This is a genomic window from Novosphingobium sp. AAP83 (genome assembly GCF_001295795.1).
In the GTDB taxonomy this organism is placed as follows: domain Bacteria; phylum Pseudomonadota; class Alphaproteobacteria; order Sphingomonadales; family Sphingomonadaceae; genus Novosphingobium.
Genome location: NZ_LJHY01000016.1, coordinates 344,354 through 455,179, shown reverse-complemented (window position 1 = coordinate 455,179; position 110,826 = coordinate 344,354). Strand labels below are relative to the sequence as shown.

Sequence of the window (110,826 nt, the reverse complement as noted above, 5' to 3'; positions counted from 1 at the left end):
TAAAGCTCTTCTTGGCCATGCTCGTCACTCTCCCGGTGTCGCAGATAGATCGTGCAGCAATTCGCGCGCATAACTTCCGTCCATGCAGGCGATCATGCTTTCGATCAGCGGTTTGTTATGGTCATAGGCCATGTGCGCAGCATCGGCGGCTTCATCGATGAAGCTTTCATACACGGCAAACATATGCGGTTCGTCCAGCCGGTAGAACTTGTAGCCAAGCGTGCCCGGCTCATCCTTGGCCAGCGCCTCCATCTGCGCGGCAAGGGCCAGAAACGCCTGCTCGCGATCAGGCGCGATGCGAAATCGCGAAAGGAATGAAAAAGCCATTGATACTCTCTCCCGGAAGACGTCTGCTCTATGCAATTGCGGCTTGTGATAGTTCGTATGCGATCCAGTCTGCCGATCCTTCGGGGAAGTCTGCGGGCAGGGGATCGGCATAGGCATGATTGCGGTTGCGCTGGCCCAGAATGCCGGGATAGGCATCAACCGGCACGTAATAGAGAAAGCCCAGCACGCGCTCGGCAAATTTCCAGCCAGTGCCTGTCTTGCGGTAACGGTCGGCATAACGGATCGCGGCGACCATCATCTGCCCATTGCGCCACAGTTCTGCATGGCCCGAAACCCGTCCCCGCGCAGTATCGTCACCGTCGAAATCGATCTGGATATCGTGCATCACATGGTGGCCCGGGCCTAGCACGGCAAAGCGGCCATCGAACTGCGCCATGATCGCATCCACGCCCACCGCCTGCATTACGCCATCGTGTGATCGCAGCACCGCATCATCGGCAAACAGGGCGCGCACCGCATCCACGCGCCGGTCATCAATGTCGAAGCTATAGCGGGCGACAAGCTGGCGGATTTGCGATTCGGCTTCCAGCCGCGCAATTCTCGATTCAAGATCGGCCATATCCAGCATTCTCCCGACGAAGGCCTCTGCGGGCACTTGCTGCCGGATGATACGCGACCATCCTTCAAAAACAATCATGAATGTATCTATCGACCCATATTTGTGGGTGATTTTGCCCGAAAGTCACGGCACGGCGGCCTTGCCCGAAAGGCCCTGTAAAAAAACATACATGTCTGCTTGCAAAATGTCTCCTAGCGGTTAAAGTTTGGGCAACCCACAAGGATGGTGGGGCATGAGGAGAGACGGATGTTTAGCAGTTTCCTGCAACGATCAACGGCAGTATGCGCTTTGGTTGCAGCAGCCATGGCAACGCCAGCTTTCGCAAACACTTCAGCCGATCAAGGCAGCGCCCAGCCTGCCGATCAGGAAGTCAGCGAGCAGGCCGATGCCAGCCGGCTTGGCGAGATTGTGGTCACCGCGCTGCGCCGCGATTCTAACCTGCAATCCACGCCTGTTGCGGTTTCGGCCATCAATTCACAATTGATCCAGCAGGCCAGCCCCCGCGATCTCGGTGATTTGGCTGCGTTTGTGCCAAACTTCTCGGCTAACACCATTACCAACTTCAATGCTGCTTCGTTCGCGATGCGCGGTGTCGGCCAGACGTCGATCATCGTCTACTTCGAACCGCCTGTGGCCGTCCTGGTTGACGATTTCGTGGTCTCTTCGGTCCAGACCCAGTTGCTCGACGTGTTCGATGTGTCGCAAGTTGAAGTGCTGCGCGGCCCACAAGGCACGCTGTTCGGCAAGAACACCACCGGTGGTGCGGTTACCGTGCGCACCAAGCGTCCTGAACTTGGCGTTGTGGGTGTGGATGCGCGCGCTGAATATGGCAGCTTTGATACGAAGCGCTTCCAGACCGCCCTGAACGTGCCGATCGGCGATACGCTTGCGTTCCGCTTTGTCGGCGGCGTGGAAAAGACCGACGGTTTCTACAAGAACGGTGCCTGCTATGGTCCGGTCACCGGCTTTGTGCCCAACAAGTTCAATGGCCGTTCGGGTTGCCTGGATGGCGCTTCGGCAGGCGGCAAGGATGTGCTCAACTTCCGTGCCAAGTTGCTGTGGGAGCCAAACGACCGCATCAGCTTCCTGGCGCAATACGAACATCTGCGCGACAAGTCGCAAACCGTTCCTTCGGTAAACGAAAACGGCCTTTACACCGGCACCGCACCGTTCCTGACCGATCTGTTGAACTCGGTCCGTCCCAACCCGAACAGCAACGACCCGCTGGATAATGCGGCGGTCAGTTATCGTCAGGACGGCCTGATCAAGATGCGGGACGGTCAGCGCATCTCGGTGGACGGGATTTATCTCAATGGTGACATCGATTTCGATTTCGGTACGCTGACTTCGGTCACCGGCTGGCGCAAGCAGGAATCGCGTATTCCGAACTCTTACGCTGGTGCCGTGCCGATCGCAGCAGACGGGCAGCCACTGTCCATCTTCGATGCGACACGTGACGATGACCGTAAGACCTTCCAGCAGGAATTGCGCTTTGCCACCGACCTTGGCGGTAACTTCGATATGGTGCTCGGCGGATTCTACCAGCGCGAAACCATCGATTTCTGCGTCGCCCAGATCCTCGGCTTCCTTGACCTGACGTCTGGCCCGCTGCCATTCGGCAACTGGAACGATACGCCCTACATCCTTTGCAACGCCCAAAAGTCGCGTTCTAAGGCAGCATTCGCAGAAGGTACCTACAAGATCACGCCGGAAGTCACGTTTACTGCCGGTGTGCGCTATACGTGGGAAGACAAGGAATGGTACGGACGCCAGCAGGTATTCATTCCTGCGCTGAACGGCGGCTTTGATCCTTCGATCCAGATCGACGATGCGCTTGATGCCAGCGTGTTCAAATACCCTGCCGGTGTTATCCGCGTGGATAATAGTGCCCGCCGTGCAACTTGGCGCGCAAGCCTTGGCTGGCAGGCCACGCCCGATGTCTTTGCCTACGCAACCTATTCGCGCGGGTTCAAGAGCGGCGGCTTTAATGACCAGATCGGTGGCTTTGCAGCCTTCGGTGCAGACGTTAACGCCTTCCGCACAGCCGCACGCGCCACCAATCCGGAAACGGCAGACAGCTATGAAGCTGGCGTCAAGACCGAACTGTTTGACCGCCGTCTGCGCTTCAACCTCACCGGCTTCTATGTGAAGTACAAGGATCTGCAAAAGCAGCTCAACGTACCGATCACTGTAAACGGCCAGTCGAACCAGGTGACAATCTTCGTCAACGCGGCAAGCGCCACGGTGAAGGGGCTTGAAGCCGAAGCAACCGCCCGTCTGTTTGAAGGGTTCACCTTGCGCGGTGTGCTCGGCTATCAGGATGCGGCCTATGACAGCTACACTGCACCAGGCGCAGGCTATGACCTGTCAACCGCTCCGCTTGACCGCGCGCCAAAGTGGCAGTGGACGGTGGATGGAACTTATGAAGTGCCGGTTAGCAGCGAATTCAAGTTCGTTGCCAACGCTTCTGCCGCCTATACCAGCGAGAACCTCAACACGCAGGCGATCGATGATCCACGCGGCAACACGTTCCTGAACGCACGCACACTGGTGAATGCCTCGCTCACTCTCGCGCAAGTAGACAACAAGTACTACTTCCGCGTTATGGGCCGCAACCTCACCGATGAGCGTTATCGTATCGCATCGCAGAACGTCGCCGGGCTTTGGCTCAACTCGAACTTCGGCGCACCACGCTACTTCGGCGCTGAAATCGGCGTGAAGTTCCGTGGCCCCTGATCGTTAGGGGTTCAGGAGGATCAAGAACCAGACACACGGCCGCGCTTCAGGGCGCGGCCGTTCCTGTTAACGGGAGACGGACATGAAGACCGATTTTGACCTTTGGAACATTCATACTGGCGCACATCACCCGTTCAATGATCGCGCAGCGCGCATCGATAACGGCACCGGACGCCCCGGCCCTGACCGCTATACAAGCCCCGATTTCGCGCGCGAGGAATGGGAAAAAGTCTTTGCCCGCAGTTGGCTGCTTGCCGGCCCTGCATCCGACATTCCCGAATCCGGCGATTTCATGAAATTCGATATCGGGCCGGAAAGCTTCATTGTCGTCCGCGATGATGAGGATGTGATCCGCGCCCACTACAACGTCTGCCCCCATCGCGGCAGCCAGTTGGTAAGCGGCGAAACGGGTTCGCTCGATCGCTTTTCCTGCCCGTTTCACAGTTGGAAATTTGCGCTCGATGGCAGCAACATTGCCGTCACCGATGCTGAAACCTTCCGCCCCGAAGTGCTGTGCCACGGCACCGATCTCACTTCGGTGCGCTGCGAAGTGGCGGCAGGTCTGGTGTTCATTTCGATGGACCCTGACATCGAACCCTTGCACGAATTCTTGGCCCCGATCCTGCCGCAGCTTGAACTCTATGAAATCGATCAGATGTATGTGGTGCAGCACCGCCGCTCTGATTGGGGGGCAAACTGGAAGGGCGGGGTTGATGCCTTTGCCGAGATTTATCACCTCCACGCCGTTCATCCGCAAACGCAGTGCCTGATGGATGATCGCACGCAGATTGATCTGTGGCAGGGCGGTCTCAGCCGCCAGTTCGTGCCATTCGCGCAGCCCAGCCAGCGCTATCCCGATCAGGAAGGCGTCAATCCGGGCATCCAGATGATGCTGCGCGATGCCGGGATTGATCCCGAAACCTATCAGGGCACCGCGCAGGAAACGCGTGCCGCCGTACAACAGGCCAAGCGCCGCCGGTCAGACGAACTGGGCCTGCGCTATGACCGGTTCAGCGACAGCCAGCTTTCGGATTCGGTGATCTATTCGGTCTTTCCGAATGTCCAGATCGGCTGCCATCCCGAAGCGATATTCCTGCACCGCTTCATCCCGCACGCGACCGACCCTAACCAGTTCACCTATGACACCTGCATCCTCTATCGCCATGTCGACGCCCCCGGCTATGGAGCGCCAGCGTGGATGGGCATGGGGCCAGAGGTCGACCTTTCCGGCCGCACCCGGCCCGAGGTCATTCACACAAAGCTGGGTGAGCCGCCTTGCCTTGGCGAAGTGCTCGATCAGGACAGTGACTTGCTGCCCGTAGTGCAAAAAGGCGCCCATTCACGCGGCTTCAAGGGGCCATTGTGGAGCGAACAGGAAGGGCGGCTGCGCCACTTCCACGCTGAACTTGATCGCCGCATGGCGCGCTGAAGCAGCGGTTTCAGGGCAAAAAAGGGGGGGAGACACCAATGCGGTGCTGCCCCCTTTTCCTGTGCCAAAACCTCAGAACGGGCGGATTGTAACCCCGTTATCGATCACCAATTCAGCGCCTGTAATAAAGCGCGATTCATCCGATGCGAGGAACACCACCAACGCAGCCACATCATCAGGATGGCCCGGCGTGCCGTGGGGCAAGACGCCAGACGGGATTTCCTGCACTTGGCCGGGGCGACCTTCGGCCTGCTGCACCATCGGCGTTTCGATTGCGCCGGGATGCACCGAATTACAGCGGATTTTGTAACCCTTCACTTGCGCCATGACCGCCACCGATTTGGTCATTGATCGCACCGCGCCCTTGGCCGCGGAATAGGCGAAGTAGATCGGATAGCCGAGCAGCGCGCCCACCGACGACATGTTGATGATCGATCCGCCGCCGCTTTTGTTCATCAGCGGGATAGCGTGCTTCATGCCCAGGAACACGCCATCGGTCATGATCGAATTGACCCAGCGGAACTTCTCAAGCGAAGTATCTTCCACGTCGGCATTCAGCACCACGCCAGCGTTGTTGACCAACACATGCAAGCCGCCGAACTGCTTTTCGATCTCGGCCATCACACCGATCCACTGCTCTTCGCTCGACACATCAAGCGCCAGCGCGATAGCACCACCGCCGATGCTTTGTGCAACAGCTTGCGCACTGGCAAGGTTGACGTCGGTGACGACCACCTTGGCCCCTTCGCGGGCAAGCGCGGCGCTATCTGCCGCGCCAAGCCCCGATGCTCCGCCTGTCACCAAAGCGACTTTGCCTTCTACGCGGCCCATAACATTCTCCCGATTATTCTATTGTTTAAGCGGCACCATCTTCCGAAAAGTAATCCGGCATACCCGCAGGCCAGATGACGCCCCACTGCGCCTGCCCGCCATCGATGATCATCAGATCACCGTTGATAAAGCGCGCGGCGGGGGACGCCAGATAGGCGATAGCCTCGGCCACATCCCAAGCATTGCCGCGCATTTTCATCGGATTGGCTTTGTGGAACCGCGCCAGCGCTTCTTCGGGATACATCCGGAAGCCCTCGGTCTCGATCACGCCTGGCCCGATGCAGTTTACCCGGATGTTCAGCGGAGCCCATTCGGTAGCCACTGTTTTCGAAAGGTAAATGACGCCCGCGCGCGCAGCGCAAGTGTGCGCCGCCTGCGGCATGCCGCGTTCAACATTCGCTACGATGTTGATCACATGCCCGGGCTTGCCATCGGCCTGCCAGCGCTTGGCCGCTTCCTGCATCATCCACCACGTGCCGTTAAGGTTGGTGTCGATTACCGCCATCCAGCCCTTGCGGCTGAAATCGATGGCGTCCTGCGGGAACTGCCCGCCCGCGTTGTTCACTAGCGTATCAAGGCCGCCAAAGTGATCGTGCACATTGGCGATCAGCGCCTCGACCGCATCGGGATCGCGGATGTTGGTAGACTGGCACAAGATTTCGCTGCCGGTGCTTTCGCGGATCAGCGCGGCCGTCCCCTCCAGCTTTTCCATATCGCGGCCACAGATCGCCACATTCGCGCCAAGGCGTGCGGCAAGGTAAGCTGAAGCTTTGCCCATACCGCTGCCAGCGCCTGTGATCAGGATGGTATGCCCTGCCAAAAGATCATCGCGAAATATGCTGGTCTGCTGGACCAGCGTCTCATCGTCCAATCCTCGCCGTGGGCGGCCCGGGTCTCCCGGCTCTGGTCGAAAAATTCGCGGTTCATTCGTCGTCGGCGCGTTCAAAGGCTCTCCCCTCGCGGTTCGATCATAAGTCTGGTCCCGTCGAACCGGTTGGCGCACAGGCTAGCGCGATGCAATAAAAAAGACAAACAGGTTTGATTTTGATTTTGCATATACGCGCTCTATGGCGTGGACCGTTACGGGTGTGGTTTATGCGGCCGGGAGGGCGGAAATGCGGGTTCATCTGGTTGCCTCGGGCAAGTATCACGACATTGATTTCGCGCGACTCGAATTGCTCAAGCTGCTGGCCGAACATGCTGAAATCCGCACCTCTGTATCAACCGACTATGCCGATCTTGCCGCCATTGCCGCAGCAGACTTGCTCATCACATACACTTGCGATGTCCTGCCCGATGTTACGCAAAGCACAGCGCTAGAACAATTCCTGAAACGCGGTGGCCGCTGGCTGGCGCTCCACGGGACCAACGCCCTTCTGCGATTCGCCGATGATGGCGTGTGTGAAACGCCTGATGAAGCGCCAGAATTCATGGGTTTGCTCGGCACGCAGTTTGCAGGGCATCCGCCCATCGCACCGTTCAAGGTTGAGATCACCCGTAGCGATCATCCCATGACCCAAGGTTTGCGTGCTTTCCGGGTTGAGGATGAACTGTACCTTTCGCACCGCCGCGCCGATATAGATGTGCTGCTGCACACCTCCTTCACCGGCTCATGCCCCGAATTCCGCGATTCCGAATGGGACGAGGCTGAAGTCCCCGTGCTCTATGAACGCAAAGTCGGGGAAGGGGCGGTCCTTTATCTCACACTTGGCCATTGTCGCGGGCACTATGATCTGCGCCCGATCAGCGGCTTCTGGCCGCACCCGCAGCGCTGCGCGTGGAATTATCCGGTATTCTATGAATTGCTCAGGCGCGGCATTCGCTGGGGTATGCCAACCTAAGTGTTGGCAGGCGGAGCCAGCGCGCCGATCTGCCCTTCGAGATGGCGCAACATCGGCTCGACCTTGGCGGCATCCATCGCACCGGTTTGCAGGCTGATCGCCATGCCTTCCAGAATGGTTTGCGATAATGTCATCGCCAGATCGAAATTGGCCGGAACCGCAGCCCATTCGGGAAAGAGTTGTTCGGCCTGCGCATTGAACTTTTCGCGGAATTCATCCTGCAACGGCTTGAGGATCGTGGCCAGATCGGCATCGGTCCGCGCTGCTACGGCCAGTTCATGAAAGGCAATGAATGCAGGCTTCTGCAATTGCCGCCAATAGGTTTCGACAAGGTCGGTCACTTCATGATCGGGCTTGTCCGCCGCGCGGCGAAATGCGCGCAGGCGTTTGTCGTGCAATTCGGCAATCGCGGCCTTGATCAATGCCGTGCCATTTTCAAAATGATGCATCATCGCGCCGCGTGAAAGGCCCGCTTCTTCAGCCACTTTGGGCGTCGTCGTATTGGCGTAACCGTGTTTGACCAGACACCGAACCGTGGCATCAATCAGGCGCGCGCGTGTTTGCGCAGCTTTTGCGGCCTGAAGCTGGGGGCCTTTGTCTCCAATCGGGCGCGGTTGCCGTACGGGCCGGGTAACCGGTGTGCGTGAAAGTGCCATTGATATTCGCCTGAAATCTCACGTGCAGCCGAAATTGCACGTATCTTGTTAAAGCCCTTAGCGCGATGGCGCGCGATGGTGCAAGAACCGCAGTGCACAAAGGTTTAAGGCACCGTAAGATCTTTGCCGTTTGCAGGCGGCAGTGCAGGCTTAAGCGCGCTAAAGTATCCATAAAAAAGACAGATATGATTGTCTTTTTGCACTGGCGGTGTATCATTTCTCCATAGACAACAGCGCCAGTATTGCATGGCAAGCTGAAACGGCCCGGATGGGCAAGGGGATACAGGGTGCACCGGCAAGCAATCTACACCATGGGTGCAATGATCAGGGCGTCTGCAAAGGAATTTGACGATGCCGAAGCGCTCGTCTTCCCGGATCAGCGAATCAGCTATCGCGAACTCGACCGTTCCGCCCGCCGTTGGGCGCGGGCACTGATCGCGCTGGGCGTCCAGCCGGGCGAACATGTCGGGCTGCTCATGCCGACATGTGTTGATTTCATCGAAGCGTTCTATGGCATTGCCATGGCGGGCGCGGTCGCTGTGCCTATCAATGCGCGCTATCAGGCACATGAACTTGCCTATGTCACGCGCGATGCTGATCTGGTCACGCTGATCACAGCGGGTCGGCTAACCGATTCGCTCGATTATTGCGAACGGGTCATCGCTGCCCTGCCTTCGTTGACCGGGCAGATCGCAGCACAAGGCCTCGATCTGCCCGAAGCGCCCAAGCTCCGCCACATCATTTCGCTCGACGAGGTTTGCGATGCCGCGATGATGTCGGCTGCATCGGTGCTCATGCAGGGCGTTTCAGTGCCGCAAAGCGATGTCGATGTGCGGATCGATGCGGTTGATCCGCAGGATACCGCAATGATCCTTTACACCTCGGGCACCACATCCAGCCCCAAGGGCGCGCTGATTTCGCATCGCGGGCAAGTGGGCAATAGCCGCAATCTGGGCACGCGCTATGAATGCACCGCGGCAGACAAAGTCTGGTCGCCGCTGCCGATCTTTCACATCGCGGGCATCCTGCCGATGACCATGATCCTTGATCGTGGCGGCTGCTATATGACCGTGCCGCACTTCGAACCGGGGCTGGCGCTCGCCATGCTGGGGCGCGAAGGGGCGACAATCGCTTACCCCAGCTTCGTCACGATCATGCAGGATCTGATCAATCACCCCACGTTCGCGCAAACCGATCTGTCGCGCCTGCGCGTGATGAATTCCAACTTCGCGGTGCAACCGGCCTGGATCAAGGAAGCGGTCAAAGCCGCTATGCCGCACACCATCCAAGTAGGCACGTACGGCCTCACCGAAGCGGCAGGTACGGTTTCGACAAGCCGTTTAAGCGATACTTATGAGACGCGCACCGAACGCTGCGGCTATCCGCTTGATGAATGGGAAATGCGCATCCTCAATGCAGAAACCGGCGCGCCATGCGGGGCAGGTGAGCATGGCGAGATCGTGCTGCGCGGCCCCAACATGCTCAAAGGCTATCACAACGCGCCTGAAAAGACCGCCGAAGCACTGCGCGATGGCTGGTTCTACACCGGCGATGTCGGCTCGATCGATGCCGATGGTAATGTAATGTTCCATGGCCGCACCAAGGACATGCTCAAGGTCGGCGGTGAAAACGTCGCGGCAGCCGAAATCGAGGCAATGCTGCAATCGCATCCGGCGGTGAAACTGGCCCAAGTGGTTGGTCTGCCCGATGATCGCTACGTCGAAGTGCCCGCAGCTTTCGTCGAACTGGCCGATGGAGAAAACGCTACCGAGGCAGAACTGATCGCGCACTGCAAAGGCAAGCTTGCCAGCTTCAAGATCCCGCGCCACGTCCGCGCGATTCAGGAATGGCCGATGTCGACCTCGAAGATCCAGAAGTTCAAGCTGCGCGACATGCTGATCGCCGAGCTACAGCCCGACACCGCCTGACGGCGTCGGGCAAAGGACTGCTAAGAGATGACCGCCCCGCTGGCAGCCAGCGCGGCGATTTCTTCCGCGCTGAACCCGGCCTCTTGCAACACCGCCTGATTGTCTGCGCCCAGCACCGGGCCGGGATCACCGATTGCGCCAGGCGTGCGCGAAAATGTTGTCGGGATGCCGGGAAAGCGCAGGCGTCCGGCCTCTGTCTCGCGCTCTTCCCAAAAGCCGGTCTGTTCAAGGTGCGGATCACGCAGCAGTTCGCTTAACGATGCAATCGGCGTGGCGGGGATTTCGGCACGCCGGAACAGCGCCATCCATTCCTCGGTCGAACGCGTTTCCATCTCGCGCTCCACTTGCGCCAGCACCGTGCCGATATTCTCGGTCCGGCTACGCAGCGATGCAAACATAGGGTCTTTCGACCAATCAGGATCGCCCAACTCGCGGAAGAACGCCTGCCACTGCTTGTCGTTGTAAATCATCACGCCAACATAGCCATCTGCCGTGCGATAGGGCCTGCGCGATGGTGATGTGGCGCGCGGATATTCCGGTGGCCCCAGCGGTGGTTCAAACAGCGATCCGCACAGATGTTCCACCGTGGCAAACGATACCATCGTTTCAAACATCGGCACTTCAATCTCTTGGCCTTCCCCGCTGCGTTCCCGCGCAAACAATGCGGCGATCACCGCATAGGCACCGGTCAACCCGCTTACCTTGTCGGCAATCACATTGGCCGAATAAGTCGGCTCCCCGCCCGATAGCCGCGCTTGCAGATCGACAATACCTGATGCTGCCTGCACAATGTCATCATAGGCAGGATAATCGCGGTATGGCCCGTTGCGGCCATAGCCATAAAGATTGGCGTAGATGATCTTGGGATTGGCAGCATAAAGAGTCGCATAGTCCAGCCCCAGCCGCGCTATGGCCTGCGCCCGCATCGAATGGATGAACACATCGGCGTCTTTGGCCAGCCGCAGCACGGCGTCGCGCGCGGCAGGCTGCTTCAGATCCAGCGCAAGGCTGCGCTTGCCCCGATTGACGTTGAGGAACATCGCCCCGCGCGATGTATCGGGGCCGGGGGGAATCGTGCGGGTCGTATCGCCGCTTGGCCCTTCGATCTTGATCACATCCGCGCCAAGATCGGCAAAGATCTGGGTGGCATATGGCCCCATCAGCACCGATGTCAGATCAAGGATCCGCACACCGGCCAACGGTCCTAATCCCCGCCCGCTCATTGCTCGTTGCTCATTGTTGAATCATTTCCTTGTCCCGGACGCAGCGCCACAACGCTCATCTCCAGAAAATCCAGCAGCGGTTCGACCAATTGCTTGTCCATCGCGCCCGTCAGGCTGGCAATCTGTATTCCTTCCATCAGGATTTGCGATAGCGCCATGGCAAGGCTCAGCCGCTCGGACTCTTGCACCCAATCGGGATAGAGCTGTCCTGCCAGAGCTTGAAATCTCTGCGTAAATTCGGATTGTAGCGGCAGCAGGATTTCGGCGAGCGCGGCATCGGTGCGTGCCGCCATGGCCAGTTCCTGAAACGCGATGAAGCCCGGCTTTTGCAATTGCTGCCAATAATCGCGCACCATGGATCGCACATCGCCAAGGTTGGCCTGCGATGCCCGCCGGAATGCCTTCAGCCGCCGCTCGTGCAATTCCACAATCGTGGCGCGGATCAGCGCATCACCGCTGACGAAGTGATGCAGCATCGCCCCGCGCGAAAGCCCCGCTTCTGCGGCAACCATCGGCGTTACCGTATTGGCATAGCCGTGCTGGACGATGCACCGGATCGTCGCGTCGATCAGCCGCGCGCGGGTTGCCGCGCTTTTCAGCGATTGGCGCCCGGGTTCCGCTTTTGCTGCGCCAGTCCGTGTGACGGCCTGCTTTGCCTCTGTCGCCATGCCTGTTTGCCCGCCTTGAAGCGGCCTTCCCCGTTGCGCTTTTGCGCCGCCGTTGCCTTGCGCCGATCATGCAACAGCGGCTCTTATCCATGTATCATGCGGCACCATAAAAAAGCATGCAAGCATGTTTTTTTGTTGCACTCCGGAGCATTGCCAATAGAGTAACGGCCAAGGGAGATTGGATGATGCAGGCGGCTGCGCCCCGTTGGGGAATGCGGTGCGGCATCGGTGTCAGGGCACATGCCTCGGTGCTTTGCGGCTACGCCATGCCGCTCCACTCCCGCAGGTTGCGCGTTGCGTTGGGAAAGGATTGTTCATGGATCTCGGGCTGCAAGGAAAGAAGGCCATCGTCGTTGGCGGAGCGCGCGGGATCGGCTTTGCCGTGGCCGAAGTGCTCGCCCGCGAAGGCTGCGATATTGCGCTCAGCGCGCGCGGCGAAGATTCGGTCAAGGATGCGGTCGCATCGCTCTCGCGCTATGGCACCAAAGTTATCGGCAAAGCCGTCAACGTGCGCAAGGCCGATGAGTACAAAGAGTGGCTGGCGTGGGCGATTGAAACGCTTGAAGGTGTCGATGTGGTGATCCCGCTCACGTCTGCCGGCAGCGGCATTGGCAGCGAAAAGTACTGGTCCAATGCCTTTGAAACCGATGTCATGGGGCCTGTCCGTGCGGTCGAAGCTGCGATCCCGCACATGACCGAACAGGGCTCCGGCTCGATCGTGCTGGTCGCCACCACCTCCGCGCTCGAAGCGATGGGTGGCCCGCAGGCCTACAACGCGATGAAAACCTCGCTGATCACGTATGGCAAGCAACTGGCGCTTGCCCACGGCAAGGACGGCATTCGCGTCAATGTCGTATCGCCCGGTCCCGTCGAATTCGAAGGCGGCAACTGGGACATGATCAAAGGCACGATGGAAAAATTCTACGCTTCGCAATTGCGCCAGCAGCCGATGGGCCGTCTGGGCAAGCCTGAAGAAATCGCCCGCGCTATCGTGTTCCTCGCCAGCGAAGCCGCCAGCTGGTGCAGCGGTTCGCACCTCGTCGTCGATGGTGCGTTCACCAACCGGACGCACTTCTGATGTGGGACACAGCGCGCATGGACGTAAAGCGCGTCGTCGATGTAATCCGCGTCGATCAAGCGGCATGCACCACGCGCACGCCGGTGGAAAAGGCTCCCGACCCGGAGCTTGGCACCGATGTGATTCCGGCGGCCCGTTATTACTCCGAAGAGTTCATGAAGCTGGAGTGGGAGCGCATCTGGACCAAGGTCTGGCTGCTGGGCGGACGGGCTGACGATATCCCTGAACCCGGCGATTACATCTGCACCGATATCGGCAAGGAATCGGTGCTGATCGTGCGCCAGCACGATGGTACCTTGCGCGCATTCCCCAACGTCTGCCTCCATCGCGGCAACCGCTTGCGGCCCGAAGGCTTGGGCAACGCCACCGAATTCCGCTGCATGTACCATCACTGGACATACAGCCTAGAGGGCGTGATTGAGCGCTTGCCCGATCTGTGCACTTTCGCCCAGGGTGGCCCTCCGGGAATGACACTGCCCAGCCTGCCATGTACCGAATGGAATAGCTTTGTCTGGTTCTCGCTCAACCCAGAAATTGAGCCGTTTGACGATTACATCGCCCCGCTGAAAGACCATCTTGAGCCCTATCATCCCGAACGCATGGCGTGGAAACGCGATGTGACGGTGGAGTGGGACTGCAATTGGAAGGCCTCGGTCGATGCCTTTAACGAGACGTACCATGTGCAGGGCATTCACCCGCAATTGCTGTGGTATCTCGATGATGTGAACGTGCAGATTGACTGTTACGAACGTCACAACCGCTACCTGATCCCGTTCGCCACCGTTTCGCCGCGCGTGGCCATGCCCAGCCAAATCCCGCCCGCGATTGATGAAATCATGCGCCACGCGGGCATGGACCCGGCAGAATACGAAGGCCGGATCAGCGATATCCGCCGCGATGTGCAATTGTTCAAACGCAAGCACGGCGCATCCCAGGGCAAGGACTATTCGGCGCTCAACGACGATCAGTTGACCGACGATTATCACTACATGATCTTCCCCAACATCGCGCTCAACGTCCACGCTGATGATGTGCTGATGTTCCGCCAGCGCCCCCACGCCACTGATCCGAACAAGATGCTTTATGACGTCTGGGTGTTCGAACTGTTGCCCGAGGGTGAGGAATGGCCCGAGCGCGTGAAGCACCGCCGCTTCAAGCACGGTGATCGCAGCATCGGGCAAGTGCTTGATCAGGACGCCTTCAATTTGCCCACCGTGCAATTGGGCATGCAGTCCGACAACTTCCCCGGCCTGTGGATCGGCGAGCAGGAACTGCGCATCCGCCACTTCCACAAAGTGCTGGACGATTACATCTACGGTCCCGGCGGCAAATCCCCGGACGATATCTGAGAGGAACAGGCATGTTGCAACTGGGCCATGACCAGTTGCTCGGCGCTTACCGGCGCATGAGCACGATCCGCGCTTTTGAAGAGCGGCTGCACGACGAGATCAAGACTGGCGAAATCGGCGGCTTTACGCACCTTTATTCGGGGCAGGAAGCCGTCGCCGTCGGCATTTGCGATCAATTGACAGTCGAGGACAAGATCGTCTCGACCCACCGTGGCCATGGCCACTGCATCGCCAAGGGCTGCGATGTAAAGGGCATGATGCTGGAGATTTATGGCCGTGCAGGCGGCTTGTGCAAAGGCCGGGGCGGCTCGATGCACATTGCCGATCTCGATGTCGGCATGCTCGGTGCAAACGGCATCGTCGGCGGCGGCGCTCCTCAGGCAGTGGGTGCAGCATTGGCTGCCAAAATGGACGGCAATGGCCGCGTCGGCATTGCTTTTTCGGGCGATGGCGCGTGCAATCAGGGCACCACCTTCGAAGCGATGAACCTTGCCGTCGTCACCAAAGCGCCTGCAATCTTCGTGTTTGAAAACAATCACTATTCCGAACACACCGGCGTTGAATATGCCGTCGGCACGGCCAACGATATCGCCAGCCGCGCGGAAGCATTCGGCATGAAAGTCTGGCGCGCCAACGGCTGCGATTTCTTCGATGCCTATGCCCAGTTCCGCGATCTGCTCGAATATGTCCGCGCTGGAAACGGCCCTGCCGCCATCGAGCTCGATACCGAAAGGTTCTACGGCCACTTCGAAGGCGATCCGCAGCGTTATCGCGGCCCCGGCGAACTCGACCGCATCCGCGAGGAGCGCGATTGCCTCAAGGCGTTCCGCAAAGTCGTAACCGATGCGGCGCTGCTGACCGATGCAGAAATGGATGCGGTCGACAAGGAAGTCGGCATCCTGATCGATGAGGCCGTGGCGCAAGCGCGTGCCGGTGCCGATCCCGATCCGGCGACTGTCGCCGACGATGTCTACGTCGAATATTACTGAGGGTTGGCGACAATGGCTGTAATGAACATTCGCGAAGCAATCCTGAGCACGCTCCACGCCGAGATGGAGCGCGACGGTGATATCCTGCTTCTGGGCGAGGACGTGGTCGGCGGCAATGGCACCGCTGGCGGGCCGGAGGCCATCGGCGGCATCTGGGGCACCAGCACCGGTCTGTGGGAAAAGTTCGGCCCCAACCGCGTGATCGATACGCCGATTTCGGAAAGCGCGATCATCGGCGCTGCTGCCGGTGCGGCGCTGGCGGGCAAACGCCCGGTTGCCGAACTGATGTTCGCCGATTTCGTCGGGGTCAGTCTCGACCAGTTGTGGAACCAGATGGCCAAGTTCCGCTATATGTTTGGCGGCAAGACCAAGTGCCCCGCCGTGGTGCGCATGGTCTATGGCGCAGGGATGCAGACGGCGGCGCAGCACAGCCAGTCGGTCTATGCCCTGCTCACCGCCATGCCCGGCCTCAAAGTCGTGCTGCCCACCACGCCCGCCGATGCAAAGGGTCTTTTGACCGAAGCCCTGCGCGGCGATGACCCTGTCATGTTCTTTGAACACAAGGCGCTTTACGGCGTGAAGGGCGAAGTGCCCGATGGCGATTACCGCATCCCGTTCGGTCAAGCCCGGATGGTGCGCGAAGGCGGCGATGTCACCGTCGTCGCCTGTGGCCGCATGGTGAATTTTGCCGAAAAAGCCGCCGATAAATTGGTCGCGGATGGCATCGGCGTTGATTTGATCGATCTGCGCACCACCAGCCCGCTGGATGAAGACGCGATCCTCGATTCCGTCGAACAGACCGGGCGTCTGGTTGTGGTGGATGAAAGCCCGCCGCGTTGCAGCCTTGCTGCCGATATCGCCGCGCTGGTCGCCACGCGCGCCTTCACCAGCCTGAAAGCGCCGCCCGAAATGATCACTGGCCCGCACGCGCCGATCCCGTTCTCGCGCGTGCTCGAACGCGCATGGCTGCCATCGCCGCAGACCATCGAGGGTGCCGTCCGTCGCACCCTTGCGTTCCGTTGAGCGGGGGGCAGACCATGGCCAAGCTCAAAGCATTCACCATGCCCAAATGGGGTATCGAGATGGCCGAAGGCACCATTGCGGAGTGGATGGTGGCCGAAAACGCCCCCTTCGCACGCGGCACGGTGCTGACGCTGATCGAAACCGACAAGATCACAAACGAGGTCGAGGCTGAAGCCGAAGGCCGCTTTGTCCGCATCATCGCCAAGGCGGGCGAGACATATGCGGTCGGCGCGCTGCTCGCGGTCCTGTCCGATGGCGGCGAGGCCACTGCGGCTGAAATCGACGCGCTGATCGCAGGGTTCCGCCCTTCCGACACCAGCTTTGATCCCGAAGCTGATACACCAGTATCCGCTGTAAATGCGGATCCTGTTCCCGTTGCTGCAATCGCTGTGCCCGAAGGCATCGCGATCAGCCCGGTGGCCTTGGCCTCGGCGCAGGAACTCGGCATCGATCTGGCGCAAGTCAGTGGCTCGGGCCGCAATGGCCGGATTTCGCTGCAAGATGTGCATCAAGCCGCGCGCACGCCCCAGCCGCCTGTGCTGGTCGGCGCATTCCCGCTCCTGCCCGAAGGTCCGGTCATGGCAACGCCCGTCGCCCGCCGCCTTGCCGCGCTGCACGAGCTTGATCTTGGCAAAGTCACCGGCACCGGCCCGCGTGGCCGCGTGCGCAAATCCGATGTCATGGCCGCTATCGCCAATGCCGCGCCAGCACCGCAGCTTATCGCCGCGCCTGTCGCAAGTACCGCAAGCGGTGCGCCAGAGATCGTGCCAATGTCCTCGATGCGCCGCACCATCGCACGGCGTTTGACGCAATCGAAGCAGGAAATTCCGCATTTTTATGTGCGGCGCAGAGTGCGCGCAGATCGCCTTCTGGCACATCGCGCGGCGAGCATTGGCGAAAAGCCCAGCGTCAACGATTACCTCATCCGCGCCTGCGCTCTGGCCCTGCTCGAAGTGCCGGCGGTGAATATCCAGGTCCACGGGACTGACATTCACCAGTTCCATCAGGCCGATATCGCCGTGGCCGTGGCAACCGATCGCGGACTGGTCACGCCTATCGTGTTCGGCGCAGACAATCTGGGGCTGGGCACAATCGCTGCCACCATGAAGGAACTGGCGCAAAAGGCCCGCAGCGGCAAATTGCGCCCCGAAGAGTTTGCGGGCGGCAGCTTCTCGCTGTCCAACCTCGGCGGCTTTGGCGTTGAACAGTTCGACGCGATCATCAACCCGCCACAAGGCGCGATCCTTGCGGTTGGCACGGCACGGCCCGAACCGATTGACGATGATGGCGCGATCCGCATCGTGCCGGTGCTGCACTTGTCGCTCAGCTGCGATCACCGTGCCATTGATGGGGCCGATGCCGGCCGCTTCATGGCCGCGCTCGCCCGGTTGATCGAACAGCCCGCCCTGCTCACCGGCAATTGAAGGGAAGCTCCAACATGACGCGCCTGCTCCACATCAGCGGCAGCCCCCGCAAGGACCGCTCGCGGTCAGACATGGTGGCGCGGGCCTTTATCGAACAATTGGGTGTGACCAACGCCGAGACGTTGGACCTCGAAGCCATTGCCCTGCCAGACTTCAACGGCGCGGCCATCGAAGGGCGCTATGCCCTTATCGAAGGGCGCGAGGTCAGCCCCGAAATGCATGAGGTCTGGGCGCAGATCGACCAGACCATTGAACACTTCTTGTCGTTCGATACCTATGTGTTCAGCGTGCCGATGTGGAACTTCGGCGTGCCATGGCGGCTCAAGCAATACATCGATGTGCTCACCCAGCCCGGCCTCACTTTCACCGTCAGCGCCGAAGGCGTGAACGGTTCGGCAGCGGGCCGCCGTGCGATTCTGATCTGCTCGGGCGCGCTCGATATCCGGCCCGGCCAGCCCGGCCAAGAACTCGATTACCAGACCGCGTTCATGAAAGCGTGGCTGGGCTTTATCGGCATCACCGATGTTCACGAAGTGCAGGTGCGACCCACTTATGGCACGCCCGAACAAGTCGAAGCCGCCATGGCCCGGGCTTATGAAGAAGCCGCCGCACTTGCCGAACGATTAGCGCGCGCTGCCCGCGTATAGACCAGATTGATGCTCTCGAACGTCACGCACTCGGTGCCGTCGTCCAGAAGTACCGCATAGTGCGTCACAGCCGTCCCGCGATCCTTGCCGCTGCGCGATGGCTCAAGGCTTATGATCTCGCTCGTCACATGGATCGTGTCGCCCGCGCGCACGGCCCGTTTCAGGCGCAAATGCTCCCAGCCCACGCCGCAGACGAAGTCGATGTCGGCATTGATCGTGTGGTCCAATTGCCGCCACATCGCCAGCACATGGATGCCACTGGCCACCACTTGCCCAAAGACCGATGCCTTGGCCGCTTCGGGATCGGTGTGGAACCACTGCGGGTCATAGGCCTTTGCAAAAGCAACGATCTCGTCCTCGGTCACCGTGCGCGATGCAGACTGGCGCACTTGCCCAATCACCAGATCTTCAAACTGCAGCCACGGCGTGCCGAGGGGGGACATTTGCGGCACTTCCATCAGATCTTCCCTTCGCACTTCCGGTCCAGCAACCGCGCCAGCCCCTGCTGCACAACCGTTGCCACCAGCGTGCCATCCTGCCTGAACACTTTGCCCGTGCCCAGCACCCTTGCGCCCGATGACACCGGACTATCCAGTGCGTAGAGCAGCCATTCGTCCACGCGAAAGGTTCCGTGGAACCAGATCGCGTGATCAAGGCTGGATGTCTGCAAATGGTCATCCGTCCAGCACAGCCCTAAAGGCCGCAGTGCCGTCTGCATGATATGCGTATCGCTGGCATAGGCCAGCAACCGCTGATGCACTTGCGGCGATCCTTCGACCGCAGCATTGGCGCGAAACCAGAAGTGGCGCGGGGCAGGGCGCACGGCCGCCTCGCCGATGAAAAACGCCTCCACCGGCCGCCATTCAAACTGCTGGCGGCGGCACCAGAACGGACGGTGGCGCAGCGGCACATCGTCCAGCCGGCGCGCCATGATCGATGGCAGCGGCTCCAGCCCCTCCGGCCCTGCCACATCGGGCATGGCATCCTGATGCACGCCGCCTGCTTCGGGCATCTGGAACGATGCCATTGCATAGGCAACGGGCTGCCCCTCTTGCGTCACCGCCACGCGCCGCTGGGCAAAGCTGCGGCCATCGGTGTCGCGTTCCACCGCAAAGTGCAAGGCGCGGTTGGTCAACCCGGCGCGTTGGTAGAACAGGTGCATGGCATGAACATGCTTGTCGTCGGGCACGGTCATCTGCATCGCGGCCAAGGCCTGCGAAACGATCATCCCGCCGTACAGACGCAACAGCCCGCTGGGCAAGGGCCGCGATTGGAACCGGTCAGGTCCGGCAGAGTCAAATTGATACGCCGCTTGGCGTTCAAGATCGGGATCGTCCGGGAAAGGATTGGTCACGCGAGAGCCGCCGCCGCCCTTGCAGCACGGACCGATGCACCGATCTCGGCATTGGTCGGATTGCGGCGCAAGGTCAGCCCGCCGTTCACTTGCAGGACTTGCCCTGTCATGAAACAAGCATCATTGGCCAGCCATACCACCGCCTCTGCCACATCCTCGCTCGTGCCCACGCGGCCCAGCGGATATTCCTTGGCAAAGGCCTCCATCAATCCGGGCGTCGCACTCGCCCGCGCGGTCATTGGCGTCACGGTAAAGCCCGGCGCGACCGAGTTCGCCCTGATGCCCCGGCTGCCGAATTCATTGGCAATGCAGCGGATCACGTGATCGGCCCCTGCCTTCGTGCCCATATAGGCGGCATGGTCCTCCAGCATCACCGTGGCGGTGGCCGATGATATCTGGATCAATGATCCGCCATCGCGCATTGCGCGCAGCATGGCCTGATAAAACAGCATCGCGCCGGTCATTTGCAGCGCCACCATCTGCTCGATCTCGGCCTTGCTCGTCTCCAGAAACGGTTTAAGCAAGCCCCAGCCGGTGGCGTTTACCGCAATATCCAGCCCGCCAAACCGCGCCACTGCCGCCGCCGTCAGCCGCGCCAGATCCTCCTCGCTGGAAATGTCGCAACCGGCCACCGCCAGCCCGCCGATCTCTTCGGCCAATGCCTCCAGCGCCTCGGGCGCGCGGCCCGCCACAACCACTTGCGCGCCCTCGGCTGCCAGCCGCCGCGCAATGACCTGGCCCATGTTGTCGCGATTGGCAGCGCCAATCACCACGGCCACTTTTCCGTCCAGCGTTGCCACCGGCTTCAATCGTGATCGACAAACGGGGCAAGCACCGGCTCTACCCGCGCAGCCTGCGGCACCCGGTCAATCCCGATGCGGCGGTCAAGCTCCTCGTGCCAGTGGTAAATCCGCCGCTCCTGATAATTCAGCGACATGCCTTGGAAGCCCGGACCTTCGAGCGATTCCTGAATCTGCGGCGCAAATTGCAGGTCTTCATACAAGATCCGCTCCCAGTTCTTGATGCGGGTTTCCCACAGCGGGTTGGGGTTGGCCGCATCATGATCGGGCGCCACCCAGCTTGATACAACCCGCGTGCGGCGCGGCCCCAGCGGCCAGAACTGCAACAGCGGAATTCCCGTGGGCGCAGGCGGCATCACAAAGTTGGGATAGATGTGATAGCTGATGTTGTTGGTCGCGGTGAATTCCGAAACCGTGGGAATTTCGGGCATCCCCTTGGTGCCGGGGTCTACCCAGCCTTCGCGGCGGTTGGGTGTTACCATCCGGCTGTGCCCGTGGGGCCACAGCGTCACGATCATCGCGCGGTGATCCAGAAACCGGTCCACCGTGTTTTCGTGGATCGATTTCAGGTGGTACACCTCAAGGAATGCATCGAGCAGCACTTTGACATTGCAATCAACTTCATACTCGCGGCTATCGACCAGCTTCAGCGTCGCCAGTTGCAATTCCTCCAGTGCGCCTGCCATCGGACCGATATGCTCGATCAGCGGTTGGGCATCGGGATCACCATTGATGAAGATCAGCGATCCCAGCAGCTCGCACCGCACCGATGACAGCGAATGGCACGCCATATCGAAATCGGGAAAGTCGCGCTTGTCGCGCACCGCCGTCAGCTTGCCGTCCAGTGTATAGCTCCACCCATGATAGCCGCAGACAAACCCGCGCGCGCTGCCCGCATCCTCTTTCACCAATGGCGCACCGCGATGCTTGCAGGTGTTGTAAAACGCCCTGATCTCGCCCGACAATGTGCGCACCACAATCACCGGACTGCCGGTGTTGCGCGTCAGAAACCATGATCCCGGTTCGGCCACCTGATCGGTATGCCCGGCATAAAGCCAGGCCTTGCTCCACATCTCGCGCTGCTCAAGGCTCAGGAAATCGGCATCGACATAGCGCGCCGCCGGGATCGATGGCAGCGCCGGAAAGCCCTCGGGCGGGTCCTTGCGGTCGCGCTCCCACGCCATGCGATCCAGATCGGCTTTATGACCCTGGCTTATGGCCTGATCCAGCATGGTGCTCTCCTCAGAATTTGGTGCTTGTGCCGCTACAATAAAAACATACATGTATGCTTGTAAAGCACGGATTGGCGTTATGCATCAAAGCGCTCATCCAGCCCTATCTGGCGCAACATTCGGGATGATAAAGCACCATGGATATCCTGTCCGGTATCTTCCACCACGGCACCATTGTCGATAATCTTGAAGATGCCATGGCAGATATCACCTGCGCCACCGGCGTCACATGGTCGCCGATCCGCGCGTTTGATCCCTTGCGCGTGTGGACACCCGAGGGCGGGCGCGGCGAAGCATGGCTCCGCGTCGCCTATTCCCGCCCCGGCCCGATCCGCTTCGAACTGGTCGAAACGCCCAAGGGCACACCCTATGATGTCCTTCGCACAGGCGACAATTCGCATATCGGCGTCTGGGTCGATAACGTCGGCGATGCGCTTGATCTGTTGTGCGCGCAGGGCTGGCAAGTGCTCATCGCCGGAGCCTCACCCCGCCACCGCTATGGCTCCATGGCCTATATCCGCCGCGAAAACGGCCCTGTCATCGAACTCGTCGGCAAGGAAATCGCCCCCATGCTGGAAGAATGGTGGGGGTAGGACACGCGCCCGCGCTGCATGGGCAAAGGCCGTGCCTACGACAAGCCCGCCCAATGAACCTGTGGCCCGCACAAGTATGATATAATGGAAAAGAAAGTGGTCGGGGAGATAGGATTCGAACCTACGACCCTCTGGTCCCAAACCAGATGCGCTACCAGGCTGCGCTACTCCCCGACCGGGAGAGGTCCGCCATTTCCGGTGAACCTTGGGTGTCTGCTCACCCTCTTGTGGGGTGACGACGAGGGCGCGAATGGCACCGGTTTGCGGGTATGTCAAACCGCAACCGCATAACAATCACCAAATACGCCAATTTTTTTGTGGAAGGCGCCAAGCGCCTGCACGAAACCGGGCCACGCCCGTTCGTTCCGGTCCTGTCGAAAGGGGAGGGCGAAAACACTCTACAAAGCGGTTCAGGTTTCACGCAGAGGCGCAGGGAAGAAGTTGAGACGCTGAGATGCAAACCCCCTGGCCACAAGGCCTCCCCGAAATCCAACCATGTAGCCGCAGCCATGGCCAGAGCACGAAAATGGCTTCGCCATCAAATACCCGCCCTCCGCGCCCCCACTTCTTCTCCGCGTCTCTGCGGGGAACCCCATAGCTCCTGCGCGCCAGAGAGGTTGGGCGGATGTAGGACGGGTGTGGCTGCCAATGGCGCCATCGCCATAGAAAAAGGGCAGGCCGACATCCGTTGTTCACGGATGCAGGTCCTGCCCCAATTCTTGCACAAAAGCCCGGCTTGCTGTTGGCAAGACAGGCTGATGCTGCTTAGCCGTTCAGCTTGTCCTTGACGGCCTTGGCGGCAGCAAAGGTCAACTTGTTCGACGCAGCGATCTGGATGGTCGCACCGGTCGAAGGGTTGCGACCTTCGCGCGCAGGGGTGTTCTTGACCTTGAACTTGCCGAAGCCGTTCAGCGAAACTTCTTCGCCCTTTGCTGCGGCATCGGTGATCGCAGTGAACACGCTGTCGACGGCCTTGCGGGCGTCTGCCTTGGTGAGGCCGTGGCTTGCCGCGATGATGTCGGCGAGATCGCTGTTGTTCATGAGTGTCTTGTCCTCAATTTAAAAAGAGACGGCATCGCTAACGCATGGTTATCTGGCAAAGCTATGCCCCCTGTGCACTCTTTCCACTGAATTTCGCCAAATGGCAGTGTTTTTTCGTCGATTTTGGGAGCGTTAGGTCATGAATCGATGAAATATCAGGATTTACGGCCAATTGTATCTTTGTGTCGCAGTTCTGCCGGTGCGCCAACAAGGAGCGTGCGCAAGTGCAGCAATCTGCTAGACAAGCCGCAGAAAATCATTCCGCGATGGCGCACAGATTGGGTCTGGTAACGCTGACTGCAACACATTCTAGGTTGCAAAGTGCGCGCGTCATTGGGCCGGTGCCAGATACCAGTGAGACCATACTTGCCGAACACCCTGTCTTTGCCATCCCGCTTGCAGACCATGTCCGTCATCGTCGCTGGGTCCATCACGTTGCTGCTCTCGGCCTGCGGGTCGGCCGATAAACCCAAGGGCAAGCCCGACCCTGTGGTCGGCGTGATGATCGCGCGGGCAGGGCCGGTTGAACTCACCACCGAACTCGCGGGCCGAACCGAAGCCTTTGAAATCGCCGAAGTTCGCCCTCAGGTTGCGGGCCTCGTGGTCGAACGGCTGTTCACCGAAGGCTCTTATGTGCGCGCAGGCCAGCCGCTCTACCAGATCGATTCGCGCATCTATGCCGCCAGTCAGGCGCAGGCCTCGGCCTCGGTCGCGGCGGCGCAGGCTACGGTTGAGGCGAACCGCTTGCGTGCGGAACGCTTTGCCCTGCTGGCCGAACAAGGCGGCGTCAGCAAACAGGATGCCGCCGATGCGCGCGCCACCTACAACCAGTCACGCGCCGGTGTGCAACAGGCGCGTGCCGCTCTCGCAGCTGCACAAGTGAACTTGGGATTCACCCGCATCACCTCGCCCATTTCGGGGCGTGTCGGCATTTCGATGGTCACCAAAGGCGCGCTCGTCACCACGAATCAGGCCAATCCGCTCGCTAAAGTGCAGCGAATCGATCCGATGTACGTCAATATCCAGCAGTCGGGCGCGGATTTCATCGCGCTGCGCCGTGCGATTGAAAGCGGAAAACTCGTCTCCGGGGTCGCGCCGGTCCAGGTGATTCTCCCTGATGGCTCGGCCTATCCGGTCATGGGCAAGCTCAATCCGGCGGACATTGACGTCAATCCGCAAACCGGCACGATCACCATCCGCGCCGTCGTGCCCAATCCCAAGGGTGATCTGCTCCCCGGCCTGTTCGTGCGCGCCCGCGTCGGGCAAGGGACTGTCCCCGGCGCGATCCTCGTGCCGCAAGCAGCTGTCAGCCGCGATCCGCGTGGCCGCGCCAGCGTGCTGGTCGCAGGTGCCGATGGCATGCTTGAAAAGCGGGAAGTTACCGCAGATACGCCTGTCGGGCAGAACTGGCTCGTTTCGGCCGGTCTCAAGCCCGGCGAAAAAATCGTCGTCGAAGGCCTTAACTCTGCACGAGAAGGACAAAAGGCCAAAGTCGTGCCCGCAGGCAGCAAACCCAAAGATGATGTCAAATCCGGTGCCGGAAAGTAACTGCCGATGATATCCCGGTTCTTTGCGCATCGCCCGATTTTTGCATGGGTGCTGGCCATTTTCATCATGGCGGCGGGCCTGTTTGCCGTCTCTACCATGGGCGTCGAACAATACCCCGATATCGCGCCGCCCACCGTCTCGATCAATGCAACATACGGCGGCGCTGATGCCTCGACGGTTGAAAACAGCGTCACCCAGGTTCTTGAGCAACAGCTCAAAGGCCTTGATGGTCTGCTCTATTTCACCGCAAACTCGTCTAACGGCTCGGCCAGCATCACCGTCACGTTCGAAAAGGGCACCGATCCCGATACCGCGCAAGTGCAGGTGCAAAATGCCATCTCGCGCGCGATCAACCGGCTTCCCGCCGTGGTCCAGCAGCAGGGCGTCAACGTCAACAAGGCGCAGACCGACCAGCTCATGATCGTCTCGATCTATGACAAGACCGGACGCGCCACCAATTCCGACATTTCCGATTACCTGACCACCCATTTCCAGGACCCGATCTCGCGCATCGAAGGCGTCGGCGCTACGCAAGTGTTCGGCGGTTCCTTCGCGATGCGCGTCTGGCTCGATCCGCTTCGGCTGGCGGCGGTACAATTGATCCCGGCAGACATCACCGCCGCTCTGCAAGCGCAGAACACGCAAGTGGCGGCAGGGGAGATCGGGGCCAATCCGTCGCCCGATGGCCAGCGCCTCAATGCCACGGTCACCGCGCGCTCACGCCTTGAAACGCCCGAACAGTTTGAAAACATCGTCGTCAAAACCAACGTCGATGGCTCGGTCGTAAAGCTCAAAGACGTCGCCCGCATTGAAATGGGCGAGGAAAACTACGGCTCTCTCAGTCGCTTTAATGGCATGCCCGCCACCGGCCTCTCGGTCAATCTGGCCTCGGGCGCCAATGCGATGCTCACCGCGCAATTGGTCAAGGAAACCGTCGAAGACCTCTCTAAGGACCTTCCGCCCGGATATACCATCGCCTTCCCGCGTGACAGCAGCACCTTCGTCAAGATCTCGATTGAGGAGGTCGTCTGGTCATTGGGCGAGGCGATCATCCTCGTTGTGATCGTGATGTTCGTGTTCCTGCAAAGCTGGCGTGCCACGCTAATCCCCGCCATCGCCGTGCCCGTGGTGCTGCTCGGCACCTTCGGCATTCTCTCGCTGGCAGGCTATACAATCAACACGCTCACAATGTTTGGGCTGGTTCTCGCCATCGGCCTGCTCGTCGATGATGCCATCGTCGTTGTCGAAAACGTCGAACGCGTGATGCATGAAGAAAAGCTCGGGCCGCTGGAGGCTACGGTCAAATCGATGGAGGAAATCACCTCGGCGCTGATTGGCATCACCCTCGTGCTGACGGCGGTGTTCGTGCCCATGGCCTTCTTCGGCGGTTCAACCGGCGCGATCTACCGCCAGTTTTCGGTCACCATCGTCTCGGCCATGGTGCTCTCGGTGCTGGTTGCCCTCATCTTCACCCCTGCGCTTTGCGCCACGCTGCTCAAGCCCGATGGCGATCATGAAAAGCCCAAGGGCCGCTTCTTTTCGAAGTTCAACAGCGGCTATGCCAGCCTCGAAGGTCGCTACCGCACTCGTCTTGCGCGGATTGTCGGAAGGCCAGCGCCCTGGTTGGGCGTTTTTGCGGCCATCTGCATCGCGATGGTTCTGCTTTATGTCCGCTTGCCCACCAGCTTCCTGCCATCGGAAGATCAGGGCAGCCTCTCGCTCAGCTACCAGCTCCCGGTTGGCTCCACCTCTGAACAGACCCGGGCCGTCGCGACCGAGATTTCGCGCTATATCCGCGAGGCTGAAAAGGAAAACGTCAAGGCCGTGTTCGTGATCATGGGGCGCGGTCAATCCGGCTCGGCCCAGAACGCGGGGCAGGGGTTCATGCTGCTCACCGATTGGGATGAACGCAAAGGCAAGGACCGCTCTGCCGCCGCCGTTGCCGAACGCCTCAACGCGCACTTCCGCAAATCGCGCGATGCGCAAATCTTCGTGCTTGATCCGCCACCGATCCGGGGCCTCGGCAATTCGGGCGGTTTTGAAATGTGGTTGCAGGATGCCGCCGGTGCCGGGCGCGAAGCGCTCAACGCCGCGCGCCGCCAGCTCGCCAAGCTTGCGGGCGAGGATGAACGTCTGGCGCAAGTCCGCCTCAACGGGCTTGAAGATACCCCTCAGCTCAAAATCGATATCGATGATCAGGCGCTCACCGCCTTCCAGATAACGCCAGCCAGCGTCAATTCCACCCTGTCCATCGCGTGGGGCGGCCTTTACGTGAACGATTTTGTCGATCGTGGCCGCGTCAAACGCGTGTTCGTGCAGGGCGATGCCTCCTATCGCAATGAACCGTCAGACCTCGGCCAATGGTTCGTGCGCAGCAGCGATGGCCAGATGGCGCCGTTCTCGGCCTTTGCCTCCTCGCGCTGGACACAGGGCGCGGTGCGGCTGGATCGCATCAATGGCGTGGCCGCGCAGCAATTGCAGGGCGCAGGCTCTCCGGGCATCAGCTCGGGCGAGGCGATGCAGATTATGGAAGACAATGCCGCCAACCTTCCCGGCAATTTCGCTGTCGCATGGAGCGGCCTGTCGTTTCAGGAACGCGCGGCGTCCAGCCAGTCCACCTTGCTCTATGCCGCGTCGATCTTCTTCATCTTCCTGTGCCTTGCCGCGCTTTATGAAAGCTGGTCCGTGCCGGTGGCGGTGCTGATGGTGATCCCGCTGGGCATCATCGGCGCAGTTCTGGCGGTTACTATTCGCGGGTTCAGCAATGACATCTATTTTCAGGTGGCGTTACTCACCACCATCGGCCTGTCCGCCAAGAACGCCATTCTGATCGTGGAATTTGCTGAAGCGGCGATGCAGCGCGGGGTTGAACCGGTTGCCGCCGCGCTGGAAGGCGCGCGCCTGCGTCTGCGCCCGATCATCATGACCAGTGTGGCGTTCATCGCCGGGGTTCTGCCTTTGGCCACGGCCAGCGGGGCAGGGGCCAATGGCCGCCAAGCCATCGGCACCGGCGTGATGGGCGGCATGCTCTCGGCCACGCTGCTGGCCATCTTCCTCGTCCCGCTGTTTTTCGTGCTGGTGAAGGGCCTGTTCAAACGCAAAGACGGCACGCCAACTTCCGATCAAGCGCAGGAGCAACCAGCATGAAGCTGCGCGCCCTCTTCGCTACGCTCCCCGCGCTGGCGCTGGCCGCCTGCAACCTTGCGCCCAAATATACCCGCGCCGAAGCACCCGTGCCTTCGGCGCTGCCACAAGGTCCGGCCTATCCTGCGGCCTCGGGCGATCAAACCACCGCCGATGCGCTCGGCTGGCGGGTCTTCTTCACCGATCCGCGTCTTCAGCAGGTCATCGCCAAATCGCTTGCCGATAACCGCGATCTGCGCGTTGCACTGGCCAATGTCGAACGGGCAAGGGCCATTTACCGGGTCAACCGCGCAGCGCTGTTCCCCATCGTCAACGGCGGCGGCACGCTTTCAGCCGTGCAGGGCACCCAAGGCCGCGTTACTGATAACTTCCTCGTTCAGGCGGGGGCCAGCGCCTATGAAATCGATATGTGGGGCCGCTTGCGCAATCTGGGCGCAGCATCCTTCCAGCGCTATCTCGCCACAGACGAAGGCCGTAAATCCACGCAGATCGCGCTGATCGCCGAAACCGCCAGCGCCTGGCTTACCCATGCCGCCACGGCAGACGCTTTGCGCATCGCCCAAGAAACGCTCGTCACCCGGCAGGAAACGCTGGCCATCACCGTCCGCCGCGAAGCCAACGGCATTGGCACGAAACTCGAAGTCGCCAATGCCACCGCCCAGCTCAACACTGCCCAAACTGCCGTGGCCGATTTCACCACTGATCTGGCCCAGGCGCGCAATGCCTTGGAATTGCTCACCGGCGGCCCGCTTCGCGATGATCTCTTGCCCACAACGCTGGGCACAGGCGATCAAACTCTGGCCGTGCTGCCGGTTGGTCTTTCCTCTGATGTCCTGCTGCGCCGCCCGGATGTGATGTCCGCCGAACACGCCTTGCGCGCCACATATGCCGATATCGGCGTTGCCCGCGCGGCCTTCTTCCCCACGCTCTCGCTCACCGGCTTGTTCGGTTTTGCCAGCGCTGGCTTGCTCAAGATTCTTGAAAGCGGCGATTTCCAGAAGACCGCCAACGTCGCCTTGCGCCAGCGCATTTTCGATGGCGGTGCCACGGCCAATAACCTCAAAGCTGCCAAAGCCTCGCGCGAAGCCGCGCTCGCCACGTATGAAGGCGCAATCCAGAACGCCTTTCGCGAAGTCGCCGATGCCCTCGCGCGGCGCGGCACCATCGATGATCGGATCACTGCGCAAGTCTCGCTCGAAGCCAACGCTGCCACGGCCTACCGGCTGTCCACAGCGCGCTATAACGCGGGCATCGCCAATTACCTCGAACCGCTCGACGCCCAGCGCACGTACTATAACGCGCGCCAATCGCTCGTCTCGGCCCGCCTGATCAAAGCCGCCAACATGGTAGAGCTATACCGTGCCCTCGGCGGTGGTCTACAAGACCAAACCCTGATCCCGCAAAAATAGGGACAGTCCCCATTTAATCCCCCGGCCTACCCAACCCGCTCACTCACCGCCAGCAGCGCCAGTTCGGTCCGGTTCTCGATGTTCAGCTTCTGATATACGGCATGAAGGTACACTTTCACCGTGCCTTCGCCGATGCCCATTTCCACGCCGATCTCACGGTTGCGCATTCCGCGTGCCACCAATGCTGCGATCTTGCGTTCGCGGACGCTCAGCTTACCCAGTGGGCCTTGGGAATCAGGCCTAAGCGTCAAGTCCAGCGCACGTTGCAAAAAGTTCGGTGCAATCGCTTTTTCGCCAGAATGCACTCGATCCAGTACGTTCACCAATTCGTCTTCGGCACCATCCTTTGAAATGATCCCGTCCACGCCAGCCCGCATGACCGACATTAGTTGGTCATTGTTGATCTCGGCGGTTAGCAGCACCACAGCCCGGTTGTCGCCGCGTTCGCGCAGTGATTCCAGCGCCTGGACGCCATTCATGCCTGGCATGTTGATATCCAGCAGCACGATCTGGGGATTATGTGTCTTGATTGCGGCCAGCGTTTCCTCGCCGCTGGCGGTGGCCGCCACAACGGAAAACCGTGTGCCGCGCAGCACGGCTTCCACGCCTGCCCGGATAAAGCCATGGTCGTCAGCGACGAGAACGGGGATCATGCAAATTCTCCGGAATGGATAGCAATATCAAGACGCGCACCGCTGGTGGTGCTGGCAACATGGAATTGTCCGCCCAGCGCTGCCACGCGTTCGCTGATGGAACGCGGGAGGATCGGGTTGGGGTGGTCGGGAAAGCCGATGCCATCGTCGGCAATGGTCAGTTGCAGCACGCCGTCCTCGTCGGATAAAGTGACGCAAACTTTGTGGCACTTGCCATGGCGAACGGCATTGGCAATTGCCTCGCGCACCAGTTGCCTGATTTCGTGCGAAAGTTGCACCGAGACCCATTGCGGATGATCGGGCAGGACCAGTTCGGTTTCAATGTGCCAATGGGCTCCTGCCTCGGTAAGCAGATCGCGCATTTCATCGGCAATCTCGGTGCGGCGATCGCCTTCTTCGCCCCGCCGCAAGCGCTCGATCAACTGGCGAAGTTGGATTTGTTCGCGGCGCAAGGCATTCTTGATGGAATCGATTTCGCCCTCGGGATCATGGCCCTCGCGGATCCAGCGGCGCAGGGCTTCCAGCCGGAACAGGGTTCCTGCCAGAAACTGTGCCACACTATCGTGCAGGTCGCGTGCCACGGCATGGCGCACACCGCTTTCCGCCGCGCTCCGGGCAAGGCTTGCCATCTCGTCTCTGTCAAGCGCATGGCCGATCTGGTCCCCTAGCGCGCGCAGCATGGCAAGATCATCCACGCTGAGTGTTTCGCAATCCCATGCGATGATATGGCCGCCGCCGGTTGCGCTTTGCAGCGGAACCAGCACGCCTTCATTGATCCCGTAACTGTGCGCAAGTTGGGACTGGACGGGCGCGTTCCACGCCACAACGCCCGGATCTTCAAATCCAATCATCCGGGATTTCGCAATATTGAACAAGGCTGTCGGCATATGAGAGGTCAACTGATCGCCAAAATCGCCCGGACCTGCGCGGTGGACTGTGATGCCCGCAGGTGTGCGATGCCGGAATTCTACCCAAGGCTCTTCATTTGCGGAAAACGCCAGAACCACTTGCCGCGCGCCCAAGGCAGATGCGATCAGCGCCAGCGCGCTATCCAACAATTGCTCGCGTCGCCCGCCCAGCAGTCCCGGCGGCTCGGAAAATGGCATCACCCGGCCGCCACCACGCGAAAGACTAAGCCAGATCAGAATGCTCGACAGTACGATCATATAGGCAGTGCGGCGGGCAAAACGGAACAGGTCGATGTCGAGGCCCAACTGGACCATGGTCAGGCCAATGGCGAGATTGGCCGTTAACACTATTATCGCCGTAACGGCGGTTGCACGCCAGCTCCAACGGGTCATCGCTGCTACCAGCAAAAAGGCCGCGAACGCCAGAAAAGGGCTTTGAAATTCTGTAAAGCGGTTTTCGGTAACATAAATTGCTGCAAGAAATATAATTATATCAATGCTTTGTGCGATAGTGGCCAGGCGAAAGTCGAACCACCAACTGCGCCACGCCACGATCATCAGGAAGGCAGTCCACAACAGATACAGGCTGACATACAGCAAATTTCCCAAGTCACCGTGCAAAGGGACAGCAGGATCAACCCAGATCACGAGCAAAAAGAGCAGTGCAAGCACTGCGCGCGCCGTTGAAATAACCCTGCCGGTCCGCCTTATTAACGCACTTTTATACAAACTCCGCTCCGTGATTCGACTCGCATATTTTGCATGGGTAACCGAAGGAAGCACAGGCAAACCGTTGTATGTGAGTATTATCACCATTTTGGCTCTGATATCGGCAATTTTATTGTAAAGTATAAATTTACCCAAAGTTTGTTTGGATAACCGGGGCAAATGCTGTAAAAATGCGTGACGGGTCGTTAACCTTTGTCATGGGAAATGGCCCGCCGGGGTGCGCATGAAATGATGGTAGATAAAGAGCTGACTGAGAATCCGTTGGTCGCTTTGACCGCCAAGCAGCGTGAAGTTCTGGACCTGCTGATCCAGCACAAAACGTCCAAAGAAATCTCTCGATTGCTCGGTATTTCCCCGCATACCGTGGACCAGCGCATCATGTTGGCGCGCGGCAAGCTGGGCGTGGCCTCGCGCGGCGAAGTCGCTCACGCCTATCGCAGCCTCCTCGAAACATACGAACAACCCGTATATCAACTTTCCCATATAGGTTTTCCGCCGCTTCCCGCCGAAAACTCAAGGCAGGAAGACGAGGTAGTCGACCTGCCCGGGACCCGGGCCACGCCTCCAACGATTGAAGCGTCTCCAACGCTGCAAACGTCTGGGATCGAAGGTTTGGCACAGGTTCTGGCGATGCCGGGGGAAACCCCAGGCATGGCAGGGCAGGCCGTATATCACCGCGTTCTTCCGGAGATGTTCGACGGGCCAAACGGCACCTTGATGCGGCTGGGTTATATCGCTGCCATCACGGTGTTCCTGATCATCATCGTGCTGGGAGGGTTGAGCATGTTTGCCCAATTGTCCTCCTTGCTTGACCGGTGATTGCCGCAAGGCCAAGCAGATCGTCTCCATCCGTCAACTATGGCAACAGCGCGGGGGCGCTGATGCCTTTGAACAAGGACCTGCGCCACACGGTGCAGGCGGGAGCAACGATGAAAAATACTGCCACAAGCAACAGCAACCAAGTCGCCATCCATGGCATGCGCATCACTCGCGATCTTCACGAAGCCGAAGCTGCCATTGACGAAGCGCTGATCCGTCAGGCCAATCTGCTCGCCACCATGGTCCGCGCCCGCCGCGAAACCTCGGTTGGTGCCTTTACCGGACAAGAAGCGTTGCTGCGTCTCGTCGCCAGCCAGAAGTCGATGCTCGATGCCAGCAACGAAATCGCCCGCGTCCATGGCAGGCTGCTCGATGTGGGCCGTGAATCCGGCAGTTTGCTGGTTGATGATTGCCCAGCCCGCGGTGCTCTGCCTGCAGAAAGCACGGTCGCCTTGGTCAACGCTTCCTGAAGTAGGGCGGCCGTGGTGACTGGCATCGGCCTATGATGCTGATTTGGACACTCCGCTTCGCGGTTGCGGCCATCGTCATATTCGCCCTCCGCAAGGGAGGCGAGCCCGAGCGACTTGTCGCGGGCGTGTTGCTGGCCACCGCAGTCCTTGATGTGTTCAACCACGCGATGTTCGGGGAACCGGTGTTCTTTCTGGTTAACCCCGGCCATCTGGTGATCGATGTCTGGTCAATGATTGTCCTGATGTGGATTGCCTTGCGCGCCAATCGAGGCTGGCCAATGTGGGTCAGTGCTGCCCAGATTATCGTCGTCCTCGGGCACTCGTCGAAGATCATCGAACTCTCGCTGGTTCGCTATGGCTACTTCGCGATGACCCAGATGCCGCTAACCGTTCAGGCTGTTGCTCTGTTTCTTGGCACTTTTGCGCATCTGCGCCGCCAGGAACGGATCGGCAATTACAACGCTTGGCGCCTTGATCGAAGCTGGGCCTGATCGCCCGCACGAACGGACCGGAACCTTGGGGAAGGGACCGGTCTGCGTCAAAATTGTTTGAACAGTTACCATGACAGCCTGTTCATGGGGGAGCATTACTATGACTGTCCGCTCTATGCGTGCCACCACTACAGTGCAAGCCACACCGAAGGCGCAAGCCACAAGCAAACGGGGCCTCGTTGAACCGGTCACGCCGGTCATGGCCATCGACCCTGCCACTGCGGCCCGCCACCTCACCATCGCGCGCGAGGTCTATGCCGAACGCCGCCGCCGTCACCGCTTCCTGCCCGCCGATCTGTTTGGCGAGCCTACGTGGGATATCCTGATCGATCTCTATATCGCCCATCGCGAAGACCGCCGCGTCCCTACCACCAGCTCGTGCCTGGGCGCGCATGTGCCGCCCACCACGGCGCTGCGCTGGCTCCGCATTCTCGAATCGCGCGCTCTGGTCGAACGCGAAGACGATGGCCGCGATGGGCGCCGCACTTTCGTCCGCCTCACCCTGCAGGGATTGGCGGCAATGGACGCCACTTTCGCCAGCATTTACGCCAATTTCTCGCGCGCTATCCACATCGCTGATACGCCGCCAGAAAGCGAATAACAGTTCCCCGGAAGGCCGGACGGTAAATGCACCCCCTCCGTCCGGCCGACCGGGTGCCTTCCGGCAAAAGCTGTGCCGCGCTCAGCACCGCCGCGCTCAACAGGGCCTTGTCTCGGGATCATCCGCCGCCGCTTCAGCCGCCGCCCGCCGTGCCAAAACCTGCGCGCGCAGCTCCAGCAATTTGCGATGGATCGAAGCGCGTACTTCCTTGATGTCCTCATTGCGCTCGCCCGCCCACGCGCGGCGCAGTCGGTCATAGACCGGATGGCCGGGTTTCAGATCCTTGACAGCTACTGCACCGTCGCGCCCTCCGCCATAGCGCGCCGAGCGCCGCGTCTTCAGCAGGAACGTCAAAAGCGCCGTATCATAGCGTTTCCACGTGGCGACCACCTGTCCGTCCGAAACGACAGGCCGATCCTCGCCTGCAATCGCCCGTTCCAGCGCGCAATCCTCTAACCGGCTGAAGCCCCGGTCCAGCGCGGCATCCCAGGCCGCCGAAAAGCCCTCAGCCCCCGCACGGTTGCGCAACTTGTACAGCGATTCCAGGCTAACTCCGATGCTTCGCGCCGCCTGCGTCACAATCCCCGTCGCCGCCAACGCCGCCACAAACGCGCGCTGTTTGTCAGGCGTGATCGAATTGCGCCGTGGGACGGCATGCAAATAGGCATCAAACCGCAACAGCGGATCATCCTCCACCACCACCTCCGAAAACGCCACCACCGACGTCCGCCGCCCCGGCCTCACCGAAGCACACACAGTCTCGCTCTGTTTCTCGCTCATGAGTAGCAAATAACCTATATGGTTAGTTGTAGGAAAGCGAAATCATCACCTGCCTTTTCCCATCATGCGCACCGTGCTGCTCCAAAAGCCTGCTGCCGTTTGCGCCAGATCGTCAGAACGCGTGTCTGAAGTTCAATCCACATATGATACCCTGCACCGAGATTGAGAGGATCTCGAAGCGAAGTGCCGAAACCAGCCTGTCTTGCCTGACTTCCCTGCGCATCGCAGCATAATGCAGCAGCCCGGCTGCCAGCTTGAAGCCGACAATGCGGGCGACAGAGGGCCTGCTGCCCAGCAGGGGGTTGAGCTCGCGGCAGTTCGGCTTGTCCACACAACTGATGGTCTGTGCGGCATCAAGCACTCCCAGCAATTGATACGCGATTTCAAGTCGCTCAATGGTCCTCACTTTCCGGCGTCTGATCCGCTGCGCGTCCAGTTCGGGGTCAAGCACCTCGTTAGCGGACTGCGGCAGGCCAGGGGTTGGTTGTTTGACCGTATCGGATGGCCCGAACGCACCTGCCGGAGCGTCCGAAGATGCCAATGCACTCTCGCCCATGACAGGTTTCAAGATGAAAGCAGGATTCTCTGCCGAAATACCGGAAATGCCGGAGAGGAATTCCGTTGCGTCTGCGCGCTCAACAGACGCGAAAAATGCACAAAGTGTGGCAACTGCTAAGCTTACGTGATGATAAAATCTTCGCGCATCAAATCGGGAAAATCCCATAACTATTCCTATTACAAACCATGCTGTAAAGGAAAGTTACTTATTATTCAGTGACTTAACACGAAAAGAAGGTTGGGGATCCGATTGAATTTTCCTCCAAACCAACAGGGCATCGATCCTCGCTGTCCGATCCTTGTTATAAGCCCTTGTTTCATAAGGATCTGCACAAGCCAAGCGCGTAAGTTCACCTAACCGAAGCTTCAATCCATTTCGGAGCAGAGCGTGCCAGAACGCCCAAAACTGCGCCAGCAACCCCTCCGGGAACGCGCCCGTCCCCCATCATTCCCGACCCCGATCTTCACCATTCCAGCCCCTACCTTCGTCATTCCCGCGAAGGCGGGAATCCACCCGCCACACCAGCCCAAATCCCAAACGTCGCGCAAAAGAGGCAAGCAGAGGATCAAACCCAAAACCCGTCGGGCCTCGGCAAGTCCAACCGCGCATTCCTTATAAGCAACGTTTCTCCCCCCTTCCGTTTGCGGGAGGGGCCGGAGGTGAGCCTACAACTACGACAAAAGCCGCCGCCGGACGCCGGATGCGGATACAGGAGGGCGAAGGGCAGTTAATTGCGATTTCGGCAAAGTGGTAGTTTGGTTAGGGGGTTTTGCACCTGTTACCGAAATTTCCCCACCGTAACTCCGGCGAAATCAAGACGGTGTTTTTGGCATTGCAGGATAGCGTGCGCTTGGACGCCGTGCTGCCGACCAGCCGTTAGCCCCCGGTCTCGATTGCAACACGGCTTCGTGCGTGTAGAATAGGCTCCGGAGTTGCTTTCGGCACGCCTGCGCGCTGCAGGCCAGTTGCAATCGTTGCGGGGTTGACTGTCATGATTGTTATCGAAGACAAGGTATTTGGCGTGTTCGAAAGGGAACGGCGCGATGAATTTACTACGCGCTTGCATTCGGCGCTGGCACCACTCTCGCACCGCCTCGACCGCGGCATAACCCTCTCGCTACTCGACCGCATCATTGAGATGGCGGAACATGCCGGCTACGAGACCGAGACCGATGTCGCAGCATTTGGCGCGCTATGGTTAATCGTTGACGTGATTTGCGGGTCAGATGGCGCGCTCAATGCCATGCTCGATCGAATGGAGGACGCTGAGGTCGATTTCACCATATTCGATCTATATGACAGCGTTGCCGCCACGCTATGAGCACCGCCGATCCCCGGGCAATCAAAATCGCGCAGCACAGCCTGCAGCGGCTCGGCCATGCAACGGGCACCGCCGATGGCAGGATAGGCCCACAAACCACGGAGGCGCTCCGACAATTCCAGCAGGCCAACGGTCTTGTGCCTGATGGCAAGCTTGGCCCGAAAACGCTGGCGTTGCTGGCCGCGAAGGACTCGATCCCGGCCAATGCCTTGGGGCAAGGGCTGAAGGGCCTGATGGCGCAGGCAAAGGACGCCATCTTGGCGGTGATGAACTCTTCGGCTACTGCTCGCAAGCCAGTGCAGAAATGCCCGCTGGCGAAGGGCAAGGCCGCTGCGCCAAGCAAAAAGCGGAAGCGGATCACTTACTGCGTTCCTGCGAATGGCAGAACGAAGGGCAATTTCGTCGGCGAGAAGGCAAAGAAGGTCAACGAGGACTACGGCACGAGCGTCGATTTTGACAAGCTGTCGCAGTGGGAAGGCGGTCAGCATATCGATGCCTATGTGGCATGGTGGCCCGGTGCGAAGGACAACATTTCCGGCGTCACGCTGGGGACGGGAGTGGACGTCGGCCAGACTAACGATCCCGACAAGTATGCCAAGGAAATGGCGAAGGGCGGCGTGCCGCAGGAGACGGTTGACAAGCTCAAACCATACATGGGCCTCAAGCAGCAGGCGGCGTGCGACTACCTTTCGGCTCACCCGCTTACTCTGTCGAAGGACGAAGCCGACGCCATTGACAACTGGGCCAAGCGCAAGCACCTCAGTATGGCGAAATCGAGCTATGACACAGCGATGGGCCCGAACCCGGATCCGGCTTTCAAGGACCTGACGCCCGCGCAGCAGACCTTGCTGCTCTCCCGTACCTACCAGCAGGGACCGGGCATGCCGACGAAGAAGATTTCGAAAGGCTTCTACGACGCCGCGCTCGACGGCGACTGGGACAAGGCCGCCGATCAGCTCGATGCGATGGCAGACAAGGCCGGGTTCGCCAAGGGCCGGACCGACAAGGAAGCCGCATACCTGCGCGAGAGTATGAACGAGGGGCAGCGATGAGCGGCAAGAAACTTGTATGGACGGTCGGTCGGTTTGTAAGCTCACTTCCACTCACGCCCGAAGACCAGACGCGCATTAACGACGACTACGGCCTGCCCTATCAAGGGCAGATAATCAGCATCAATCACGGTCAGTTGTTTGTCCGCGATCCGTTTACAGGCAAGTCGGAGAAGCTGGTGATCGGCAGCATCCAGAGCCGCGACTTCCCACGGGTGATCCGCTTGGCTATCGCATCGCTCGGCATCCGCAATGCCACTGGTTTTGCCAATGTATCGGCACCCGACAACAAGGCGCTATTCGCGGTGATCGAGGCAGGGGATCAGCTAATCGCCTTGGTGCCGTACTGCAAGGTCGACGCGAAGGGCGTGCCAGGTTCGGAGTGCGCTTACGTCGGCCAGCCTTGGTCCCACTAGACAAGCCGCCCCAGAGGCGTTGCGCTAAACGGGCGTCATGCTTTCTCAATAAGGCTCATGGGAAGTGCCTCAGTTTGAATTTTGATCGTGCGAAAGGGCTACCGGCTCATGAGAAAAAGCGCCAAGATTTTGGCAGGTTCTGACAGGCAGTGTCGCGCTTCTGAACCGCGGCTCTTCAGCGGATTTTGACAATGGCACTTCTTTTCCCCTACTGCCCAAGTAACCTATTGCAAACGTCGCGAATCTGTTGATCCGTTTCCTGCCGAGATCGAGTCGCTTTGGGCGATTGGGCAGGCGACCGTTGAGCGTCGAGCATTGGGGTGTAATCTTTCGCTCAACATTTTGCGAAGGAACGACCGGTTAAGTCTCCGACCACGTCTTCCGGCCCGGCAGATATCACCATTCCGCGGACGTCAAGGGACAACTGGGGGGCCGGGACTAGAGCGTAAAGCTCCCACGAAGCATACGTGCCATTGATCTCCCATCCACCGACCCTTGACCCCACCCCCGAATCCAACTAAGGGCGCAACCTTCCCGCAGCGGTCATGCCGTTTCGTGGAGCAGAGCTGAACATTGCCGGTGCGTGCGGGCGGGTCAAACCGCCGGTGTAATCCGCCAAAGTAACCCGGCCCTTTTGTCCGGGTGGAGCGTTTCGGTTCGTTGATGTGACTGGCGGCGAGGCTTTGGCCTTGCGTGCTGTTTTCATTCGCGAATTCCGCGATTTCTTCACCTTGCCCAACGGGTCACAACCAAGGTGAAGAGTACTTCATGCCTACAATCAATCAGCTGGTCCGCAAGGGCCGCGAACCGCAGAAGGCCAAGTCCAAGGTCCCTGCGATGGAGCAAAACCCGCAAAAGCGCGGTGTTTGCACCCGCGTTTACACGACGACTCCGAAGAAGCCGAACTCGGCTCTCCGCAAGGTCGCCAAGATCCGTCTGACCAACCAGCGCGAAGTCATTTCGTACATCCCCGGTGAAGGCCACAACCTTCAAGAGCACTCGGTTGTGCTCATCCGTGGCGGCCGCGTCCGCGATCTTCCCGGTGTGCGTTACCACGTCCTGCGCGGCGTGCTCGATACACAGGGCGTCAAGGATCGCAAGAAGTCGCGCTCGAAGTACGGCGCTAAGCGTCCGAAGTAATGCAGGTGGCAGGGCAGGGGCCTTCGGGCTGTTCCTGAACTGCTAATGCATTTTTCAGGTACGCTTAATCGTTTTGGGGTCGGCTAAGGTCGATCCGATCGGAAGGAATTCAAGATGTCACGTCGTCGTCGTCCGGAAAAGCGGGTCATCCTGCCTGATCCGAAGTTTGGTGATCAGACCCTGTCGAAGTTCATGAACAACCTCATGCTCGATGGTAAGAAGTCGGTCGCAGAAAGCATCGTTTACGGTGCAATGGATACCATGCTGGCCCGCGCAAAGACGGATCCAATCCAGTTGTTCCATGATGCGCTCAATAACGTAAAGCCGCAGATCGAAGTGCGTTCGCGCCGCGTTGGTGGTGCTACGTATCAGGTCCCGGTCGAAGTGCGTCCCGAACGCGCCCAGGCTCTGGCCATCCGCTGGTTGATCACCGCTGCCCGCAACCGTTCGGAAACGACGATGGCTGCGCGCCTGTCGGCCGAGCTGCTTGATGCTGCCAACAACCGTGGCAACGCCGTCAAGAAGCGTGAAGACACCCACCGTATGGCCGACGCGAACCGCGCGTTCAGCCATTACCGCTGGTAAGTCTTTAAACGGTCACACTTGTAACCATATGGGCGGGGCTTTCGTGGCTCCCCCATACTCCCAAGGAACAGCATCATGGCACGCAGCCATCCGCTTGATCGCTATCGTAACTTCGGCATCATGGCACACATCGATGCCGGCAAGACGACGACGACCGAGCGCATCCTTTTTTATACCGGCAAGTCCTACAAGATCGGCGAAGTCCATGACGGCGCTGCTACGATGGACTGGATGGAACAGGAGCAGGAACGCGGCATCACGATCACGTCGGCCGCGACGACCTGCATCTGGAACGATCACCGCCTGAACATCATCGACACCCCCGGCCACGTTGACTTCACCATCGAAGTTGAACGTTCGCTGCGCGTGCTCGATGGTTGCGTCGCCGCCTTTGATGGCGTCGCAGGCGTTGAGCCGCAGTCTGAAACCGTATGGCGCCAGGCGGACAAGTACAAAGTCCCGCGCATGTGTTTCATCAACAAACTCGATCGCACCGGCGCAAACTTCTACTATTGCGTCCAGACGATCATCGACCGCCTCGGCGCCAAGCCTGCCGTTCTGTATCTGCCGATTGGCGCAGAAGCAGACTTCAAAGGTCTTGTCGATCTGGTCGAAAACCGGGCGATCATCTGGAAAGACGAAGCGCTGGGCGCTGAATTCTTCTACGAAGAAATCCCCGCCGACATGGCCGACAAGGCTGCCGACTATCGCAACCAGTTGATCGAACTTGCCGTCGAGCAGGACGATGACGCGATGGAAGCGTACCTTGAAGGCAACGAGCCTGATGTGGTAACGCTCAAGGCGCTGATCCGCAAGGGCACGCTGGGGCAGGCATTTGTGCCTGTGTTGTGTGGTTCGGCGTTCAAGAACAAGGGCGTGCAGCCCCTGCTCGACGCTGTGGTGGATTACCTACCTTCGCCGCTCGACATCGAAGACGTGCAGGGTGTTCACCCCGATACGGACGAGCCTGACAGCCGTGAGACCTCGGACGAAGCACCGTTCTCGGCGCTGGCGTTCAAGATCATGAACGACCCGTTTGTCGGCTCGCTCACTTTTACCCGCATCTATTCGGGCACGCTCAACAAGGGCAGCTACCTGAATTCGGTAAAGGGCAAGAAGGAAAAGGTTGGCCGCATGCTGTTGATGCATGCGAACAGCCGCGAAGACATCGATGAAGCCTATGCAGGCGACATCGTTGCTCTGGCAGGCCTCAAGGAAACGACGACGGGCGACACCCTGTGTGCCGAACGCCAGCCGATCATTCTTGAGCGCATGGAATTCCCCGAGCCCGTTATCGAGCTTTCGGTGGAGCCAAAGACCAAGGCCGACCAGGAAAAGATGGGCGTTGCTCTGCATCGTCTGTCGGCGGAAGATCCTTCGTTCCGCGTTGCGACCGATCACGAATCGGGCCAGACAATCATCAAGGGGATGGGCGAACTCCACCTCGAAATCATCGTCGATCGCATGCGTCGCGAATTCAAGGTCGAAGCCAACGTTGGTGCGCCGCAGGTGGCTTACCGCGAATACCTCGGCAAGGCTGTGGATGTGGATTATACCCACAAGAAGCAGTCGGGTGGTACTGGCCAGTTCGGTCGCGTGAAGGTGCGTGTTGCACCGGGCGAGCGTGGTTCAGGCATCATCTTCACCGATGAAATCAAGGGTGGTAATATTCCCAAGGAATATATCCCTGCGATTGAAAAGGGCTTCCGTGAAATCGCGGCTACGGGCTCGCTCGTTGGCTTCCCGATTATCGACTTTGCTATCACGCTCTACGACGGCGCCTACCATGACGTCGATTCGTCGGCACTGGCATTCGAAATCGCTGGCCGTGGCTGTATGCGTGAAGTCGCGCAGAAGGCAGGCATCAAGCTGCTCGAACCGATCATGAAAGTTGAGGTGATCACGCCTGAGGAATACCTCGGTGACGTGATCGGCGACATCAACTCACGTCGTGGCCAGATCCAGGGTACAGACAGCCGGGGCAACGCCCAGGCCGTTACGGCCATGGTCCCTCTGGCAAACATGTTCGGCTATGTGAACCAGCTCCGCTCGTTCACCCAAGGCCGTGCTAACTACTCCATGTTCTTTGATCACTACGACGAGGTTCCGGCCAACGTAGCGGCCGAAGTCAAGGCGAAGCTTGCATAACCATTCATATAGCTTTAGGGGCGGCGCTCGATTCAGCGGGTGCCGTCCTTTTCCCGCAGTATCTGCACACTTGAAAATAGAAGGTTTGAACAATGGCCAAGGCTAAGTTTGAGCGGAACAAGCCGCACTGCAACATCGGCACCATCGGTCACGTTGACCACGGCAAGACCACGCTGACAGCAGCAATCACGAAGGTTCTCGCCGAAACCGGCGGTGCAACTTTCACCGACTACGCAAACATCGACAAGGCTCCAGAAGAGCGCGAGCGCGGCATCACCATCTCGACCGCACACGTCGAGTACGAAACTGCCAACCGTCACTATGCGCACGTCGACTGCCCAGGTCACGCTGACTATGTGAAGAACATGATCACCGGTGCCGCCCAGATGGACGGCGCGATCCTGGTCGTGAACTCGGCCGACGGTCCTATGCCACAGACCCGCGAGCACATCCTGCTTGCACGTCAGGTTGGTGTTCCTGCCCTCGTTGTTTACATGAACAAGGTTGACCAGGTCGACGATGAAGAAATCCTCGAACTCGTCGAACTCGAAATGCGCGAGCTGCTGAGCTCGTATGGCTTTGAAGGCGATGACATTCCGTTCGTCAAGGGCTCGGCACTTGCCGCACTCGAAGGACGCGACGATGCCATCGGCCGCGATTCGATCAACGCGCTCATGGCTGCGGTTGACTCGTGGATCCCACAGCCTCCTCGCCCAACCGACAAGCCTTTCCTGATGCCAGTAGAAGACGTGTTCTCGATCTCGGGTCGTGGTACGGTTGTGACCGGCCGTATCGAAACCGGTATCGTCAAGGTCGGTGAAGAAGTTGAAATCGTCGGTCTGAAAGATACCCAGAAGACCGTCGTGACCGGCGTTGAAATGTTCCGCAAGCTGCTCGATCAGGGTGAAGCTGGCGATAACGTTGGTGCGCTCGTTCGCGGTATCAAGCGTGAAGACGTCGAGCGCGGCCAAGTGCTGTGCAAGCCCGGTTCGGTTACGCCGCACACCGAGTTCTCGGCTGAAGTCTACGTGCTGTCGAAGGACGAAGGCGGCCGTCATACGCCATTCTTCGCCAACTACCGTCCGCAGTTCTACTTCCGTACGACCGATGTGACCGGTGAAGTTGTTCTGCCAGAAGGCACCGAGATGGTTATGCCTGGCGACAACGTTTCGATCGGCGTAAAGTTGATCGCTCCAATCGCGATGGATCCAGGTCTTCGCTTCGCAATTCGCGAAGGTGGCCGCACTGTCGGTTCTGGGGTTGTCAGCACCATCACGAAGTAATATAGGCCGCGCTCCGGCGGGGAGAATCACTCTCCCCGCCGTACGGTTTTTTGCTTCTGATCGCTTAATTGGCACTTGTGCCAAACGTCAGGTGGCCCGCTCTCCCCGAGCTTCATAACTGGGGTAGGGGTAGAGGGTAGGTCGACTGGCTTTTTTGTTTTGCTCTTTCGCATCGGTTAACGGACATGGACGCCCAGAATATCCGCATTCGCCTTAAGGCCTTTGATCATCGTGTGCTCGACCAGGCCACTGGAGAAATTGCTGATACAGCACGCCGCACTGGCGCGCTGATCCGGGGACCAATCCCGTTGCCAACGCGCATTGAAAAGTTCACGGTAAACCGTGGTCCTCACATCGACAAGAAGTCGCGTGAGCAGTTTGAAGTCCGCACTTACAAGCGCCTTCTCGACATTGTGCAGCCAAATGCTGCAACGGTCGATGCGCTGATGAAGCTGGACCTCGCTGCTGGCGTCAATGTCGAAATCAAACTTGCTTAAGGCGGTTTGAAGATGCCCTTACTTTTGTAGGGGAGCATCCGGTCGGATCGTCCGCAACGGTTCAAAGTTTCTGGCCGGTATATTCCGGCTAAGACCTTTACTTCGGTAAAGGGCCAGAGTTTTCGAGGTAACAAAAGCCTCGTTGACAATGGGATACCTCCGGCGCCGCGTTGGTCCAGCTTGACTGGGTAATCGCACAGCCGGGCAAGCGTCCCCCGATTGTTTCTGTTTCAGCAGGGACATTCAGCCCGGTCGGGGGCGCGCTTCACATACGGGCTGAACATGCATGTCGGAATGGGTCTGGCATGCCTCTGTGAGGAGTATGGATCATGCGCACCGGCGTGATCGCGAAGAAAGTCGGGATGACCCGAATTTTTCAGGAAGATGGTCGGCACGTGCCGGTCACCGTCCTTTCGCTAGAAAATTGCCAGGTGGTTTCGGTACGCACTGCGGAGACTGACGGTTACGTTGCTCTCCAGCTCGGTGCAGGCCAAGCCAAGCAAAAGAACGTTGCAAAGCCGCAGCGTGAGCACTTCGCCAAGGCGCAAGTGCCGCTGAAGATGGAAGTCGCCGAATTTCGCGTTGCAGATGATGCAACCGTCGAAGTCGGCTCGACTATCGCCGCTTCGCACTTCGTTCCCGGCCAGATGGTCGACGTTTCGGGCAACACGCAGGGCAAGGGCTTTGCGGGCGGTATGAAGCGTTGGGGTTTCGGCGGTATGCGTGCAACGCACGGCGTGTCGATCTCGCACCGTGCACTCGGTTCGACAGGCCAACGCCAGGATCCGGGCCGCGTCTTCAAGAACAAGAAGATGGCTGGACACATGGGCGACAAGCAGCGCACCCAGCAGAACCTCGAAGTCGTCCGTGTTGACGATGAGCGCGGCCTGATCTTCGTAAAGGGCTCTGTCCCCGGTTCGAAGAATGGCTGGCTGCTCGTCCGCGATGCCGTGAAGGTTTCGCGTCACGCCGATGCACCTTATCCCGCCGGCCTCAAGCAGGCTGCCAACAGCAACGAATCGGCTGCTGCCGACACTCCCGCCGATACCGGCGCGGCTGTCGACACCGCCGAAGGCCAGGAGGGCTAAGTCGTGAAAGTTCAAGTCCTCAATCTGGACGGAAGCGCCGGTACTGGCGAAGTGGAACTCGCAGATGATGTGTTCGGCATTGAGCCGCGCGCTGACATTCTGCACCGCGTCGTTACCTGGCAGCTTGAAAACCGTCGCGGCATTGCCCGCAAGGCGCGCGAGCGGTCCGACGTTGCCCGGACCGGCAAGAAGTTCGGTCGCCAAAAGGGCGGTGGTACGGCTCGTCATGGCGATCGCAAGGCTCCGATTTTCATCGGTGGCGGCAAGGCCCATGGTCCCCGCGTCCGTGAATTCGATGTTTCGCTGAACAAGAAGGTCCGTGCTCTCGGTCTGAAGATGGCTCTGTCATCGAAGGCTAAAGCTGGTCTGATCATCGTCGATAACCTCGACGTTGAAGCAAAGACCAAGGCGCTGGTAGGTCAGCTCGCAAAAGCAAACTTCGGCAAGAAGGTCCTTGTGATCGATGGCGAAGCGGTGAACGACAACTTCGCCAAGGCTGCGCGCAACATCATCGGTGTGAACGTCCTGCCCGCAATCGGTGCAAACGTTTACGACATCCTGAAGCATGACACCCTGGTGCTGACGCGCTCGGCTGTCGAAAAGCTGGAGGCGCGCTTCAATGGCTAAGGAAGCAATCGACACGCGTCACTATGACGTGATTGTGGCTCCCCACATCACCGAAAAAGCGACGCTGCTCAGCGAGCACAACGCCGTGGTCTTCAAGGTTGCCGACAAGGCAACCAAGCCGGAGATCAAGGCAGCGGTTGAAGCCCTGTTTGATGTCAAGGTCACGAAAGTGAATACCTTGAACCAGGATGGCAAGACCAAGCGCTGGAAGGGTAAGCCCTACAAGCGTTCTGATTTCAAGAAGGCTGTCGTGACTCTGGCCCCAGGCCAGTCGATCGACGTCACCAGCGGTATTTGAGGCGCGCACCATGGCACTCAAGAACTATAATCCGACCAGCCCCGCACGCCGCGGCCTTATCCTCGTCGACAAATCGTCGCTGTGGAAGGGCAAGCCGCTCAAGGCGCTGACCCAAGGTAAAAGCAAGACCGGCGGCCGCAACAACAAGGGTCATGTGACCTCGCGCGGCATCGCAGGTGGCCACAAGCAGACCTACCGCTTCATCGACTTCAAGCGTCGTAAGTGGGATATGCCGGCAACCGTCGAGCGTCTTGAATATGACCCTAACCGCACGGCTTTCATCGCCCTCGTGAAGTACGAAGACGGTGAACAGACCTACATCATCGCACCACAGCGTCTTGCAGTTGGCGACGTTATCGTTGCTGGCGAAAAGACCGATGTGAAGCCTGGCAACGCCATGCTTCTGTCGCAAATGCCGGTTGGCACGATCATCCACAACGTGGAGATGAAGCCAGGTAAGGGCGGTCAGATTGCGCGTTCGGCGGGTACATATGTCCAACTCGTCGGTCGTGACCGCGGCATGGTTATTGTACGCCTGAACTCGGGCGAGCAGCGTTACCTGCGCGGTGATTGCATGGGTACGGTTGGCGCAGTGTCGAACCCCGACAATGCCAACCAGAACCTTGCAAAGGCTGGCCGCAACCGTTGGAAGGGCATTCGCCCGCTGACACGCGGTGTCGCCAAGAACCCTGTCGATCACCCGCACGGTGGTGGTGAAGGTCGTACCTCCGGTGGCCGTCATCCGGTTACACCATGGGGTAAGCCAACAAAGGGCGCTCGTACCCGTCACAACAAGTCGACGGATAAGATGATCATCCGTTCGCGTCACGCGAAGAAGAAGAGGTAACACCCCATGGCACGTTCCATCTGGAAGGGCCCCTTCGTCGACCTGCACCTCCTGAAGAAGGCGGAAGTCGCTCAGGACTCAGGCTCTCGCGCTGGCCCGATCAAGACATGGTCGCGTCGTTCGACCATTCTGCCGCAGTTCGTTGGACTGACGTTCAACGTATACAACGGTCACAAGTTCATCCCCGTTTCCGTCTCGGAAGAGATGGTTGGCCACAAGCTTGGTGAATTTGCGCCCACGCGCACCTTCCCCGGGCACGCCGCAGACAAGAAGGGCAAGCGCTAATGAGCAAGCCTGCAGCTCCACGCCGCGTTGGTGACAACGAAGCGCTGGCAGTCGGTACCACGATCCGTGGTTCGGCCCAGAAGCTCAATCTCGTTGCTGCGCTGATCCGTGGCAAGACCGCTGAAGAAGCCATGAACATCCTGTCGTTCTCGACCAAGGGCATGGCTGTTGATGCGCGCAAGGTTCTTGCTTCGGCGATCGCCAATGCGGAAAACAACCATAACCTCGACGTTGACGCGTTGTTCGTGGCGGAAGCCTCGGTCGGCAAGTCGGTGACGATGAAGCGCTTCCACACCCGTGGTCGTGGTAAGTCAACACGAATCCTGAAGCCATTTTCGCGCCTCCGGATTGTCGTTCGCGAAGCAACCGAAGAAGGGGAGGCCTGATATGGGTCATAAGTCTAACCCCATTGGTCTGCGCTTGCAGATCAATCGCACTTGGGACAGCCGCTGGTACGCCGAAGGGCGTAACTATGCGCAGATGCTCAAGGAAGATCTGGCGATCCGCAAGTTCGTCTTTGATACCCTGCCGCAGGCAGCCGTGTCGAAGGTCGTTATCGAGCGTCCTGCCAAGCTTTGCCGCGTATCGATCTATGCTGCCCGTCCCGGTGTCATCATCGGTAAGAAGGGCGCTGACATCGAAAAGCTTCGTTCAAAGCTTGCTGCGATGACCGGTAGCGACGTTAAGCTGAACATTGTTGAAATCCGCAAGCCGGAAATCGACAGTAAGCTTGTCGCCCAAGGTATTGCCGATCAGCTGATCCGCCGTGTTGCTTTCCGTCGCGCGATGAAGCGAGCCGTTCAGTCGGCGCTTCGTCTTGGCGCTGAAGGCATCAAGATCACTTGCGGTGGTCGTCTCGGTGGCGCTGAAATCGCTCGCGTCGAATGGTATCGCGAAGGCCGGGTTCCGTTGCACACGCTGCGCGCGAACATCGACTATGCTGAAGCCGAAGCGCTTACCGCCTATGGCATCATCGGCATCAAGACCTGGATCTTCAAAGGCGAGATCCTCGGTCATGATCCGATGGCGCAGGACCGACTTATGCTGGAAGCGCAAACTTCCGGCGTTCGTCCGGCACGCTGAGCCTCGAGGGTAGAGAAGCACCATGCTGCAACCGAAGAAGACCAAGTTCCGCAAGACCTTCAAGGGCCGTATCCATGGCTTGGCAAAGGGCGGTTCGGACCTGAACTTCGGCTCCTACGGCCTTAAGGCTATGGAGCCAGAGCGGATCACCGCACGCCAGATCGAAGCGGCCCGCCGCGCGATCACTCGCCACATTCGCCGTCAGGGTCGTCTGTGGATCCGCGTGTTCCCAGACGTGCCAGTGTCGAAGAAGCCTGCCGAAGTTCGTCAGGGTAAAGGCAAGGGTTCGATCGAATACTGGGCGGCCCGCGTAAAGCCAGGTCGCATCCTGTTCGAACTGGATGGCGTTCCCGGTCCGCTCGCTGCCGAGGCATTTAGCCGCGCTGCGATGAAGCTGCCGATCAAGACGAAGGTTGTTGCCCGCCTGGGTGATACTTCGCATCTTGGTGGCGAGTAAGGAGGAAAGATGATGGCCAAGTTCGAAGACCTTCGCGTCAAGAGCGACGACCAGCTTTCTGCTGATCTCGCCGAGCTGAAGCGCGAACAGTTCAACCTGCGTTTTCAGGGTGCGACAAACCAACTTGAGCGCCCTGCGCGCATCAAGGAGGTCCGTCGCGATATCGCCCGCATCAAGACGCTGCAGACTGAGCGTACTCAGTCGGCCAAGGCGTAAGGAAGCAGATATGCCAAAGCGTATTTTGACCGGGACCGTAGTTTCCGACAAGACCGACAAGACCGTGGTCGTGAAAGTTGAGCGTAAGGTGAAGCACCCGTTGTACGGGAAGATCATCCGTCGTTCGAAGAAGTATCACGCCCACGACGAGACGAATGTGTTCAAGATCGGTGAGACCGTGCGCATCGAAGAGACTGCGCCGATCTCGAAACTGAAGACGTGGAAGGTCATCGACCGCGTCCAGGCCGGTAAGGGCACCGCTGTCGAAGCGGACGTCTGACGAATTTCGGGTTGCAGTACGGCGCTAGTCGTGCTTCGGCCCGGGCGACAGTTTTGGAACTGCCGGACTGGTTCCGGCAAGCCAGTGAGAAGGAACCGGATCAATGATCCAGATGCAATCCAATCTCGACGTCGCGGACAACAGCGGCGCAAAGCGCGTCCAGTGCATCAAGGTACTGGGTGGCTCTAAGCGTCGGTTCGCGAGCGTTGGCGACGTCATTGTGGTGTCGGTTAAAGAGGCGCAGCCGCGCGCTCGCGTCAAGAAGGGCGACGTTCATCGCGCCGTGATCGTGCGTACCGCTAAGGACGTACGCCGCGCCGATGGTAGCGTTATCCGTTTTGACGGCAATGCTGCCGTACTCGTCGGCAAGAACGAAGAGCCGATTGGTACGCGTATCTTCGGTCCAGTTGTGCGTGAACTTCGCGCCAAGGGCTTCATGAAGATCATCAGCCTTGCGCCGGAGGTGCTGTAATGGCCACCGCTAAGATCAAGAAGGGCGATACCGTCGTCGTTCGTTCGGGCAAGGACAAGGGCCGTTCAGGCACTGTTTTGCAGGTTATGCCTAAGGATGACAAGGTAGTCGTCGGCGGTATCAACATTGCTGCCCGCCACCGCAAGCCAAGCCAGCAGAACCCACAAGGCGGCATTGATCGCTTTGAAGCTCCGCTGCACATCTCCAAGGTTTCTGTCGCAGACAAGGATGGCAAGCCCACCCGCGTCCGCTTTGAAATCAAGGACGGCAAGAAGGTCCGTGTGGCCGTGAAGTCCGGGGAGGCCATCGATGGCTGATCAGTACACTCCGCGTATGCGGACCAAGTTTGACACTGAAATCGCTGCGGCGATGCAGGCCAAGTTTGGCTACAAGAACGTGATGGAAATCCCGCGCATCGATAAGATCACGCTCAACATGGGTGTGGGCGAAGCGAGCCAGGACAAGAAGAAGGTCACGACCGCAGCTGCCGAAATGGAGCTGATTGCTGGCCAGAAGCCCGTCATCACCAAGGCAAAGAAGTCGATCGCCCAGTTCAAGCTGCGCGAAGGCATGCCGATCGGTTGCAAGGTCACCTTGCGTCGTGAACGCATGTATGAATTTCTTGACCGCCTTATCACCATTGCAATGCCTCGCATCCGCGACTTTCGTGGGTTGAACCCGAAGTCGTTTGATGGTCGCGGCAACTATGCGATGGGTCTGAAAGAGCAGATCATCTTTCCAGAGATCAGCTACGACCAGATCGAGAAGGTGCGTGGCATGGACATCATCGTCACCACCACCGCGAAGACCGACGATGAAGCACGTGAATTGCTTCGCCTGTTCGGTTTCCCGTTCCCGCTGGAAGCTGCTGAAGAGCAGCAGGCCGCGTGATCCTGATTTGAAGAAGAGAGCTTAAGTCCATGGCGAAACTGAGTTCCATCAATAAGAATGAGCGTCGCAAGAAGCTCGTCGTAAAGTATGCGGCGAAGTATGCAGCGCTCAAGGCTGTTGCTGACGACCAGAACCTCGATGAAACCGAGCGTCTGATCGCCCGCCTCAAGATGGCCGAGATTCCCCGCAACGCAAACCCGACCCGGGTTCGCAACCGTTGCGCAACGACTGGTCGCCCACGCGGCTACTATCGCAAGTTCGGCCTTTGCCGGATCGAGCTGCGGGACAAAGGCAACAAGGGCCTTATCCCCGGCCTGACCAAGTCGAGCTGGTAAGGACATCCGATGGCAATGACCGATCCTTTGGGTGACATGCTCACCCGCATCCGCAATGGCCAGCAGGCAAAGAAAGACACTGTCCTCTCGCCCGCTTCCAAGCTGCGTGCACACGTTCTCGAAGTCCTTCAGCGTGAAGGTTACATTCGCGGTTTCTCGGAAGACGCCACTGGCGCCCATCCGCAGCTGCGTATCGAGCTCAAGTATTTCGAAGGCCAGCCTGCGATCAAGCATGTTGCCCGTGTTTCGAAGCCTGGCCGCCGCGTTTACTCGGGTTCGAAAGAACTTCCGGTAATTCGCAACGGCCTGGGCATCACCATCGTCTCGACGCCACGCGGCGTGCTTTCGGATGCCGAAGCACGTGCAGCCAATGTCGGCGGCGAAGTGCTCGCGGAGGTCTTCTGATGAGCCGCATCGGCAAAAAGCCGGTGACGATCCCTAGCGGCGTCACCGCTGATATCGCCAATGGCGTGCTGTCCGTGAAGGGGCCCAAGGGCTCCCTCTCGCTAACGCTTCGCGATGAAATCAGCTACACCCTTGAGGCTGACACGATCACCGTGAAGCCGGCGAACGCAACCAAAGCCGCGCGTGCCTTCTGGGGCATGCAGCGCACATTGGTTGACAACCTCGTGACTGGCGTCACGCAGGGCTACACCAAGGTTCTTGAAATTACCGGTGTTGGTTATCGTGCCAACTCGCAGGGCAAGAACCTGAAGCTACAGCTCGGCTACAGCCATGACGTTGATTTCGTCATTCCTGAAGGAATTGAGATCAAGACCCCTGATAACACCACGGTGGAAATCTCGGGTATCGACAAGCAGAAGGTCGGCCAGGTTGCCGCCGAAATCCGTCGCTGGCGCAAGCCTGAGCCTTACAAGGGCAAGGGCATCAAGTACCGTGGCGAGTTTGTCTTCCGCAAGGAAGGGAAGAAGAAGTAATGGCAAAGCTGTCTCTCTTCGCACGCCGTCGGCTGCGTGTCCGCACTGCGCTCAAAGCGCGTTCGGGTGGCCGTCCGCGTCTTTCGATCCACCGTTCTGGCCGTCACATCTACGCCCAGATCATCGACGACGCACAGGGCCATACGGTTGCTGCCGCTTCTTCGCTGGTCACTGGCGAGAAGTCGATTGGCGCGAACATCGATGCTGCGGCAAAGGTTGGCGCCGAAATCGCCGAGAAGGCCAAGGCCGCTGGCGTTACGACCGTTGTGTTCGATCGCGGCGGGTTCCTGTTCCATGGCCGCGTCAAGGCGCTGGCTGATGCTGCCCGCGCTGGCGGCCTGGAGTTCTGATGATGGCTGACGAAACCAACCTGGAAGGCGAAGTCGCCGTTGTCGCAGACGCGGCCGGCGGTGAGCCGCAGCGTGAAGGTCGTGGCCGTGGTCGTGGCCGTGGTGGCAACGATCGCGGTGGCAACAATGATCGCGGTGGAAACAACCGTGGTGGGCGCCGCGACGATCGTCGTGGTGGCCGTGGCGGCGATGATGACGGTGGTGAGGAGCTGATTGAAAAGCTCGTTCACATCAACCGCGTTTCGAAGACCGTCAAGGGCGGCAAGCGCTTCGGTTTTGCTGCATTGGTCGTTGTCGGTGACGGCAAGGGTCGTGCAGGCTTCGGCAAGGGCAAGGCGCGCGAAGTGCCTGAAGCGATCACGAAGGCGACTGCCGCTGCAAAGCGCGCTATGGTCCGCGTGCCGCTGAAGGAAGGTCGCACTCTGCATCATGACGGCAAGGGCCGTTTCGGTGCGGGCAAGGTGAACCTGCGCACGGCTCCTGCCGGTACGGGTATCATCGCCGGTGGCCCGATGCGCGCCGTCTTCGAAAGCCTCGGCGTTTCGGACGTGGTGACCAAGTCGGTCGGCACTTCCAATCCTTACAACATGATCCGCGCAACCTTCGACGCGCTTGTCAGCCAGACTTCTCCGAAGTCGGTTGCCCAGCGTCGTGGCAAGAAGGTTGCCGATCTGCTCGGTCGCGGTGGCGCAACTTCGGTTGAAGCCGAAGCTGCTGCCGATGCCATCACGGAGTAATCGGTAATGGCTACGATCAAAATCAAGCAGATTGGTTCGCCAATCCGCCGTCCTGAACATCAGAAGAAGATTCTGATCGGTTTGGGCCTTGGTAAGATGAATCGCGTCGTCGAGTTGGAAGACACGGCTGAAGTGCGCGGGGCGATTGCCAAGCTTCCCCACATGGTTGCAGTGGTCGACTGATCATTACGTTTTGTGGGAATATCGGGACACCCCGGCCAAGTGCCGGGGTTTTCCATTTGGGGCCAGAAGCTCCTAAAGGGGTGACACGCGTAAGGTTTTGTCCTATGCGCGCCGCTTCTTTCCAGCGCGACAAAAGCGAAAGCGAGTGCACGACATGAAATTGAACGAAATCTCCGACAACAAAGGCGCCCGTAAAGGTCGCATGCGCGTGGGCCGTGGTATCGGTTCGGGCAAGGGCAAGACCGCAGGTCGCGGCCAGAAGGGCGCCAAAGCGCGTTCGGGCGTGTCGATCAACGGTTTTGAAGGCGGCCAGATGCCGCTCCACATGCGTATTCCAAAGCGCGGTTTTAACAACATCTTCGCCAAGGACTTCGCCGAAGTGAACCTCGGTATGATCCAGAAGATGATTGATGCTGGCAAGTTCGACTTGTCGGCGCCGATCGACCATGCCGCGCTCAAGGCCGCCGGTCTTGCTCGTGGTGGCAAGGATGGTGTGCGTTTGCTCGGTAAGGGCGAATTCACTGCCAAGGTCAGCTTCAAGGTTGATGGTGTTAGCAAGGGCGCGCTTGACGCCGTTGAAAAGGCCGGTGGTTCTGTTGAACTTCCTGCCGCTCAGCCGAGCGAGCATGAAAAGAAAACCGCACGCCGCGAGGCCAACAAGCAGGCCAAGTGAAGCATTCCGGTCCCCGCCCCTAACACGGGTGGGGATCTTGGCATTGCAAGGGTTCGACTTTTGCGAACCCGCACTATATGGGCTAGTTCGATATGATGGAGGCAGGCGAAACGCCCGGTCTCACAGCAAGGCTTGAACCTCGAACATGGCATCACGCGCCGATAACATCGCCAGCAACCTCAGTCTGGCCAACTTCTCCAAAGCGACTGAGCTGAAAAACCGGATCTGGTTTACGGTGGGTGCTCTCATCGTTTTCCGTTTCCTGAGCTTTGTTCCGCTGCCGGGTGTGAACCCGTTGATCATGGAGACGCTGTACGACCAGACGCGTGGTGGCGTACTTGACATTTTTAATGCGTTTTCTGGCGGCTCGCTTGAACGCATGAGTCTTATTGCGCTCGGCGTTATGCCCTACATCACGGCTTCGATCGTGGTACAGTTGGCCGCCTCGCTTCATCCGTCGCTTGCGGCGATGAAGAAGGAAGGCGAAAGCGGGCGCAAGAAGCTTAACCAGTATACGCGTTATGGCGCGGTGCTGCTCACGGCCGTCCAGGGCTGGGTGCTGGCCTCCGGGCTTGAAGCCTACGGCGCGTCAAGTGGATTGCAGGCGGTGGTCAATCCCGGCATGTTGTTCCGCGTCGGGGCGGTGATCTCGTTGATCGGCGGAACCATGTTCCTGCTTTGGCTCGGCGAACAGATCACATCACGCGGCATCGGCAACGGTGTTTCGCTGATCATTATGGCAGGCATTGTCGCGCAGTTGCCGAAGTTCTTCGGCAACCTGTTTGAAGGTGGGCGCACCGGCGCAATTTCGCCGTTTCTGATCGTCGGCATTGTGATCATGCTGGTTGTGCTGGTGCTCGCTATTTGCTTCTTTGAGCGCTCGACACGGCGCTTGCTCATCCAGTACCCCAAGCGGGCAACGCAGCGTGGCATGATGCAGGCTGATAGCAGCCACTTGCCGCTCAAGCTCAATACCGCAGGCGTCATTCCTCCGATCTTTGCCAGTTCGTTGCTGCTGTTGCCGTTGACCATCACGCAGTTCGCGGGGAATTCGATCTCGCCCGACACGACAATGGGGCAGGTGATCGTCACGCTGAACCAGTATCTCGGGCACGGTAAGCCGCTGTATATGCTGCTCTATGCCCTCGGCATCATCTTCTTTGCGTTCTTCTACACTGCGGTTGTGTTCAACCCTGAGGAGACTGCAGAAAACCTGAAGAAGAATGGCGGTTTCATTCCCGGCATTCGTCCAGGCAAAAACACCGCGAATTATCTCGACTATGTTTTGACCCGCATCACGGTACTGGGTGCGGCATATATCACGATCGTTTGCGTTGTGCCGGAGTGGATCATGGCCGAAACGGGCATGGGGGCGGTATTCTTTGGTGGCACAAGCTTGCTCATTGTTGTTAACGTGACCGTGGATACAATAACCCAGATCCAATCCCATCTACTGGCCCACCAGTATGGCGATCTGATCAAGAAGGCGAAACTGAAAGGTCGGCTGCGCTGACGGTCCCGGTTGAGAGGGGAATGAATTGGTGAATATCATCCTGTTGGGGCCTCCGGGCGCAGGCAAAGGGACACAGGCTCAACGTCTGGTCGAACGCCACGGTATGAAGCAGCTTTCCACCGGCGACATGTTGCGGGCGGCAGTGAAGGCGGGCACCTCTGTGGGCCTCAAGGCAAAGGCTGTGATGGAGGCGGGTGAGCTTGTCTCTGACGAAATAGTTTCGGCGCTGATCGGTGATGAGCTGGACGCAATGGCTTCTGGCCAAGGTGCCATTTTTGATGGATATCCGCGCACGGCACCGCAGGCACAATCGCTCGAAGCGATCCTTGAAACCCGCGGTCGGACGCTGGACCATGTCGTCGAACTCGAAGTCAATGAGGACGCATTGGTTGAGCGTATCACGGGGCGCTACACCTGCGCATCGTGCGGCAAGGGGTATCACGATACCTTCGAAAAGCCGGTGGTTGAAGGGACATGCGACAAGTGCGGAGGCCAGGAATTCAAGCGCCGTCCGGACGACAATGAAGAGACTGTGCGCACACGCATGGCTGAATATCGCGCAAAAACCGCTCCAATCCTGCCATTGTATGAAGAACGTGGCATCGTCGCCCGGGTCGATGGTATGGCTGAAATGGACGATGTGACGAACGCTATTGAGGCGATCCTGAACGGTCGCTAATCACAGGCGTGGTTCGCCCGTCCCGGCGCGGACGGGAGAGCCGTTCTATGCGCAAACTTTTGAAGATTATGGCGGCGGGGCTTGCAAGTCTCGCCGTTCCTGCGTCTGCCGAGGTGGTGCAAAAAAGCGACGCGGGTTTCGTGATAAGGGTCGCCGGAGAGGTTGCAGCATCGCCTGCTGATGCTTGGAATGCGTTCGTTGCGCCCGCCACTTGGTGGAACAAGGCGCATACATTCTCGGGTGAATCGGTTAATCTCACGTTGGACGCGTCTGCCAACGGCTGCTTCTGTGAGAAGTTGCCGGTGCCCAAGGGCGCGCCGGTCGGGCAGCGCGCTGGTTCTGTCATGCACATGCGTGTGCTTTATGCCGAGCCTTATCGCGCCTTGCGCTTGACCGGGGGCCTCGGGCCGCTCCAATCCGAAGCAGTTACGGGCACAATGACGATCACCTTCAAGCCGGTGGATGGCGTAAGCGGCAAAGGCACGCGTATCCTCTGGGAATACGTCGTCGGCGGATACATGCGATATAAGGCCGACACTATTTCGGGCGCAGTCGATAAAGTCTTGGCTGAGCAATTGCTGAGTTTGATCAAACTGGTCGGCCCGTTAGCTTCACCTATTGAAAGCAGAACGGCGCCAAGCGCGCCAGACGAAACGACAACGTCGCAAATGCCATCAGTGTCAGAAGCTGATGATGCGTCGGCAGGAGAATCGGTAAAGGCAGCCTTGGATCGAATGTTCAAGAAGGGCAGCCAAGCACCTCCTGAATAGCTGGCCTGCGTTTCATCGCTTTTGCCAAACGTAAAAGACGCTAATCTCCCAGCAACAAAAGTCCGACTCGGCCCTTGGCAAGAGCTCGTGGACATACGGGCCGCATCTAACATCACATTGAGCCCATTTTCTGGGCTTCGATCAGGGGAGAGAGTTGTGGCTGTTACCGATCATGTCGATTTGCCGACGTTCATGGAAGGCGTGAAAAAGCGCAACGCGCATCAGCCGGAATTTGTTCAGGCTGTGCAAGAAGTTGCCGAAGATATCTTCGATTTCATGCAGGACAAGGAAGAATACCACGCCCAGCAAATCCTGCGCCGGATTGCAGAGCCGGACCGGGTCGTATCGTTCCGGGTATGCTGGGAGGATGATAACGGCAATGTCCGCGTACAGCGCGGTTGGCGCGTGCAGAACAACAATGCGATTGGCCCATATAAAGGCGGAATACGCTTCCATCCGTCGGTCACCGAATCTGTCCTTAAGTTCTTGGCGTTCGAGCAAACTTTCAAAAATGCGCTGACCGGATTGCCGATGGGTGGCGGCAAGGGCGGATCGAACTTCAATCCAAAAGGCAAAAGTGTGCGCGAAATCATGCGCTTCTGCCAATCATTCATGACCGAACTTTATCGCCATATCGGCGCAGACGTAGACGTTCCTGCTGGCGACATCGGAGTCGGCGCGCGCGAAATTGGCTTTATGTTTGGCCAGTACAAGCGCATCACCAACAACTTCACCGGTGTGCTGACGGGCAAGGGCCTTGAGTGGGGCGGGTCGCTGATCCGGACCGAGGCAACAGGCTATGGTGCGGTCTATTTCCTCGCCAACATGTTGGCGACCAAGAGCGAAGACCTGAACGGCAAAACGGCCGTCATTTCCGGATCGGGCAATGTCGCCACGCACGCGGCCGAAAAGATCGTCCAGCTTGGCGGCAAAGTGGTGACGCTTTCAGATTCGGGCGGTTACATTTACGATCCTGATGGCATCAATCAGGAAAAGATCGATTGGGTGAAAAGCCACAAGACGCATCGTCGCGGGCGGATCGAGGAATATGTCGATGCCTTTCCCGGCGCGTCATTCCATGCCGGAAAGACCCCGTGGGGCGTTCCGTGCGACGTGGCGCTGCCTTGTGCCACACAGAACGAATTGCTGGGCGATGACGCACGCTTGCTGATCACCAACGGATGCAAGGCGGTGTCGGAAGGCGCCAACATGCCAACCGACCTTGATGGTGTGCATGTGTTCAAGGCGGCCAAGATCCTCTATGCGCCGGGCAAGGCTTCGAACGCGGGCGGGGTTGCGGTGTCCGGGCTTGAGATGAGCCAGAATTCCGAGCGCCGTTCGTGGAAGGAAGAGGAATTGCAGCAGATGCTCAAGGACATCATGCTGGGCATTCACAAGTCCTGCCTTGCCTATGGCGATCAGGGTGGCGGCTATGTTGATTACGTGAAGGGTGCGAATATCGCAGGCTTCAAAAAGGTTGCGGATGCCATGCTGGCGTTCGGCGTGGTCTGATCCATGGTTTGCCCTGTCACCCGATTCCCGGGTGGCAGGGCCGACTCAGACGAAGGCTTTGTCCGAATCGGCATAGCGCTGTTCCCTATCCCGCCAAAATCGAAGCGATTGGTGGCGGTTGTTCCGCTCGGAATTGGCATATTCTCCGGATGATCCGTCAAAAGCTTTGGCGGGAATTTGCTTGCAGCATAGGTATTTGGCTGCTCTTGATTCGATAATGGCATAAAAATATTGTTCCCCTCTTGTTCTAAAAGAACACAAGGAGTACATAACCCTTGTTGACGGTTCATGTGGGCCAACTCTAGCAAGGGATAAGTAGCCATGGCGGCACAGCTCAAGCTCATTGAGGAAGGTAAGATCAAGGACATGGATCGTCAGAAGGCGCTCGACGCAGCCCTTGCACAGATTGACCGTGCGTTCGGCAAGGGTTCGGCCATGAAGCTGGGCTCGAAAGAAACCATGCAGGTGGAAGCGATTTCCACAGGCTCGCTTGGGCTCGATATCGCGCTCGGCGTTGGCGGACTGCCACGTGGTCGGGTTATCGAGATCTACGGTCCCGAAAGCTCGGGCAAGACCACACTGGCATTACACGTGATTGCCGAAGCCCAGAAGGGTGGCGGCACCGCTGCATTCATCGACGCCGAGCATGCGCTTGATCCTGTCTATGCGCGCAAACTTGGCGTCAACATCGATGAACTGATTGTCTCCCAGCCTGATACGGGCGAACAGGCACTGGAAATCGTCGACACGCTGGTGCGCTCCAATGCGATTGACGTGCTGGTGGTCGATTCGGTCGCAGCTCTCGTTCCGCGCGCTGAAATCGAAGGCGAAATGGGTGACAGCCACGTTGGCCTTCAGGCCCGGTTGATGAGCCAGTCGCTGCGCAAGTTGACCGGATCGATCAGCCGTTCGCGCTGCATGGTAATTTTCATCAACCAGTTGCGCATGAAAATTGGTGTGATGTACGGCAACCCTGAAACGACGACGGGCGGCAACGCGCTGAAGTTTTATGCTTCGGTCCGCCTTGATATCCGCCGCACCGGGCAGATCAAGGATCGTGACGAAATCGTAGGCAACGCCACCCGCGTCAAGGTGGTGAAGAACAAGGTTGCCCCGCCGTTCAAGCAGGTTGAATTCGACATCATGTATGGCGAAGGCATCTCCAAAATTGGTGAAATCCTTGATCTTGGTGTCAAGGCTGGCGTGGTTGAGAAGTCGGGTGCTTGGTTCAGCTATGACTCGATCCGCATCGGACAAGGGCGCGAGAACTCGAAGAATTTTCTGCGCGAGAACATGGAGATCTGCAACCGTATCGAAGCTGCGATTCGTGGCCGCACCGATCAGGTTGCCGAAGGACTGATGGCGGGCCCGGACGCGGACGACGACGTTTGATCCTTCAAGGCGGCATGCTGCGCGATGACCGGCGCAGCGGCCGACCAAACCAAAGAGCCCGCGTGTTCCCCGGCAGGAACACGCGGGCTTTTTGCTATGCTGCCGAATCGACAACTTGAGATACTTCGCCACGCAGCCTAGCATCTCCAAATGACAGATATTGCAGATTGGCAGGGCAGCGTTGGCCGCAATTGGGCGGCGGAATGGCAGCGGACAGACACGAGCTTTTCCGGGTTAACCCCGCAATTGCTGGCTGCTATTGAGGCAGAGCCGGGCAACCGCATTGTCGACATTGGTTGCGGAGCAGGTGAGGTGGCGATTGCTGTGGCAAACGGGCGGCCCGATGCCAATGTTATTGGCGTTGATGTCTCGCCCGATCTGGTGGCAGCGGCGAAAGTACGCGCTGGAAACCTCGCGAACTTGTCCTTCGAACTTGCTGATGCGGCTGCGTGGTCGGATTCCCGGGGCGCACCTGATCTTTATGTATCGCGCCATGGTGTGATGTTTTTGAACGACCCGCACGCAGCATTCGCACGTCTTGCAGCGCAGGCGCAGCCCGGTGCGCGCCTTGTCTTTTCCTGCTTCCGCAAGCCGTCCGAGAATATCTGGGCCAAGGCCATCGTGGAACTCTTGCCCGACACGCCAGGTACCCCGGCCGCCCAGTATGCGCCCGGCCCATTTGCCTTTGCTGATCCTGTTCGCGTTCGCCATTGCTTGGCAGGATGGCGGGAAGTAGCGTTAAAGCCAATAGATTTTGCCTATGTCGCCGGAGCCGGGCCGGATGCCGTGGCCGAGGCCATGGCGCTCTTTCAGCGAATCGGTCCGTCAGCATTTGCCTTGCGAACACTCCCGCCCGGAGAGCGCCACGCCTTTGAAAAACGTCTTTTGGCATTGGTCGAGGCGCACCATGATGGCGCTCGTGTTACATTTTCTGCCGCTGCGTGGCTTGTAACGGCCACATCCGATTACTCTAATGGTTGAAACGTGCTTGTAGCGCGCTAAACGCTCGCCTAATCGGCAGGCTATGACTTCCACGAACGAAATCCGCCGGTCCTTTCTCGACTATTTCGGCTCCGCTGGCCACGATGTGGTGCAGTCGGCACCGCTGGTGCCGTATAATGACCCGACCTTGATGTTCACGAACGCGGGCATGGTCCCGTTCAAGAACGTCTTTACCGGGCTTGAGACACGCGCAACGCCGCGCGCGACGTCGTCGCAAAAGTGCGTGCGGGCAGGCGGCAAGCACAACGATCTGGATAATGTCGGTTATACCGCGCGCCACCATACTTTCTTCGAGATGCTCGGCAATTTTTCGTTCGGAGACTATTTCAAGGAACAGGCTATCACCCACGCCTGGACCCTGCTGACGCGCGAGTGGGGGCTGCCCAAGGACAAGTTGCTTGTTACGGTCTACCACACCGATGATGAGGCATTCGCACTTTGGCAGAAGATTGCAGAGCTTCCCGAAGATCGCATCATCCGCATTGCCACGAAGGACAATTTCTGGGCGATGGGTGATGATGGCCCTTGCGGGCCATGCTCGGAAATCTTCTTCGATCACGGCGATCACATCTGGGGTGGCCCTCCGGGATCGCCAACCGAGGATGGCGACCGGTTCATCGAGATCTGGAACCTCGTGTTCATGCAGTTCGAACAGACTGCGGGCGAGATCACCGGCAGCCTGCCCAAGCCGAGCATTGACACCGGCATGGGGCTTGAGCGCATCGCTGCGGTCATGCAGGGCGAGCATGACAACTATGACACCGACACCTTCAAGGCGCTTATCGCTGCGTCCGAAAGCCTGACGTCGGTCAAGGCCGAGGGCGATCAGCGCGCCAGCCACAGGGTCATTGCCGATCACTTGCGCTCGACCAGCTTCCTGCTGGCAGATGGCGTGCTGCCTTCGAACGAAGGGCGCGGCTATGTGCTGCGCCGGATCATGCGCCGCGCGATGCGGCATGCGCATCTGCTGGGCGCGCGCGATCCCTTGATGCACCGTCTTGTGCCCGCGTTGGTAGCTGAAATGGGCGCAGCCTATCCCGAGCTTGGCCGCGCACAGCCGTTGATCGAGGAAACCTTGCTGCGCGAGGAAGTGCAGTTCCGCCGCACCCTGTCGAATGGCCTCAAGCTGCTCGACGAGACGACGGGCGCGCTGGGCGAGGGCGACAAGCTTCCGGGTGAAACAGCGTTCAAGCTCTATGACACATTCGGCTTCCCTTACGATCTGACCGAGGATGCCCTCCGCGCGCGCGGCATTACGGTTGACCGCGAAGGCTTTGATGCGGCCATGGCGCAGCAGAAAGCGGCAGCACGCGCTGCGTGGAAGGGCTCGGGCCAGGCGGCGGATGGCGAAGTATGGTTCGATATCGCTGAACGCGTCGGCGCGACCGAATTCACCGGCTACACGGCCACAACCGGCGAGGCGCAAGTTGTTGCGCTGGTGAAGGATGGCAAGGAAGTAGACAGCGCAGGCACTGGCGATACCGTGACGGTCATCGTCAACCAGACGCCGTTCTATGGTGAAAGCGGTGGCCAATCAGGCGATGCTGGCGCGATCAACGGCGCTGACGGTCTGGTGCTGGCGGTGAATGATACCGCCAAGCCTTTGGGCCGTCTGCACGCGCACAATGCGACGGTGAGCGCTGGCACCATCAAGGTCGGCGATGTGGTGAAACTCGATATTGACGTGGCACGCCGCGATGCGATCCGTGCCAACCATTCTGCCACGCACTTGCTGCATGCAGCGCTACGCAACCGCCTTGGCGGGCATGTGACGCAGAAGGGTTCGCTGGTCGCAGCGGACCGCCTTCGTTTCGATTTTTCGCAGCCGACTTCGCTGACGGCAGATGATATTGCCGCGATTGAAGCGGAAGTTAACGCCGAGATCCGCGCGAACGAAGCCGTTAGCACGCGCTTGATGACGCCAGATGATGCGATTGAAGCAGGCGCGATGGCTCTGTTCGGCGAAAAGTATGGCGATGAAGTGCGCGTGCTCAGCATGGGCCGCGTGGCGGACAAGCATTATTCGGTAGAACTGTGCGGCGGCACCCATGTGCGCGCGCTGGGCGATATCGGCGTGTTTCGCATCGTTTCGGAAAACGCAGTATCATCTGGCGTGCGCCGCATCGAGGCGCTGACGGGCGAGGGCGCGCGGCAGTGGTTTATCGCGCGTGAGGACGCGCTGAAGAACACCGCAGCCATTCTGCGCACGACTCCGGAGGACGTTGAAGCACGCGTCGCCGCACTGATGGACGAGCGCAAGAAGCTTGAGCGCGAATTGGCCGAGGCGAAGAAGGCGCTGGCTCTGGGTGGCGGTTCGGCGAAGGCCGAGAATTCTGATGAAGAGATTGGCGGCGTGAAATTTTCGGGCCAAGTGCTCGAAGGGCTAGACCCAAAGGACCTGCGCGGCCTGCTTGATCAAGCCAAGCAGCGTTTGGTTTCGGGCGTGGCGGTGATCGTTGCGGTGAACGAAGGCAAAGCCAGTATCGCAGCAGCAGTGACCGAAGACCTCGTCGGCAAAGTGAGCGCAGTCGATCTGGTGCGTGCTGGCGTTGAAGCGTTGGGTGGAAAAGGTGGGGGTGGCCGTCCGGACATGGCCCAAGGTGGCGGGCCGGATGGGGCGAAGGCGGCTGATGCTATTGCTGCGGCTAAGGCGGTGATTGCGGGGTAAGTTTCGCTCCTTACCCTAGGCTTACCTTACCCTCTCGCGGAGCGAGGCTGACTTCAGCTTAGGCAGGGCGTTCAATTCGCCTTCTTCCTTGATTTTTTCGCGGAATTCGTCGCGCTTTTCGTGGATCGAGGCGATGACGGGGCCCATCGGGAAGCCGAGGTCAACCAGTACCGCTTCGGACAATTGCAGCGAACTTTCGAGCGTTTCGGGAACGGCGTGGCTGGCCCCCGCTTTGTAAAGTGCTGCGGCATGGGCGGCATCGCGCGCGCGAACGATGATCGGCAGGTCGGCGTGGGCTGCACGCAGGCGCTTGACCATGCGCAGGATCAGCACGGGTTCGTCCATTGTCAGGATCATCGCGCGGGCATTGTCGAGGCCGAGGCGCTGGATCGCGGTTTCGCTGTCGATATTGCCGAACACCACCGGCAGGCCTTCCTTGCGGGCCATCTTGGCGATGTCAGGATTGCTATCGATGCCCAGCCACTGCGCGCCGTGGACGGTGAGCATCTCGGAGATGAGGCGGCCAACGCGACCGAAGCCCATGACCACTACGCGCTCGCCGTCGACGTCGGCCATGGGAGTGGATTGAGCGGTATCGGGCGTATCCTTGTGCAGTCGTCCTGCCAAGGTTTCACCCAACTTGGCGAGCATTGGCGTGATCGTCAGGCCGATGGCGGTGACGATCTGCCAGAATTGCGCAGTCTCGCGGTCAATCAGTGAGGCTTCAGCAGCTGCGGTAAGCACGATCAGCGTGGTTTCCGACGGGCTGGCCATCAGGATGCCGGTCTGGAGCGCGGTGGCGCGTCCTTTGCCCATGGCGCGCAGGGCCAATCCGGTCACGATGGATTTGAGCACAACAACGCCAACCACAGCAATGGTCAGCGGAACGATCTCCGCCCAGACGACGCGCAGATCGATGCCCATGCCTATGGTGATCAAGAATACGCCGAGAGCCAAGCCCTTGAACGGCTTGGTGATCGCCTCGACCTCGGTATGGTATTCTGTCTCGGCGATCAGCAATCCTGCCAGCAAAGCGCCCATGATCGGCGAGAGACCGACGAGCGAGGTGGATAGCGCGGAGGCGATGACCACCAGCATCGTGGCGGCGAGGAAAAGTTCGGGGCTTTTGGTTTGTGCTGCTTGTGCAAACAGGCGCGGCAATAACAGGCGCCCGAACACGAGCAGGGCGGCCACCACAAGCGCGCCGTAGAGCAAGGTTTCCCCGATACCTGGCCCTGCATCTTGTGCGGCCAACGGAGCGAATGCTCCGAGCAGGAAGATGATCGGGACAAGCGCGATATCTTCGAACAGCAGCATGGCGAGCGCTGCCCGCCCGACCGGGCCTTGGGTGCCCGAAATCGGCAGGACAAGGGCTGTGGACGACAGCGCAAGCGCAAGACCAAGGCCGAATGCGCCACTGATCGGCAGGCCCGATGCGATGAGCACTGCTGCAAGAAGGAACGCCGACACAGCGAGTTCCATCGCGCCAAGGCCGAACACCAGACGGCGCATGTCCCACAGGCGATTGAATGATAGCTCGAGCCCAATTTCGAAGAGCAAGAGGATAATGCCAAATTCGGCAAACGGGACAATTGCCGCCGGATTGGATATCGTGACGTAATAAAGCCAAGGATATTGCGATACCAAAGACCCGAGCCCGAACGGCCCGACAGCAAGGCCTACCAGAATAAAACCGATGATCGGCGTTATGCGCAGCCGTGCAAAGGCGGGGATTACAATGCCCGCAGCCCCCAATACTACCAGAACGTCGGAAAGCGCAGTTGTTGGTTCAAGATTTCCAGCCATACCCGATGGTTAGGGAATTGGACTGCAAGTGTCACGGCCAAACAAAAAAAGGCCCCAGGTTGAGCCGGGGCCTTTTGTATTTCTAACCGCAGAACGGTGCCGGAGGATTAGAGCCCCTTGGCCATTTCCGTTTCGAGGTTTTCGACGATAGCTTCGAAGAACTTCTCGGTGGTCATCCAAGCTTGGCTCGGGCCGATTAGCAGCGCGAGATCCTTGGTCATCTTGCCGCTTTCGACGGTTTCGATGCAGACGCGTTCAAGCGTTTCGGCGAACTGAACCACTTCAGGCGTTTCGTCGAACTTGCCGCGATAGATCAGGCCACGCGTCCACGCGAAGATCGATGCGATCGGGTTAGTCGAGGTCTGCTTGCCTTGCTGGTGCTGGCGATAGTGGCGCGTAACCGTGCCGTGGGCAGCTTCTGCTTCGACGGTCTTGCCGTCCGGCGTCATCAGGACGGAGGTCATCAGGCCAAGCGAACCAAAGCCCTGTGCAACGGTGTCAGACTGAACGTCACCGTCATAATTCTTGCAGGCCCAGACAAACTTGCCCGACCACTTGAGCGCCGAGGCAACCATGTCGTCGATCAGACGGTGTTCGTAAACGATACCGGCAGCTGCGAACTTTTCCTTGAAGCCTTCGTTGTCGAACACTTCCTGGAACAGATCCTTGAAGCGACCATCGTAGGCCTTGAGGATCGTGTTCTTGGTGGAAAGATACACCGGCCAACCAAGGTTTAGGCCATAGTTCAAGCTGGCGCGGGCGAAATCGCGAATCGAATCGTCAAGGTTGTACATTGCCATCGCAACACCTGCCGACGGGTACTTGAAGACTTCGCGATCGATCACTTCGCCATTGTCGCCTTCCCAGACAAGGCGCAGCTTGCCAGGGCCGGGGACGAGGAAATCGGTCGCGCGATACTGGTCACCAAAGGCGTGACGGCCAACCACGATCGGGTCGGTCCAGCCCGGGACAAGGCGCGGCACGTTCTGGATCACGATGGGTTCGCGGAAAACGACGCCGCCAAGGATGTTGCGGATCGTACCGTTGGGCGATTTCCACATCGACTTGAGGTTAAATTCTTCAACGCGCTGTTCGTCCGGCGTGATTGTGGCGCATTTTACGCCGACGCCGAATTCCTTGATGGCATTTGCCGAATCAATGGTAATTTGGTCGCCTGTCTCGTCGCGCTTTTCGACTGACAGATCGTAATACTTCAGATCGATATCAAGATAGGGAAGGATCAGGCGTTCGCGGATCCATTGCCAGATGATGCGGGTCATTTCGTCGCCGTCGATTTCGACGACCGGGTTCTTCACCTTGATCTTCGCCATGTCTGTCCTGTCTTTTCAGCTGGGGAGAAATTTTGACTTTCCCTTAGCAGAGAGGCGCAGGTGCGCAAGGCAGGCGGCGGATATCGGTGATTTTTGGACGCGCCTATGTTGAGCGCTCTGGACATGCGTGGCTGTTTCGGGGCAAGAGTTTAATTGATCGATTAATTCCGACTAAAACCCTTTGGGAGTCTATTGCTATGAGCGATGCTGAAGTTCTTACCGAAGTCGATGGCAATGTTCTGATCGTTACGATCAACCGCCCCGCTGCCAAAAACGCTGTAAACAAGGCTGTAGCAGAAGGAATCGCTGCGGCCATGGAACGGCTTGACGCTGACAACAGCCTGCAATGCGCTGTGCTGACGGGTGCTGGCGGGACGTTTTGTGCAGGCATGGACCTCAAGGCGTTCCTGAAGGGTGAAATGCCTTCGGTGCCCGGGCGCGGGTTTGGCGGTCTTGCCGAAAAGTCTCCCAAGAAGCCGATTGTTGCTGCGGTTGATGGCTATGCATTGGCGGGCGGCATGGAACTGGCGCTTGCCTGTGATCTTATTGTGGCCAGCGCATCATCAATGTTCGGTATTCCCGAAACCAAGCGTGGCCTTGCGGCGGCAGCGGGCGGGCTCATGCGGTTGCCTCGCCAGATTCCACCGCGGATTGCGATGGAATTGGCGCTGACCGGCGATTTCATCACGGCCCATCGCGCCTATGAAATCGGGTTCATTAACCAGATTACAGAAGGCCCCGCGATTGACGCAGCCAAAGCTTTGGCCGCCAAGATCGCTGCAAACGGTCCGTTGGCGTTGATGGCTTCGAAAGCGATCATTCGCGAATCGCACGAATGGACCGAAGCGGAAATGTGGCAGAAGCAAGCGGCCTACACGATGCCCGTACTGACATCGCAGGATGCGCGCGAGGGAGCAGCGGCCTTTGCCGAAAAGCGCACGCCTGACTGGAAGGGTAAGTAGAGGCCGGGCACGGTTGTGCGAGGGCAGCTCAAGTTGTCTTCCGGCATCGTTGCACCAAACAAAAAACCCCGCCAAGGCGGGGTTTTTTTAGGATGGTGGGCGTAGCAAGGATTGAACTTGCGACCCCTACGATGTCAACATAGTGCTCTACCACTGAGCTATACGCCCGCACCATCATGCGTCCTAAGCGTCGATCCGGTTGCCCTTAGCGTCGTCGGGAAGCGGCGCATTAGCCCCGCCATTTGGCCAAGGCAAGGGGGTAATTGCATAACATCACCCCAAACCGGGGGATGGGGCATCCGATCAGGGCTGTTGCGTGCCCATAAACGGCGCATCTTCGAACACCCGCTGAACTTCAAGCACGAGGTCCTTGAGGTGGAAAGGTTTGGATAGCACGCGGGCTTGCGGTGCTTCGCGATTCGCTTTGAGTGTCACAGCGGCAAAGCCTGTAATGAACATGACTTTGGTCGTGGGGCTGATTTCGGCGCAGCGCTGGGCCAGTTCGATGCCGTCCATCTCGGGCATGACGATGTCCGAAAGCAAAAGGTCAAAATGCTCTTTTTCAAGCAAGGGAATTGCTGCTGTGCCTCTATCCACAGAAGTCACAGAAAAACCTGCGTTTTCCAAAGCGCGAGAAAGGTACATGCGCATTGCCTCTTCATCTTCGGCAAGCAGGATCCGGATCATGGCTAACCCTTGTTCGTTAGTGCGGTTCAAGTTGCAGCGGGTATCTGCTGCGTGTCTGGAGCGCTATACTCCCCATCCGGTTAAGATTCTCCCGACACCGGGATTAGAGGTTTTTTGACTTCGCAGCGAATCGGTTGCACGACTTGACCATGCAAGAGTCTGGCAAGCAAGCAGGAGATTCGGCGTACGTGCATGGTGGCAGTGTCCCGGGCAATCCGGGTGTTCCGGCCTATGCGCTGAAATTGCGCGACCCTTCTCCAATCCCGATCATTATTGCCGTGCCTCATGCAGGCCGGGCCTATCCCCAGTCGTTGCTAGATCGCATGCGGCACCCCGATTTTGCCACGCCCCGGCTGGAAGACCGTTATGCAGATTTGCTGGGTGAGGCCGTTTCGCGCGAAACGGGCGCCGCCTTGCTCGTGGCTCACGCACCACGGGCAATGCTCGATCTTAACCGGTCGTGCGACGATGTGGATTGGGAGATGTTAGGAGGTGTGCCTGCTGATGCGCCCATGATGCCTGGCACATTCAGCCGTCGTGCACGCAGCGGGCTCGGCCTGGTGCCTCGCCGGTTGCCGGGGCTGGGGGAATTGTGGAAACGGCGGCTGGACCATGCAGAACTGCAAGACCGCATCGCCGCCATCCATCAGCCTTATCACGCAGCCTTGGCATCCACACTTGCCATGATTCGCGATCGATGGGGCGCGGCACTTCTGATTGATCTCCATTCGATGCCACCACTTGCTGCCCGTTCGGCAGGAGAGCCCGCGCCCGAGTTCGTGATCGGTGACCGATTCGGCTCCTCTTGCGATGGCGGGATCATCGGATCGGCGTTTGCAGTGCTTGCCCAATCGGCGCGGAGGGCATCACACAACCGGCCTTATGCTGGTGGATATGTGCTCGAACGCCACGCCAAGCGCCACGAAGGAGTGCATTGCCTGCAACTTGAGATTGATCGCACCTGCTATCTTGACCAGCGGCAAGCTGAACCCGGACCCGGTTTTGACGCTACGGTAGGCTTACTTATCGGATTGGTGCAGCGGTTGGCGATGGAAGTGGCAGAACTGGGACGCACCACGGATCGTGGGCGTTGGCGAGCCGCTGCCGAGTAACGCATAGCGGTCCCAATTAAAAAGCCACCTGGAGGGATGCTCCAGGTGGCCAAGGTTCAGGGAGGAGGTGCACCGAAGTGCACCCGTTACGCTGGGCCATGAGGGGAGCCACAACGCAACGATCTCTAAATAGGGTAGCGCGGTGGTTGCCGCAAGTAGATTCGAGGGAAATTTGTCACACCCTAAAGAAAAAAGCGACGAACCTTGGGGTTCGTCGCCTTTTCTGTTGACTTGTGTCTCGAATGTTTCGGTTTCAAGTCGTTCAGTCTTGGTTTACTGCGCTGGAACAGCCACCGCAGGCATTGGACCTTTGCCCAATTGAACTTGTGCGGCAAAAATCTGGCTGATCAGTTCAAGCGAGAACAGGTGGGCATAGAGCAGTGGCAGAAGCCCGCTTTGTGCCCAGCCACGCAGCACGTCACCGCGGATATCACGCAGCTTTTCCTGATTAACCATCTGGAAGCCGCGATAAATGAAAGGCTGTTCGTTGCCCTGCTGCTGGATGGCAACTTCGCCTTCCATCAACAAGTCATGTTTCTTCAATTCGTCAATAAACGCTTGGGTGCGTTGCCCTGCTTGTTCGAATTGCTCGCAAAAACCAAGGGCGGCCTTGGTCGCTTCTGAGGGCTGGCCATCAGTGAACAGCTCCTGCCCTTCTTCGACCGAATCGCTAAGAAGTCCCGATGAAGGGTCAAAGCAGAGCGAAAGCTCTTCGCTGGTCGGGTTCAGCTTGGCCAAAAGGAATGGATAACGGCGCACATAAGCCGGAATGTAGATCGGCTGATTAACCTTGCCATCTTCGTCAACAAAGACGTTTACGCCTTCATTCAGGCCCATCAGGGCCAATGGCACAGGGTTATCCCCCGACGCAAAAATGATTGGATAATGACGCGCAGCCTGCGGAAATTCCTCTGCTGTCAATGGGATGGCGTGCTGGCCAATCAGCCAAGGCGCGGCATCCGCATTCTTGGCCTTCCACGTTGCGTGGTCGCGGCTGTTGAGCGGCAGGAGGTCGTTATAGAACATCGGCAGGTTCGCTTGCGGCGCGCTGGCCATCGGGCATCTCTCCAGATTCAATTGGGTTACGCACGGCAAGCCGCGGTACTAAGGGACGCAGGGGTTCTTAGTGATTGTCAGGAAACCACGCAAGCCGCCTCAAACAAGCTTTCCCGGGTTCATTAACCCTTTTGGGTCAAGCGCATGCTTGATTGAGCGCATTATCGCCAAAGTTGCCGGATCGGCGAGCCGTGCCAGCTCGTCCCGTTTGAGCTGGCCGATGCCATGTTCGGCCGAGATCGAGCCGCCCCATTGCGTGACCATATCGTGGACTTGGCGGCTAATCGCTTTGCCGTCGCTTGCCTCCCATGACGCGCGTTCGCTTCCCGGCGGTGCGATGACGTGAAAATGCACATTGCCATCCCCCAAGTGGCCAAAACAGACTGCCTGCGTGCCCGGCCAGTCTGCTTCAAGTTGGGGCACGGCGGCTTCCACGAAGGCGGGCATCAGTTCCACGGGCACCGAGATATCGTGTTGCATAGCCGGGCCGATGGCGCGCTCTGCTGGTGAAATTGTCTCACGAATCAGCCAGAGTCGCCCGGCCTGATCCTCACTTGCAGCGATCGTCGCATCGGAGATCAAGCCACGTTCGAATGCGGTCGCGAGCAGGCGCTCGGCGATTTCCGGCAGTTTCGCCGAGGTTGCCGCGTCGCCTGCCACCAATTCTATCAGTGCGTGCCAATTATGCTGTCCTGCCAGCGGGGCGCGTGCATCGGGCAAATAGGCCATCACAGCGTCCAGACTGTGCTGGGGCAACACTTCGAACCCTTCGAGCAGATCGCCTGTCACGTTCTGCGCTAGCAGCAACAGCGCCCGCGCGTCATGCAGGCTTTGTGTGCCTGCCCACATCACAACGCGTCCGGCAATCGCCGGTTCAAGCTTTAATGTTGCTGCTGTTACAATGCCCAGGGTTCCTTCAGAACCGATCAGTACCTGCTTCAAATCAAAGCCGCGATTGTCCTTTTTAAGCGGTACAAGCTGCTGGAAAACCGATCCATCCGCCATGACGCCTTCCAGCCCCAACACCAGCGCCCGCATTGATCCATGACGCAAAACTTGCGTGCCGCCCGCGTTGGTAGAGACAAGCCCGCCAATCGTCGCCGATCCTTTGCCTCCCAAGGATAAGGGGAAGCGCAAGCCTTCCCGTTCGGCCGCTTCATGCAGCACTTGCAAGATGACGCCTGCTTCAACGGTGGCGGTGCGCGCTGCCGGGTCCAGGGCGATGATCCGGTTCATCCGGCGCAACGACAAGATCAATTCATCCCCGCCATCAAATGGGGTGGCCCCGCCGGACATGCCGCTATTGCCGCCCTGCGGCACGATGGGAGCGCTATGCTTTGCACACAGCGCCACCAAGGCAGCAACTTCGCCCGTATTGGCCGGCGAGGCCATGGCCAGCGCCTTTCCGGTATAGCGCCCGCGCCAGTCCGTCAGCCATGGGGCAATATCCTCAAGGGCTGTCGTCAGCCCCTTGGGGCCGAGCAATCGGGAAGCTTCATCAAGGAATGCAGTCGTCATGGGTTTTCCGGCTATGGCCCTCGTGCCAATAGGGCAATTCATTTTTCGAAGCACACGGGTTAAGCCAAGGTTCAAGCCTCCGGTCTAGGGGGGAAATAGGACGGGATTGGCGGCGCAAGCCCGTCGCTCGTTTAAAGGCGCGAAAAAGAGTAAGTATTCCGAACATGCCCATCATTGCCCACCTTCTTGCGCCAATTGCGCTGCTGCTTCCCGCAGCCATGGTGGACGTTTCTTCCTATGACAGCTCTGTCGCAGCTGAGGCGGTGGAAGAGCAGTGGCCAGCCGTTAGTCTGCCAACGGGCGGGCCGACGAGCGTTTCAAAAGATCCAGGAAGCTTCATCAGGGAAGGGCTGGTTGACGATGCCTGGATGCAAGTGCGTATCGAACAGCGCATTATCATCCGAATCGCGCCGCGTCTTCCGGGGCAAATGGTCGCGCTGCCATCACGCCCTCGCGCGCAGCCCCGGTTTGTCGAGCGCAAGACGGCGAAATGCATGCCGATCGTCAGCATCGCCGGGGTCCAGCCCGAATCGTCGGACCGTATATTGCTGATTACCCGGAATCGGAGGCTTATCGGCGCCAGCCTTGATAAATCCTGCCACGCCCGCGATTTTTATTCCGGCTTTTACGTCGAACAGAACGCGGACGGCCAGCTTTGCGCCGGGCGGGATATCATTCATTCGCGTGCAGGGGCGAATTGCGCGGTAACCAAACTGCGCGAGTTGGTGGCCGATGGCGGTGATGACGATGATTGACCAGCGGATCGGTCTTTTCCCGAACTTGGGGAATCATTGACTTTTCGCAGCAATTCGGCATAGGCCGCTGACATTGTTGGCGCGTGCCTTGAAGGCCGCAGTCCAACTGGCGCAATGTTTTGCGCCGTCTCTTGTTTTCGGAACAATGCCTGCATGAAGTTTGCCGACCTCGGCCTCTCGGATGAGTTGCTCAAATCAGTCCTTGAGGCTGGCTATGATGAACCCACCCCGATTCAAGCGCAGGCGATTCCATCGGTCCTGATGATGCGGGACATTATCGGTATCGCACAAACCGGTACGGGCAAAACGGCAGGCTTCGTGCTGCCGATGATCGATATTCTGGCGCATGGCCGCCGCCGCGCGCTTATGCCGCGCTCGTTAATCCTTGAGCCGACCCGTGAATTGGCTGCCCAGGTAGCTGAAAACTTTGAAAAGTACGGCAAGAATCACGACCTGAAGATGGCGCTGCTGATTGGCGGTGTGCAGATGGGCGATCAGATCAAGGCGCTGCAAGATGGCGTCGATGTGCTGATCGCAACGCCGGGCCGTTTGATGGACTTGTTCGAACGCGGCAAGATCCTGCTGACGGGTTGTGATCTGCTCGTGATCGACGAGGCTGACCGCATGCTCGACATGGGCTTCATACCCGATATCGAAACGATCTGCACCAAGCTTCCGGCCCAGCGACAGACGCTGCTGTTCTCCGCCACGATGCCGCCGCCGATCAAAAAGCTGGCCGACAAGTTCTTGTCGAACCCCAAGATGATCGAAGTGGCGCGGCCTGCCAGCACCAACACCAGCATCGTCCAGCACAAAGTCCGCTGCACATCGCGCAACAAGCGTGATGTCCTGCGTCACCTGCTGCGCACTGATAACGTGACCACCGCGATCATCTTTGCCAACCGCAAGACGACCGTGCGCGAACTGGCCAAGTCTTTGCAAAGCCACGGATTTGCCGCTGGCGAAATCCATGGTGACATGGACCAGAACGCCCGCAACGCCGAACTGCAAAAGTTCAAGGATGGCGGGATCAGCATCTTGTGCGCATCTGACGTCGCCGCTCGTGGACTTGACGTGAAGGGTGTTAGCCACGTGTTCAACTTTGACACGCCGTGGCACCCTGATGACTACGTTCACCGCATTGGCCGTACCGGTCGCGGCGGGGCAACCGGTCGCGCGTTCACGCTGGTGGCTGACGATGATCTTGAAGCCATCGACAACGTCGAAAAGCTGCAAGGCACCAAGATCCCTGAATTCAAGCTCGACATGGGCGACAAGGCCGAAGCCAAGCAACGCGCCGAACGTGAACCGCGCGAAGACAGCGCAGAGCCAAAGCGCGCTCGTGGCGGACGGACGAAACGCCCTGAGCGTGCTGCTCCGGTGGAAGTCGAAGCGGTGGAAGCACCCGCAGCCGAAGACAAACCGGTTCGCGAAAAGCGTCCGGCACGCGAACCGCGCAAGGCTGCGCCTGAGGCACGGCCAACAGAACCTAGCCGTGCGCTGCGTTCAGAACCGACGCCACGCCGCGAAAACGGCGATGCACCAGTTCAGGCAGGCGATTGGAACGGCCCCGTTCCGGGCTTCCTTAGCGTTTCCGCGCTTTAACCCCTTCCCGCGCGGGGAAGGGGCCTCCACACAAAGCTAACTCGCCAGCTTCACGAAGCTGTCGATCACGCGTTTGCGTCCGCCGGTTTCGAAGTCGATCTCCAGCTTGTTTCCTTCTTGCGCGACCACCGTGCCATAGCCGAACTTTTCGTGGAACACGCGCGCGCCAAGCCCCACATCATTGCGCGGCTTGGCCGCAAAGCTGGCGGCGCTGCGGGTGGCCTCGGGGATGCGGCGCGGGTTGGTTTCAAACTGCTGGGCGGCGGCACGCTGCCAACCGGGGCCGCGTGCCATTCCGCGCGATGGGGTCGCCTGCGCCACATGCGCGAAAGGATCGTCGCGCTCGCTCCAATTGGCCCGCCACATCGATGCCCCGCCCGATAGCGTGGTTTCTTCATCGACATGTTCGGCTGGCAATTCAGCGATGAAGCGCGACGGGATCGAACTGGTCCACTGCCCATAAATCCGGCGGTTGGCTGCATGCAGGATGGTGCAGCGTTTGCGCGCACGCGTGATCGCCACATAAGCAAGGCGGCGCTCTTCTTCCAACGATGCCAGCCCGCCTTCGTCAAGCGAGCGCTGTGACGGGAATACGCCTTCCTCCCATCCGGGCAGGAACAGGTTTTCGAATTCCAGCCCCTTGGCCGCATGAATTGTCATGATCGTGACCTTCTCGGCATCGGATGCCGCCTCGTTGTCCATGACAAGGCTGACATGCTCAAGGAAATCGCCCAGCGTTTCATACTCTTCCATCGCGCGGGCAAGTTCGGACAGGTTCTCCAGCCGACCGGTCGCCTCGGCGGTTTTCTCGGCCTGAAGCGCTTCGGTATAGCCGCTCTCGTCAAGGATCGTTCGGGCAAGCTCTGCGGGCACCAGCGATTTTGCAGACTCGCGCCAGTTTGCGAAGTTGCGCATTAATCCCGCCAAGGTGCCCCGCGCACGCGCGGGCAGTTCATCTGTATCGAGAATTTCAACAGCAGCGGCGAACAGCGGAACGGCACGAGCCCGTGCATGGCGGTGCAGCTTTTCCAGCGTCTTGTCGCCAAGTCCGCGCTTTGGGGTGTTGTATATCCGCTCGAACGCCAGATCGTCTTGCGGGCTTGCCACGATCCGCAAATAGGCCAGCGCATCACGGATTTCGGCGCGCTCGTAAAAACGGAAACCTCCGACGATGCGATAGCCAAGCCCGATCTGGATAAATCGGTCTTCGAATTCGCGCGTCTGGAACTGGGCGCGCACAAGGATGGCGACGCGATCCAATGGAGCGCCCTCGCGTTCCAGACGTTCTATCTCTTCGCCCACCCGGCGCGCTTCTTCCGGCCCGTCCCACACGCCGATGGCGCGCACCTTGTCGCCACCGTCAACCTCGGTCCACAGTGTCTTGCCAAGGCGTTCGGAGTTTTCGGCAATCAAGCCCGACGCCGCGCCAAGGATGTGCGGGGTCGAGCGGTAATTCTGCTCAAGCTTGATCACCTTCGCGCCCGGAAAATCCTTTTCAAAGCGCAGGATATTGGCAACTTCCGCGCCGCGCCATGAATAGATCGACTGGTCGTCATCGCCGACCACGCAGATGTTCTTGCGGTTCTGCGCCAGCAGGCGCAGCCACAGATATTGCACCGCGTTGGTGTCCTGATACTCATCCACCATCACGTATTTGAAGCGCTGCTGCCAGCTCTCCAGAATGTCGCGTTCACGGCGGAAGATGTTGAGCATGTGCAGCGTCAGGTCGCCAAAATCGCAGGCGTTCAGATCCTTCAACCGGTTCTGGTAAAGCGCATAAAACCGCTGCCCCTTGCCATTGGCATAGGCCTCGTTCTCCAAGGCATCGATGTCAGCCGGGTTCAGCCCACGGTTCTTCCACTTGTCGATCAGGCCCGCCAATTGCTTGGCTGGCCAGCGCTTATCATCGACGCCCTCGGCCTGGATCAATTGCTTGAGCAGGCGCAACTGGTCATCGGTATCGATGATCGTGAAGTTGCTTTGCAGCCCCACCAGTTCGGCATGGCGGCGCAGCATCTTGGCGGCGATCGAATGGAATGTGCCCAGCCACGGCATCCCTTCCACCGCAGGTCCGATCAGCGCGCCCACCCGCTCGCGCATTTCGCGCGCGGCCTTGTTGGTGAAGGTGACGCAGAGAATTTCGCTTGGCCAGGCAAGCCTTTGGCGCAGCAGATTGGCAAGCCGCGCGGTGAGCGCGGCGGTCTTGCCCGTGCCAGCTCCCGCCAGCATCAGCACCGGCCCTTCGGTCGTCGTCACCGCCTCACGCTGGGGCGGGTTCAGGCCATCGAGCCAAGTTTGATCAGGCTGGGGGTTCGTCAGGATATGGGAAGGCATAGGCGAACAGATAGGGACCAAATGCATTTCCGGCAATCGTATTCCCGCTAAGGCTTCTAGGATTCGGTTCATCGCATCAGGAGGGATGGTCCTTTGCAAAGCCGGACAAGGCAATAATAGGCCCTATCCGCTTTGCCGCATGCCTATGACCGATTGTGCCCCTGACTGTGGTGGTATGTAACGCTCCATAGTCTATAAGTTTAATTCTGGAGAGGCATCGGGCACCCGCGCCCTTTTCATGTGGGCGCACTGCTGGCTTTGCTTGACCATTTTGCGAGAAGCCTGACAGAACCGCGCCGCGACAAGACGGGGAGAGCGCGCCAATGAATCCGATTCGCCAACATGGCCGCGTGCTAACCGCCAGTCTCGTCGGGACGGCTGTCGAGTTCTACGATTTCTACATCTACGCAACCGCTGCGGCACTGGTGATCGGACCACTGTTTTTCCCCACCACGTCTGCCACCGCGCAAACCTTGCTCGCGTTCATGACTTTTGGCCTTGCCTTCTTTGCAAGGCCGGTTGGCGCTATTGTATTTGGCCACTTCGGGGATCGCATTGGGCGCAAGTCCACGCTTGTCGCCTCGCTAATGCTGATGGGCACTTCGACACTGTTGATCGCGTTTTTGCCGACATATGCGATGGCCGGGTGGATCGCGCCTGCGCTGCTGTGCCTGCTGCGCTTCGGGCAGGGCTTCGGCCTTGGCGGAGAGTGGGGAGGGGCGGCGCTGCTGGCGGTGGAAAATGCACCAAAGGGGTGGGAGGCGCGCTTCGGCAGTGCCCCGCAACTGGGCGCGCCAGTGGGCTTCTTTTTCGCCAACGGGCTATTCCTGCTGCTCGGCCTCGGCCTGTCCGAGGAAGATTTTGCAAGCTGGGGCTGGCGAGTTCCGTTTCTGGCAAGTGCGGTGCTGGTCGGGCTCGGCCTATGGGTGCGACTGAAGATTGGCGAGACACCCTCGTTCAAGGCCGAGCTGGAAAAAGCGCCGCCGCCCAATGTGCCGATCAGCCGTTTGCTGCGCGATCATACCCCTGCCGTACTGGCCGGGATTGCGGGTGTGGTTGCGTGCTTTGCAGTGTTCTACCTTGCCACCACCTTCGCGCTATCGTTTGCCACAACCAAACTCGGTTATGCGAAACAAGAGTTTCTGGCGGTGCAGCTTGGAGCCAACACCTTCTTCGCGCTCGGCATTCTTGTCTCAGGCTATTGGGCTGACAAGTCATCGGTCCAGCGCGTGCTGGGTACCGGTGCGGCGTTGACGGCGGTCATCGGCCTGTTCTTTGGCAGCGGCCTTGGCTCGGGCTCGCTGCCCATCGTCTTTGGCACATTGGCCGGGTCGCTGTTCGTGATGGGCCTGGCTTACGGGCCTCTGGGTGCGTGGCTGCCGACGCTGTTCCCTGTCACGGTGCGCTACACCGGCATATCGCTGGCGTTCAACATCGGAGGGATCATTGGTGGCGCTTTGGCACCATTTGCAGCCGCTTGGGCGGCGAATGTGGGCGGAACGGCATACGTCGGGCTGTTTTTGACGGTGGCGGGTATCATGACCGTGGCGGGGGTGAACTTCGCGCCGAAACTGCGGGAGTGATGCGGCTTATTTCATCCGCATCAAAGTGATCAGCGCCTTGCCCACCTTGCGGTCGGCATCGACTTCGCAGATGCGCACGTCAGGCACTTCTTTCAGGCCGGTTTCAAGGCTGATCCACGTGCCTTCGCCGATCCAGCCAAGCCGCGCCAGCTTTTCGATCGCAACAGCGCCAGCGCCGGTGCCATAAGGCGGATCGAGCATGACCAGATCGAGCGGCTGCTTGGTGGGGCCGAGCGACAGCACCGAGGATGCGCGCACATCGCATTGCGGGGCGCAGCGCAGCGCCGCGATATTGGCGCGGATGGCGCGTACTGCGGCAGCATCCTGTTCGACGAACATCGCCGTGGCCGCGCCGCGTGACAATGCTTCGAGGCCCAGTGCGCCCGATCCTGCGAACAAGTCGGCCACGGCCAGCCCTTCAAAGCTGCCAAGGCGGCTGGTGAGCATCGAAAACAGTGTTTCGCGCGTGCGATCGGCGGTGGGGCGCGTGGTGTCGCCTTCGGGCGCGCGGACCGGACGTCCGCGCCATTCACCTGCGATAATTCTCATTTGGTCTTCAACGTCTTCCGGAAGGCTTCAACCATGACTTGCGGTACTTCCACCGCGCTGCCGCGTTGCAAGTCAGCCAATTCAAACGGACCATAAGCGGTGCGCAACAAGCGCGACACTTCAAGGCCGAGATGCTCCAGCACGCGGCGGATTTCGCGGTTCTTGCCCTCGGTCAACGTCATTTCGATCCACTTGTTGCGGCCCGCGCTGCGTTCCAGATTGGCGTTGATCGGGCCATAGCGGACGCCTTCTATCTCGATGCCCTCGATCAGCTCTTCCAGCCGCGATTGCGTGATGTCGCCAAAGGTGCGCACGCGATAAGTGCGCGGGATGCCGGTTGAGGGCAGTTCCATCGCGCGCTTCAATTCGCCATCGTTGGTCATCAACAACAGGCCTTCGGTGTTCACGTCCAAGCGGCCCACGGGCATCACGCGCGGCGCATTTTCCGGCATGGAATTGCGCAGCGCGGTGTAGATCGTCGGGCGTCCGGTCGGATCACGTTCAGCGGTAATCAGGCCTGCTGGCTTGTGGAAACGGAACAGGCGCGGTGCCGAAATCGGCCCCACCATCTTGCCGTCCACCGATACCCCGCGCAGGCTGGTAAGCAGCGTGGCAGGCGTCGTCACCACGTCATCGCCAATCTTGACGCGGCCATCCTCGATCATCCGCTCAACCTCGCGGCGGCTGGCAATACCGGCGCGGGCGAGCAGCTTGGCGATCCGGTCGCCCTCGCGCTCGGAGCCATCTTCGGCCAGCGCGCGCTTGGCAGCCACCACCGGCTGCGACGTGCGCGGCGCGCCGCTGCGCATGGAGAACGGCTTTTTTTCGGGGGTAGTGGTACGGGGGCTAAACCGCTTTGGGCGGTCGCCGCCGTTTCTCGGGGGAAAAGTCATGCGCGCCCCTTACGCGAGATTGCGCAATCCGTCACCCCTGCGTCATCACCTCTGGCGCAGCGCGATCTGGGCGTTAGTTTGCCGTGTAGATATTCAGGGAGCATTCGCGTCGATGAGCGCAGACACGTCAGGAGAGCGAAACGTTTGGCAATCGTTTCAGCCATATCTCGAGAAAGAATCGCTAGCCGCGTTCTTTCTCGGCATGTCGTCGGGCTTTCCCTATGCGATGATCGGCGCAACGCTGACCACGCGTTTGGCGCAAGACGGCATTGACAAGAAGACAGTCACCGCCTTCACCCTTGCCTTTCTGGTATACAACCTGAAGGTCTTTTGGGCATGGCTGGTCGATGGCGTGCGATTGCCTTTGATCGGCGGTATGGGGCAGCGCGTTTCATGGATGTTGCTGTCAGGCGTTTTGGTGATGGCCGCTGTGGCCAATCTGGCGTTTGTTGATCCTGCCGCAGATCTAGGCAGTACGGTGCTGGCCGCGGTGCTCGTCGGCGTGGCAGGGGCCACCTTCGATATCGTGATTGATGCCTATCGCATCGAAACGTTGAAACCCTACCAACTCGGCACAGGCTCGGGCATGTCCCAATATGGCTGGCGCATCGGTTCCGCCGGGGCCGGAGCCTTGGCGCTGGTCATGTCGGCGCGTTATGGCTGGAGTGCTGCCTATCTGGCCTGCGCGGCCTTCGCGCTGCCAGCGATGGCGATGGCGCTCATTCTGGGCGAACCCAAACGCCACCGCGATCCTGTTGCGCGCAAAGGCGTGAGCGAAGTTTTCGGTGCGGTCATCGGCCCGTTCGGCGAGTTTTTCCGCCGCAATGGCGCTTGGCTGGTCCTGCTGTTCATCCTCGTCCACAAAGTTGGTGATACGCTGGCGAACCTTACGTTCCGCCTGCTGTTCGATGATCTTGGCTTCAGCAATGACGAAATCGCGATTTGGGATGTCGGCGTCGGCTTCTGGGCCTATCTCATCGGCGTGTTTATCGGCGGCGTTGCTTATGCCAAGATGGGGCTTAAGCGTTCGGTCTTGCTGGCGCTGGTGCTGATGGCAGTATCGAACCTCTCGTTCGCAGCGCTGGCCGCAGCAGGGCATTCGAACCTCGGCATGGCAGGCGCTATCGGGTTTGAGAACATTGCTTCGGGCTATGGCGGCGTGGTCGTTGTCGCCTATTTCTCGGCGCTTTGCGATTTGCGCTATACCGCTGCGCAGTATGCTCTGATCTCTGCCAGCGCCAGCGTTGTCGGGCGTTTCGCCACCGGTACAACCGCGGGCGGCCTGATCGAATCGCTGGGCTATGTGAACTTCTATGTGCTCACCACGCTGCTGGCATTGCCCGGCATTGTGCTGTTCTGGTGGATGAGCCGCAGCGGGCTGGTTGATGCCGCGATGGGCACGGCTGGGGAAGAATAACTCTGTACTACATCCGTTCGTGTCGAGCGAAGTCGAGACACATTGCGCGGTGTCTCGACTTCGCTCGACACGAGCGGGGTTAGGACGGAATTTCGTTGTTCAGGCGCAGCACTTCACCCGCAAGGTAAAGTGAGCCGACAATCAGCACATCGCCCTCTACCGGTAGTGCGGCCAGCGCTTCGGGCACCGCGCCAAAGCTGTTCACCGGCAGCGCTGTAAACGGCGCAAAGTCCTCTGGCTTGTGCGCATCATGCCCCGGTGCTGGCACGACCGAGATCGACAGCGCCCGGTCCGCCAAGGGCTTCAGGATCGCCGAGGGGTCTTTGTTGGCCAGCATGCCCATGATCAGATGCACCGGCGGCTGGCTTTCCAGATGGCGCGCGATGGCAAGGCCTGCATCGGGGTTGTGCCCGCCATCAAGCCATACCGTGCGCCCTTGCGCCAATGCGGTGACCGGTCCCGCCCCGAGCCGTTGCAACCGCGCGGGCCAGCGCGCTTCGACAATGCCCTTTGCCATGGCTTTGACCGAGACCGGCACCGCCTTCTGGTGGCGGATCATTGCCACGGCCAGCGCAGCATTCTCGGCCTGATGCTGTCCGGGCAAGGTGGGCAGGGGCAGCGTCAGCGCGCCCTGTGCATCGCGATAGCTGATCGCCTCGCCAATCGCCACGTCCCATCCGTGCCCACGCATCACGACCGGAGCACCGATCTGCGCGGCTGTGGCCTTCACTGAGGCCTCTGCCCGTTCAGGATAGGCCATCGTCACCAGCGGCACGCCCGGCTTGGCAATGCTCGCCTTCTCGAATGCGATGCGGGCAAGCGGATCGGTTGGCACGCCGTCTTCAGGCGCGAGCAGGAAGGCTTCGTGATCCATGCCCAGTGTGGCGATGCCGCAGACGGCCGCGGTCGGCATCACGTTGGTGGCATCAAGTCTGCCGCCAAGGCCGGTTTCGATCACGCAGACATCTGCGGGAATACGGCTGAAGGCCATGAAGGTGGCAACCGTTGTCACCTCGAAGAAGCTCGGCTCAAGGTCTTCGCCTGCATCCAGCGCTTCTTTCAGCAAAGCGGCCAGCAGATCATCCTCGATCAGCTGGCCTGCGATGCGGATGCGTTCGTTATAGCGCACCAAGTGGGGTTTGGTGGCGGAATGGACCGTCAGCCCTTGCGCCTCAAGGATATAGCGGAGGTACGTGCAGGTTGATCCCTTGCCATTGGTGCCCGCCACATGGAACACTGGCGGCATGTGATCCTGCGGATTGCCAAGCCGCGCGCAGAGTTCGCGCACGGTATCGAGGCCAAGGCGGCCCGATGGGAGGGACAGCGCGCCCAACCGGTCAAGCTGGGCCTGAACGGCAGCGTTATCCGAGATTGCGAAGTCGCGCATTGAGTGCCCACCTGTAGAAGATGCCCACCCCCAACCCCTCCGCAAGCGGGAGAGGGGAAGGTTAGTAACCCCTCCCGCAAGCGGGAGGGAGGAATTCGTTAAGCCGCCTTTGCCGAGGTAAGATAATCGATCACTTGCGCCAGCGTTGCCTTCAGATCGCGGCGATGTGTGACCATATCGACCATGCCGTGCGCGTGGAGGTATTCGGCGCGCTGGAAGCCTTCGGGCAGTTTTTCGCGGATCGTGTCCTGAATCACGCGCTGTCCGGCAAAGCCGATCAGTGCGCCGGGTTCGGCAATCTGCACATCGCCCAGCATGGCGTAACTGGCCGTGACGCCGCCGGTGGTCGGATCGGTCAGCACCACGATATAGGGCAGGCCAGCGGCGTGCAGGCGGGCAATCGCCACGGTCGAGCGCGGCATCTGCATCAGGCTGAGAATGCCCTCCTGCATACGCGCACCGCCTGCTGCGGTGATCGCAACATAGGGGCACTTTTCGCGCACCGCGCGTTCACACCCAGCGATGAAGGCATTGCCCACGGCCATGCCCATCGAGCCACCCATGAACGCAAATTCCTGCACGCCTACAACCGCCTTCTGGCCTTCGATCCGGCCATAGGCGTTGGTCAGCGCATCGGCATGCGGATTGGCGGCGCGGGCAGCCTTGATCCGGTCAACATACTTCTTGCTGTCGCGGAACTTGAGCGGGTCTTCCTTGACGCGTGGCGCGGGCAGCAGTTCATAGCCTGCATCGAGCAACTGGTCGAACCGCGCATCGGCGCCGATGCGGCCATGATGGTCGCAATGCGGGCAGACCGAGAGGTTGTCCTCATAGTCCTTTACGAACAGCATTTCGCTGCACGAAGGGCACTTGATCCAAAGGTTGTCCGGGGTGTCCCGCTTCGGCGTGAAGGGGAGGGCGTTGCGGACTTTGTTGAGCCAGCTCATGCGAGTTCCTTGCGTGCGGAGTGGACGGCGGCGGCGAGCGCGGCGGTGAGTTCCCTCACCGGGCCAGCGGCATTCGCGCCGTGTTGTGCGACGAGATCGACCAGCGCCGACCCGACCACGACACCATCGGCGACCTTTGCGATGGCAGCGGCCTGGTCGGGCGTGCGCACGCCAAAGCCGACCGCAACCGGGATCGTTGCCGAAGCTTTGATCCGCGCAACGGCTTCATCAATGCTGGTCTGCGCCGCCTGCTGCATGCCGGTGATGCCAGCGACTGACACGTAATAAAGAAAGCCTGACGAGCCATCGAGTACGGCGGGAAGCCGCGCGGCATCGGTCGTCGGCGTGGCAAGGCGGATTAGCGATACGCCCGCGCCGCGCAAGGCGGGGCCAAGCTCGGGGTCTTCCTCTGGCGGAATGTCCACGCAGATCACGCCATCGACGCCCGCCTTGACGCATTCGGCGGCAAACCAATCACCGCCGCGAATGGTCATCGGGTTGGCATAGCCCATCAGCACCAATGGTGTTTCAGGATGGCGCGCACGGAATGCGGTGGCGATGCGGAAGATGTCCGCCGTCGTCGTGCCCGCGCCAAGGCTGCGCAAGTTGGCAAGCTGGATCGCAGGGCCATCGGCCATCGGATCGGTGAAGGGCATGCCCAGTTCGATCACATCAGCGCCGCCTTCGACCAGTGCATCAAGCACGGCGGCAGTGGCGTTAGGCGTCGGATCGCCGCCCGTGACGAAAGTGACGAGGGCCGGGCGGCCCTTGGCAAAGGCGGAGGAGAGGCGGTTCGTGGTCATTTGGGAAGTCTCATCCCGGCAAAAAGGAGAAGAAGAGCAAGCGCGCAAAGCACATACCCTGAGGCATTAAGCAGGTTTTCGGTCGGGGACCAATCCTCGACCCATGGCTCGTCCATCGTCGTCCAGCTCAACCACGCCAGCATCGTCGCAATCACGCCGCCGGTGAGGAGAGTGTCGCGGCGGTTCAAAGCGAAACCCCCAGATGCTCCGCTACGGAGAAGATGTCCTTGTCACCCCGTCCGCACAAGTTGGCGAGGATGATCTGGTCCTTGCCCATCGTCGGCGCGAGCTTCTGGACCGCCGCAATCGCGTGGGCGGGTTCCAGCGCGGGGATGATGCCTTCGGTGCGGCAGAGCAACTGGAACGCGCCCAGCGCTTCCTTGTCGGTCACCGAGGTATAATCGACGCGGCCGATTTCCTTGAGCCATGAATGCTCAGGCCCGATGCCGGGATAATCAAGCCCTGCGCTGATCGAATGGCCTTCGATGATCTGGCCGTCGTCATCCTGCAACAGATAGGTCTTGTTGCCGTGGAGGATGCCGGGGCGTCCACCTGCCAGCGATGCGGCGTGTTCCTTGTCGAGCCCGTGTCCGGCTGCTTCGACGCCGAGCATCTTGACCGAGGCATCATCAAGGAACGGGTGGAACAGGCCGATCGCGTTCGATCCGCCGCCGATGGCTGCAACCAGCACGTCGGGCAGGCGGCCAGTGCGGGCCAGCATCTGCGCGCGCGCTTCCTTGCCGATCACGCTTTGGAAATCGCGGACCATTTCTGGATAGGGATGCGGACCGGCAGCCGTGCCGATGATGTAGAACGTGTCGTGCACATTCGCCACCCAATCGCGCAGCGCTTCGTTCATCGCGTCCTTCAGCGTGCCCGCGCCTGCGGTTACCGGCACGACTTGCGCACCCAGCAGCTTCATGCGGAACACGTTGGGGGCCTGGCGCGCAACATCGGTCGCGCCCATGAAGATCACGCAGGGCAGACCGAAGCGCGCGCAGACGGTGGCGGTTGCCACGCCGTGCTGGCCCGCGCCGGTTTCGGCGATGATCCGCGTCTTGCCCATGCGCATCGCCAGCAGGATCTGGCCGATGCAGTTGTTGATCTTGTGCGCGCCGGTGTGATTCAGCTCGTCGCGCTTGAACCAGACTTGTGCGCCGCCCAGTTCCTCGGTGAGGCGCGGTGCGAAATACAATGGGCTGGGCCGACCGACATAATGTTCGAGCAAATCGTCGAACTCGGCCTTGAAGGCGGGATCAGCCTTGGCGGCGGTATATTCGCGCTCAAGTTCGAGGACCAGCGGCATCAGTGTTTCAGCAACATAGCGTCCGCCGAACTGGCCGAAATGGCCGCGCTCGTCCGGTTGATTGCGGAAGCTGTTGGGGGTCTGGCTTATGGTTTCTACGCTCATGCTGTGGCGCTTGGCAGAGGGCAAGCCGATTGTCCAGATTCGCTAGCTATACCATGGCTTGAATGCGGCCTTTGGGGCAGGGCCGCGACATTGATACAGCCTGTCTGCACTGTTCACCTGCAAGTAACCCACTGTGGCCTAAAGGCTCACCCGCCACGTCGTAAAGGCGGCTCTGAAAAGGGTCGCCTTTATTTTTGCGAGGCTGTGCGCGCGTTGAAGCAGAAGCTGCGGATACGGTCTGCATCTTTCACACCCGGCGCGTTTTCTACGCCGGATGAGACATCGACCAGTTTGGTGCCGGTGCGGCGCACGGCATCGGCCACGTTATCGGGCGATAGGCCACCTGCCAGCCCCCACGGTGCTTGCCCGCGATAAGCCGCTAGCAAGTCCCAATCGAACACCAACCCCAAACCGCCGGGAAGGTCTGCGCCCTTGGGGGCCTTGGCATCGAACAGGATCAGATCAGCCGCGCCTGCAATGGCGGCGGCGTTCGCGACATCTTCGCGGCTTGCGACCGACAGCGCTTTCCACACTGGCAAACCAAATTGGGCGCGCAGTTTGGCTACCCGTTCGGGCGTCTCTTTGCCGTGCAACTGGATCACATCAAGCCGCGCAGCCGTGACTGCTTCGGCAACGGTCGCATCAAGGGCATCGACGAACAGGCCGACCACTTTGGTACGGCCCGCCGCACGCTCACCCAGCATGGCGGCGTCGCGTAGCGATACATTGCGCGGGCTTTTGGCGAAGAATACGAGGCCGATATAGTCGGCGCGTGCCGCGATTGCGGCATCGAGCGCTTGCGGCGTGGCGATGCCGCAGATCTTGATGGCGGGGGCGGTAGCGGTTGACAACATGGGCGGCGCGTTACGGTGAACGCGCCGCTCCTGTCAAATTATCGGCGGCTCTATTGCGCCAGTTCGTAGCTCACGTTGATCGTCACCGTCATTTCCAGTTCGCCCGCAGCAACCGGCGATGATTTTGGCGCGCTGGCCATTTCGGCGCGGGCAAACATCACTTGCGGCTGCGGGGGCGACCAACCGGCGTTTTCGCTGATCGTCAGCAAGCGCACCACGCGCAGGCCAGCGGCCTTGGCATAGAGATTGGCGCGGGCACGGGCTTTCTTCATCGCCTCGATCCGCGCTTCGTCCATTGCAGCATCGCTATTGTCGATCTGGAACGAGGGGCCGTTCACCTGATTGGCACCGCTGGCAACCAGCGTGTCGATCACTTTGCCATAGCTATCGAGCTTGCGCTGGCGGACCGACACCTGATTGATCGCCTGATAGCCGACGATGACCTGTTCCTGCTGTTCATACGATCCATCAGGCAGGCGCACGGGCTGTCCATAAACCGGATTGACCGACAAGTTGCTGGTCTGGATATCACGCTCGGCAATACCGGCTTTGCGCAGCGCTGCGATCACGGATGTCATGCGATTGGCGTTTTCGCTCAAGGCGTCACCGGCGGTCTTGGCTTGTGTAGAGACGCCCGCGCTGAACACCGCGAGATCGGGCGTGCGGGTCGATTTGCCCTCCGCCGCAATGCTTAACAGCGTATTGCCCGAGGCGATGACCGGCCCGCCTGAAACGCCTTGCGCATGGGCCACTGTCAGCGGGGCGATGGCAGCCAGTACGGCTGCGATGAGGTGCTTGCGTTTCATTGAAGGCTCTCCCGTAAGCTGCTTGGCCGCCAGATGTGGACGTGCCGAGATTACAGGGCGATGAACCGTTCAGCGCAAGCTTCGTTCCAGCACGACCATGGCGAAGGGGTGATCGCCAGGCGCGGGGAAGGGGCGCTTCTCGCCGGTGCGGGTATAGCCCCGGCGCTCGTAATAGGTGATCAGTTCAGGCCGCGCATCGATCACCGTCATTTCCATGACATTCGCGCCGAATGCTTCGGTAGCGGTATCTTCGGCATCGGCCAGAAGCGCGCGGCCAAGGCCTTCGGCTTGCAGTTCAGGATCAACGCAAAGCATGCCAAGATAGGCGCGGGCCTCCCCCAGATCGGTGATCGTTACCGTGCCGACAAGACGCCCGTCCATGGCGGCAAGTAGCACGCGGTTACCGGAGTCAGCCAAGACACCGGCCAGTTCCGCCTCGCTGGTGCGCGTGTCATCCAGCAAATCGGCTTCGTGCGTCCAGCCCTGTTTTGCGCTGTCGCCACGATAGCATTTCTCTACCAGCGCGCGTAGGGCTGGCACGTCTTGCGGCTTGGCGGTCGTAAAGCGGATCATCGGCGTCAGAGCGTGGCTTCGATGGCGCGCGCGGCGGCAACCGGATCTTCGGCGCGGCTGATCGGGCGGCCGATGACGAGCACGCTGGCCCCTGCATCGCGCGCGGCGCGCGGGGTTACCGAGCGCTTCTGGTCGCCCAGCTTGCCATCAGCGGGGCGCAGGCCGGGCACAATCAAGTAGCCTTTCTTCCAACGCTGGTGGATTGCGGCCACTTCATGGCCCGAACAAACAATGCCATCAAGGCCCGCCTCTTGCGCCAGATCGGCGAGACGCAACGCCTGATCGTGGGCTGATCCGGCAATGCCCATGCCGTTAAGGTCGGCGTCATTGAGACTGGTCAACACGGTAACCGCCACGACCTTGCAATGTTCACCCGCAGCCGCCTTGGCATCTTCCATCATCGCCCGTCCGCCCGAGGCGTGGACAGTCACGATCGCAGGTTCGAGCACGTGGATCGATTGCATCGCGCCTGCCACGGTATTGGGAATATCGTGCAGCTTCAGATCAAGGAAGATCGGCAGTCCGATTTTGGCCACTTCGTGCACGCCGTGATGACCGTGCGCGCAGAAGAATTCGAGACCGAGCTTCAATCCGCCGACATGGCCCTTCACCTTCTGGGCAAGGGCGACCGCAGCATCGAGGCGGGGGAGGTCGAGGGCGAGATAGATCGGGTTGCTCACGGTGTCTCGTTTCTTGTTTGGGCGGCTTCGAGGTTGGTTGAACTCAAGGAAGGCGCTGAGCGGGTGTTAAGCGATGTTTCCAGCGACGTTATGCGCCGTGCCATGCGCCAGCGCGTGGCGCGGTAGAGCATCCACATCGGCACCAGACCCAGCAAGAACGCAGCGATCACCAGTGCAGGCAGCCGAGTTTCGAGCAACAGCCCTTCCCAGATGCGCACTTCCACCGGAACCCAGTTGGCCGCACTGAACGCAGCCAGTGCGGCAATCACCATAACCCAGAAAATCGTACGCAGCATTCTTTAAGGCCTCTCGCTTCGTGCCCCGTCCGTCGCAGGCGATGCTAGGACAGGTCGGGGCGCTTGGCGAGTCCTCGCGTTATTCAGGCTTCGCCGAAAACGCGGGCAAAGATCGTGTCGATGACTTTGAAGTGGTAATCGAGGTTGAACTTTTCCTCGATCTGTTCCGCGCTGAGCACAGCGGCCACTTCCGGATCGGCCTTGAGCAGTTCCATCAGCGAAAGCTGCCCGTCCGATTCCCACACCTTCATCGCATTGCGCTGCACCAGACGGTACGAGGCGTCACGCTCAAGCCCCGCCTGCGTCAGTGCCAGCAGCACGCGCTGCGAATGGACGAGGCCGCCCATCTTATCGAGGTTCTTCTGCATCCGTTCGGGATAAATCAACAGCTTGTCGATCACCGATGTGAGGCGGCCCAGCGCGAAATCGAGCGTGATCGTGGCATCGGGGCCGATGAAGCGTTCGACAGAGGAGTGCGAGATATCGCGTTCATGCCACAGCGCCACATTCTCCAGCGCAGGCGTCACGGCGGAGCGGACCATGCGGGCAAGGCCGGTGAGGTTTTCGGTCAGGATCGGGTTACGCTTGTGCGGCATCGCCGACGAGCCCTTTTGCCCCGGCGAGAAGTATTCTTCGGCCTCCAGCACTTCGGTGCGCTGCAAGTGGCGCACTTCGATGGCGAGGCGTTCGATGCTGCTGGCGATCACGCCCAGCGTTGCAAAATACATCGCATGGCGATCACGCGGGATGACCTGCGTCGATACCGGCTCGACCTCAAGGCCCAGCTTTTCGGCGACGTATTCTTCAACCGATGGATCGATGTTGGCAAAGGTGCCGACCGCGCCCGAGATGGCACATGTGGCCACTTCGGCGCGCGCGGCGACGAGGCGGGCGCGGCAGCGGGTAAATTCGGCATAGGCCTCGGCGAGCTTTTTGCCGAAGGTGGTGGGTTCGGCGTGGATGCCGTGGCTGCGGCCGATGGTGGGGGTATATTTGTGTTCAAACGCGCGGCGCTTGATCGCGGCCAGCAGCGCATCGATATCGGCGATCAGCAGATCGGAGGCACGGGCAAGCTGGACCGACAGCGTGGTGTCGAGCACGTCGGAACTGGTCATGCCCTGATGCATAAACCGCGCTTCGGGGCCGACCTGCTGCGCCACCCAATCAAGGAACGCAATCACGTCGTGCTTGGTGACGGCTTCGATCGCGTCAATCGCGGGGACATCGATCACCGGGTTGGTCGCCCACCAGTCCCACAGCGCTTTTGCGCCCGATGGCGGAACGACGCCCAACTCGCCCAGCTTTTCGGTCGCATGGGCTTCAATCTCGAACCAGATGCGGTAGCGCGCTTCGGGTTCCCAGATCGCGGTCATCGCGGGGCGGGCGTAACGGGGGACCATGTTCGACTCCAACTGCTGATTTTTGGCGCGTAAGCTGTGCGGGGCCGCTAGGGCGCAGGGGCGGCAAAGGCAAGGGGCCATGCGATTCCGTTCAGGAAAAGGCGCATTTTCCTGACAAGGTTTACACAGTTTACACTGTCCTGAGGGGGAAGTTCGGGGCCTCCAGGGGGCGGGGGAACGGATAGTGCATTTGAGGAAAGGGTTCGGGCGGCCATGAGGATGGATTACGCCAGCGCAGGGGCTTTAGGAAAATCAATTCGCCCCGGGACGCGCAAATGGATCAACGCCTACTCGTAATGGGGGCGTTCGAATTGGGCCGGGCATGGCGGGCAAGGTGCGCGCATGCCTTTCAGTCTCGTGTGAAGCTATAGGCCGCTGATAGGCAGGTGATCGAAAATTCGGGTTTCAGCTTGGCCCTGATCTTCGAGATCATGACTTTGACTGACGAGGGCGACAGGTCTTTTTTACCGGTGGGCGATTTGCACAAGTCGTAAGTGGGCACTTTTGCAGGGAATCGATGGATCAAGGTTGCCAGAATTTCCTGCTCCCGCTCTTTCAAGGGTTCGATGCACCATGGCGAGGTGTCGACCAGCGGGACGAGTTGTTTTCCGCCCTTGGTGTTTGAAACGCGGTAGCGGCGGTAGATCGCGAGCAGTTTGGCTTGCGCTTCGGGGACGGGGACGCGTTGATCGATCACGTCATCATAGCCTGCCATTAGCAGCTTGCTGCGGTCTGGCGGCATGTTACCGATGAGCACCGCGATCTTGGGTTTGCCTTTCCAGATGGGCAAGTAAAGCCGGATCAGGTTTTGCAGCCTGCGCGCATCATGCCCCACCGCAAATAAAGCATCATAGTTTTCTCTGCTCGACGAAAAATTGCCTATATAGGATTCAGAAACAACCGAAACAATTTGGTTGGGCACAACCAATTGCAGCCAAGCAATCGTGCTAATATCCTTTATCTCGCCAACCAGAGCGACGCGAACGACAATTCTCTTCAAGTCGCTTAAGGCAAACATCGGATGGATACTATCCAAGGCCTCGCTATTGAGTGAGTCGTTATCGTCCATATTTACCTTGTTTGCAAAAGGTAGCATACCCAACCTCTTGATTAAGGATTTTCCGGTCGACAATTTCGTGCAGGCCAGAGCAAGAATGTCTTGCCGAGATCATCTTAGCGTAAATAGTCCAAAATGGACAAGTCCCCGCAATCCCTAATAAAATTTAACCGAATCGGATGCCTTGTTGCGCTAAGTGTATGATAAAAATTGTTAAATTTAACCCGGAGATTTTTTGGATAGGGGGATTTGGATAAATTGGTGGATAAATATTTGTCTTTTTTTATAATATAACAAAAATAAAAAATATTTTTAACAAGTATTCGTATTTTTCGGCTAAATTAATTTTTGTTAACATCTTATGTTGGATACCGATTTCCCAAGCTGTGCAAGTAGTAACGGTTTGTTGATAAATTCCTGGCGGCTTTTCCTCGGATTTGGATGATTGATACAATGTATCCAGAGCTGACGCGGCGCTGGATTTGTCTTTTTGCGGTATTTGGATGGCTGTACTTTGCGACGTGGCAACAGAAGCGGCGGGATTCCGGGCAAGCCCGGGATGACGACAATGGTAGGAACCTCAGTTCCCTGACATTAAATCAGCCCCTTCGCCTTCAAGGATGTGTGCCCTTCGCGGCCGATAATGATGTGGTCGTGGACCACTATTCCCATCAATCGCCCCGCTTCGGCGATTTTATTGGTGATCTGGATATCCGCGCGGCTGGGTTGGGGGGAGCCGGAGGGGTGATTGTGGACGAGGATCATCGAGGCTGCGCCGATTTCGAGCGCCTTTTTGATGACCTCGCGTGTGTAGATCGGGCTTTCATCAAGCGTGCCTTCGCTGACGAGGTGATCGAGGATCAGCATGTTTTGCGTGTTGAGATAGAGCACGCGGACACGTTCGACATTGAGGTGCGCCATATCGATGTGCAGGTAATCGAGCAGCGCCTGCCAGTTTGACAGCACGGGCTGTTCGCGCACGGTGTTGCGCGCAAGGCGGCGCGCGGCAAGCGCGACGATGCGCATGGCCGCCGCGCTGGTTTCGCCCATGTTGGGGTGCAGGGCCAAGGCCTGGGGATCAGCCGTCAGCACGGCGGCGAGGCTGCCGAAGCGCTGGATTAAGGAGCGCGCGATGGGCTTGGTATCGATGCGCGGCCTTGCGACCATTAACAGGTATTCGATGACTTCGTGATCGGCCAGCGCATCTTCACCGCCGGTCATCAGCCGTTTGCGCAGGCGCGCGCGGTGGCCGCTGGTATCCGTGCCGTCAAAGTCTGCTCCTTTTTTCACAAGGGGCGCGGCTTGTTCAGGAAAGAGTTGGTCAGGATCGGGCATGGGCGGTTTGGCGGGCACCTCTGGCGAAGCTGTGCGTTTTGTTGGGCGCATTCGCATGCAGTGCATTGCCCAAGCCGGGGGAGTGCGCAAGAAGGGGGACAATGGCAGATAGTTTCGAAATGGCGGAAACCGGTGCTTTGGCAGTGCCTGCAAGCGCGCCGCGCCGCAGCCGCTGGCGCCGGATCGGCGTGCCTGCGCTGGCCGTGGTGCTGGTGGCGGGTTCAGGCGTGTGGCTATCGCGTGAGCAACTGGCCGATCGCGTGATCGCGGGCCAGATCGCTGCCTATGGCCTGCCTGCGACGTATGAAATCGAGAGCATTGGCCCGGGCGCGCAAGTGTTGCGCAATGTGGTGGTGGGCGATCCCGCGCGGCCCGACCTGACCATCGAGCGCGTGCTGGTGGCGCTGGAATATCGCTGGGGAATGCCGGTGATCGGATCGGTAAAGCTCCTGAGGCCAAGGGTTTACGGGCAATACTTGGATGGCAAGCTGAGCTTTGGCGCGCTGGATAAAGTGCTGTTTGCGCCCAAGGCCGATGATGCACCTTTTGCCTTTCCCAAGCTGGACCTGACGGTTGAGGACGGGCGCGCCCTGATGCTGACCGACTTCGGCAAAGTGGGCCTGAAGCTGGATGGCGCGGGCGCGTTGCAGAACGGGTTTGCCGGAACACTGGCGGCGGTTGCGCCCAAGCTGGCGGGTGGCGGCTGTGTAGCCGAGGGCGCGACGCTGGTTGGCAAGATCGCCATTCGCGAAGAGCGGCCATCGTTTGCAGGGCCGCTGCAATGGGCGGGTCTGGCGTGCGGGAACGGGGTGCGTGCGGGCGCGTCCACGGTGCAGATTGATGGGCTGGCCGATAAAGGGCTTACAGGCGTTTCGGGCGATCTGACGCTGCGCAGCAAGACTTTGGCCGCGCCGGGCTTGGCCGCAGAATCGCTCGCGCTTGATTCGGGGCTCGGCTGGCGCGAGGGCGTTTTGACCGGGCGGATCGAGGCCAAGGCCGGCGGCGTGCAAAGCGGCGGGGTCCATGCCGGGCTGCTGGGCCTTGAAGGACTGGTGCGCGCGCGCGATGGTTTTGACAAAGCCGAGTTTCGCGGGACGGTGCGGGGCGAGGAACTGCGGCAGGGGCCTGCGCTGGATCTGGCGCTGGCCGATGCGCAGACACGTTCGGCGCAAACCCTGCTTGCGCCGATGCTGGCGCAACTGCGCGCAGCTTTGCGGCGCGAGGAGCGCGGGAGCCGTCTTACCGGCGAGATCACGGCGCGGCGCAACGGGGCTTCGGGCGGCACCTCGGGCATGACGCTGGTGATGCCGCAAGCGCGGCTGGTGGGCGGCAGCGGGCAGGAATTGCTCACGCTGTCGCGGTTTCAGGTGGCGACCGGCGGCGGCGATGGGCCGCCTTTGCTTGCGGGCAACTTTGCCACCGGGGGGCTGGGCCTGCCGCAGGTGACCGGGCGGATGGAGCGCGGGAGGGCGGGGCAGGCGCTGTTCCGGCTGACGATGGCGCCGTGGCGCGCAGGCGGCGGATCGTTGGCGATCCCCGAGATGATGATTGCGCAAGGCGGCGATGGCGCGCTGAGCTTTGCCGGGATGACGCTGGTTTCGGGCGCGATTCCGGGCGGATCGGTGAAGAACCTCGTGCTGCCGGTGAACGGCAGCTATGGCGCGCGTGGCGAATTGGCTTTGTGGTCGCGCTGCGTGAACGCACGGTTTGACCGCCTGACGCTGGGGTCGATGGCGGTTGATGGCAATAGGCTGAACCTGTGCCCGCCAAGCGGAAGCGTAGTGGTGCGCAATGGTGCGGGCGGTTTGCGTGTGGCTGCCGGTACAACGGCGCTTGATCTGTCTGGCCGGTTGGGTGCAACGCCGATGGTGGTGAAAACCGGCGCTGTAGGTTTTGCATGGCCCGGTGTGCTGATGGCCAAGGCGGTGGACGTGACGCTGGGGCCACCCGAATCGGCAACGCGGCTGCGGCTGGCCGATCTGGATGCGCGGCTGGGCAACGACTTTACCGGTAGATTTGCGGGCGTTGAGGCGCAATTGGCCGCTGTGCCGCTGGACGTGACGAAGGCGGCGGGGCAGTGGCGCTTTGCCAAAGGCGCGCTGGTGCTGTCGGACGTGGGCTTTGATCTGACTGACCGGCTTGATCCGGCGCGGTTCGAGCGGCTGCACAGCGAAGGCGCGACGCTGACTTTGGCGGATAATCGCATTACCGCCAGCACTTTGCTGCGCGAAGCCACGACTGCGCGCGAAGTGGGGCGTGCCATGATCCGGCATGATCTGGGCAGCGGGACAGGGCGTGCCGATCTAGCTGTAGATGCTCTGGTGTTCGACAAGGCATTCCAGCCTGCGCAGCTTACGCGGTTGGCGCTGGGCGTGGTGGCCAATACGGTGGGCACGGTGCGGGGGCAGGGCGTGATTGACTGGAACGCGCGCGGGGTGACCAGCATCGGGCGTTTCGGCACGGAAAACCTTGATCTGGCAGCAGCATTCGGGCCTGTGAAGGGGCTTTCGGGAGCGATCGAGTTTACCGATCTGCTCGGCATGGTGAGCGCGCCCAACCAGAAGCTGAAGGTCGCCTCGGTCAATCCGGGAATCGAAGTGAATGACGGGGTGATCGATGTCTCGCTGCTACCCGATCAGGTGCTGCGTCTGCATGAGGCGAACTGGCCGTTTCTGGGGGGCACACTGCGGCTTGAGCCAACCGATCTACGTTTGGGACTGGCCGAGGCGCGGCGCTATACGCTGAGCTTGGCGGGTATTGATGCAGCCAAGTTTCTGGAGAAAATGGAGCTGGCCAATCTGGCGGCGACCGGCACTTTCGACGGGCAGTTTCCGCTGGTGTTCGATGCCGACGGCGGGCGGATCGAGGAAGGTTCTCTGATATCGCGCGCGCCGGGGGGCAATGTCTCCTATGTTGGCGCGCTGACTTATGAGAACATGGGGGCGATGGCCAACTTTGCGTTTTCGGCACTCAAATCGCTGGATTACAAGACCATGACCATCGCGATGCGCGGCGAGCTGGAAGGCGACATCGTCACCAACGTGAAGTTTGGCGGGGTCAGCCAGGGCGAGGGAACGAAGCGCAACTTCATCACCCGCCAGATCGCCAATCTGCCGATCCAGTTCAACGTCAACATTCGCGCGCCGTTCTATCAACTAATGACATCGCTCAAGGCAATGTACGACCCCGCCGCGATCAAAGACCCCCGCACATTGGGCCTTGTCGATGCGCAAGGGCGGATCGTGCGGCGGTTTACCAACGGGTTCCGTCCGGGAGGGTCTCCTGCGATTGTGCTGCCCGTTTCACAACAAAACATTCAGCCTGCAGAAAGCGGAAACCTGCCATGAAGCCTGAGCAATTGACCCGATCAGCGATCCCTGCGACGATATTTCGTATGAGGGAACACAGATCACAGTTGTGGCAGCGCGGCCTGTTGGCGCTGCCGTTGGTGGCCGGTTTGGCAACGGGGGGCTGCATTTCGGTGAAAGCACCGGACAAGCCCATCGTTATCGAGCTGAACATCAATATCAAACAGGAGGTTGTGTACCGACTTGCAGCAGATGCGGGCAACACGATCGATAGCAATCCGGACATCTTCTGATGGGCCGCGGGTATATTGGGATTTGGCAAATGGTGCAGTTTTCTGTTCGCAAGTGCATGATGGCCATCGCAGCCTCCGGGCTGGTGTTGAGCGCTGTGGCGCCGGTTGCGGCTTATGCCCAGGCACGCGACCCGGCTTATGCTGCGGCCCGCGCCGCGGGGCAGGTGGGCGAGAAAATGGACGGCTATCTGGGCTATGTCACGCCGCCTGCGCCGCCTTTGCGCGCGGTGGTGGAAGACATCAATATCAAGCGCAAAGCCGTTTATGCGGGCAAGGCGCAAGCCAATAACGCCACGGTTGAAGAATATGCGCTGACATCGGGCTGTCTGCTGATCGCGCAGACCAAACCGGGCGAGAAGTATCAGGCCGCCGATGGATCATGGCAAACGCGCGGGGAAGGACCGCCGCTGCGTGATTCGCGCTGTCCGTAACGCGATTTCTGCATACGAATCGCCAACGCAATTTCGCCCTTTTCCGCGTAAGTGGTGAAGGGCGATTGCTTTTGCGGTGAAAGCGTGGGTGAACCCCGCCTGTAGCGGTTGACTCGTAGTTACCCCCCGCCTAAGGGGACGGCGCCCTCGGCGGTGAACCGTCGTTTATGCTGCACTTTTGGTCGGGCAACTGACAGGGGACGGGCATGAATGATCAACCGCCAGAGATCGCACCTATCGGTGAGGACGCGCGGATCGACGCGCTCGACAAGCGGTTAAAAGCGCTTCGAGAGCTGGAAAATCAGCGCACCCAACCAAAGGCAGGCGCGGAAACCGATGCGAATTATCGCTTAGGCAACCGGGTGCTGGCGGAACTGATTGGCGGTCTTGCAGGCGGCGCGTTTATCGGCTGGGTCATTGACCAGTTTGCCGGAACAAGCCCTGGGGGGTTACTGGTGATGTTGTTCATGGGGATCGCTGTGGCGTTCCGGAACATCATCCGACTTTCGAGCCGGCGCCCCGAATAAGGGCGCTGTTGTTGTATTCGAGTGATACGGGGTTTTGCGCGTGGCCGAAGGCAAGGTCGATCCGGTACACCAGTTCACGATTGAGTCCCTGTTCGGGACCGATCAGTGGGCGATTGGTGGCTACAATATCGCGTTCACCAATTCCGCGCTGTGGATGGCGATCACCACTTTGGTGCTGATCGTGTTCGTGGCCGGTGGTTCAAAGCGCGAACTGGTTCCGGGCCGCTGGCAAATGGCGGTTGAGGGCCTGACAGGCTTTGTTGACAACCTGCTGATGGCAAACATCGGCAAGTCGGGTCGCAAATACCTGCCTTACGTGTTCTCGCTGTTCGCGTTCATTCTGTTCGCCAACATGCTCGGTCTGATGCCTCTGGCGCTGTTCGGGGTTCACCCGTTCACGTCTACCAGCCATTTCACCGTCACCGGCGTGCTTGCCATCATGAGCTTTGCGATCGTTCTGGTCGTCGGCTTTGCCAAGCACGGGTTTCACTTCTTCTCGCTGTTCGTGCCGCACGGTACGCCGGTTCTGATGATCCCGATCATTTTCTCGATCGAGTTGATCTCGTTCATGGTGCGTCCGTTCAGCCTTGGTCTGCGTCTCTTCGTTGCGATGATGGCCGGCCACGTTCTGCTCGAAGTGCTTTCGGGCTTCGTCATCTCTGGCACCAACGCCGGAGTGGGCATCTTCTTCCTCGCCGCACTGCCAAGCTTCTTGCTGATGATTGGTATCTGCGCGTTGGAGCTCTTGGTTGCAGGCATTCAGGCTTATGTCTTTGCGCTGCTGACGTGCGTTTATCTGAACGACGCCGAGAACCTTCACTAATACCTGTAACCCACCAAAATTTGGAACTGTTGTTCCATTCGGATTTGAGAAAAGGGAGTTTTTGACATGGACGCAGAAAGCGCAAAGCTGCTCGGTGCTGGTCTCGCCGCTGTTGGCGCCGGTCTTGCCTCGCTCGGCGTGGGCAACGTGTTTGCCAAGTTCCTCGAAGGCGCGCTGCGCAATCCAGGCGCTGCTGATGGCCAGCAGGGTCGTCTGTTCATCGGCTTTGCTGCTGCTGAACTTCTCGGCCTGCTGTCGTTCGTCGTTGCGATGATTCTGATCTTCGTCGCCTGATCGGCTGCGAACTTCACAGATTGTTGAAATGCTGGCCGGGGTTCGCCCCGGCCGCGTGACGCCCGGACACCTGCAATGCCTCAGATTGAACAGCTTGCCACCACTTATGCCAGCCAGGTTTTCTGGTTGCTGGTGTTCTTTGGCATCATCTTTTTCGTGATCGGCCGGGGCATGGTGCCCAAGGTTATGGCCACGATGGATAGCCGCGACAAGCAAATCGCCGATGACCTTGCCGCTGCGGAAGCAGCGCGGGCCACCGCCGACGCCGAGGAAGAGTCCTGGCGTGTCCAGGCGAACAAGCAGCGTGCAGAGGCGCAAGCCCTGATCGTTGCCGCCAAGGCGGATGCCGCCAAGGCTACCGAAGCAACGCTTGCCGTTGCCACGGCCCGTATCGATGAAACACTGACCTCTGCCGAGGCACGCATTGCCGCTGCCCGCGCTGCTGCGCTGGGTGAAGTGGAAGGCGTTGCCGCTGAGGCCGCGCAGGACATCGCAAGCCGCATTGCCGGTCTGTCGATCTCTGCCGATGAGGCACAGGCTGCCGTGAAGGGAGTTCTCGCTCATGGCTAATCACGCTGAAACAACGGCTGTCGTTGAACATGGTGACGGTGGTGTTGAGCACCACGTTGAGCCTTCTGCATTGGGCCTTGGTCCGGGTGCATGGGCAGCGCTGGCGATGGTTGTGTTCCTTGGCATTCTGGTTTGGAAAAAAGTCCCCGGCGTAATCGTCGGAGGTCTCGACAAGCAGATCGATGCCATCCGCAAGCAGCTCGACGAAGCCAAAGTGCTGCGCGCCGAAGCCGAAAAGCTGCGCGCGGAATATGCCGCCAAGATCGCCAACGCCGAAAAGGACGCGGCGTCGATGGTCGAGCATGCCAAGTCCGAAGCTGCGGCCATCGTGACCAAAGCCGAAGCCGATGCCACTGCGATGATCGCACGCCGCGAAAAGATGGCCGCCGACAAGATCGGTGCCGCCGAACGCGCCGCTGTCGACGAACTGCGCGCCAAGGCTGCCGAAGCGGCAACTGCCGCTGCACGCAACCTGATCGCCAAGAACCACTCCGCCGGAGCCGACAAGGCGCTGGTAGACGGTGCGATTGCCGGTTTGGTGAACTGATCGCCTAAACGCGCTTCGTAAGCAGTTAGATCAAAAAGCCCCTTCTGGTCCGTCCGGGAGGGGCTTTTGGTTTTGGGGCTAACGGTTGAAGGTGGCGTTCGACGTCCTGCTTGCCGTGCAGGATGCGGATGATATCGATGCGCTCTGGTGTTATGCGGTAATAGATCATGTGTGCGCCGCTGCGGATTTTGAACAGATCCGTGCGAAGGGTGCGGCGCCCGAAAGTTCTATCTTGGGCAAGCCCGCTATATACTGCGCGCAAGTCCAAAACGTACTTGTTTGCTTGGGCAACACCCCAATTCGCGGCAGAATATCGCCAGATGCCTGCGCCAGGTCAGCATCAGCCGCTGGCGAGAATCTGACGCTTCTCACCGTGCGTTATATTCGCGGTTCATGCGTTGTAGAAATTCATCAAAGTCGAATGGCTCTGGCTCGCCGGTTTCCTCACCCTCGATCAAAGCTAGCTCCAAGGCGCGCACTTTTGCCTCGTGATCTTCCAGCAATCGAAGCCCCGCGCGCACAACGTCGCTGGCAGATCCATAGCGGCCTGTGCTTACCTGCGCGGCGATGAAATTGGTGAAGTGTTCGCCGATGGTGACGGATGTGTTGCGGGCCACTTTAGCGTCCTTTGTGAAGGGGCGCTGATGTGTACCAATATGTAATACAGCTGGGGGCATTGGCAACTTGCGCAGCGGTTTGCCGCGTTTTGCCCGTCCGTCAGCGCTGCGCGCTGGCACCTCCCCATTTGCGCTTCGCAAAAATGGGGAGGAATGGGGGTCAAGCGCGTGTTGAGCCTCTGATCACCAGTCTCACCGGCACGCGACGTCCCGAGCCCTCGGTGCCGTTGATTTTTGCCAGCAATTGTTCGACCAGAAGCGATCCGGCCATTTGGAAATCGGGTTCGATCGAGGTTAGGGGCGGGGTGGACCATGCGCCGGCGCGGATGCCGTCGAAGCCGATGATGCCGACTTGATCGGGGATCGAAATACCGCGCCGGGTGAGTTCCTTTAGCGCGCCCAAGGCCATTTCATCGCAGACGGCGAAGATTGCGTCGAAGGCTTCGCCCGATTCACACAGTGCGGCAGCGGCGCGGCGGCCTTGTTCTTCGCGGGAGAGGCCGGATTCGACCTGGATCAGGCGCGGGGTTTGCCCTGCGCTGCGCATCGCCTCGGCATAGCCTTCGTAGCGTTCCTGAAACTGGCGCTGGGGTGAGGTGGCCGAGCCGATACAGACGAGGTTGCTATAGCCGCGGACGAGCATGTGGCGCGTGGCCAGCGTGGCGCCGGAGAGGTTGTCGCTGCGTACCCATGGCATTTCGTTGTCGGGCGAGCCCCAGCACGTCCACAGTGTGCCTTCGGGCATGGCGCGGAAATAGTCCCACGCCTTGGTATTCGTTGTGGTGCCGATCACGATCATGCCATCGGCCTTGCGGCGTTCCTGAAAGTGGCCCCAGAAGTTTTCGGGCGCATCCTGAAACGCGACTAGCGTTTCATAGCCGCGCGCGGAGGCGGCGGCGCACGTGCTGCCGAGCAGCGAGAAGTAGAACGGGTTGATGTCTTTACGGTCTTGCGCCTCGCGGCAGATCATCACGACCGCGATGGTGCCGGTGCGGCCACGGCGCAGGCGCGCGGCGTTTTCATCAACCTGATAGTTCAAGCGGCGCGCGGCATCGATCACGCGCTGGCGGGTGGGTTCGCTGATCGAGGTATCGCCCGCCAGCGCGCGGCTGACGGTCGACTGGCTGACGCCTGCCGCTTCGGCCACGTCGAACGACGTTACCCGAATGATCTTCCTGTCCGTCGCCATGCAAATTTCCCCAAGTCAGCGTCGCTTTAGCAGGATTGGCGTTAGCGGAAAGTATCCTTGGCAGAGCGCAGGGCAGCAAATGTCTCGATGGCGGACGAACCGCCCCAGCGGGCGGCGATTTCGGGCGCATCGGCGCGCAGGAACGGGTTGGCGGCGAGTTCTGCGGCTAGCGTGGTGGGCACGGTCCATTGGCCCGATGCACGGCGTGAATCGACGTTGGCCGCATAAACCGCGAGCGCGGCGTTGTCAGGATCGGCGTGGAGCGCGAAACGGGCGTTGGACTGGGTGTATTCATGCGCGCTGTAGAGCGTGGTTGCAGGGGGCAAGGCTTTGAGGCGCAGGAGGCTTGCCCAGAACTGGTCGGGCGTACCTTCGAAGATGCGCCCGCAGCCCAAGGGGAACAGCGCATCGCCGACGAAGGCGGTGGTCGCGTCTGGCAGGTAATAGGCGCAGTGGCCGAGTGTGTGGCCGCCTACGTCGATCACATCAGCGGTGAAGCTGCCGAGTTTCACAGTATCGCCTTGCCCTACTGTGCGATCAACTGCGGCGATTTTCGGGGCATCGGTAGCAGGGGCGAAGACTTTGCAGCCGGTGGCGGCCTTGATCGCCTCGTTGCCGCCGGCATGATCGGGGTGCCAGTGGGTGTTCCAGATTTGCGTGATGGTCCAGCCTTGGGCTTTGGCTTCGCGCAGATAGGTTTCGGCGTCGGGCGTGTCGATGCAGGATGTCTCGCCGCTGGCGGGATCGTGGATGAGGAAGCCGTAATTGTCGAACAGGCAGGGGAACTGGTGGATTTGAAGCGTCATGGGGTGGTTCTAGCGCGCATGGCATGACAAAGCAAAAGCCCGTCCGGATTTCTCCGGACGGGCTTTGTGTTCGTTGCCGTGAAGGCGCGGAAGCTTATTGCTTGGCCTTGAGGGCCGCGCCGAGGATGTCGCCCAGCGATGCGCCTGCATCGGACGAGCCGTACTGTTCCACAGCTTCCTTTTCTTCGTGAAGCTGGCGTGCCTTGACCGAGAAGTTCGGCTTCTTCGAACGGTCGAAACCGGTGATCATGGCATCGAGCTTCTGGCCAACCTGGAAGCGGTCAGGACGCTGTTCGTCACGATCGCGGCCCAGATCCGAGCGCTTGATGAAGCCGGTTGCGCCGTCTTCGCCAGCCTGAACTTCGAGGCCGCCATCGCGGACTTCGAGGACAGTTACGGTGATGACTTCGCCGCGACGCAGCGCGCCAGCGGCAGCAGGTGATGCACCACCGGCAGCAGGAGCGCCCTTTTCGAGCTGCTTCATGCCAAGGCTGATGCGTTCCTTTTCAACGTCAACGTCGAGAACGACGGCCGAGACCTCTTCACCCTTGCGGTGCAGCGCCAGCGCGTCTTCGCCCGAGATGCCCCAAGCGATGTCCGACATGTGAACCATGCCATCGACGTCGCCATCGAGACCAATGAACAGGCCGAATTCGGTTGCGTTCTTGACTTCGCCGGTGACGGTCGAGCCGACCGGGTGCTTGTCTGCGAAAGCTTCCCATGGGTTCTGCTGGGCCTGCTTGAGGCCGAGGCTGATGCGGCGCTTGTCGCTATCAACTTCGAGAACCAGAACGTCGACTTCTTGGCTGGTCGAAACGATCTTGCCGGGGTGGACGTTCTTCTTGGTCCACGACATTTCCGAAACGTGGACGAGGCCTTCGATGCCAGCTTCCAGTTCGACAAATGCGCCGTATTCGGTGATGTTGGTGACAACGCCCGAGAGCTTTGCGCCAACCGGATACTTGGCGGCAACGCCATCCCATGGATCCGATTCCAGCTGCTTCATGCCGAGGCTGATGCGCTGGGTATCCTGATTGATGCGGATGATCTGCACCTTGACGGTATCGCCGATGGCGATGACTTCGCTCGGGTGGTTGACGCGCTTGTAGCTCATGTCGGTGACATGGAGCAGGCCGTCGATGCCGCCCAGATCAACGAACGCACCGTAATCGGTGATGTTCTTGACCACGCCATCAATGATCTGCGCTTCCTTGAGGTTCAGGATCAGGCCCGAACGCTGTTCAGCGCGGGTTTCTTCGAGAACGGCACGGCGCGAAACCACGATGTTGCCACGGCGGCGATCCATCTTGAGGATCTGGAACGGCTGCGGCATGTCCATCAGCGGGGTGACATCGCGCACGGGGCGGATATCGACCTGGCTGCCGGGAAGGAACGCAACGGCGCCATCAAGATCGACAGTAAAGCCGCCCTTGACGCGACCGAAGATCACGCCTTCGACGCGCTTGCCTTCGCCGAATTCGTTTTCGAGCTTGTCCCAAGCCGCTTCACGGCGGGCACGATCGCGCGACAGCATGGCTTCGCCATCAGCGTTTTCAACGCGATCAACATAAACTTCGACTTCGTCGCCGACCGAGAGGCCGTGCGGTTGGCCGGGGGCAGCAAATTCGCGCAGGGCAACGCGGCCCTCGCTCTTGAGCCCGACGTCGATGACGGCCTTGTCGTTTTCGATTGCAGTGATTGTGCCCTTGACGACGCGGCCTTCAAAGCCACCGTTGGCGGCTCCGCCAAGCGTTTCGTCGAGCATCGCGGCGAAATCGTCGCGCGTGGGATGGGTAGCCATTTTGAGCTTCCTGTAACGATGTTTCCGGCCTGGCGGTTGTTTCCGCCGGTCTTTCCTCCACCTGCCGCACCATGCGACACGTGGGCCAAAAAGGGCCGAACTACCCGCCGGGCCGTATGCCATAGCGGGTATCCGTGGAGCGCAAGCGCCCGTTGGACTGGCGGCGCTTAGGCGCGGGGGGTGGGAAATGCAAGGGAAATGGGGGGGGCGGGAGCGTTAACACTGTGGGCGGCGTGACCTGTTAACTGGGCGGCGCTAGGTCATCCGATCACACGGAGATCGCGATGGAACAGCCTAGCGTATTTAGCAGCTTTGGCGATGCAGCCACTGAAGCGCGTTACAATCTGAACGCACGGACGCTGCGTACCCCGTTTGTGCGCATTTATGCTGTGCTGTTCATGCTGGTCGCGCTGGCTTATTCCATCGTCAACCCACTTTACTTGGCAACCGAGGAGAACGCGCAACTGGCTTTCTGGCTTGGCCTGACGTTGCTGTTTTCAGGCTGTTATGTGGGCGTGACGTTCTGGAAAGACTATGCACGATATCCGCTGATCGATTTTGCGGTTTTGCTGCTGATCGGCGTGCTGGTGACGCGCGTGAATCATGTGCTGTTTGCACATTTCATCCAGATGCATGCATCGCTTCATGCGGTGGGCGTGATTAACCAGTTGGGGGTTACCGCATTTGCCGCAGTTACGCTGGCGGGAAAGCCCAAGCTGTATCTGCTATGGATGGCGTGCAATCTTGCAGGCTGGCTTGGGCAGGTTGTGCCGGCGCAGGATCATGATGCCGCGCTTGCTTATGCAAGCCTGAGTTATTTCAGCGGTGCCGCAATCATGATGGCGATCAATCTGGCTGTAGGGCGCACCAGTCGCGCGGCCTTTATGCTGGCCGATTCGCTGGATGCTGAACGCGCAAGGAACGAAGAACTGGTGTTGAACATGTTGCCGCCCGCCGCTGTGGCGCGGATCAGGGGTGGGCAATTGGTGGCCGATTCTTATGCTGATGCCAGCGTAATTTTTATCGACATGGTGGGCTTTTCCAAACTGACCAAGCGCATATCGCCGGGGCATCTGGTGGAATTGCTGAACGGTTTTTTCAATCACGCCGATGCCTGTACGCGCGAATTCGGCGTAGAAAAGGTCAAGACCGTCGGCGATGCCTACCTTGCGATTGCAGGGGGTAACGTGGCTGTCGGCAATAGCGCCGATGCTGCGATTGCGTTTGGCCGTGCCGTGCTGGCTGGCTTGGATACACTGCGCGAGATTACCGGGGTGAGCGAGCTAGGCTTGCGCATCGGTATTCATTCGGGACCAGTAGTGGGCGGCGTGATCGGCGCAACGCGCATGGCCTATGATTATTGGGGCGATACGGTGAATATTGCTGCGCGGATTGAAGGTACAGCGCCTGTAAACGGCATAGCGATTTCGGAAAGCACATGGCTGCGGGCCACGGATCGCTCCTCATTCGGGCCTGCCAGCATTGCTACGCTGAAAGGCGTGGGTGATATCTGCGTGTTCAGGACGGTGCCGGATGAACACGCGGCTAGCGCCGACGCAAGCGTGGAGGGCTGAACCGGAGAAGCTTACGGTTTGGCCGTCACCTGCTTTTCCACCAGCGCAATCGCGGTTGCCACAGCCATCTCTTTCGTCAGGCGTGACGTATCGAGCAATTCCGCGCCGTCTGCCTGCCGCAAGGGGGCTTCGGCGCGATTGCGGTCGCGGGTGTCGCGGGCTTCGAGGTCGGCTTCGATTTCTGTGCGGTCCACGTCCACGCCCAAGCCTTTCATTTCGGCCCAGCGGCGCATGGCGCGGGCGGAGACGGTGGCGGTGATGAAGAGTTTGGCGTCGGCTTGGGGGGCGATGACGGTGGCAATGTCGCGGCCATCGAGGACCGCGCCGCCGGGTTGATTGGCGAAGACTTGTTGGCGGGTGAATAACGCGGCGCGGACAGCGGGGTGGATCGAGACGCGGCTGGCGTAACCGCCCGAAACTTCGGTGCGCAGTTCGGGATCATCGAGCAGGGCAGCGTCGAAAGTGCAGGCGGCGAGCGCGTCTGCGGCGTCATCGGGGTTGCCGCTGTTCAGGAACACTTGCCGTCCGACCGCGCGATAGAGCAGGCCGGTATCGAGGTGGGGCAGGCCGAAATGGGCGGCGAGCGCCTTGGCGATGGTGCCTTTGCCCGATGCGGTGGGGCCGTCTACTGCGATGATCATGACTTTGTGTTCCGGGCGCGGAAGGCTTTGGCAAGGCCCCAGATGGCGATGGCGGCCCAAAAGAATTCGAGCGCCAATGAGGCGGGGTTCAGGTTGTAGAGAAGCGAGATCGTCAGCAACCCCGCGCCGGCAAGATTGACGCCGTGCTGGACGAACGGGTTGGGGTTTTCCAGTTTGGTGGCATAGGCATAAGCGAAGATAATGCAGGCCATGCCGAGAAATCCGGCGATATTGGCAAGCGTTTCGTCCATCAAGCGCCGCTCACTTGCGCCAGCAGGCTTTCGAAGACCGGGAAGCTGGTGGCGATGGGGCGGGTGTCGTCCACTTCGATGCCTTGGCGGCTGGCAAGGCCTGCGACGGCCAGCGCCATCGCGATGCGGTGATCGAGATGGGTGACAACGGCTTGTCCCTCGGGCGTGCCGGGGAGGGGATCGCCGCCGGTGCCATCGATGATGAGGCCGTCTTCGGTTTCGGTGACGGTGGCCCCTGCGAGGGAGAGTGCGGCGTGCATCGCGCTGATCCGGTCGGATTCCTTGACGCGCAGTTCCTCAAGCCCGGTGGTGACGGTGCGGCCTTTGGCAAGCGCGGCGGCGACGAACAGCACGGGGAATTCATCGACCATGCTGGGGACGACGGCAGGATCAACCGCGATGCCGGTGAGCGCGGAGTGACGCACGCGCAGATCGGCGACGGGTTCTCCGCCGACATCACGCCGGTCAAGCTCTTCGATGGAGCCGCCCATCAGGCGCAGCACATCAAATAGCGCGGCGCGGGTGGGGTTAAGGCCGACGTTCTCGACCACGAGGTCTGAGCCTTCGACAAGGAGGGCGGCGATGACGAAGAAGGCGGCGGAGGAGGGATCGCCGGGGACGGTGATGGTTTGCGGCTTGAGTTCGGCCTCGCCGCGCACGCGGATCACGCGCGCGCCATCGGCGGCGATCTCGACGGTGAGTTCCGCGCCGAAGCCGCGCAGCATGCGTTCGGAATGATCGCGCGTGGGGATGGGTTCTATGACAGTGGTGATGCCGGGCGTGTTGAGGCCTGCCAGCAGAATCGCGCTTTTGACTTGCGCCGAGGCGACGGGGAGGCGGTATTCGATGGGCACGGCAGGCGATATTCCGCGCAGCGTGAGCGGCAGGCGGCCGCCGGGGCTGGCGGTGAACTCTGCGCCCATGGTGGAGAGCGGATCAATCACGCGGCCCATCGGGCGCTTGGACAGCGAGGCATCGCCGATGAAGGTGGCGGTGATCGGGTGGCTGGCGACGAGGCCCATCAGCAGGCGGGTGGACGTGCCCGAATTGCCCATATCGAGCGCTTGTTGCGGTTGGAGCAACCCACCGACTCCGACGCCGTGGACGTGCCACATGCCGTCTTCGTCGCGGGTGATCGTGGCGCCCATCGCGCGCATGGCGGCGGCAGTGGACAGCACGTCTTCGCCTTCGAGCAATCCTGTGACGCGGGTTTCGCCCACGGCCAGCGCGCCGAGCATGATCGAACGGTGGCTGATCGATTTGTCACCCGGCACGCGAATCCGGCCCCTGAGCGGGCCAGAGGCGGAAAAACGGCGGGGGTGCATCGAATTGGTATCGTGAGCGGACACGGATTTGGTAATCTTTCGCACAAAGAATGCCGGATAAAGCGCGCGGCTTTTGACAGCGTGCCGCGCCTATGGCAAGGCGCGCGCTCGCTTGATTCCGCTGTTGTGTGGCGGACTGATCTAGCGTGAAGTTTTTCCGCCCGGTGCAAATCGATGTGACCGGGCCAGATTTGAGGAAGTTTCATGGTCAAGCCGGAATGGGGCGCAAAGCACACCTGTCCGAAGTGTGGCACCCGCTTTTACGATCTGGGCAAAGATGACCCGATCGTATGCGTGGAATGCAAGTACGCTTGGACGTCCGAGCCTGTGCTGAAATCCAAGCAGCCGATCCCTTATGAAGAAATTCAGAAGGAAAAGGCCGATGTGGCGCCGGATGTGGATCTGGCCGACGAAGATCTCGACATTGATGAAGACGGCGATTCGCCCGACAATGACGTTGACCTTGGCGGCGATGACGATCTTGGCGTGCCCGGCCATGATGTGAACGACGACGAAGTTTAAGGGTATTGTGGCCTGCCCGATTGCGGGCGGGCCACAAAAAACGGCGGTCATTGAAAAATGATCTTGCCAGTGGGGAATGCTTCTCTTAGAGGCGCTGCTCCCGGCAAGAATGATTGCCGGTCCGGTTTGCCTCCCAGGGCAAACCTGATGGATATATGGGGCCTTAGCTCAGCTGGGAGAGCGCCTGCATGGCATGCAGGAGGTCAGCGGTTCGATCCCGCTAGGCTCCACCATCCACCCCGAAAAAGCCGCCCGGACCGGGCGGCTTTTTGCGTTGGGGCGCGCTATTTCTTCAGGCCTATCTCGCGCAGGCGTTCTTGCAGATATTCATCGGCGGTGATCGAAACGGGATAGCGATCCGGGTTTTCAGGCGTGATGCATTGCGGCAGGGTGTGGAACGCAAAATCGCTGCGCAAGTGCAGGAAGAACGGCATCGAATAGCGGCTGTGCTGCGCGCGCTCGCCATCGGGATTGCGCACGCGGTGAGTGGTTGATGGCAGCACATGATTGGTCAGCCGTTGCAGCATATCGCCGATGTTGACCACCAGCGCGCCTTCGGGCGGGGAAACGCCGATCCAGCGCCCGTCCTTGGCCAGCAGTTCAAGCCCCGCCTCTTCGGCACCCAGCAGCAGCGTGATCAGATTGATGTCTTCATGCGCGCCGGCGCGAATCGCACCGCTTTGCGCATCGGGGACGGGCGGATAGTGCAGGAGCCGCATGACCGAGTTGCCTTCGTCGATCGCGGGATCGAACCAGCATTCGTCAAGCCCGAGCCAAACGGCGATGCGCGACAGGATGCGTGCGCCGACCGCGTCGAATTGCGCATAGAGCTCCTCGAAGGTTTCGCGGAAGCCTGTGGGGCTGTGCGGCCAGATGTTGGGCGGCATCGAATCGGACAGGACGTGGCCAGCGGGCAGATCACGGCCCACATGCCAGAACTCTTTGAGATCGTGCAGCTTTGCCCCTTTGGCGATTTCGGTGCCGAACGGAGTATAGCCGCGTGCGCCGCCTTGCCCTGTGAGGTGGTACTGGCGCTTCTCCTCTTCGGGCATGGCAAAGAATGCGGCGGTGAGCGCCCATGCGCGGGCAATCAGCGCAGGATCAATGCCGTGATCCTTGACCATGGCAAAACCGAACGTCTGGAAGCTGTCACCCAATTCGCGGGCCAGAGAGGCCGGGTCGCGCGCAAGCGAGATAACCGGCAGAGTTTCGAGGTGCATGGTGTTCCAGTTCGCGAAATTGGCGCTATGGAAACGCCTTAACGGGATTCACGTGGTGTTTCATGACCAAAATCAACATCGCCGACACAAGTGGACGCAATTTGTGGCTGATGAAGTCCGAGCCTGACGTTTATGGCTGGGATGATCTGGTGGCAGAGGGCGAGGGCACATGGGACGGGGTGCGCAATCACCTGGCTGCGCGCAATTTGCGCACGATGCAGGCGGGCGATCTTGCGTTCTTCTATCACTCCAATATCGGTATCGAGATTGTCGGCGTGATCGAAATCAGCGTGGGCGGGCTGGTTGATCCGACGGACCCCGAGGGCAAGTGGGCGGCGGTGAAAGTCAAGCCGGTGGAAAAGCTGCCGAACACAGTGACGCTGAAACAAGTGAAAGCGACGCCCGAATTGGCGCAGATGGACTTGATCCGCCTATCGCGCTTGTCGGTGGGGGCGGTGCGGCCTGACGAATGGGCGCTGATTTTGCAGATGGCGGGTGTTACTGCCTAGCGCGGGAACCCGGCATCGCCTCAAGCGTATCGTATCCGACGTGACAGCGCAGCAATGCGCGGGTTTTACAAGGAGATACGCGATGGGTGAAATGACCGACAAAGCCAAAGGCCTTGCCAATGAAGCAGCAGGAAATGTGAAGCAGGCGATCGGCAACGCGACGGACAACGCCAGCCTTCAGGCCGAAGGCGCAGTGCAAGAGCGTAAGGGCGAAGCCCAGCAACTTAAGGGCAAGGTCAAGGGCGCGCTGGGCGACAGCGTCTGATCAACTTCCCTTTTTGAACACGGAAAGGTCGCTCCTTCGGGGGCGGCCTTTTTGATGGGCGTGACAATGGGCGGCAAAGCTGTCCCAGCTTGAAACGCATCCAAATTGGTCAGGTGTGCTCTATATCGAATGGTGAAGAATTCGTTAAGATCCGTGTGCATGAACAGCCAGCACGTCAACGCCGCAGCCCGTTATGGCACTACCCGCCATTCTTTCCGCCGCAGTTTGCCGACGCATGTCCTGCGCGAACTGCCCCGGCAGGAGCCGGAAGTGGTGGCTGCCCTGCGCCGCGCCGAAGAGCGTTTGCGCGAGATGGAAGTGCGGTCCGAGCCGGTGAACCTCAAACGGATCACGATGCAGGACTTGCGCGATTTCCTGATGGCCTATTGCGCCTGCTTTATGGCGGTGATGGCGTTTATCGCCTGATCAGGTCGCGGTTTGCTCTGCCTTGTAGAGCAACCAGCCAAGCCATGCCGACACGGCGCACAGTGCCGCGCCGAGCAGCAATTGATCGATAATCGCAACGCCGACGGCGCTAAGGCCGACCGCCAGAAGCGAACC

120 protein-coding genes and 3 tRNA genes (2 of these 123 only partly in view) are annotated in these 110,826 nt (G+C 59.8%); 73 read left to right on the top strand and 50 right to left on the bottom strand.

The window, feature by feature from the left end; translation table 11 throughout:
- The 3 genes in view from IP81_RS08980 to IP81_RS08970 are tightly spaced (at most 28 nt apart) and all read right to left on the bottom strand, a layout consistent with a single transcriptional unit that may run on beyond the window.
- Positions 1–19: the 5' portion of a putative quinol monooxygenase gene (locus IP81_RS08980; RefSeq protein WP_054107767.1), read on the bottom strand. Its footprint begins 278 nt before the window's first position; 19 of the gene's 297 nt are visible here — the first part of the coding sequence; it begins with the start codon at positions 17–19; its stop codon lies beyond the left edge, outside the window.
- Between the two features lie 5 nt (positions 20–24).
- Complete coding sequence (locus IP81_RS08975; protein ID WP_054107620.1) at positions 25–327, bottom strand: putative quinol monooxygenase; 303 nt, start codon at positions 325–327, stop codon at positions 25–27.
- A 28-nt stretch (positions 328–355) separates the two neighbouring features.
- Positions 356–985: a nuclear transport factor 2 family protein gene (locus IP81_RS08970; RefSeq protein ID WP_231626274.1), complete on the bottom strand. Its 630-nt coding sequence runs from the start codon at positions 983–985 to the stop codon at positions 356–358.
- A gap of 168 nt (positions 986–1,153) precedes the next feature.
- Here IP81_RS08970 and IP81_RS08965 point away from each other — a divergent pair, with 168 nt between their 5' ends.
- Together IP81_RS08965 and IP81_RS08960 are read left to right on the top strand one after the other, a co-directional pair.
- Positions 1,154–3,643 carry a TonB-dependent receptor gene (locus IP81_RS08965; RefSeq protein ID WP_054107619.1) on the top strand — a complete coding sequence of 830 codons (2,490 nt, stop codon included), beginning with the start codon at positions 1,154–1,156 and terminating at the stop codon, positions 3,641–3,643.
- Between the two features lie 82 nt (positions 3,644–3,725).
- Complete coding sequence (locus IP81_RS08960; protein ID WP_054107618.1) at positions 3,726–5,072, top strand: SRPBCC family protein; 1,347 nt, start codon at positions 3,726–3,728, stop codon at positions 5,070–5,072.
- Between the two features lie 72 nt (positions 5,073–5,144).
- Here the strand turns inward: IP81_RS08960 and IP81_RS08955 are convergent, their stop codons facing one another.
- Together IP81_RS08955 and IP81_RS08950 are read right to left on the bottom strand one after the other, a co-directional pair.
- Positions 5,145–5,903 (bottom strand): SDR family oxidoreductase, encoded by a 759-nt coding sequence (locus tag IP81_RS08955; protein ID WP_054107617.1) that lies wholly within the window; start codon positions 5,901–5,903, stop codon positions 5,145–5,147.
- A gap of 25 nt (positions 5,904–5,928) precedes the next feature.
- Positions 5,929–6,774 (bottom strand): SDR family oxidoreductase, encoded by an 846-nt coding sequence (locus tag IP81_RS08950; protein ID WP_231626273.1) that lies wholly within the window; start codon positions 6,772–6,774, stop codon positions 5,929–5,931.
- 244 nt (positions 6,775–7,018) lie between these two features.
- On the opposite strand from IP81_RS08950, the gene IP81_RS08945 reads away from it, so the two are divergent.
- A complete protein-coding gene (locus tag IP81_RS08945) occupies positions 7,019–7,744 on the top strand; it encodes a ThuA domain-containing protein (RefSeq protein ID WP_054107765.1) in 726 nt (241 codons plus the stop codon).
- Here the strand turns inward: IP81_RS08945 and IP81_RS08940 are convergent.
- Positions 7,741–8,400: a TetR/AcrR family transcriptional regulator gene (locus IP81_RS08940; protein ID WP_054107615.1), complete on the bottom strand. Its 660-nt coding sequence runs from the start codon at positions 8,398–8,400 to the stop codon at positions 7,741–7,743. The two genes, IP81_RS08945 and IP81_RS08940, sit on opposite strands and share 4 nt — an antisense overlap.
- Before the next feature lie 311 nt (positions 8,401–8,711).
- Here IP81_RS08940 and IP81_RS08935 point away from each other — a divergent pair, with 311 nt between their 5' ends.
- Positions 8,712–10,328 (top strand): class I adenylate-forming enzyme family protein, encoded by a 1,617-nt coding sequence (locus IP81_RS08935; RefSeq protein ID WP_054107764.1) that lies wholly within the window; start codon positions 8,712–8,714, stop codon positions 10,326–10,328.
- A 20-nt stretch (positions 10,329–10,348) separates the two neighbouring features.
- Here the strand turns inward: IP81_RS08935 and IP81_RS08930 are convergent, their stop codons facing one another.
- A complete protein-coding gene (locus IP81_RS08930) occupies positions 10,349–11,551 on the bottom strand; it encodes a CaiB/BaiF CoA-transferase family protein (RefSeq protein ID WP_054107614.1) in 1,203 nt (400 codons plus the stop codon).
- Positions 11,548–12,219 carry a TetR/AcrR family transcriptional regulator gene (locus IP81_RS08925; protein WP_054107613.1) on the bottom strand — a complete coding sequence of 224 codons (672 nt, stop codon included), beginning with the start codon at positions 12,217–12,219 and terminating at the stop codon, positions 11,548–11,550. Before IP81_RS08925 ends, IP81_RS08930 begins: the two co-directional genes overlap by 4 nt.
- A gap of 316 nt (positions 12,220–12,535) precedes the next feature.
- On the opposite strand from IP81_RS08925, the gene IP81_RS08920 reads away from it, so the two are divergent.
- From IP81_RS08920 to IP81_RS08895, 6 genes are read left to right on the top strand one after another with little or no spacing between them, the layout of a single operon-like run.
- Positions 12,536–13,297: an SDR family NAD(P)-dependent oxidoreductase gene (locus IP81_RS08920; RefSeq protein ID WP_054107612.1), complete on the top strand. Its 762-nt coding sequence runs from the start codon at positions 12,536–12,538 to the stop codon at positions 13,295–13,297.
- Between the two features lie 17 nt (positions 13,298–13,314).
- Positions 13,315–14,646: an SRPBCC family protein gene (locus tag IP81_RS08915; protein ID WP_054107763.1), complete on the top strand. Its 1,332-nt coding sequence runs from the start codon at positions 13,315–13,317 to the stop codon at positions 14,644–14,646.
- A 14-nt stretch (positions 14,647–14,660) separates the two neighbouring features.
- A complete protein-coding gene (locus tag IP81_RS08910) occupies positions 14,661–15,635 on the top strand; it encodes a thiamine pyrophosphate-dependent dehydrogenase E1 component subunit alpha (protein ID WP_054107762.1) in 975 nt (324 codons plus the stop codon).
- A 12-nt stretch (positions 15,636–15,647) separates the two neighbouring features.
- Positions 15,648–16,658 (top strand): alpha-ketoacid dehydrogenase subunit beta, encoded by a 1,011-nt coding sequence (locus tag IP81_RS08905; RefSeq protein WP_054107611.1) that lies wholly within the window; start codon positions 15,648–15,650, stop codon positions 16,656–16,658.
- 14 nt (positions 16,659–16,672) lie between these two features.
- Complete coding sequence (locus IP81_RS08900; RefSeq protein ID WP_054107610.1) at positions 16,673–18,082, top strand: 2-oxo acid dehydrogenase subunit E2; 1,410 nt, start codon at positions 16,673–16,675, stop codon at positions 18,080–18,082.
- Between the two features lie 14 nt (positions 18,083–18,096).
- Positions 18,097–18,729: an FMN-dependent NADH-azoreductase gene (locus IP81_RS08895; protein WP_054107609.1), complete on the top strand. Its 633-nt coding sequence runs from the start codon at positions 18,097–18,099 to the stop codon at positions 18,727–18,729.
- Here IP81_RS08895 and IP81_RS08890 read toward each other — a convergent pair.
- Genes IP81_RS08890 through IP81_RS08875 form a run of 4 tightly spaced genes read right to left on the bottom strand, consistent with a single transcriptional unit; the run spans position 18,675 to position 22,115 of the window.
- A complete protein-coding gene (locus IP81_RS08890; protein WP_082356054.1) occupies positions 18,675–19,187 on the bottom strand; it encodes a MaoC/PaaZ C-terminal domain-containing protein in 513 nt (170 codons plus the stop codon). The genes IP81_RS08895 and IP81_RS08890 overlap by 55 nt on opposite strands.
- Positions 19,187–20,083 (bottom strand): acyl-CoA thioesterase II, encoded by an 897-nt coding sequence (locus IP81_RS08885; protein WP_054107608.1) that lies wholly within the window; start codon positions 20,081–20,083, stop codon positions 19,187–19,189. Before IP81_RS08885 ends, IP81_RS08890 begins: the two co-directional genes overlap by 1 nt.
- Positions 20,080–20,883, bottom strand: a complete 804-nt coding sequence (locus IP81_RS08880) for an SDR family oxidoreductase (protein WP_054107760.1) — start codon at positions 20,881–20,883, stop codon at positions 20,080–20,082. The genes IP81_RS08885 and IP81_RS08880 overlap by 4 nt, the downstream gene beginning before the upstream one ends.
- Before the next feature lie 5 nt (positions 20,884–20,888).
- Positions 20,889–22,115 (bottom strand): aromatic ring-hydroxylating dioxygenase subunit alpha, encoded by a 1,227-nt coding sequence (locus tag IP81_RS08875; protein WP_054107759.1) that lies wholly within the window; start codon positions 22,113–22,115, stop codon positions 20,889–20,891.
- A gap of 137 nt (positions 22,116–22,252) precedes the next feature.
- On the opposite strand from IP81_RS08875, the gene IP81_RS08870 reads away from it, so the two are divergent.
- Positions 22,253–22,708: a VOC family protein gene (locus IP81_RS08870; RefSeq protein ID WP_054107607.1), complete on the top strand. Its 456-nt coding sequence runs from the start codon at positions 22,253–22,255 to the stop codon at positions 22,706–22,708.
- A 97-nt stretch (positions 22,709–22,805) separates the two neighbouring features.
- Here the strand turns inward: IP81_RS08870 and IP81_RS08865 are convergent.
- A tRNA-Pro gene (locus IP81_RS08865) sits at positions 22,806–22,882 on the bottom strand.
- 591 nt (positions 22,883–23,473) lie between these two features.
- Positions 23,474–23,749: an HU family DNA-binding protein gene (locus IP81_RS08860; protein ID WP_054107606.1), complete on the bottom strand. Its 276-nt coding sequence runs from the start codon at positions 23,747–23,749 to the stop codon at positions 23,474–23,476.
- Positions 23,750–24,154: 405 nt separating this feature from the next.
- Between IP81_RS08860 and IP81_RS08855 the strand changes: the two genes are divergently transcribed.
- From IP81_RS08855 to IP81_RS08845, 3 genes are read left to right on the top strand one after another with little or no spacing between them, the layout of a single operon-like run.
- Positions 24,155–25,297, top strand: coding sequence for an efflux RND transporter periplasmic adaptor subunit (locus tag IP81_RS08855; protein WP_054107605.1), 1,143 nt, complete (start codon positions 24,155–24,157; stop codon positions 25,295–25,297).
- 6 nt (positions 25,298–25,303) lie between these two features.
- The gene (locus IP81_RS08850) at positions 25,304–28,444 is read left to right on the top strand and encodes an efflux RND transporter permease subunit (protein ID WP_054107604.1); all 3,141 of its coding nucleotides are present in this window, start codon (positions 25,304–25,306) and stop codon (positions 28,442–28,444) included.
- Positions 28,441–29,850 (top strand): efflux transporter outer membrane subunit, encoded by a 1,410-nt coding sequence (locus tag IP81_RS08845; protein ID WP_054107603.1) that lies wholly within the window; start codon positions 28,441–28,443, stop codon positions 29,848–29,850. Before IP81_RS08850 ends, IP81_RS08845 begins: the two co-directional genes overlap by 4 nt.
- 26 nt (positions 29,851–29,876) lie before the next feature.
- Here the strand turns inward: IP81_RS08845 and IP81_RS08840 are convergent, their stop codons facing one another.
- Both IP81_RS08840 and IP81_RS08835 read right to left on the bottom strand, forming a co-directional pair.
- On the bottom strand, positions 29,877–30,503 hold the full coding sequence (locus tag IP81_RS08840) for a response regulator transcription factor (protein WP_054107602.1): 627 nt from the start codon (positions 30,501–30,503) through the stop codon (positions 29,877–29,879).
- The gene (locus tag IP81_RS08835; protein WP_054107601.1) at positions 30,500–32,083 is read right to left on the bottom strand and encodes a sensor histidine kinase; all 1,584 of its coding nucleotides are present in this window, start codon (positions 32,081–32,083) and stop codon (positions 30,500–30,502) included. The genes IP81_RS08840 and IP81_RS08835 overlap by 4 nt, the downstream gene beginning before the upstream one ends.
- Positions 32,084–32,368: 285 nt before the next feature.
- On the opposite strand from IP81_RS08835, the gene IP81_RS08830 reads away from it, so the two are divergent.
- The 4 genes from IP81_RS08830 to IP81_RS08815 all read left to right on the top strand — a co-directional run bounded on the left by IP81_RS08830 (position 32,369) and on the right by IP81_RS08815 (position 34,521).
- Entirely contained in the window at positions 32,369–32,959 is a 591-nt protein-coding gene (locus tag IP81_RS08830; protein ID WP_054107758.1) for a helix-turn-helix transcriptional regulator, read from the top strand.
- Positions 32,960–33,069: 110 nt separating this feature from the next.
- Positions 33,070–33,429, top strand: a complete 360-nt coding sequence (locus tag IP81_RS08825; RefSeq protein WP_157573137.1) for a hypothetical protein — start codon at positions 33,070–33,072, stop codon at positions 33,427–33,429.
- 32 nt (positions 33,430–33,461) lie between these two features.
- Complete coding sequence (locus IP81_RS08820; protein WP_054107599.1) at positions 33,462–33,920, top strand: hypothetical protein; 459 nt, start codon at positions 33,462–33,464, stop codon at positions 33,918–33,920.
- A 100-nt stretch (positions 33,921–34,020) separates the two neighbouring features.
- Entirely contained in the window at positions 34,021–34,521 is a 501-nt protein-coding gene (locus tag IP81_RS08815; RefSeq protein ID WP_157573136.1) for a MarR family transcriptional regulator, read from the top strand.
- 96 nt (positions 34,522–34,617) lie between these two features.
- On the opposite strand, the gene IP81_RS08810 is transcribed toward IP81_RS08815, so the two are convergent.
- Both IP81_RS08810 and IP81_RS08805 read right to left on the bottom strand, forming a co-directional pair.
- A complete protein-coding gene (locus IP81_RS08810) occupies positions 34,618–35,301 on the bottom strand; it encodes a hypothetical protein (RefSeq protein ID WP_231626272.1) in 684 nt (227 codons plus the stop codon).
- A gap of 112 nt (positions 35,302–35,413) precedes the next feature.
- The gene (locus IP81_RS08805; RefSeq protein WP_054107598.1) at positions 35,414–36,025 is read right to left on the bottom strand and encodes a hypothetical protein; all 612 of its coding nucleotides are present in this window, start codon (positions 36,023–36,025) and stop codon (positions 35,414–35,416) included.
- An 826-nt stretch (positions 36,026–36,851) separates the two neighbouring features.
- Here IP81_RS08805 and IP81_RS08800 point away from each other — a divergent pair.
- The 35 genes from IP81_RS08800 to alaS all read left to right on the top strand — a co-directional run bounded on the left by IP81_RS08800 (position 36,852) and on the right by alaS (position 63,595).
- A complete protein-coding gene (locus tag IP81_RS08800) occupies positions 36,852–37,181 on the top strand; it encodes a hypothetical protein (protein WP_054107597.1) in 330 nt (109 codons plus the stop codon).
- Positions 37,178–38,233 (top strand): pesticin C-terminus-like muramidase, encoded by a 1,056-nt coding sequence (locus IP81_RS08795; RefSeq protein ID WP_054107596.1) that lies wholly within the window; start codon positions 37,178–37,180, stop codon positions 38,231–38,233. Before IP81_RS08800 ends, IP81_RS08795 begins: the two co-directional genes overlap by 4 nt.
- Positions 38,230–38,646 (top strand): hypothetical protein, encoded by a 417-nt coding sequence (locus tag IP81_RS08790; protein WP_054107595.1) that lies wholly within the window; start codon positions 38,230–38,232, stop codon positions 38,644–38,646. The genes IP81_RS08795 and IP81_RS08790 overlap by 4 nt, the downstream gene beginning before the upstream one ends.
- Positions 38,647–39,414: 768 nt before the next feature.
- A complete protein-coding gene (gene rpsL / locus IP81_RS08785) occupies positions 39,415–39,786 on the top strand; it encodes a 30S ribosomal protein S12 (RefSeq protein ID WP_054107594.1) in 372 nt (123 codons plus the stop codon).
- Positions 39,787–39,900: 114 nt separating this feature from the next.
- Positions 39,901–40,371: a 30S ribosomal protein S7 gene (gene rpsG, locus IP81_RS08780; RefSeq protein ID WP_054107593.1), complete on the top strand. Its 471-nt coding sequence runs from the start codon at positions 39,901–39,903 to the stop codon at positions 40,369–40,371.
- Between the two features lie 75 nt (positions 40,372–40,446).
- Entirely contained in the window at positions 40,447–42,519 is a 2,073-nt protein-coding gene (gene fusA, locus IP81_RS08775; RefSeq protein WP_054107592.1) for an elongation factor G, read from the top strand.
- A 92-nt stretch (positions 42,520–42,611) separates the two neighbouring features.
- Positions 42,612–43,802, top strand: a complete 1,191-nt coding sequence (gene tuf, locus IP81_RS08770; protein ID WP_054107591.1) for an elongation factor Tu — start codon at positions 42,612–42,614, stop codon at positions 43,800–43,802.
- Positions 43,803–43,987: 185 nt separating this feature from the next.
- The gene (gene rpsJ, locus IP81_RS08765; RefSeq protein WP_039334374.1) at positions 43,988–44,299 is read left to right on the top strand and encodes a 30S ribosomal protein S10; all 312 of its coding nucleotides are present in this window, start codon (positions 43,988–43,990) and stop codon (positions 44,297–44,299) included.
- A gap of 329 nt (positions 44,300–44,628) precedes the next feature.
- Entirely contained in the window at positions 44,629–45,387 is a 759-nt protein-coding gene (rplC, locus tag IP81_RS08760) for a 50S ribosomal protein L3 (protein WP_054107590.1), read from the top strand.
- A 3-nt stretch (positions 45,388–45,390) separates the two neighbouring features.
- Positions 45,391–46,014, top strand: a complete 624-nt coding sequence (gene rplD, locus IP81_RS08755; RefSeq protein ID WP_054107589.1) for a 50S ribosomal protein L4 — start codon at positions 45,391–45,393, stop codon at positions 46,012–46,014.
- Positions 46,007–46,312: a 50S ribosomal protein L23 gene (locus tag IP81_RS08750; RefSeq protein ID WP_054107588.1), complete on the top strand. Its 306-nt coding sequence runs from the start codon at positions 46,007–46,009 to the stop codon at positions 46,310–46,312. Before rplD ends, IP81_RS08750 begins: the two co-directional genes overlap by 8 nt.
- Positions 46,313–46,322: 10 nt before the next feature.
- Entirely contained in the window at positions 46,323–47,159 is an 837-nt protein-coding gene (gene rplB / locus IP81_RS08745; RefSeq protein ID WP_054107587.1) for a 50S ribosomal protein L2, read from the top strand.
- 6 nt (positions 47,160–47,165) lie between these two features.
- Positions 47,166–47,444, top strand: coding sequence for a 30S ribosomal protein S19 (gene rpsS, locus IP81_RS08740; RefSeq protein ID WP_054107586.1), 279 nt, complete (start codon positions 47,166–47,168; stop codon positions 47,442–47,444).
- Positions 47,444–47,830: a 50S ribosomal protein L22 gene (gene rplV, locus IP81_RS08735; RefSeq protein ID WP_054107585.1), complete on the top strand. Its 387-nt coding sequence runs from the start codon at positions 47,444–47,446 to the stop codon at positions 47,828–47,830. Before rpsS ends, rplV begins: the two co-directional genes overlap by 1 nt.
- Before the next feature lies 1 nt (position 47,831).
- Positions 47,832–48,527 (top strand): 30S ribosomal protein S3, encoded by a 696-nt coding sequence (rpsC, locus tag IP81_RS08730; protein WP_054107584.1) that lies wholly within the window; start codon positions 47,832–47,834, stop codon positions 48,525–48,527.
- Between the two features lie 22 nt (positions 48,528–48,549).
- The gene (gene rplP / locus IP81_RS08725) at positions 48,550–48,984 is read left to right on the top strand and encodes a 50S ribosomal protein L16 (protein ID WP_054107583.1); all 435 of its coding nucleotides are present in this window, start codon (positions 48,550–48,552) and stop codon (positions 48,982–48,984) included.
- Between the two features lie 9 nt (positions 48,985–48,993).
- Positions 48,994–49,200 carry a 50S ribosomal protein L29 gene (rpmC, locus tag IP81_RS08720; protein WP_054107582.1) on the top strand — a complete coding sequence of 69 codons (207 nt, stop codon included), beginning with the start codon at positions 48,994–48,996 and terminating at the stop codon, positions 49,198–49,200.
- Between the two features lie 10 nt (positions 49,201–49,210).
- Entirely contained in the window at positions 49,211–49,480 is a 270-nt protein-coding gene (rpsQ, locus tag IP81_RS08715) for a 30S ribosomal protein S17 (protein ID WP_054107581.1), read from the top strand.
- Positions 49,481–49,583: 103 nt separating this feature from the next.
- The gene (rplN, locus tag IP81_RS08710) at positions 49,584–49,952 is read left to right on the top strand and encodes a 50S ribosomal protein L14 (protein ID WP_054107580.1); all 369 of its coding nucleotides are present in this window, start codon (positions 49,584–49,586) and stop codon (positions 49,950–49,952) included.
- Positions 49,952–50,269: a 50S ribosomal protein L24 gene (gene rplX, locus IP81_RS08705; RefSeq protein WP_054107579.1), complete on the top strand. Its 318-nt coding sequence runs from the start codon at positions 49,952–49,954 to the stop codon at positions 50,267–50,269. Before rplN ends, rplX begins: the two co-directional genes overlap by 1 nt.
- Complete coding sequence (gene rplE, locus IP81_RS08700; protein WP_054107578.1) at positions 50,262–50,843, top strand: 50S ribosomal protein L5; 582 nt, start codon at positions 50,262–50,264, stop codon at positions 50,841–50,843. The genes rplX and rplE overlap by 8 nt, the downstream gene beginning before the upstream one ends.
- A gap of 29 nt (positions 50,844–50,872) precedes the next feature.
- Positions 50,873–51,178: a 30S ribosomal protein S14 gene (rpsN, locus tag IP81_RS08695; RefSeq protein WP_054107577.1), complete on the top strand. Its 306-nt coding sequence runs from the start codon at positions 50,873–50,875 to the stop codon at positions 51,176–51,178.
- 9 nt (positions 51,179–51,187) lie between these two features.
- Positions 51,188–51,583 (top strand): 30S ribosomal protein S8, encoded by a 396-nt coding sequence (gene rpsH / locus IP81_RS08690; RefSeq protein ID WP_054107576.1) that lies wholly within the window; start codon positions 51,188–51,190, stop codon positions 51,581–51,583.
- Positions 51,583–52,116 carry a 50S ribosomal protein L6 gene (gene rplF / locus IP81_RS08685; protein ID WP_054107575.1) on the top strand — a complete coding sequence of 178 codons (534 nt, stop codon included), beginning with the start codon at positions 51,583–51,585 and terminating at the stop codon, positions 52,114–52,116. The genes rpsH and rplF overlap by 1 nt, the downstream gene beginning before the upstream one ends.
- Positions 52,116–52,466 carry a 50S ribosomal protein L18 gene (rplR, locus tag IP81_RS08680; RefSeq protein ID WP_054107574.1) on the top strand — a complete coding sequence of 117 codons (351 nt, stop codon included), beginning with the start codon at positions 52,116–52,118 and terminating at the stop codon, positions 52,464–52,466. The genes rplF and rplR overlap by 1 nt, the downstream gene beginning before the upstream one ends.
- Before the next feature lie 2 nt (positions 52,467–52,468).
- On the top strand, positions 52,469–53,203 hold the full coding sequence (gene rpsE, locus IP81_RS08675) for a 30S ribosomal protein S5 (protein WP_054107756.1): 735 nt from the start codon (positions 52,469–52,471) through the stop codon (positions 53,201–53,203).
- A gap of 6 nt (positions 53,204–53,209) precedes the next feature.
- Positions 53,210–53,386 carry a 50S ribosomal protein L30 gene (gene rpmD / locus IP81_RS08670; RefSeq protein ID WP_054107573.1) on the top strand — a complete coding sequence of 59 codons (177 nt, stop codon included), beginning with the start codon at positions 53,210–53,212 and terminating at the stop codon, positions 53,384–53,386.
- A gap of 154 nt (positions 53,387–53,540) precedes the next feature.
- The gene (gene rplO / locus IP81_RS08665; protein WP_054107572.1) at positions 53,541–54,059 is read left to right on the top strand and encodes a 50S ribosomal protein L15; all 519 of its coding nucleotides are present in this window, start codon (positions 53,541–53,543) and stop codon (positions 54,057–54,059) included.
- A 145-nt stretch (positions 54,060–54,204) separates the two neighbouring features.
- Complete coding sequence (gene secY, locus IP81_RS08660; protein ID WP_054107571.1) at positions 54,205–55,572, top strand: preprotein translocase subunit SecY; 1,368 nt, start codon at positions 54,205–54,207, stop codon at positions 55,570–55,572.
- 28 nt (positions 55,573–55,600) lie between these two features.
- On the top strand, positions 55,601–56,251 hold the full coding sequence (locus IP81_RS08655) for an adenylate kinase (protein ID WP_054107570.1): 651 nt from the start codon (positions 55,601–55,603) through the stop codon (positions 56,249–56,251).
- Between the two features lie 47 nt (positions 56,252–56,298).
- Positions 56,299–57,021 (top strand): hypothetical protein, encoded by a 723-nt coding sequence (locus IP81_RS08650; RefSeq protein ID WP_054107569.1) that lies wholly within the window; start codon positions 56,299–56,301, stop codon positions 57,019–57,021.
- 156 nt (positions 57,022–57,177) lie between these two features.
- Complete coding sequence (gene gdhA / locus IP81_RS08645; protein WP_054107568.1) at positions 57,178–58,533, top strand: NADP-specific glutamate dehydrogenase; 1,356 nt, start codon at positions 57,178–57,180, stop codon at positions 58,531–58,533.
- Between the two features lie 321 nt (positions 58,534–58,854).
- Positions 58,855–59,925, top strand: coding sequence for a recombinase RecA (recA, locus tag IP81_RS08640; protein ID WP_054107567.1), 1,071 nt, complete (start codon positions 58,855–58,857; stop codon positions 59,923–59,925).
- A gap of 150 nt (positions 59,926–60,075) precedes the next feature.
- The gene (locus IP81_RS08635; protein ID WP_054107566.1) at positions 60,076–60,906 is read left to right on the top strand and encodes a class I SAM-dependent methyltransferase; all 831 of its coding nucleotides are present in this window, start codon (positions 60,076–60,078) and stop codon (positions 60,904–60,906) included.
- Positions 60,907–60,949: 43 nt separating this feature from the next.
- Positions 60,950–63,595 (top strand): alanine--tRNA ligase, encoded by a 2,646-nt coding sequence (gene alaS / locus IP81_RS08630; RefSeq protein WP_054107565.1) that lies wholly within the window; start codon positions 60,950–60,952, stop codon positions 63,593–63,595.
- 21 nt (positions 63,596–63,616) lie between these two features.
- Here alaS and IP81_RS08625 read toward each other — a convergent pair whose 3' ends face one another.
- A complete protein-coding gene (locus IP81_RS08625) occupies positions 63,617–65,401 on the bottom strand; it encodes a cation:proton antiporter (RefSeq protein ID WP_054107564.1) in 1,785 nt (594 codons plus the stop codon).
- Between the two features lie 107 nt (positions 65,402–65,508).
- Positions 65,509–66,732, bottom strand: a complete 1,224-nt coding sequence (locus tag IP81_RS08620) for an NADP-dependent isocitrate dehydrogenase (RefSeq protein WP_054107563.1) — start codon at positions 66,730–66,732, stop codon at positions 65,509–65,511.
- Between the two features lie 197 nt (positions 66,733–66,929).
- Between IP81_RS08620 and IP81_RS08615 the strand changes: the two genes are divergently transcribed.
- Positions 66,930–67,694, top strand: a complete 765-nt coding sequence (locus IP81_RS08615) for a crotonase/enoyl-CoA hydratase family protein (RefSeq protein ID WP_054107562.1) — start codon at positions 66,930–66,932, stop codon at positions 67,692–67,694.
- A 93-nt stretch (positions 67,695–67,787) separates the two neighbouring features.
- Here the strand turns inward: IP81_RS08615 and IP81_RS08610 are convergent.
- Positions 67,788–67,862 (bottom strand) — tRNA-Val (locus tag IP81_RS08610).
- Between the two features lie 135 nt (positions 67,863–67,997).
- A complete protein-coding gene (gene cpdR, locus IP81_RS08605) occupies positions 67,998–68,381 on the bottom strand; it encodes a cell cycle two-component system response regulator CpdR (RefSeq protein WP_054107561.1) in 384 nt (127 codons plus the stop codon).
- 149 nt (positions 68,382–68,530) lie between these two features.
- Here cpdR and IP81_RS08600 point away from each other — a divergent pair, with 149 nt between their 5' ends.
- Positions 68,531–69,493, top strand: coding sequence for an N-formylglutamate amidohydrolase (locus tag IP81_RS08600; RefSeq protein ID WP_054107560.1), 963 nt, complete (start codon positions 68,531–68,533; stop codon positions 69,491–69,493).
- A gap of 273 nt (positions 69,494–69,766) precedes the next feature.
- Here IP81_RS08600 and IP81_RS08595 read toward each other — a convergent pair whose 3' ends face one another.
- Positions 69,767–70,549, bottom strand: a complete 783-nt coding sequence (locus IP81_RS08595; protein WP_054107559.1) for a SapC family protein — start codon at positions 70,547–70,549, stop codon at positions 69,767–69,769.
- A 99-nt stretch (positions 70,550–70,648) separates the two neighbouring features.
- Positions 70,649–72,067 (bottom strand): FAD-binding oxidoreductase, encoded by a 1,419-nt coding sequence (locus IP81_RS08590; protein ID WP_054107558.1) that lies wholly within the window; start codon positions 72,065–72,067, stop codon positions 70,649–70,651.
- 164 nt (positions 72,068–72,231) lie between these two features.
- Here IP81_RS08590 and IP81_RS08585 point away from each other — a divergent pair, with 164 nt between their 5' ends.
- On the top strand, positions 72,232–72,822 hold the full coding sequence (locus IP81_RS08585; RefSeq protein ID WP_054107557.1) for a hypothetical protein: 591 nt from the start codon (positions 72,232–72,234) through the stop codon (positions 72,820–72,822).
- Between the two features lie 153 nt (positions 72,823–72,975).
- A complete protein-coding gene (locus tag IP81_RS08580) occupies positions 72,976–74,427 on the top strand; it encodes a DEAD/DEAH box helicase (RefSeq protein ID WP_054107556.1) in 1,452 nt (483 codons plus the stop codon).
- A gap of 36 nt (positions 74,428–74,463) precedes the next feature.
- Here IP81_RS08580 and IP81_RS08575 read toward each other — a convergent pair whose 3' ends face one another.
- Positions 74,464–76,761: an ATP-dependent helicase gene (locus IP81_RS08575; RefSeq protein WP_054107555.1), complete on the bottom strand. Its 2,298-nt coding sequence runs from the start codon at positions 76,759–76,761 to the stop codon at positions 74,464–74,466.
- A 323-nt stretch (positions 76,762–77,084) separates the two neighbouring features.
- Between IP81_RS08575 and IP81_RS08570 the strand changes: the two genes are divergently transcribed.
- Complete coding sequence (locus IP81_RS08570) at positions 77,085–78,344, top strand: MFS transporter (RefSeq protein ID WP_054107554.1); 1,260 nt, start codon at positions 77,085–77,087, stop codon at positions 78,342–78,344.
- Between the two features lie 6 nt (positions 78,345–78,350).
- Here IP81_RS08570 and rsmD read toward each other — a convergent pair whose 3' ends face one another.
- Together rsmD and IP81_RS08560 are read right to left on the bottom strand one after the other, a co-directional pair.
- Positions 78,351–78,893, bottom strand: a complete 543-nt coding sequence (gene rsmD / locus IP81_RS08565) for a 16S rRNA (guanine(966)-N(2))-methyltransferase RsmD (RefSeq protein WP_054107553.1) — start codon at positions 78,891–78,893, stop codon at positions 78,351–78,353.
- On the bottom strand, positions 78,890–79,702 hold the full coding sequence (locus tag IP81_RS08560; RefSeq protein WP_054107552.1) for a pseudouridine synthase: 813 nt from the start codon (positions 79,700–79,702) through the stop codon (positions 78,890–78,892). The genes rsmD and IP81_RS08560 overlap by 4 nt, the downstream gene beginning before the upstream one ends.
- 196 nt (positions 79,703–79,898) lie before the next feature.
- Between IP81_RS08560 and IP81_RS08555 the strand changes: the two genes are divergently transcribed.
- Positions 79,899–81,203, top strand: coding sequence for an MFS transporter (locus tag IP81_RS08555; protein ID WP_054107551.1), 1,305 nt, complete (start codon positions 79,899–79,901; stop codon positions 81,201–81,203).
- A 79-nt stretch (positions 81,204–81,282) separates the two neighbouring features.
- Here the strand turns inward: IP81_RS08555 and IP81_RS08550 are convergent, their stop codons facing one another.
- The 13 genes from IP81_RS08550 to radC all read right to left on the bottom strand — a co-directional run bounded on the left by IP81_RS08550 (position 81,283) and on the right by radC (position 92,752).
- Positions 81,283–82,590: a folylpolyglutamate synthase/dihydrofolate synthase family protein gene (locus IP81_RS08550; protein WP_054107550.1), complete on the bottom strand. Its 1,308-nt coding sequence runs from the start codon at positions 82,588–82,590 to the stop codon at positions 81,283–81,285.
- 98 nt (positions 82,591–82,688) lie between these two features.
- Positions 82,689–83,537 (bottom strand): acetyl-CoA carboxylase, carboxyltransferase subunit beta, encoded by an 849-nt coding sequence (gene accD / locus IP81_RS08545; protein WP_054107549.1) that lies wholly within the window; start codon positions 83,535–83,537, stop codon positions 82,689–82,691.
- Positions 83,534–84,340: a tryptophan synthase subunit alpha gene (gene trpA, locus IP81_RS08540; protein WP_054107548.1), complete on the bottom strand. Its 807-nt coding sequence runs from the start codon at positions 84,338–84,340 to the stop codon at positions 83,534–83,536. Before trpA ends, accD begins: the two co-directional genes overlap by 4 nt.
- A complete protein-coding gene (locus tag IP81_RS08535) occupies positions 84,337–84,528 on the bottom strand; it encodes a hypothetical protein (RefSeq protein ID WP_054107547.1) in 192 nt (63 codons plus the stop codon). Before IP81_RS08535 ends, trpA begins: the two co-directional genes overlap by 4 nt.
- On the bottom strand, positions 84,525–85,751 hold the full coding sequence (gene trpB / locus IP81_RS08530) for a tryptophan synthase subunit beta (protein ID WP_054107546.1): 1,227 nt from the start codon (positions 85,749–85,751) through the stop codon (positions 84,525–84,527). Before trpB ends, IP81_RS08535 begins: the two co-directional genes overlap by 4 nt.
- Before the next feature lie 188 nt (positions 85,752–85,939).
- Positions 85,940–86,605, bottom strand: a complete 666-nt coding sequence (locus IP81_RS08525; RefSeq protein ID WP_054107545.1) for a phosphoribosylanthranilate isomerase — start codon at positions 86,603–86,605, stop codon at positions 85,940–85,942.
- A 50-nt stretch (positions 86,606–86,655) separates the two neighbouring features.
- Complete coding sequence (locus IP81_RS08520; RefSeq protein WP_054107544.1) at positions 86,656–87,411, bottom strand: SIMPL domain-containing protein; 756 nt, start codon at positions 87,409–87,411, stop codon at positions 86,656–86,658.
- Between the two features lie 69 nt (positions 87,412–87,480).
- Positions 87,481–87,984: a GNAT family N-acetyltransferase gene (locus tag IP81_RS08515; protein WP_054107543.1), complete on the bottom strand. Its 504-nt coding sequence runs from the start codon at positions 87,982–87,984 to the stop codon at positions 87,481–87,483.
- A gap of 5 nt (positions 87,985–87,989) precedes the next feature.
- Entirely contained in the window at positions 87,990–88,664 is a 675-nt protein-coding gene (gene pyrF / locus IP81_RS08510) for an orotidine-5'-phosphate decarboxylase (protein ID WP_054107542.1), read from the bottom strand.
- Positions 88,661–88,960 (bottom strand): hypothetical protein, encoded by a 300-nt coding sequence (locus IP81_RS08505; protein WP_054107541.1) that lies wholly within the window; start codon positions 88,958–88,960, stop codon positions 88,661–88,663. Before IP81_RS08505 ends, pyrF begins: the two co-directional genes overlap by 4 nt.
- An 83-nt stretch (positions 88,961–89,043) precedes the next feature.
- Positions 89,044–90,360, bottom strand: a complete 1,317-nt coding sequence (purB, locus tag IP81_RS08500) for an adenylosuccinate lyase (protein ID WP_054107540.1) — start codon at positions 90,358–90,360, stop codon at positions 89,044–89,046.
- 349 nt (positions 90,361–90,709) lie between these two features.
- Complete coding sequence (locus tag IP81_RS08495; RefSeq protein WP_157573135.1) at positions 90,710–91,492, bottom strand: hypothetical protein; 783 nt, start codon at positions 91,490–91,492, stop codon at positions 90,710–90,712.
- Positions 91,493–92,011: 519 nt separating this feature from the next.
- On the bottom strand, positions 92,012–92,752 hold the full coding sequence (gene radC, locus IP81_RS08490; protein WP_054107755.1) for a DNA repair protein RadC: 741 nt from the start codon (positions 92,750–92,752) through the stop codon (positions 92,012–92,014).
- A 101-nt stretch (positions 92,753–92,853) separates the two neighbouring features.
- On the opposite strand from radC, the gene IP81_RS08485 reads away from it, so the two are divergent.
- From IP81_RS08485 to IP81_RS08450, 8 genes are all read left to right on the top strand, one after another.
- Positions 92,854–96,099: a YdbH domain-containing protein gene (locus IP81_RS08485; protein ID WP_054107538.1), complete on the top strand. Its 3,246-nt coding sequence runs from the start codon at positions 92,854–92,856 to the stop codon at positions 96,097–96,099.
- Positions 96,096–96,353 carry a YnbE family lipoprotein gene (locus IP81_RS08480; protein ID WP_231626271.1) on the top strand — a complete coding sequence of 86 codons (258 nt, stop codon included), beginning with the start codon at positions 96,096–96,098 and terminating at the stop codon, positions 96,351–96,353. Before IP81_RS08485 ends, IP81_RS08480 begins: the two co-directional genes overlap by 4 nt.
- A 29-nt stretch (positions 96,354–96,382) precedes the next feature.
- Positions 96,383–96,784: a YdbL family protein gene (locus tag IP81_RS08475; protein WP_231626270.1), complete on the top strand. Its 402-nt coding sequence runs from the start codon at positions 96,383–96,385 to the stop codon at positions 96,782–96,784.
- A gap of 206 nt (positions 96,785–96,990) precedes the next feature.
- Positions 96,991–97,311: an AtpZ/AtpI family protein gene (locus IP81_RS08470; protein ID WP_054107536.1), complete on the top strand. Its 321-nt coding sequence runs from the start codon at positions 96,991–96,993 to the stop codon at positions 97,309–97,311.
- Between the two features lie 40 nt (positions 97,312–97,351).
- Positions 97,352–98,134, top strand: a complete 783-nt coding sequence (locus tag IP81_RS08465; protein ID WP_054107535.1) for a F0F1 ATP synthase subunit A — start codon at positions 97,352–97,354, stop codon at positions 98,132–98,134.
- Between the two features lie 66 nt (positions 98,135–98,200).
- Entirely contained in the window at positions 98,201–98,428 is a 228-nt protein-coding gene (locus IP81_RS08460) for a F0F1 ATP synthase subunit C (RefSeq protein ID WP_011444975.1), read from the top strand.
- A 75-nt stretch (positions 98,429–98,503) separates the two neighbouring features.
- Positions 98,504–98,998 carry an ATPase gene (locus tag IP81_RS08455; RefSeq protein WP_054107534.1) on the top strand — a complete coding sequence of 165 codons (495 nt, stop codon included), beginning with the start codon at positions 98,504–98,506 and terminating at the stop codon, positions 98,996–98,998.
- Complete coding sequence (locus IP81_RS08450; RefSeq protein WP_054107533.1) at positions 98,991–99,545, top strand: ATP synthase subunit B; 555 nt, start codon at positions 98,991–98,993, stop codon at positions 99,543–99,545. The genes IP81_RS08455 and IP81_RS08450 overlap by 8 nt, the downstream gene beginning before the upstream one ends.
- A 25-nt stretch (positions 99,546–99,570) precedes the next feature.
- Here the strand turns inward: IP81_RS08450 and IP81_RS21655 are convergent, their stop codons facing one another.
- The 5 genes from IP81_RS21655 to rpsA all read right to left on the bottom strand — a co-directional run bounded on the left by IP81_RS21655 (position 99,571) and on the right by rpsA (position 103,958).
- Complete coding sequence (locus IP81_RS21655) at positions 99,571–99,867, bottom strand: type II toxin-antitoxin system RelE/ParE family toxin (protein ID WP_082356051.1); 297 nt, start codon at positions 99,865–99,867, stop codon at positions 99,571–99,573.
- 46 nt (positions 99,868–99,913) lie between these two features.
- The gene (locus IP81_RS08440) at positions 99,914–100,162 is read right to left on the bottom strand and encodes a type II toxin-antitoxin system ParD family antitoxin (RefSeq protein WP_054107531.1); all 249 of its coding nucleotides are present in this window, start codon (positions 100,160–100,162) and stop codon (positions 99,914–99,916) included.
- A 160-nt stretch (positions 100,163–100,322) separates the two neighbouring features.
- Positions 100,323–101,351, bottom strand: a complete 1,029-nt coding sequence (locus IP81_RS08435) for a LacI family DNA-binding transcriptional regulator (protein WP_197274576.1) — start codon at positions 101,349–101,351, stop codon at positions 100,323–100,325.
- 41 nt (positions 101,352–101,392) lie between these two features.
- Positions 101,393–102,157 (bottom strand): hydroxyacylglutathione hydrolase, encoded by a 765-nt coding sequence (gloB, locus tag IP81_RS08430; RefSeq protein ID WP_054107530.1) that lies wholly within the window; start codon positions 102,155–102,157, stop codon positions 101,393–101,395.
- Between the two features lie 94 nt (positions 102,158–102,251).
- Positions 102,252–103,958 (bottom strand): 30S ribosomal protein S1, encoded by a 1,707-nt coding sequence (rpsA, locus tag IP81_RS08425; protein WP_054107529.1) that lies wholly within the window; start codon positions 103,956–103,958, stop codon positions 102,252–102,254.
- 284 nt (positions 103,959–104,242) lie between these two features.
- Between rpsA and IP81_RS08420 the strand changes: the two genes are divergently transcribed.
- Positions 104,243–105,532, top strand: coding sequence for an adenylate/guanylate cyclase domain-containing protein (locus IP81_RS08420; protein WP_054107528.1), 1,290 nt, complete (start codon positions 104,243–104,245; stop codon positions 105,530–105,532).
- 11 nt (positions 105,533–105,543) lie between these two features.
- On the opposite strand, the gene IP81_RS08415 is transcribed toward IP81_RS08420, so the two are convergent.
- From IP81_RS08415 to aroA, 3 genes are read right to left on the bottom strand one after another with little or no spacing between them, the layout of a single operon-like run.
- Entirely contained in the window at positions 105,544–106,173 is a 630-nt protein-coding gene (locus tag IP81_RS08415; RefSeq protein WP_054107527.1) for a d(CMP) kinase, read from the bottom strand.
- Positions 106,170–106,424, bottom strand: coding sequence for a hypothetical protein (locus tag IP81_RS08410; protein ID WP_054107526.1), 255 nt, complete (start codon positions 106,422–106,424; stop codon positions 106,170–106,172). The genes IP81_RS08415 and IP81_RS08410 overlap by 4 nt, the downstream gene beginning before the upstream one ends.
- Positions 106,424–107,749 carry a 3-phosphoshikimate 1-carboxyvinyltransferase gene (gene aroA / locus IP81_RS08405; RefSeq protein WP_054107525.1) on the bottom strand — a complete coding sequence of 442 codons (1,326 nt, stop codon included), beginning with the start codon at positions 107,747–107,749 and terminating at the stop codon, positions 106,424–106,426. The genes IP81_RS08410 and aroA overlap by 1 nt, the downstream gene beginning before the upstream one ends.
- Positions 107,750–107,953: 204 nt before the next feature.
- Between aroA and IP81_RS08400 the strand changes: the two genes are divergently transcribed.
- On the top strand, positions 107,954–108,271 hold the full coding sequence (locus IP81_RS08400) for a TIGR02300 family protein (RefSeq protein ID WP_054107524.1): 318 nt from the start codon (positions 107,954–107,956) through the stop codon (positions 108,269–108,271).
- Positions 108,272–108,428: 157 nt separating this feature from the next.
- A tRNA-Ala gene (locus IP81_RS08395) sits at positions 108,429–108,504 on the top strand.
- 51 nt (positions 108,505–108,555) lie between these two features.
- Here the strand turns inward: IP81_RS08395 and IP81_RS08390 are convergent.
- Positions 108,556–109,491 (bottom strand): isopenicillin N synthase family oxygenase, encoded by a 936-nt coding sequence (locus tag IP81_RS08390; RefSeq protein WP_054107523.1) that lies wholly within the window; start codon positions 109,489–109,491, stop codon positions 108,556–108,558.
- A gap of 62 nt (positions 109,492–109,553) precedes the next feature.
- On the opposite strand from IP81_RS08390, the gene IP81_RS08385 reads away from it, so the two are divergent.
- The 3 genes from IP81_RS08385 to IP81_RS08375 all read left to right on the top strand — a co-directional run bounded on the left by IP81_RS08385 (position 109,554) and on the right by IP81_RS08375 (position 110,691).
- Positions 109,554–110,000, top strand: coding sequence for an EVE domain-containing protein (locus tag IP81_RS08385; RefSeq protein ID WP_054107522.1), 447 nt, complete (start codon positions 109,554–109,556; stop codon positions 109,998–110,000).
- An 82-nt stretch (positions 110,001–110,082) separates the two neighbouring features.
- Entirely contained in the window at positions 110,083–110,265 is a 183-nt protein-coding gene (locus tag IP81_RS08380) for a CsbD family protein (RefSeq protein ID WP_054107521.1), read from the top strand.
- A gap of 159 nt (positions 110,266–110,424) precedes the next feature.
- The gene (locus IP81_RS08375; RefSeq protein WP_054107520.1) at positions 110,425–110,691 is read left to right on the top strand and encodes a hypothetical protein; all 267 of its coding nucleotides are present in this window, start codon (positions 110,425–110,427) and stop codon (positions 110,689–110,691) included.
- On the opposite strand, the gene IP81_RS08370 is transcribed toward IP81_RS08375, so the two are convergent.
- On the bottom strand, positions 110,692–110,826 hold the final stretch of the coding sequence (locus tag IP81_RS08370) for an MFS transporter (protein WP_054107519.1). The gene runs 1,170 nt beyond the window's last position; the window shows 135 of its 1,305 coding nt (coding positions 1,171–1,305); the start codon falls outside the window, past its right edge; the stop codon is at positions 110,692–110,694.

Excerpts from the sequence above, each read along its gene's own strand:
- rplC (WP_054107590.1), top strand. The coding sequence starts at position 44,629 with ATGCGCACCGGCGTGATCGCGAAGAAAGTCGGGATGACCCGAATTTTT.
- IP81_RS08515 (WP_054107543.1), bottom strand. The coding sequence starts at position 87,984 with ATGATCCGCTTTACGACCGCCAAGCCGCAAGACGTGCCAGCCCTACGC.
- IP81_RS08815 (WP_157573136.1), top strand. The coding sequence starts at position 34,021 with ATGACTGTCCGCTCTATGCGTGCCACCACTACAGTGCAAGCCACACCG.
- rpsG (WP_054107593.1), top strand. The coding sequence starts at position 39,901 with ATGTCACGTCGTCGTCGTCCGGAAAAGCGGGTCATCCTGCCTGATCCG.
- IP81_RS08915 (WP_054107763.1), top strand. The coding sequence starts at position 13,315 with ATGGACGTAAAGCGCGTCGTCGATGTAATCCGCGTCGATCAAGCGGCA.
- IP81_RS08375 (WP_054107520.1), top strand. The coding sequence starts at position 110,425 with ATGAACAGCCAGCACGTCAACGCCGCAGCCCGTTATGGCACTACCCGC.
- IP81_RS08520 (WP_054107544.1), bottom strand. The coding sequence starts at position 87,411 with ATGAAACGCAAGCACCTCATCGCAGCCGTACTGGCTGCCATCGCCCCG.
- IP81_RS08840 (WP_054107602.1), bottom strand. The coding sequence starts at position 30,503 with ATGATCCCCGTTCTCGTCGCTGACGACCATGGCTTTATCCGGGCAGGC.
- IP81_RS08635 (WP_054107566.1), top strand. The coding sequence starts at position 60,076 with ATGACAGATATTGCAGATTGGCAGGGCAGCGTTGGCCGCAATTGGGCG.
- trpA (WP_054107548.1), bottom strand. The coding sequence starts at position 84,340 with ATGACCACGAACCGCCTCTCCTCCGCCTTTGCCAAGGGCCGCCCGGCC.
- IP81_RS08410 (WP_054107526.1), bottom strand. The coding sequence starts at position 106,424 with ATGGACGAAACGCTTGCCAATATCGCCGGATTTCTCGGCATGGCCTGC.
- IP81_RS08900 (WP_054107610.1), top strand. The coding sequence starts at position 16,673 with ATGGCCAAGCTCAAAGCATTCACCATGCCCAAATGGGGTATCGAGATG.
- IP81_RS08560 (WP_054107552.1), bottom strand. The coding sequence starts at position 79,702 with ATGCGCAGCGGCGCGCCGCGCACGTCGCAGCCGGTGGTGGCTGCCAAG.
- alaS (WP_054107565.1), top strand. The coding sequence starts at position 60,950 with ATGACTTCCACGAACGAAATCCGCCGGTCCTTTCTCGACTATTTCGGC.
- IP81_RS08620 (WP_054107563.1), bottom strand. The coding sequence starts at position 66,732 with ATGGCGAAGATCAAGGTGAAGAACCCGGTCGTCGAAATCGACGGCGAC.
- IP81_RS08805 (WP_054107598.1), bottom strand. The coding sequence starts at position 36,025 with ATGGGATTTTCCCGATTTGATGCGCGAAGATTTTATCATCACGTAAGC.
- IP81_RS08585 (WP_054107557.1), top strand. The coding sequence starts at position 72,232 with ATGCCCATCATTGCCCACCTTCTTGCGCCAATTGCGCTGCTGCTTCCC.
- radC (WP_054107755.1), bottom strand. The coding sequence starts at position 92,752 with ATGCCCGATCCTGACCAACTCTTTCCTGAACAAGCCGCGCCCCTTGTG.
- IP81_RS08470 (WP_054107536.1), top strand. The coding sequence starts at position 96,991 with ATGAATGATCAACCGCCAGAGATCGCACCTATCGGTGAGGACGCGCGG.
- rpmC (WP_054107582.1), top strand. The coding sequence starts at position 48,994 with ATGATGGCCAAGTTCGAAGACCTTCGCGTCAAGAGCGACGACCAGCTT.
- IP81_RS08595 (WP_054107559.1), bottom strand. The coding sequence starts at position 70,549 with ATGGCCAGCGCGCCGCAAGCGAACCTGCCGATGTTCTATAACGACCTC.
- IP81_RS08800 (WP_054107597.1), top strand. The coding sequence starts at position 36,852 with ATGATTGTTATCGAAGACAAGGTATTTGGCGTGTTCGAAAGGGAACGG.
- IP81_RS08965 (WP_054107619.1), top strand. The coding sequence starts at position 1,154 with ATGTTTAGCAGTTTCCTGCAACGATCAACGGCAGTATGCGCTTTGGTT.
- IP81_RS08460 (WP_011444975.1), top strand. The coding sequence starts at position 98,201 with ATGGACGCAGAAAGCGCAAAGCTGCTCGGTGCTGGTCTCGCCGCTGTT.
- rplO (WP_054107572.1), top strand. The coding sequence starts at position 53,541 with ATGAAATTGAACGAAATCTCCGACAACAAAGGCGCCCGTAAAGGTCGC.
- trpB (WP_054107546.1), bottom strand. The coding sequence starts at position 85,751 with ATGAGCGTAGAAACCATAAGCCAGACCCCCAACAGCTTCCGCAATCAA.
- IP81_RS08855 (WP_054107605.1), top strand. The coding sequence starts at position 24,155 with ATGTCCGTCATCGTCGCTGGGTCCATCACGTTGCTGCTCTCGGCCTGC.
- IP81_RS08625 (WP_054107564.1), bottom strand. The coding sequence starts at position 65,401 with ATGGCTGGAAATCTTGAACCAACAACTGCGCTTTCCGACGTTCTGGTA.
- rpsA (WP_054107529.1), bottom strand. The coding sequence starts at position 103,958 with ATGGCTACCCATCCCACGCGCGACGATTTCGCCGCGATGCTCGACGAA.
- IP81_RS08845 (WP_054107603.1), top strand. The coding sequence starts at position 28,441 with ATGAAGCTGCGCGCCCTCTTCGCTACGCTCCCCGCGCTGGCGCTGGCC.
- rplV (WP_054107585.1), top strand. The coding sequence starts at position 47,444 with ATGAGCAAGCCTGCAGCTCCACGCCGCGTTGGTGACAACGAAGCGCTG.
- IP81_RS08420 (WP_054107528.1), top strand. The coding sequence starts at position 104,243 with ATGGAACAGCCTAGCGTATTTAGCAGCTTTGGCGATGCAGCCACTGAA.
- rplN (WP_054107580.1), top strand. The coding sequence starts at position 49,584 with ATGATCCAGATGCAATCCAATCTCGACGTCGCGGACAACAGCGGCGCA.
- IP81_RS08810 (WP_231626272.1), bottom strand. The coding sequence starts at position 35,301 with ATGAGCGAGAAACAGAGCGAGACTGTGTGTGCTTCGGTGAGGCCGGGG.
- secY (WP_054107571.1), top strand. The coding sequence starts at position 54,205 with ATGGCATCACGCGCCGATAACATCGCCAGCAACCTCAGTCTGGCCAAC.
- IP81_RS08385 (WP_054107522.1), top strand. The coding sequence starts at position 109,554 with ATGACCAAAATCAACATCGCCGACACAAGTGGACGCAATTTGTGGCTG.
- tuf (WP_054107591.1), top strand. The coding sequence starts at position 42,612 with ATGGCCAAGGCTAAGTTTGAGCGGAACAAGCCGCACTGCAACATCGGC.
- IP81_RS08825 (WP_157573137.1), top strand. The coding sequence starts at position 33,070 with ATGAAAAATACTGCCACAAGCAACAGCAACCAAGTCGCCATCCATGGC.
- IP81_RS08960 (WP_054107618.1), top strand. The coding sequence starts at position 3,726 with ATGAAGACCGATTTTGACCTTTGGAACATTCATACTGGCGCACATCAC.
- IP81_RS08970 (WP_231626274.1), bottom strand. The coding sequence starts at position 985 with ATGATTGTTTTTGAAGGATGGTCGCGTATCATCCGGCAGCAAGTGCCC.
- IP81_RS08895 (WP_054107609.1), top strand. The coding sequence starts at position 18,097 with ATGACGCGCCTGCTCCACATCAGCGGCAGCCCCCGCAAGGACCGCTCG.
- rpsS (WP_054107586.1), top strand. The coding sequence starts at position 47,166 with ATGGCACGTTCCATCTGGAAGGGCCCCTTCGTCGACCTGCACCTCCTG.
- rpsJ (WP_039334374.1), top strand. The coding sequence starts at position 43,988 with ATGGACGCCCAGAATATCCGCATTCGCCTTAAGGCCTTTGATCATCGT.
- IP81_RS08550 (WP_054107550.1), bottom strand. The coding sequence starts at position 82,590 with ATGCGCGACTTCGCAATCTCGGATAACGCTGCCGTTCAGGCCCAGCTT.
- IP81_RS08935 (WP_054107764.1), top strand. The coding sequence starts at position 8,712 with ATGGGTGCAATGATCAGGGCGTCTGCAAAGGAATTTGACGATGCCGAA.
- recA (WP_054107567.1), top strand. The coding sequence starts at position 58,855 with ATGGCGGCACAGCTCAAGCTCATTGAGGAAGGTAAGATCAAGGACATG.
- fusA (WP_054107592.1), top strand. The coding sequence starts at position 40,447 with ATGGCACGCAGCCATCCGCTTGATCGCTATCGTAACTTCGGCATCATG.
- IP81_RS08380 (WP_054107521.1), top strand. The coding sequence starts at position 110,083 with ATGGGTGAAATGACCGACAAAGCCAAAGGCCTTGCCAATGAAGCAGCA.
- IP81_RS08830 (WP_054107758.1), top strand. The coding sequence starts at position 32,369 with ATGATGGTAGATAAAGAGCTGACTGAGAATCCGTTGGTCGCTTTGACC.
- IP81_RS08925 (WP_054107613.1), bottom strand. The coding sequence starts at position 12,219 with ATGGCGACAGAGGCAAAGCAGGCCGTCACACGGACTGGCGCAGCAAAA.
- IP81_RS08870 (WP_054107607.1), top strand. The coding sequence starts at position 22,253 with ATGGATATCCTGTCCGGTATCTTCCACCACGGCACCATTGTCGATAAT.
- cpdR (WP_054107561.1), bottom strand. The coding sequence starts at position 68,381 with ATGATCCGGATCCTGCTTGCCGAAGATGAAGAGGCAATGCGCATGTAC.
- IP81_RS08860 (WP_054107606.1), bottom strand. The coding sequence starts at position 23,749 with ATGAACAACAGCGATCTCGCCGACATCATCGCGGCAAGCCACGGCCTC.
- IP81_RS08525 (WP_054107545.1), bottom strand. The coding sequence starts at position 86,605 with ATGTTGTCAACCGCTACCGCCCCCGCCATCAAGATCTGCGGCATCGCC.
- gloB (WP_054107530.1), bottom strand. The coding sequence starts at position 102,157 with ATGACGCTTCAAATCCACCAGTTCCCCTGCCTGTTCGACAATTACGGC.
- rplF (WP_054107575.1), top strand. The coding sequence starts at position 51,583 with ATGAGCCGCATCGGCAAAAAGCCGGTGACGATCCCTAGCGGCGTCACC.
- IP81_RS08890 (WP_082356054.1), bottom strand. The coding sequence starts at position 19,187 with ATGGAAGTGCCGCAAATGTCCCCCCTCGGCACGCCGTGGCTGCAGTTT.
- IP81_RS08455 (WP_054107534.1), top strand. The coding sequence starts at position 98,504 with ATGCCTCAGATTGAACAGCTTGCCACCACTTATGCCAGCCAGGTTTTC.
- IP81_RS08930 (WP_054107614.1), bottom strand. The coding sequence starts at position 11,551 with ATGAGCGGGCGGGGATTAGGACCGTTGGCCGGTGTGCGGATCCTTGAT.
- IP81_RS08485 (WP_054107538.1), top strand. The coding sequence starts at position 92,854 with ATGGCAGATAGTTTCGAAATGGCGGAAACCGGTGCTTTGGCAGTGCCT.
- IP81_RS08570 (WP_054107554.1), top strand. The coding sequence starts at position 77,085 with ATGAATCCGATTCGCCAACATGGCCGCGTGCTAACCGCCAGTCTCGTC.
- IP81_RS08450 (WP_054107533.1), top strand. The coding sequence starts at position 98,991 with ATGGCTAATCACGCTGAAACAACGGCTGTCGTTGAACATGGTGACGGT.
- rplX (WP_054107579.1), top strand. The coding sequence starts at position 49,952 with ATGGCCACCGCTAAGATCAAGAAGGGCGATACCGTCGTCGTTCGTTCG.
- IP81_RS08940 (WP_054107615.1), bottom strand. The coding sequence starts at position 8,400 with ATGGCACTTTCACGCACACCGGTTACCCGGCCCGTACGGCAACCGCGC.
- IP81_RS08955 (WP_054107617.1), bottom strand. The coding sequence starts at position 5,903 with ATGGGCCGCGTAGAAGGCAAAGTCGCTTTGGTGACAGGCGGAGCATCG.
- IP81_RS08555 (WP_054107551.1), top strand. The coding sequence starts at position 79,899 with ATGAGCGCAGACACGTCAGGAGAGCGAAACGTTTGGCAATCGTTTCAG.
- IP81_RS08475 (WP_231626270.1), top strand. The coding sequence starts at position 96,383 with ATGGTGCAGTTTTCTGTTCGCAAGTGCATGATGGCCATCGCAGCCTCC.
- IP81_RS08945 (WP_054107765.1), top strand. The coding sequence starts at position 7,019 with ATGCGGGTTCATCTGGTTGCCTCGGGCAAGTATCACGACATTGATTTC.
- IP81_RS08975 (WP_054107620.1), bottom strand. The coding sequence starts at position 327 with ATGGCTTTTTCATTCCTTTCGCGATTTCGCATCGCGCCTGATCGCGAG.
- IP81_RS08580 (WP_054107556.1), top strand. The coding sequence starts at position 72,976 with ATGAAGTTTGCCGACCTCGGCCTCTCGGATGAGTTGCTCAAATCAGTC.
- IP81_RS08920 (WP_054107612.1), top strand. The coding sequence starts at position 12,536 with ATGGATCTCGGGCTGCAAGGAAAGAAGGCCATCGTCGTTGGCGGAGCG.
- rplE (WP_054107578.1), top strand. The coding sequence starts at position 50,262 with ATGGCTGATCAGTACACTCCGCGTATGCGGACCAAGTTTGACACTGAA.
- rpsN (WP_054107577.1), top strand. The coding sequence starts at position 50,873 with ATGGCGAAACTGAGTTCCATCAATAAGAATGAGCGTCGCAAGAAGCTC.
- IP81_RS08590 (WP_054107558.1), bottom strand. The coding sequence starts at position 72,067 with ATGACGACTGCATTCCTTGATGAAGCTTCCCGATTGCTCGGCCCCAAG.
- rplB (WP_054107587.1), top strand. The coding sequence starts at position 46,323 with ATGGCACTCAAGAACTATAATCCGACCAGCCCCGCACGCCGCGGCCTT.
- IP81_RS08795 (WP_054107596.1), top strand. The coding sequence starts at position 37,178 with ATGAGCACCGCCGATCCCCGGGCAATCAAAATCGCGCAGCACAGCCTG.
- aroA (WP_054107525.1), bottom strand. The coding sequence starts at position 107,749 with ATGCACCCCCGCCGTTTTTCCGCCTCTGGCCCGCTCAGGGGCCGGATT.
- rplP (WP_054107583.1), top strand. The coding sequence starts at position 48,550 with ATGCTGCAACCGAAGAAGACCAAGTTCCGCAAGACCTTCAAGGGCCGT.
- IP81_RS08480 (WP_231626271.1), top strand. The coding sequence starts at position 96,096 with ATGAAGCCTGAGCAATTGACCCGATCAGCGATCCCTGCGACGATATTT.
- rpsC (WP_054107584.1), top strand. The coding sequence starts at position 47,832 with ATGGGTCATAAGTCTAACCCCATTGGTCTGCGCTTGCAGATCAATCGC.
- IP81_RS08820 (WP_054107599.1), top strand. The coding sequence starts at position 33,462 with ATGATGCTGATTTGGACACTCCGCTTCGCGGTTGCGGCCATCGTCATA.
- IP81_RS08400 (WP_054107524.1), top strand. The coding sequence starts at position 107,954 with ATGGTCAAGCCGGAATGGGGCGCAAAGCACACCTGTCCGAAGTGTGGC.
- IP81_RS08390 (WP_054107523.1), bottom strand. The coding sequence starts at position 109,491 with ATGCACCTCGAAACTCTGCCGGTTATCTCGCTTGCGCGCGACCCGGCC.
- purB (WP_054107540.1), bottom strand. The coding sequence starts at position 90,360 with ATGGTCCCCCGTTACGCCCGCCCCGCGATGACCGCGATCTGGGAACCC.
- IP81_RS08905 (WP_054107611.1), top strand. The coding sequence starts at position 15,648 with ATGGCTGTAATGAACATTCGCGAAGCAATCCTGAGCACGCTCCACGCC.
- rpsL (WP_054107594.1), top strand. The coding sequence starts at position 39,415 with ATGCCTACAATCAATCAGCTGGTCCGCAAGGGCCGCGAACCGCAGAAG.
- IP81_RS08435 (WP_197274576.1), bottom strand. The coding sequence starts at position 101,351 with ATGGCGACGGACAGGAAGATCATTCGGGTAACGTCGTTCGACGTGGCC.
- IP81_RS08875 (WP_054107759.1), bottom strand. The coding sequence starts at position 22,115 with ATGCTGGATCAGGCCATAAGCCAGGGTCATAAAGCCGATCTGGATCGC.
- IP81_RS08790 (WP_054107595.1), top strand. The coding sequence starts at position 38,230 with ATGAGCGGCAAGAAACTTGTATGGACGGTCGGTCGGTTTGTAAGCTCA.
- rsmD (WP_054107553.1), bottom strand. The coding sequence starts at position 78,893 with ATGAGAATTATCGCAGGTGAATGGCGCGGACGTCCGGTCCGCGCGCCC.
- IP81_RS08750 (WP_054107588.1), top strand. The coding sequence starts at position 46,007 with ATGGCTAAGGAAGCAATCGACACGCGTCACTATGACGTGATTGTGGCT.
- rpsQ (WP_054107581.1), top strand. The coding sequence starts at position 49,211 with ATGCCAAAGCGTATTTTGACCGGGACCGTAGTTTCCGACAAGACCGAC.
- IP81_RS08415 (WP_054107527.1), bottom strand. The coding sequence starts at position 106,173 with ATGATCATCGCAGTAGACGGCCCCACCGCATCGGGCAAAGGCACCATC.
- IP81_RS08575 (WP_054107555.1), bottom strand. The coding sequence starts at position 76,761 with ATGCCTTCCCATATCCTGACGAACCCCCAGCCTGATCAAACTTGGCTC.
- rpsH (WP_054107576.1), top strand. The coding sequence starts at position 51,188 with ATGGCAATGACCGATCCTTTGGGTGACATGCTCACCCGCATCCGCAAT.
- IP81_RS08505 (WP_054107541.1), bottom strand. The coding sequence starts at position 88,960 with ATGCTGCGTACGATTTTCTGGGTTATGGTGATTGCCGCACTGGCTGCG.
- IP81_RS08600 (WP_054107560.1), top strand. The coding sequence starts at position 68,531 with ATGCAAGAGTCTGGCAAGCAAGCAGGAGATTCGGCGTACGTGCATGGT.
- IP81_RS08615 (WP_054107562.1), top strand. The coding sequence starts at position 66,930 with ATGAGCGATGCTGAAGTTCTTACCGAAGTCGATGGCAATGTTCTGATC.
- IP81_RS08850 (WP_054107604.1), top strand. The coding sequence starts at position 25,304 with ATGATATCCCGGTTCTTTGCGCATCGCCCGATTTTTGCATGGGTGCTG.
- accD (WP_054107549.1), bottom strand. The coding sequence starts at position 83,537 with ATGAGCTGGCTCAACAAAGTCCGCAACGCCCTCCCCTTCACGCCGAAG.
- rpmD (WP_054107573.1), top strand. The coding sequence starts at position 53,210 with ATGGCTACGATCAAAATCAAGCAGATTGGTTCGCCAATCCGCCGTCCT.
- rplR (WP_054107574.1), top strand. The coding sequence starts at position 52,116 with ATGGCAAAGCTGTCTCTCTTCGCACGCCGTCGGCTGCGTGTCCGCACT.
- IP81_RS08650 (WP_054107569.1), top strand. The coding sequence starts at position 56,299 with ATGCGCAAACTTTTGAAGATTATGGCGGCGGGGCTTGCAAGTCTCGCC.
- rpsE (WP_054107756.1), top strand. The coding sequence starts at position 52,469 with ATGGCTGACGAAACCAACCTGGAAGGCGAAGTCGCCGTTGTCGCAGAC.